Source organism: Asanoa ishikariensis (assembly GCF_900107455.1).
GTDB lineage: Bacteria > Actinomycetota > Actinomycetes > Mycobacteriales > Micromonosporaceae > Asanoa > Asanoa ishikariensis.
In genome coordinates, this window is record NZ_FNQB01000005.1 from 458,111 (window position 1) to 571,202 (window position 113,092).

Sequence of the window (113,092 nt, forward strand, 5' to 3'; positions counted from 1 at the left end):
CACCTGGGGACGGGCACCGTTGAGGCACCGGCCGGCCGTTTCCGCGTGGACCCTGTCGATGACCGCCCTCGTGCTGCTTCCGGTCGTCACCAACCTCGCCACGGACGCCCTGCCGGACGGGCTCGCCGGGTGGGGCAGCGTAGCCGTGGCGGTGGCGCTCGGGATGGTGGTCACTTGGTTCACCCGCCGCCGTGGCGCTTTCACCGCTGCGGGGAGCGGCGGGGCGACAGACGAGGTGTCCGGCCCGGGACCGGTGTGGAACATTCCGGCACCCAGTCGGCAGTTCTCCGGCCGCGCCGAGGAGTTGCAGGCCATGGCTTGCCTCAGCGCGGTGGTGCTGCACGGTATCCCGGGGGTCGGCAAGACGCAGTTGGCTCGGGCGTACTGCCAGCAGCAGCGGGCGGACGCGGAGATCGGCTGGTGGATCGCCGCCGACGACCGGCTGTCGGTGATCGCCGGGCTAGCCCTGCTCGGCCGGCGACTCGGAATCCGCACCGAGGATCCGGAGGGCGCCGCGCGCGAGACCGTGCAGCTGCTCGGCGAGCGCGGCCGGTGGCTACTTGTGCTCGACAACGCCGGCACCGAGGAGGACCTCTTCGGGTTGATCCCCCCGGCGGGTACCGGCCGGCTGGTCATCACCTCACGCAATCCGGCCTTCGACCGGATCGCCGAGCCGGTGCCGGTGACGCCGTTCCCGCGCCGGCAGTCGGCACACTTCCTCATCCAGCGCACCGGATCGGCCGACTACCGAGCCGCCGAGGAGGTCGCCGAGCTGGTGGGTAACCTCCCGCTCGCGCTCGAGCAGGCTGCCGCCTACTGCGCCCTGACCGGGATCAGTCTCGCGGACTATGCCCGCCGGTACCGCAGCGGCCGGGCCCGGCTGCACCGCACGGGCGCGCCACCGGACCGGTTGCCGGTCGAGGGCACGCTGCGACTGGCGTTCCGGCAGGCGGCCCGCCGCAATGCCGCCGCCGTCCAGCTTCTGCGGCTGCTGGCGTTCATGGCACCCACCGCTGCGGTTTCGCGCCGGTGGCTGGTGGCGGCATCCGGAAGCCTGCCGCGACAGTTAGCCCGCGCCGCCCGCGATCCGCTGGCCCTAGACGCCACGGTGGCGGTACTCCGGCAGACAGCGTTGATCACTGTGGACACCGAGCAGGCCGAATGGAGCATGCACGCGTTAACCGGCGACGTGATCAGGGACGGGCTCGGTAGGCGCCGTCTCCTATCGCGCATCCCCGGCAATGTGCTCGCCTTTGGCAGCATCCGGCATCTGGACCCCACACTCGCCTGGGATGACCACCGCTGGGTCCGGGTCGCAATCCGGTTCATCACCGCATCGCTGCCCGGCGACGTCGAGGACCCGGCCGCCTGGACCAGGATGGCCGCAATCGTTCCGCACGCCGTCTCCGTCCTCGCCCATGCCCAGGATCTCGGGGTGGCGGACGCGTCCTCGGCGACCCTGCGAAACAACATGGGCCGTCTGCTGCTCCGCCGTGGTGACTACCTAGCCGCCCTGCCCCTGCTACTGGCCGCCGACAACGAGGCGCAAAGCGTGTTCGGCGTGTTTGACCCGGCAAGGCTCGCCTTCCAGCACGACCTGGCCGAGGCACTCTGCAAGGCGGGGTATCTCGATGAGGCGCAGGACCTGCTGGAAAGCCTGTCGGAGCACGCGGGGACCGTGCTCGGTACCGACCACGTCGAGGTTGCGATGATCGCGAACGACCTCGGTGTTGTACACCGGGCCCTCGGCCGCACCGAGCAGGCGCGCCTCCTTTTCAACGAAGCGGTGGCGGGCCTGAGGGCCGCAGGGCGGACGGACACCGTCGGAGCGCTGCCACCCGAGCTGAACCTCGCCGATCTCGACCTGGACGACGGTGACGCGGAGACCGCCATCGCCCGCTACCGCGCCGCACACGACACCCAGGTACGCCACCTCGGCGCCGACCATCCCCAGACGCTGGTGACCCTCAGCAACCTCGCCGAGGCAAGTCGCCTCACCGGGCAGCTCTCCGCCGCGGCCGGCCTGCACGAGCAATGCCTCACTAGCCGGCGGCGAGTCCTCGGCGCCGACCACCCCGCGACCTCGGTGTCGATGAACAACCTGGCTGTCACTTACCAGGCGCTCGGCCGCGCTGACGAGGCACACCAGCTGCTCACCTCGGCCGTCGCCCTGCACGAGCGGGCGCTCGGAGAGCGGCACGCGTCGTCACGCCGGATGACCGACAACCTGCGCCAGGCCACCACACAGCGGGCCGGCCGAACCTGAACGCGCCACCAGCATTCCCACCCGTAAGGTCGGCTCCGAGACGCTCCACATTGGGTGTGGCCAAACTCACGGCCGGCTGTTGGCCGACTACTCGGGCTGAGGAGACGACTGGGCAGCACGGCGGCGGGCGAGCTCCCTGGGTTGATGGCAACAGATCCGACGTCGTTTGTGCCGCACCGCCAGCCGGCGCCGGCACGGCCGATAACGTCCTGATTCCGTGGCCGGTAGGCCACGGATCCGTCTTCGAAGCCCGAGGCGGCCGGAGACGGCCCGAGGATCGGTGCTGGAAGGACGCTCGTGTGTCAGCTGGTTGTGTCGATGAGCAGCCGGAGCGGGTGGTCCTCGGGTCGCGCCGGTCCGGGGTTCAGCGGGCCGGGTAGGCCGTGGCTGCTGGGCAGGTCGGCCAGGGTGAGCCGGTGGCGGCCGTTGCCGGCCAGCCGCCACACCGGGCCGGCCGGGTCGAGTCCGGATTCCGGCGAGGTGGTGGCGACGACAAGAGTCGGTTCCGGCCGGTCGACAAGCTTGCGGTGCAGGTTCTGCTCCCGCAGCCGGCTGGGCAGGACGAACAGGATCGGATACTGCGGTCCGCCCTCGGCGCGCAGTTTGCGCTGCGAGGCCAGCTTGTCGACCAGCCGGCCGATCGGTTCAGTACCGCGGTCCATTTCGAGGAAGAACCCGGTCTCCGCGTCGCCGGTGGTCCATACGCCGTGGCCGTCGGGTTTGATGCGGTGACCGAACGCCGCTGCGGTGGTGCCCTCGGACCACGACCGGGTCAGATCCGCACCCGGCCGATTCCGGGCGTGCACGAGTAGCGACACGAAAAAGTCGTTGACCGCGAGCAGGTGCGCCAGTGTGGGACTGGCGTAGGCGCGGTCTTGACGCTCTCGCAGGGTCTTGGCGGTAGGTGGGCTCTCGCCGCGGGACAGGGCGCAGTACCGGGCGGCCAGCACGCCGGGCAGCCAGCAGACCGGATTGGGCGCCCCGGGCCGGTTGCGGATGAACCGGTCGAGGAACCCGATGTGGCGTAGCAGCTGCAGGCGGTGCCGGCAGGTGGTGGGGTTGGAGAAAAAGACCGCGTTGATGTGCTCTGTGGTAAGGGTCGTGTGTTCGTCCAGCAGCAGCGCGATGGTGTAGTCGCGAGGGCGCAGGCGATGGGAGACGTCGACGAGCGTCCGGCCGGCGGTCCGACGAGTGTCGTTCGTGCGGACGACGATGACGGGTGCATCCCCTGTGGAGAGTTCCCCTGGGGGGAAGTGTCGGGATTCGGTGTGTGCGGGCATGACGGCTCCTACCTGGGCTGTCGGGTGGGTGGGGGCGGCCTGGCCCCGGCAGTACGGCGCCGGGTGCTGGCCGAGTCAGCGGCCGCAGCGGCGACCGGGTGCTGGCCAGGTCGGCAGACTCGGGCCGGCGTTACCAGCGGGACCGATCTGGTGACCGGCGGGTGACAGGGCGTACGCTTGCGGTGTCCCTCAGCGGCTTCCCCCGTGGTCGCTGAGGGGCGTTTTCGATCACCGCTGTGACGCGCGGGCCGGCCGTCGCGATGCAGATCCAGGAACGGCCACACGCTCGGCGCGTTGCGTGACGGCGCTGTTGGGTCACGCCGCGTGCTGTTGGGTGGCTGTTGGATCGTCCGGCTCGTGGTTTTCGCCGTTCAGCGGTTCGCCCGGGTCGCCGGGGGTCTCGTCGTCGCTGCTCGGCGGGTCGTCGACACCGGCGCGTTGGGCGATGGCCGATCGGTTCCCGGCAGGGCCGATGCCGTTGGCTGCCGCGGCTTGCCTGACTGCGGTGGCCTCGCCGACCAGAGGCCGTGGCGGGCTGGTCCGCAGGGTGAACGCGGCGGTTTCGCGGCTGTTGACGACGAGCCGGCACGCTGCCCGGTACGCGTCCAGGTGGGACAGATCGTGCTCGTCGAGCTCGGGCATGGTGTGCCGGGCCAGCTGGTGGGCGTCTTCGGGAGCGCAGCTGAAGAACACCTTGCTGCGGGCGTTGGCGGAGATCGCCAATTGCGTCTCGCGGGGCATCTGCGCCAGGTTCTGGTGCGCCAGCACGAGTCCGAAGTGGTAGCCCCGTGCCTCGGCGAGCATGTCGCCGACCGAGCCTGGCAGATTCAAGAAGTTGTGCGCCTCGTCGATGTAGGCGAAGCCGTCCCGCCGTTCGGGTTCAGGCAACCGGGTCCGTCCGGTCGCGGCCTGCCAGGCCGAGGCCAGGACAAAGCTGCCCATCAGCCGTGCGGTCTCCTCGCCGATCTGGCCCTTGGGGAGCCGGGCCAGGAGGATGCCGCCGTCGAGGACCCGCCGCATGTCGAAGCTCGAGCGGGGAGCGCCGAGGGTGCGGCGGACGAAATCGCGCAGCAGGAATGCGCGCAGGCGGGACAGCACGGGGCCGATCACCTGTGCCCGCAGCGGCGGCGGGGTCGACTCGAACCATTCCCAGTAGCCGCGCAGGCCCTCCGGATCGTCGAGGTCCTCGGTGAACTGGTACCGGAACTTGCGGTCGTTGAGCAGCGGCGGGATCAGCGTCAGGGTGGCGTTGGCTTTGCGCAGCAGCGTCAGGCACGACACCCGCAAGGTGTCGTCGATCCGTGGGCCCCAGTGCTTGGCGAAGATCCGGGAGAAGATGCTGACGATGTTGTCCACGACCAGGTCGTGGTCGTCGCCCTGCAGCGGGTTGAGCGTGGTTCCCGCGGGCTGGTCCGGGTCGATGATGGTCAGCCGTTTGGCGTGGCTGACCGGGATCCGGTTGAGCAAGTCAAGGACCAGGTCGCCTCGGGGGTCGATGACCACGACGCCGCGGCGGGCGTGGATGTCGTCAAGGATCATGTTGAGCAGCAGCGTGCTTTTGCCGGAGCCGGTGGAGCCGAGCACGTGCAGATGCTGGCGGGCGTCAACAACGTTGAGAGCGACGGAATGGCCGCCGACCTCGGCTTTGCCGAGCACCTTGGTGTCGCGGCCGCCGGCGGCGACGGTGATCGGTGCGGGCATCGCCTTGGCGCGAGCCCGGTCCAGACCCGGCACGGCGATGTCCTGCGGCAGCGCCGCGATGCTCGCCAGCTCGGACGCCGACAACAGAAAGCCACGTCGCAGCATCCGAGCGGCCAACACCGGGCCCGGATGCTTGACCGACCGGCGGCGGAGCCGGTTGCGGCTGGTCCAGGACCCGAACGCGGACGCGATGCCGTTGGCAACGGTGACCAGCCGCGGTGTGAGGTCGTCGGGGTCGCTGCCGCGGGGGTTGGTGTGCGCGACGCCGAAGCGCAGCGCCACCTCCCACTGGGTGCCGGTGAGCTTGTCGACCCCGGCGCGGGCGTCGCGCTCACGCTGCGGATCACTGCCCGGGATCGGCGTGTGCCGCGCGGCGAGACGGACATGGCGGCTGCTGCTGCTGAACAGCTCCAGTGCGAGGTCGAGGCCGCCGCGTAGCCAGGTGGCGGGGTCGAGCAGGCCGGGTGGAGGTTGGCCGGTGCGCAGCCCTTGGACGCCGCGTCGCAGGCGACGGATCTGCCGGCCGGTGGCGGGCCGGGCCAGGACCTGCACGCAGGCGGATTCGGCGTGGTGCAGGCCGGACGCGGCGGCGATCAGTGTGCGCATCGGGTCGTTGTTGTGGTCGGTCTGCAGCGGATACCAGGCCGGTAGGGTCGGGGCGAGCACGCCACCGACGCTGAGAGCGTCTAGGGGCAGTGGCGGGTCGGCGTCGGCGACGGCGTGTGCCGCGCCGGGCCAGGCGCCGCGGATCGCGGCCTGGATCGGACCGCGTGCGATGGTCGCCGGTACCCAGATCGCGATGGTCAGTTCCCGGCCGCTCCACCGGTACTCCATGGCGATGTGGGGGCGGCCGTCGCGGAGCTGGCGGCGCCAGCCGGTGTGCAGGATCTCGGCCAGGGTGGCCCACAAGGTGGCAGCGCCGTCCGAGTCGACTTCTGGCGGCGGGCTGATGGTGATCAGCTGGGCATGGCCGGCCATCCGAACATGCCGACGGCCTGTCACCGCGGCGCGCAGGGCGACGCCGCAGCCGAGGAGGAGTACCGCGACGAGCACGAGCCAGGGCCGGTCCCGGGACCAGCCGACGACGGCGGTGGCGGTGTCGAGGAGCCACTGCGACGGAGCGGGCAGCGCCGGCGTGCCGGGAGACGGTGTGGGTGGTGCGGAAAACGCCGTGAGGGTTGCGTAGAGAGTTCTGGTGTTCATTGGTCTGGACCTTTCGGAGAACGAAAAAGGGGCCGTGAGCCGCCATTTCTGGCGGCCCACGGCCCTGGGATGGTTGTGTTAGCTCACAGCCGGTTCGGCGGAGGCGCGTGCGGATTCACTCGTCGTTGGGCAGTTCCAGGTCTCCGATGCACAGCTGGTGTTCCCGCTTGTGCGCCACGGCTTGGAAGCCGACGCGGTGGGCGCCCGAGATCAGCAGGCCCTCGCCTCGGCGGGAGGTGAGCAGGATCCGTGCCTCACCGCCGGTGAGCCCGAACGCGTCGGCGACGAGATCGATCGCCTGCGGTGCCTGCCGCAACAGGATCTGCGTGGCGGCGTTGGCGATGACGACCTGCCCGAGGTCGGAGCCGAGCAGGTCACCCACGTCCTGGGTGATGACTGCCAGGCCAGCTCGCCGTTTACGGGCGGATTTCGACAGGCGCGATAGGAACTTGGCGCCCTCGCCGTCACGCAGCAAGGTCCAGGCCTCGTCGACCACGACCAGCCGCCGCGGGGTGTCCGCCGAGTGCACGGCTGGGGTGTCGACCTCCCGCCAGATCGCGTCGAGCGCGAGGAGCATCCCGGGAGCGCGTAGCTCGTCGGCGAGCTGCCGCGTCGACCAGCACACCAACTGTCCGCTAGGGACAGTTGTGGTCGGCCCGTCGAAAAGTTCCCGGAACGAGCCTGTCGTCCAGGGCGTCAGGCGCGCCGCGAGCGTGTCGGCGGCGTCGGTGCTCTGGTTGTTGAGCGCGGTGGCGACGTCCCGTAGCAGCGGCGCCTGCCGGTGCCAGGTGTTCGGGTCGTTGGAGATCCCGGCCTGGTCGTAGGCGTCGTTGATCGCCTTGTCCAGCGCGGCTCGCTCCGACGGCGGCGGCTGTTGCCCCAACAACACCGAGATCAACGTGTGCAGGAACAGTGCGCGGTACGTGCGTGCCTGCGGGCGGAGGTCGCCCGGCGGGATGTCCAGTGGGTTGAGGCGGACGCCGCCGGCGCCCAGTGCGATGGTGACACCGCCGACCGCGTCGGCCAGGCGGATGTACTCGTTGTCCGGATCGATCACTGCCACGTGCACGTTGTCGGCCAGCGAGCGCAGCACTTCGAGCTTGACGAAATAGCTTTTGCCGGCGCCGGAGCGGGCGAGGACAACGCTGTTGGCGTTGTCTTGCGCCCACCGGTCCCACCACACGACGCCGTTGCTGTCCGGGTTCAGGCCGTAGAGCATGCCGCCGGTGGCGCCGGGCTCGCCGGGCAGCGGCGCCGGTAGATCGGCTGAGGCTAGCGGGAACGCCGACGCGATCGCGTCGGTGTCCATCACTCGGCGCATCTCGAGCCCGTCCGTGGCTAGGGGCAGGGTGGCGGTCCAGCCCTGCAGCTGCCGCCATGTCGCGGGTTGGGTGTCCAGCAGCACGGAGGCGGCGGTGGCCCGCACATGCGCGACCGCGTCGTCGAGCTCGTCGAGGCCGGCGGCGTGCACGCACAGGTAGAGCCCGACGCGGAAGAGCTTGCTGTGGCCGCGGGCGATCCGGTCAGCGAGCTCGGCGGCGTCGTCGGCGGCGGCCTCGGTGATCGGGTCGACCAAGCGGCCTTTGTCCGAATCGGTACGCCGATTGGACTCCAACCGTGCGCGCTGCTTACGCAGACGGGCCGCGGCCACCGTCGGGGCGAGGGGGTCGATGTAGACGACGACGTCGAGCCGGCCGGGCCAGGCCAGCAGCGGGTCCAACCACGCCGGGCCGACCACGGCCGGGTAGCCGGTGACGATCAGTGTGGCCGCATACCCGTCTCCGACCCGCAGGTAGCGGGGGGTGTTCTGGATTGCTGCCGGGCCCAGAACGGCCGCGAGCCCGGCCGCATCGGCCGGGCTCGCGTCGGTAGATGTCGGGCTTCGTCGTGGCAGCAGGCGCTGCAACATGGACATGTCAGTCTCCTGGTCCGGTGACGGCTTGATCGGGCAAGGCGCGGGCCCAGCTGGCGTCGCTCGGGGTGTACGGGTCGGTGGCGCAGGCGAGTACCGCGGCAGCCCGGCCGCCGTCCAGGACGGCGGTCTGCGCCCCCAACGCGGACAGAGCGGAGGCTGCGTGTTCGGCGCGGCGCAGCACTTCGGTGTCGCGGCCCTTGTCGCCGGCCGCGGTGACCGCGACGGTCACCGTTCGCCACAACGGGTCCCGTCGCACGGCCAGATCGTCCAGGAACGCCGCGTAGTCGTGCGCGGCGCCGGCCAGCGCGGGATTGCCGATGGTCTCGGCGTTGTCGACGATGCGCTGGGCGTGGCCGGACAGGTCGACTCGCTGGGCGGAGATCACGATCTGCACCGGTCCGGACAGCGAGTTCAGCCACCGGCCGTAGCTGCCGATCAGGGCGGCCTGCTCGTCGCCGTTGCGCAGCCCGATGTTCACGGTGGTGGAGGCGACCAGGGCCACCGCGTGCGACCCGGCGTCGATGACGCCGGCGTCGCTGATCGCGTTGGCCGGCAGCCGCAGCACCGGTACGTGCGCGGCTGGTGCCTCGGTGGATGGGGTCCACGCCGGTGCGGTCGCGGGCCGACCTGTTGCGGCTGGGGCCAGCCGCTTCGCACTACGGGTGTGCTGCACCGCGGCCAGTAGCCAGGCGTCCATGGACAGCCCGTCGCGGCGGCCCAGCGCGAGGACGGTGGCAGCCCCGGCGAGCGGGATGAGGATGGCGATGAGCACCGTCTGCGGAAGGAGGCCGCCGACGGAACGGAAGATGCCGTAGCCGAGCACGCCGGTTACGGCGAGGATGGCCAATTGCCGTGCCGTCAATCCGTAGACGATCTTGTCTGGGGTGTCGACGTCGGCGGGAATCCGGGTTTGTGGGGACGCGTCGTCGTTACCCCTCATGGCGGCCGCCCGGGTTCGAGGTGGTGCGGGCTTTCATGGCCTTGGTGTAGACGTCGACGCCTTCCGCGATCTCCTGGCGGGTGTAGGGATAGATGGGCCGGCCGGTCGGCCAGGCGATCGCGACGATGTCGGGGCGCTCTGTGGTGTCCATGACGGGCGTCGCAGTTCTCATCGCTTCTTCGGTCGCGTGCTGCGAGGTCACGAGACTTTCCTTTCGTATCGGATCGGTAGGTAGTCGTCCACGGCGCGTGTGGCAGCTGGCGCCGTGAACGGTGGGGAGGTTGCGGACTAATGAGTCAGTCCTTGTTGGGACGTCGGTTCCACGGGCCGGTGACCGGCTTGCGAACCGGTCGGGTGCGGGGGATTGCGGTCGCCGGAGTGATGTCAGGAGACACCGACACCGGCGGACCGGACCGCGGCGGCCGCGGTTCGACACCTGCAGCGCGTATTGGCGGTCGTGACGAGCGGGTGACAGGCGGCGCTTGCCGCTTCGCCACTGGCGTATACAGATCGACCCCGCCGACGATTTCCTCGCGGGTGTACGGCCGTACCGCTCGACGGATCGGATTGTCAGCCTGCGTTGGCCTAACCGCTGACGCGGTCCTCGCCACGGAAAGGGATCGGCCCATGCCACCGGATCTCACCGGCCACGGCCGGCTGGCCCCTCCCGCGCCACCGCCGGCCCGGCCGGCAGCCCGCGCCGCGCCACGACCGGAGCCGAACGCACGCGAGATCCCACGGGTCAGCTGTTGCACGAGCACGACCCGAAGGATCGTGCCCATTGCGCTCGGGCGGCTTTGGGTGACGTAGCGGCGCATCATCCCGGGGATCTTGACTACTCCCCACAGCAGGCAGATGACGATTAGCAGATTCAGCACGGTGTTGGGTTCACCGTTGGGAATCGGCAGCCCGAGGACACGCAGGTTGCTCTGCGGGCTGAGAAAGACCGCCAGCGTGGTGTGCAAGGCAAACGCCTGAATCACGACGATGCCGAGTGTGCCGTGCACGATCGCGAGCAGGATCGGCGCGAGGATGGCAAGTGCGTAGCCGATGAGGGCGTTCTTGAGGTTGGAGTTGGCCTTCTCGATCTCGGTCGGGTCTCCGCCGGCGGCCATGCGGCGCAACCCGCCGATGGTCAGGAAAAGGGTCGCGACGCCGACGAGCAGCCCGATGATCCAGGCGGTGATGTTGCTGATGATCACCGGTAGTGGGTAGGCGGCCAGGAGCTGCGGCTTGGCCGCGTACGCCGGGGTCGCGCCGGCCACGGCCGCCAGAGACACGACCGTGACAGTGGTGATGCGGTAGAGGTTGCGGCGGATCATGGTGGGCACCTCCCGCCCCGCGTGCGGGGCTCGAATTGGGGTTGAGGTGCGCCACCGGGAACCGGGGCGGGCCGTGGGAGCATCGCTCCTTCCAGCCGTGGGTGATCGGGTGCGAACACGGCCACTCAGGCCGGCCCTGCCCCGATCCCCGGGGCGCCGACACCGGCCGCTTCTCGGTCCGATGTCTTGCCCACGAAGGCCGTCTGTTGGGCGGCCAACACGACCTCCGGCGCTGCGGCGGCACCCAACATCGACCCAACAGTCCGTCGTTGTTGGGTCGCGCTCGCGGCCGCCGCCCGCGGTGGGCTGGCTGTCTTGCGCTGTTGGGTCGCGGCGACACACGGTCGCGTCGTGTCATCGGCGGGAGCGACGCGCTGTGAGGCAGCGGTCTTGCGCAGTGGGGCGTCGGCGACGGGCTGCTGCGTCGCGGCGACCCGTGGTTGGGTCGCGTCGCCGCGTCGACGTCGCCGCGAACGGGGCCGTAGCGATACGAACGCCAAATCGCCGTCGCGGATCGCGTCCCGCAGCCGGCGTTCGGCTTTCAGCCGCCACGACGAGGCCAGGCCGGCGGTGATACCGACGCGTGCCGCTGCCTGGGCGAGCGTGGCGTCCTCCAGGCGCGTCGCGGCGATCAGATGCGCTTCGTCGGCGTCGATGACACCGGCCGCGACCGCACGCGCGAGGACCAGGTCCGGGTGATCCCACGGCTGGATAGGCGCGGTCGGCCCGGTCGCCCCGGTGTGGACGAGGTGGGTGTCGGAGTCGGCGTCGCGGGACCTGCGGGCTGCACGTAGGCCAGCGTCAATGAGACGGCCGACCACCCGGGGTGGCTCTAGGTCGATGGTCTTGAGACGGCTGAGAAACCCGACCAACAGCTCGGCATCCATGTCACGGGTGTCCCCGCGCCACCCAGCTGCGAGCAGTCCGGCGATGTGCCGCAGGCCGGGCAGAGCGATACCGACCGCGGCCACGACCCAGGCCGGGCCATCCCTGCGAGCGCGGATAACCAGCTCACGCCACACCGCGTCGCGGACCTCCACGTTGGTCTGCGGCGCCAACAGCAGCGCGCGGAGCTGTTCCAAGGGCAGGATCTCGTCCGGCAGACCGTCGAACCCGCGTCCATCGAATCCGATGGGGGTGGGTGGCTGGACCAGCAGGGTGAACGCACGGCCCGCCGCCGCCAGCGGCGACGACGGCCAGGATCGAGCAGACATGGCATACCTACCAGGCGCTTGGGCACCGCGCTGTGACGGCGGTGCGAGGCCTCTATCCGCGCACCTCCGCCCGACAGCCCAAGATCACACACAACGGCGCCAGTGCCTGTTGGGCCTGGTCAAGGCCATGTCCACCCAACGGCCAACACGAACACGGTGGTCGACCCATCCAACCGGCCGACCAAACAAGGCAGCTCACGAGCCTGTTGGACGCTGTTGGCTTCAAAGCTCCGGGGATAGACGCACCCTCGACCACGGGGCGTCGGGGCACCGCCACCAGCGTGCTGCGGAGCACACTGATCAGACTGTCCCCGCGCACTTAAACCCTGACCACACCGCGCCCCACCCGCGCGCAGCTCAAGCGCCTGCCAGCAACGCAGTGTTCGTCGCGCACGTCACGGTCGGGCCGCCGCCGATGCCACTGATCCAGGTGATCTGGGGCGCGCCGAATTACCGCCATTGAGGAACTTCCGGCTCGCCCTGGCCGCCCCGCTGTACCCAGGGGCCGCATACCAGCTCGACCGCGCTGAACCAGACCTGGAGGGCGCCCAAGACTCTGGCGAGCTACGCGTCCGCGTCGCGAACGCCCACCGCGTTGACTCCTGACCCCGGCGTCGGCCGGCTGGCCGCATCCGTCGCCGCGAGACCGACCACAGCGGCGTCCGACATCACAGACGCCAGCTGTTGAGCAGCCAACAGCGCACCCCGGTTCGTGTTGGCCAACACCGAAGGCTATCGAGTACGAACCCGAAATGCTGTTGGATGACCACGCTCCTACTGTTGGGTAACAACACCAACAGGCACGGGCTGCTGTTGGCCGCTGTTGGCGGCATGCCACGGCCGGTAATGCTCTCGACCACACTGGCGAGGCCATTCGTAGACGCGAACACGGCCGGTCGGCGCGGGAGCCACCCGCCCATGACTGCTCTACTCGACCCGACGCCTAACGGCGCGGCATGCTCGCCCCAGTCCACTCACGACGCACCACAACGGCACGAGGCGGCCATGATTGGCGGCGAAGTCCCCATCGCCGTATGGCGGCTCGACAACCGCGACGAGACCGGACCCGCCACCGCGCCGGCCAGAAGCCTCGAGTCGCGGCTGGCCCAGCGACTCATCCTCGTCTACACCCGACGCGGTGACGCGGTCATCGACCTCGATGACGACCCACAGCTGAAGGGCGCCAGCATCGACGCCGCTCGCACCTACCTGTCCATCACCGATCCGAGCACCGTCGCCGACCTCGACAGCCAAGCTGAACCTGTCAGCCTCATCGTCCTGCGCTGGCCACCACGACGCGTGAGTACGCAACCCACAATCGGCTACCTGTTCGCCGCGTGCAGGCTCATGATGGGAGCCGGCACGTGCGTGCTCGCCACCGTCAGTTCCGCAGCACCAGGGACTCCTGGCACCACGTATGCCGCGCACATCGACGAGCTCCTGCCGGCCGCCCGTGCCGCGGGCCTGACCCACGTCCTGCAGATCGTCGCTGTCACCGGCCCCAGCGGCAGGGACGAGTATCTCTACAACGCCACACCAGCCGAGGCGGAAGCGGCACGGCACGAGTGGTCTTCCAGCGACCACGGTCCGACTCACCACGTCGACCTCTTGGTCTTCAGCAACCTCGATCGGCGTGCCTAGCCGCAGGTCAACTGGCAACCGGGGTGGCGCGTCGCAGCACGCGACCCCGGCCAAGCCGCCCGCACGCAAGGTAGCCGATACCGCAAACGAACTCGACGTCAATGAGATCCGAGGAGACACCAACGAGTCCCGAGACGATGATGGTTAGGGTTGCGCCCGAGCGGCCACGGCCCGCTCCCGAACCCCTCATAGTCGACGTCGACCTGGTCGGACGCGATGGACGGCGTCCGATTGCGCAGGTTCTGGACCTCTTGCAGACCTGGTTCGAAGCCGACCAGTGGTTGCGGTCTGGCGACAATGGACTTCGCGGATCTGGTCGACAAAGGACTGTTGGGTTGTTGTTGGGTGCGATGACCACCGGACTCGTCGCGCAAGGCCAGCCCGTTGGGCACTTAGTTGCTGCGAACACGGCCAGTAGGGCGGGGGAGCCACACGACGATGACTGACTCTCATCATCTGCCCGCAGCGCAGACGCGCGACCACGACCAAATCGACGTACCCGTTGCAGCGCGGCGCCTTCCGAACCAGCCGGACGACATCGGGAGCGGCCCACAACGAGGCGCGTCACGTCATTGCCCCAGACCTTCCGCAGGCGAGTCGACGGACGATCTTTCCGTCTCACTCGACCCGTCAAGGCGACCCGCCGTTCTGGCCGACTCGGCTTCTTCGCTGGGTCGCCGACCCGCGCTCGTGCCACAGTCCGTCGGTGCCGGCTGGCCTGGGCTACCGGCCTTGCTGACGCGCGATCGAACGCGTGGTGCGGACTCGCTCAGCGTCATCACCTCGGTTGATCGTGACGGCCGACTCGCCGATCGATTGCCGATGCGTGTCATGGCCTGGTTTCCAGGGGCGCCGATCAGCTTCTCGGTCGATCCCGGTCCGGTCGCAATCGTTCAGCCCGGCGGTGACGGGCGGATCAACTCGCGCGGCTATCTCCGGCTTCCGCTGCGTATTCGCCGGCGGTGCAAGGTGGAGGTCGGTAGCCGGGTGCTCGTAGTGCCGAACAAGGAGCGCGCCGAGGTGCTCGTGTTACCGATGTGGGTGCTTGACGACCTCCTCATCACCTTCCGCTCGTCCACGTCGACCAAGCGCGGTCCGACATGACCGGGGCCACCGACCGGCATCAACGGCACCTCGGGATGGTGCTCGGGTTGCTCGAGGAGCTCGGAATCACACCTGAGCAGCTCATCGAGGGCACGGCGACGATGACGTCGGCTGCCACTGCGACTTTCGACGAGTACGTCCCACGGCTGTGGGAGGCAGTCTCGCCGGGCAGCCGCCGGGTCTACGGCCCCTACTGGAAACGGATCTGCCAACGGTGGGGACACCGTCGTATCACCGAGCCCACCCCTTTAGAGATCAAGCAACTCGCTGAGGAAATCCGCGCCGACGCTGTCGTGCGCCGCAACGCTCGCGGAGGCCGCACCGCGGCCGAACACCTGATCTCCGCCCTGCGATGCCTGTACCGGCATGCGGTCCTCGACGGCTTGCTTCACGAGGCTGACAACCCGGCCGCCAAGGTGGCCAAACCACGCCGGCTGGCCAGCACCCGACGAGCCCTCACCGACACCCAGCTCTCTGCCATCCGCGAGGCCGCCGCCGCGACGGGCAACGATCCCGAACTCGACTGCCTACTACTACGCCTGCACGTCGAGACCGCCTGCCGCCGCGGCGGAGCCCTCGCCCTGCGTCCTCAAGACCTCGACCCCGAACTCTGCCTCATCAACCTACGAGAGAAGGGCGGCACGTCACGCTGGCAACCCATCTCCCCAACACTCATGGGAAGCCTGAATAGTCATCACAGCGAACGTGGCCGCCACGATCTGACCGGTCGGCTCCTGCGCTACCGCGACAACCGGCCGTTAACATCCCGCCGTTACGACCACCTGTGGCAGCGCGTCGGCGCCGAACTCCCGTGGGTGCGCACCCAGCAGGTCAGCACCCACTGGCTTCGACACACCACCCTCACCTGGGTCGAGCGACACTGCGGCTACGCCGTCGCGCGCGCTTTCGCAGGGCACGTACAGCCACGCAACGCAGGCACCACGTTGACCTACGTCCAAGCCGAAATTCACGAAGTGGCCGCGGCCCTTAGCCAGCTGACCGGCGAGGCACATCCCCTCACCGGCAGCAACCGATCGCTTGGCGTTGGTGACGCCTCCAACGACGGGACGGTGTGAGGCAGGCGCGGTAGAGACAGGGCACAGCCAGGAAGGAGTCGTTCCGGCCCGACCACGAGATGTGGCGGCAACGACGGGATCCAGCAGCGCGGGGGCGCCGTCCGCCAAGACGAGGCAGGTTCGCGTCGCGGAGTGAGGTGATCGTGCTCAAGCTCGGCTGCGGTGCCCCACTCGGCGCCGATGCGGGGCTCGGGATGACGGCATCCGCACTGCGATCGGCTCAGGCAGTGCGTGCCCGCTGGGCAGGGTGAGGCTCGTGGACGAGCCAGGTATCCAGAGGTGGGACGAGTACGTCCCCGCGCGTATTGATAGTGCGAGGGCGGTCGATCGTGTTTGCCGGGCCGGGCAATCGCAGGTGGCGGCACCTGAAGTAGGCGACGCCGTGGGGTGGGTGCCCACCCTCCATTTTGCGGCGGCAGTCACCACGGTGGACCACGCCGCTGAAGCTGTAGGGACGGCGCGACTGCGGAGGTAGGTCGCCTGATGTCGGCCAGGACTTAAGCGAACTGATCTCGAGCCTCGCGCGAGGTTGGAACCTTTGGGCGGCCGTGTTCGTCGCCACCATAGAGGCCCCGAGCACATGATTGGAAGGCGTCTTTGAGCCATCGAGAGGGTATCCGCGAGTTGTATCTCGCTAGCTACCAGCGGCTGGTGTTGCAGCTCTACCCGGTGACTGGCGAACTTGGCGAGGCCCAGGAGGTCGTTCAGGAGGCGTTCGTCAAGTTGCTCGCCGCGCCAAGCCAGCTGTCCGGGTTGAGCAATCCGGAGGCCTGGTTGCGCACCGTGGCCGTAAACCTCACCCGGACCCGGCGACGGCGCGGAAGGGTTTTGCAACGGCTACTCGGACGGGTCGGCGCCGGGTCAACCGACGTGCCGGGCGCCAGCCCAGACCACGTCGCGCTGATGTCGGCGTTGCGCGCGCTGCCGGCCGGGCAGCGTGAGGCGATCGCCCTGCACTACCTCGCGGACCTTCCGATCACCGAGGTTGCCGAACTGCTCCAGGTCTCGGTCGGCACGGTCAAGTCACGGCTGTCCCGCGGCCGCACAGCGCTAGTCGGCCTGCTCGGCGAGCATCCCACCAACGACGACCTTGAACGCACCCACTCGAACCCACGCAGGAGCGCCCGTCATGTCTGACGTGAACGATTACTACGACCGCACGGCGGTGGCCGCCCGGGTCACCGCACCGCCGTTCGCCGAGCTGGTAGACCGGAGCCAGCACCGCGCTCGCCGCGCCCGGAAAGCTCGGCTGGCCGGTGTGGCCGTGCTCTCGCTGCTGACCGCCGGGCCTTTGCTGGCCCTGCCGGGTGGGAGCGCGCCGAATACGCCAGTGGCAGCTCCATCGCCATCTGTACGAGCGTGGAGCTCCTTCGATATCATGATCGAGTTTTACGACACCCACTTCGGCGTCGCGCAGTACCCGGGCGAGTCCTGTGGCGAGGGGTGGCTCTCGGTCACGCAGGATGGCGGAAAGACCTGGAGCGAGCTGCGCGCGCATCCGAAGATCCCCGACTTGTCCGCCCGGACGGCCACACCCGGGGAGCCCGCCTGCATGAGGCCGGCGGCGATGCTGACTGCCCCGGACACGCTGGTGATGGCGGCCACGATGCGGCAGTCACAGCTGGCCGGTGGGCCGGCCTACATCAGCCACGACAGGGGAAGGAATTGGCGGGAGTATCAACCACAGGTACGGGTCGCCGACTCGGTGCCGGCCGGTGTGATCCCTCGGTGGCGCTGTGACGAGCAACGCTGCAAGGAGGAGGGGCTCGGCTGGTACGACCCGGTGACCGGTGACTGGATGGTCCTGAAGAACCAACCCCCAGGTGCTAACTACATCAGCGTCACGGGGGCGTTCGACGACAGCATCTGGGTGGACGGCTCCGGCCCCGACGGCTCCGGACAATTCCAGCTGGCGGTCAGTCACGACCGAGGTCGAACCTGGCTGGACCGAACCCCGAAGGAAGACATCGACTGGTTGGCACGCGCGGGCTCCCTCACCGCATTCGACGGAAGCACCGCCTACCTCTACCCGATGATGGACACCACGCAGCCTGATCCGTTTTCCCTGTACCGCACCACCGATGGCGGCAAGACCTGGCTACCGGCGCCAGCCGCGCAGGAGTTCAAAGACGTCGTGTTCGTGTGGACGAACCGCCAGGGCGCACTGAACATCGCGGACCTGACTCACCATCAGCACCTGAGCATGGACGGCGGCAATACGTTTGCCGACATCACATCGCCTGTGTGGGGGGCGACGCATATAACGGGAGGCCTCCAAGGTTGGCCGATCGACGTCGCCGCGGCGGATCCCGTCGACATGTACCTCAGCGACGACGGAGTCACCTGGCAGCCAGTCGAGATTCCCTACTATCAGCGGTCCTGACGACTACGGGCGCATCCGCCGCCCCGCCGCCGGTCGTGTTTGCGAAGGAGGCCGACCTTGGCGCCGCAGATATGACCGGCAGCGGTGGCAACCACGATCGGCCGCGCGTCGCCGTGGCCGCGCGACTGCGGTTGACGGCGCCGATGGACACGTGCCAACGGTCGAGTACTGCCACCAACACGACGCCACGTTGCCTTGGCGCACTGCGGCTCAGCGGTCTGCGTAGTCACGATGGCAGAGTCGGCCTGGCCTGGTCTCCGATGTCGCTGGTGTCCATCCACGTGGTGAACGGTGCGTCAGTTGCTGGATGGTCGTCGGGTATCGCAGGACTCGGTTTGCCCACGTGCCTCCCGGTGCTCGTCGGCGCGGAGGGTCTGGTTGGAAGGCTGCCCTCGGACACAAGCAAACGCTGATTCATCGCGGTGGCCCAGGCAACGGTGCCGCCCCAGTCGTGACCGACGAGCAGCGCGGAGTCGGCGCCGCGCTCGTGGACGAGGCCGCGGATGTCCCCCGCCAGCTTGTCAATCTCGTACGCGTCGACGCCGTCAGCCCGAGACGAGAGGTTTGTAGCCGCGCATGTCGGGTGCGACGACTCGGAATCCGGCCGCCGCGAGCGACTGAATCTGCGACCGCCAGCCGTACCAGAACTCCGGAAAGCCGTGCAGCAGAACGATCAGGGGCCCGGCAACCGACCACGCTGAGAGTTCGACAACTGGGTACGGCAGCAGGCGCTAGCAGCCGGCCAGGCACACCACGGTCGCCCATAGGGATCGTCGCAACAGGTTCGGCGACTATCGACTCTTCGCCATCGTGCGAGACGCTGGATAGCGGTTGAGCTCGGCGTAGACCTGGCCGACGCGGCACGTCGCCTCCCTGGTCTGCGCGGCGCCCGGTGATCCCCGGCAGGGGAGAGGGACCTAGGAAAGAGGCGCCACAGGCGCCCACGGTTCTGAACAGAGCCGCTTGCGGTCGTTGGCTCGGCCGGAACGGTCGCGCTATGCGCCTCGCATTGGCGGTGTGGTGGACCCGGTCCTCGCCGCCGCTGAGCGCCGACGAGGACCGGTTTCACTGCGCCCTCCAGCCTGGACCTGGCCTGCTTGCGATTCGCTATCCGCGTGCCGGGCGACCAGAGTGCCGAAGCGAAAGGCTCGGTATGCCCGTGAATGCTCGTGCCGAGCCCCTACATGTCAGTTAGCGCCGTTGGGGCTGTAGTCGATCCAGCCATCCGGCTCGTAGCTGGTCGAGCAGGCAGTGATCGCTAATCACCGAGGTAGATCCCACCGTTTTTCGAACACCACAGTGGCCCGCTTGATATAAGCCTGAAGCAGCTGCGGTAATAGTTGAATTTTCCCGCAGGGACGGCAGGCGTGATGAAGGTACCACCATTGTTTATCGGATAGGTTGAGGCGACGGTAACCCAGGACCCGCCGTCGGGCTTGGATTGCAGCGCGACTTGGTGCACGTTTCTCTGACCCACCCCGCGTACCTGGCCAGTTGGCCAGCTACCGGTGTACTGCACGTCGCAAATGTACGTGAAAAATGTGCCGCAACCGCCGCCATCCCACGGGTACCACTTGACCGCTTGGGCGGGCACGGCCGTGGTGGCCACCACGGCGAGCGCGAACAGCATCCCGGAAACGGCTTGCAAGCACCGCCTCTTGAGTCGACCCATTAAATTCACTCCCCTCATAACGAACGGTCATCAGCAGGTGCGCCCCCGCACCTGCTGACATTGCTACACTTCTCGGTCATGCTGGCCGAATGAACGAACATTGCATGGCCCACTCACCAGTTCTTTACCTTGCAGTTCCTCCTCTGAAGTGAAAATTGTAAGCGAGAAGATTGACCTCACCGCCACTTACAACTTCCTGTCGAATGACGCCCGCCCTCCACCGGCAACTCGACGACCACCTCCCGAATTCGACGCAGCTGTGCCTCCGACTCCGTAACCCGCCACGCCAAGACGTCAATCCGCTTAGTCAGCGACCTCTCCAACCGATCAGGCCGCTCGGAGCGACGGCTTCGACCGGTGTGCCAGCGAGCCGTGCAAGCAGGACGCCGAAATACCTAAGGAACCAGACCGGCCGCTCATCGCTGCCAATCGCACAAGCCCCAAGTGCGCGACTTGTACGCCGACTGTCATGGTGGTTTGCGCCGCCTCCCGTTCGTCATCAGCTCATCATCGGTTGGACACCGACGCCGCCCGTCTCGGAGCTGGATGGGCGGTGCTGACCTGCAACGAAGACTCGAGTTCAGGCAGCGTCCCACCGACGTCCTCCCGGCGCTCATTCATGGACGACCGGTAGGGTGATCCGATGTTCAAGGTGCTGAACGGCGTGGCGTGCCCGGGAGCCACAGCTTCGGCTGACCCTTGGATTCCGCTCACCGTGTCATGGGCGGTCAGCCTGCGCGGCGGTCCGCTCTACCTGTACGTCAGGGGCGACGACGGCGGTTACGTGGAGCTCAAGGTGGACCCCGACTCGGGGGCGCTGTACGCGCTTGTGATCGTCGATCTCCCCCAGCACGTCGATCGGTCGGTCAAAGACGCTCCGACAAAACCGGATCCGCTGTCACCGGTCTTTGACCTGGGCCTGTGGGAATGGAAGAACACCCCTGATTACAAGGAATCTGCTAAGCGCGATACGGACGCAACGAGCACCCTCGCCTATTCCACGCCCGGCAATCTGTTCGCGCTCTGGTTTTCTGGTTCCCCCGTCAGCAGTTACTTGGAATGTGGCGCGGTCCGGGTGGGCGTTTCTGACGTCGATGAGCTGGTAGGCATCGTCGTCAACCGGCCGCCCGTCATAGAGCCAGTTCTGACTCGAGGGTGACTACCTTCGCGTGACGACGCCGAAAGCGCGGCGCTGCTCCTCGATCAGGGCGGCGCTTCGTCGTGGCCGGCCGCTGGACCGGCGGAAGATGTCACCAGCGGTCGGCTGGAGGTCGGCTCCTCGACAAACCTGGCGATGCCCTCGGCCAAGTCGTTGGGTCGGGTGAACGTGAACAACGAGTACGAGGGTGTAGCTGGCGACGGCGCGCAGCGGAAGTTCCGCCTCGCTCACTGTCACACTTGTCCGCCCCACTCGCCGTTGATGCCTTACGACGCCACGGGACGGGCTGGCGGCGTGCCAGCGCTGCCGACCATCGTGGGGTGTCGTTGTGCCCAGCGGATGGCGGGCGGTGCCAACAGTCCGGTCAGAGCGAACATGGCGCCGGCGACGAACCAGCCGGGTGTGCCCCAGGTGATGCAGAGGGCGATCAGGAGAGCGGGTCCGAATGCGTCGGCCAGGCCGGCGCCGAGGCCGAATACGCCCAGGTACTGCCCGGTGGCGTGGATCGGGGCCAGGGCGAAGGAGATCTCGAATCCGGCGGCGGCGTGCCAGAGCTCGCCGATCGTGTGGATGACCGCCGCGACGAGCAGCAGCGTCACGGCCGCCCAGGCGGATGTGGCTCCGGTGAGGGCGATCAGCGAGCAGGAGGCGAGGAACGCGACTCCGGACCGTCGATATGCCCGTCCTCCGGCGGCTGGCGAGTCGATGCCGCGGCTGGCGCGGACCTGGAAGGAGACCACCATGAGGGTGCAGACGAGCATGGTGCCGGAGATGGTCCAGGCCGGTGCGGTCGTCGCCGTGACCACCCACAGCGGGATGAGGACGGTGAGCACCTTGAACTGGATCGCCATGACGCCGTCGATCGCGGTCAGCACGAGGTAGGGCCAGTCGCTGAGGGCCAGCCAGCGTGGGCCGGGAGCGGCCGGCTCCGGAGCGACCGCGGGCAGGGCGACGAGGATGACGGCGGAGATGACGAACGCGATCGCGTTGCCGAGAATCATGAGGTGGTACGCGGTGAGCGTGCCGACCTGGACGGTCCAACCCGCGCCTAGGGCGCCGAGCGAGATGCCGACGTTGGTCACGCTGCGCAGGTAGGCGCGGAACTCCTGCGGTCGGTCGCCGCCGTAGTGCCGGATGAGTGGGCTGCGGGCGGCCAGGCCGGCTGCTTTCGCCCCGGCAGCGGCGCTGACGGCGAGGACGAACGGCCAGAAGTCGTGTACGAGCACGAAGGCGGCGGTGGCGAGGGCCTGGACGGCGAGGGTGACGGCGTAGACGCCGCGGGCGCCGTGCCGGTCGGCGAGGTGGCCGGCGCCGATCCCGACGGCCAGCGCGAGGGAGCCGGCGATCGCGAGTCCGGCACCCACCTGAGTGGCGGGCAGGTGCAGCGCCTGGGTGAAGTACAGGACTCCGGCGGTCAGGTACAGGCCGCTGCCGACCGTGTAGACGAAGTTGGACGCGGCGAGCAGACGCTGGGGTGCGGTGTCAGGCAGGAGTCGCGGCATGGCGGCGTTCCCGGATCCGTGGGAGTTGCACGACGCGGTCGGCCCATCGGGTGAGCAGTGCGTGGTCGTGGCTGACGAGGGTGCCCGCGCCGCTGGCCCGTTGGTACTCGGTGAGGACCCCGGCGACGTGGGCATGGGTGGAGGCGTCGAGCATCGCGGTCGCCTCGTCGCAGAGCAGGTAGCCCGGGCGATGGGCAAGGGCACGAGCCAGCCAGACGCGGCGGATCACAGGGCACTCCGAGGTTCGAGGGGTGTACGTTGCTCCTGCATCATCATGGTTATTGCAAAGTCCTGGCAATAACGGAATAGTGAACGTCGTGGAACGACCCGATCGGCCGGCGTGCCGCTCACACCGATCGCCTCCTCAGGGGACCTGCAAGGTTGGGTCGTTCCACGCCAACTGCCCGGCCGTCGGACTCCGCGGCCGGGCCGGGCGCTCACCGATGGGCCTCAACCTCGCGAGCGCCGCCATGACCAGCCGTCCGGCAGCGATCGAGACCGTGCTGAACGGCGTGAGCCACCCGGGCTTCGCCTCTCGGGCTGCGGCATGACCGCGCTCGCCGTCCGCCTGGCCACCGCGGCCGACGCGCCTCTACTCGCGGCGATGAACAGGCATCTCATCGAGGACCAGCGCCACCACAGCACGGCCACCACCGCCGACCTCGAAGCGCGGATGCGGCGCTGGATTGCCGGCGACCAGTACGCCGTCGCGCTCGTCGAACGCGATGGGCTGTCGGTCGCGTACGCCGTCTGGCGTGATGACGAGGACGGCATCTACGTGCGGCAGTTCTTCCTCAGCCGCGACCATCGCCGCGAAGGCCTAGGTCGGGCCGGCTTCGCGGTGCTGCTCGACTCCTGGGATGACAAGCCGATCAAGCTCGACGCCCTGGTGCACAACGAGCGCGGTCTTGCGTTCTGGCGCGCGTTGGGCTTCCGGGACTACAGCCTGATCCTCAGCCTCGATCGGCCAGGGTCAGACGACGGTCGTCAGTTGGACCGCCGCGACCGTGACCTGTCCGGCACCGAAGATGGTGACGGCGCGACCGGAGACGCGCGGGCAATGGCCTGACCGTCGCTGCGTTCCACTGAGGTGGGGCGGTGTGACGCAGCCAGCGCGTGCTGATCTGTTGGTGACGGACCCACGGCAGACGCCCCGCCGATTCGGTGCCGCGAATGGTTGTAACGCCGGTACGTCAAGGCCCGTCCGTCGATGAACTCGCCATCGATTTCGACGTCAGGCCTGCGTGCCATCCTCCTCATCACCGCCGGCGTGCGCTCCCGCACGCCACGAACGACTCAGGCAAAATTTCGGTGCTTCCGACGCGACATTGGGACCGCTGGTAGTAGGGAATCTCCACCGGCTGCCATGACAGGCCGTCTTCGCTGAGGTACAGGTCGACGGGGTCTGCTGCGGCGACGTCGATCGGCCAACCTTGGAGGCCGCCGGTGATGGGGGATGCCCCCCACACAGGCATTGTGGTAGGTGCGAACGAGTTGCCGCCGTCCGTGGTCAGGTACTGGTTACGTTTCAGGTCCGCAACGCTCAGTCCGCCTTGGCGGTTGGCCCACACGAACACGACGTCTTTGAACTGTTGCGCGGCCATCTGAGGGTGCCAGGTCTTACCGCCATCGGTGGTGCGGTACAGCGAAAACGGGTCTGACTTTGCGGTGTCGCTCATCGGAAAGAGGTAGGCGGTGTTGCCGTCGTACGCGGTGACCAAGCCCGCGTGGGCGAGCCAGTCGATATCTACGGTCGGGGTTCGGTCCACCCAGCTACGGCCTCGGTCGCGGCTGACCGCGAGCTGGAACTCGCCGGAACCGTCACGTCCGGAGCCGAGGACCCACATGCTGCCGTCGAACGCCACCGACACACCTACCAGCTCTACCCACGGGGGTTGGTTCCTCAGAACCATCCAGTCGCCTGCCCCGGGGTCGTACCAGCCGAGCCCCTCCTCCTTGCATGGTCGCTCGTCGCAGCGCCACTGCGGGACGATCCCGTCCGGCACCGAGACCGCGGCCCTGACCCGCGGTTGATACATTTGCCACGACTGGCCGCTGTCGTGACTGATGAAGGCTGACCCTCCATCCGGGCCAGACTGTGGGTAGGTCACTGGGATTACGAGCGTGTCTGGAGCGGCCAACACTACGGCGGTCCTCACGCAGCCAGCGTCGCCATCACTGCCATCCTCAGGTTGATTGGACGGGTCTGGGATTCTGGGAAGCGCGCGTAGCTTGCTCCATGTTTTCCCTCCGTCCTGCGTGACCGAGATCCACCCCCCGCCACAGGACTGGCCCGGGTACTGCGCTACGCCATAACGAATGTCGAAGAACTCGACCGTGATTTCGAAGGCGTTCCACGCCGGCGGAGACGTTGTCGGAAGGGCCACCGGGGAATTCGGTGCGTTCCCACCGGGTAGGGCCAACAGCACCCCGGGGGTCAATACGAGGAACGCCGCCACAATGGCCAGGCGGGTATTGCGGATGTGATGGGCGCGGCGGCGGCTTCGATCCACCAGCTCGGTGAAGGGCGGCTGGGTGATCTGGCCAGAGACCGCCGTACGGTCGTAGCGGTGGTGCACCTCAGACATGGTCGGCGTTCCTCCATGAGCTCACGTGAACACTCTTTCGGGCTTGTCGTCCGGGGCGGACTCTCTGAGCAGCCGCGACAATGCAGTTCGGCCACGCGATAGCCGTGACTTCACCGTTCCGGCCGAGACCTTCAGTAGGTCGGCCACCTCGGTAATCGGCAGATCGGCGAGGTAGTGCAAGGCGATCGCCTCGCGCTGCCCAGTAGGCAACGTGAGTAGTGCTGCCATCAAGGCGACGTGGTCCGGGCTGGCCCCGGGCACATCGGTCGACCTGGTGCCGGCGCGGCCGAGCAGCCGCTGCAAGACCTTCCCGCGCCGTCGCCGGGTGCGGGCGAGGTTCACGGCCGCGGTGCGCAGCCATGCCTCCGGGTTACCCAGCGTGGACACCTGGCTTGGCGCAGCGAGCAGCTTGACGAAGGCCTCCTGCACGACCTCCTGGGCCTCGCCGAGGTCGCCGGTCACCGGGTAGAGCTGTAACACCAGCCGCTGGTAGCTGGCGACGTACAGATCATGGATGAGCTCTCGATGACTCAACAACGCCGTCCAATCCTGTGCTCGGGCCTTCATACTGGCGACGAACACGGCAGCCGAAAGGTTCCCTTATGGGGCGGTCGTCGCATGCAGCCGTCAGCGGTTCACCGGCCGCCACCTTCCGCCGCCACGGGTCGCAGCAGATAGACCAGAGCGATGGTGCGAAAAGCCGGCGGCCCGTTGAACCGAGATCGCTGTGTGGGCATCGCCCGCTGCCCGCCGGTCCGAAGCAGACGCGCCCCCACGGGCGCCGCGACTCGGTCCAAAAGTGCAGGTCAGTGGCCGTTGAGCAATGGCATCGCGCCGGTCGTTGCTGAGGGCGGGTCACGCCAAGCCTAGGAACGGGATTCGATCAACGCTGACCTGGCGATCGTGAAGGTTTCGCGCCGTGTGATCGCGTTCAGTTGGCCTTAGACCTAGAAGATCCGAATTGTCCTTCGAGCGTCTCCAGGCGAAAAGGCCTGGGGCCTCGTCCCCCGTTTCGATGCACGAGGCCCTAGAAACCGCGGCGGTGACCATTCGGCGAGCTCTGCTTATCGCAGCAATTCCTTTCTGTTTCCCTATTGACGGGCTGGAAGCTAGCAGCGGTCATAGCGGTCGACAACGAGGGTCGTCATCAGTTCGTCATGAGCCCCGCGTGGCGGTGAGGAACCGGTGATGGGGTGATGGCAAACCGATGCTGGCTACCAGCCGACGATGTCCGGGTTGGCGGTTGGGCTGCGGCCGGCTTGGCGGTGGCCAGCACCAGCCATCGGCGGCGTCCAGCGCCTCGAAGACGACATCGGGCGTGGTGGGTGCGTCGAGCACGGCCGAGTCGTCTCGGACCGTCGCCGTGTCGATGGTCGTGCCAGCGCGGAGCGCGCGAACGTCGGTCGCACCGGGCGGTGTCACGAGCAATACCGACACGCTTTGCCCAGGCGGATCGCCACAAGTGCGGAGGACTTGTTCGGATCCGACGGCAGCCATTCGCCGGCTCCGCTTCTCATGAGGCCGTTCGCGGCCGGCCTGTCGAACGAGTACTCCGGCTCGGCGCGCCACCCACCGCCGACGGTCGGGTAGGCGATCAGTGTCGCGCGGCCGTCGACGCTGCCGCTGCTGTCAGGTTTCGCGCCCTCGACGCGGCCGCTCGCGTACGCGACGGCAGTTGGCGTAACGCGGCGAGCACGGCTTGTCGTTGGACCACCCGGTCCGCCGTGTCGTCGCCGCCGCGCTCGGGCGGCGCGACCCCGGTCACCTCGCGCGACCGCCATCGGTGCCACCCGGTGATGTGCGAGTTGGCCATGGTGCGGCGCAGGTAGGCGACGGGACTCGTCGATCTTGTGCCAGCGGCGTAGCACTTTGACCGAGGCTGACTGCACCAGGTCCTCCGCGTCGTGTGCCGACCCGGTCAGCAGGTACGCGATACGCAGAAGGTCGCAGTAGCGAAGTTCCACGAACTCGCCGAAATCGGTGTCATCAGGTGCCACTCGCCGCTCCTTCTGTGTCATGGACACCTACCTGACTTCAGTCAGAAGGAGAAAGTTCCATCCGGTGACTGGCGGAGGTACGTGGGCTTACGAGGTGCGGCGGATTCGTTCCAGGACGACGGGTCACACCGGCATGGTTGGCACGCAGTCGAGTTCGGGAGTACGAACCGAAATCAGCTAAATCAACGCAGCCTTGGCCCTTCCCGGTGGAATCTGCGGCGGCGATGCCCTCGTTTGTCATCAGTGGAGTGTCAGCGCCTCCGCGACAGTTGATGTTGGGTTCGTGACATTTCTGTGACGGCGTTATGAGGGGGGCGCCTACGTTCGGCGCAAACTTCGCCACAGATGTTCCGGCCGAGGCGGAGGCCGGACGATGGACACACGTCTTCCAGGTGCGTTAAATCCGTCGACCGCATTTGGTGTGGCATCCATGCAACTATCCGCGGTCCGCCGTCGTCCTTGTTGGGCGTCGAGGGGAGTTCGCTGGTGCGAAATTATGAGGGGCTGACGGAGCTGGTCGCCGTCCGGGGGCCGGCTTTGTTCGCCACCGCTGTGCTGCTGACCGGTAGTCGGGCTGCCGGTGAGGATCTGTTGCAGGCAGCGCTGGAGCGGGTGATGCGGTCCTGGCGTCGGGTTGACGGCGACGTGGAGGGATACCTGCGGCGCACCATGTATCACCTCGCGGTCGATTCGTGGCGACGACGCCGACGTAGACCAGAGGTCCTGGTGCCGGTCGACCCCCCACCGTTGGATGACGGGACGGAGAGGTTCGCGGTTCGAGAGGCATTGATGAATGCGCTCGCGGACCTACCGGCCAGGCAGCGCGCCGCCCTGGTCTTGCGCTATTTCGAGCAGCTCACTGAGACCGAGGCCGCCGAAGTCCTCGGCTGCGCAGTCGGCACCGTCAAGTCGAACACCTCGCGCGGTTTGGCCCGACTCCGTGAGCTCACCGCCTCTTGGGAAGACCTTTCGAATGGAGTGTCCCGATGACCACTCGGTTGGAAGAAGAACTGGCAGACGCGATGCGGTCGCGCGCCGAGCGCCTGCGCCCTACCGGCGGCCTGGTGGAGCGTGCCGTCCGGCAGCACCGCCGCAGGCGGACGCGCTCAATCGCCACTGCCGGCGCCTTTGCCGTATTGGCGATTGCCGCCGCCGCTACCTTGTCCCCGACGTATGGGCGAACAGACCAAACGCCCGACGGGCCGGCGATGTTGCCCGTCGCCGCGATTACCGAACGGGCGACCGCGGCGCTCGCCCTTGACGACATCGAGCATTCCGTGACGACCGACAACCGCTACGGCACTTACGAGGAGTGTTGGCGGGATCGCGTTACTGGCGACTTCCGCTGCAGGTACAACGAGTCGAAGCCTCGAGTACGTGACACGGAAAGTTGGAGTGTCGTACGGGCGGCCTCACCCGGAAAAGTGACCCTGCTTCATACCTTCGTCGACCACACCGCACGCACCTGGGCCACACGTGACATGGAGATCCCGGCCGGGTGGCCTTCCCACGAGCCGGAGTCTCCGCGGTCACTCCTCGAGCGCGGAGAGCTCGAGATGGTCGGTGAGGAATCGATCGATGGAACAGCCACCTACCACCTTCGCCGTCAGCATTCCGACGTCACCGGCTACGCCGGCGTCGATCACCTTTGGGTGGAGACCGCTAGCTTCCGGCTGGTCCGGTCTGTCTTCGAGAACGACTACCGGAGACAGACCGATTACGAATGGATTCCCCGCAGCACCGAATCTCTCGAGTTGCTGAAGCCCGCTGTTCCAAACGGCTACTCCCGCCGATAAAACGCTAGAGATGTCGCGATCTCGGGGTTGTGCTGGTCGTCCCTCGACGTGGACGACCAGCACGAGCCCTTGATCGAACAGTAAGCGACGGCACAGCAGACCTTGGCCCGCCGTAAGCAGAGCAGGAGCAGCAAATCTTGGTTGGCCCCAGCACGGTTGCCGTACCCACAACCGCTTCAGCTGGCGACACGAGGCCGGACGTGCCCAACCTGTCGCCTCGCTTGGCCCTGGCCCGTTGCCGATGGAGTCGGTTGCTGATCGAAGCACCGTGGCCGGCGGCCCTGCTGGTCGTCACGTTCGTCATTCACGATGTTCCGGCGGCCGTACGCCTGCCCTACTGGCTGGACGAGGCATGGGTCGCGGTGTCGGTCCGCTACCCGGTGACCGACCTCCCCGAGGTGACCAGTTCGACGCCGATCGGCTGGACCGCGTTGCTGCGCTTGATCCCGGACCCTGACGCACTGCGGCTGCTGCCGCTGGCTTTCCTCGGTGTCTCGGTGCTGGGCGGCTATGCGGTCGCGACGGTACTGCGCTGGCCGTCGACGGCTCACCGGGTGACCGCCGGGCTGACCACCGGCCTAGCGGTCGTCTTGCTCCCGGCGCAGCACCTACGCCACGACCTCAAGCAATACACAGCGGATGCGGCCGTCGCGCTCCTCCTGCTCGCGATGGTCGGCTTCGCCGAGGCGACATGGTCGTACCACCGGCTGGCGTTGCTGATCGGCGTTAGCACCTTCGGAGTGCTGGTCAGCCACACCGCGATGTTGGTCGGCGGCTGCGCAGTGGGCGGACTGGTGCTCACCGCTCTTGTCCGCAAGCAGTGGCGAGCCGCTGCCGCGACGTCGGTGGCCGGACTGGTGATCGTCATGGCGTTCGGCGCCGCGTACTTCGGGCTCGCCAAACAGGGCAGCCATATCGCGATGGCGAATTATTGGAACAGCTTCTTCCCGCCGCTCGCGGACCTGCCTGGCTATCTGCCCGAGCGCGTGCGGCTATTGGAGCGAATCATGGGTGCGCCATGGCAGATTCTGCTGCCGTTCGCCGCAGCCGGCGTGGTCGGCGCTGCCCGGTTGGGCCGGCTGTCAGTCGCCATCGGCGCGGCGATGTTGGCGCCCGCTGCGGTGGCGGCTGGGGTTGCCCGGCTCTACCCGCTGCTCGACCCGCGCACCTCGCACTTCATGCTCGTAACGGTTATCGCGTTCGCGGCGCTCGGCGTCGCCTATCTGGCCACACTGCTAGGCCGAGCGCTCAACCGAACCGTGCCCGGAGCGGCGTTTGCCGCAATGCTCGCGCTCACCATCGTCGGCGGATACGCACATCAAACGTCGCCCTGGTTCCGCTTCGACGGCGATGACAAGGCCCTCGGCGAACGCATACCGGCGGCTTCGGAAGATGTCCGGACGCAGGTCAGATACGTCTGGACCCATCGCCGTCCGAGCGACATCGTGTTGGTCGGGGGAGCGGCGGCCTACGGCTTCGCCTTCTACTGGCCGGAAAAGCCCGGGCGACGGCCGGATCCGGAGCTAGGAACAGGTTGGCGGCCCGCCTACGCCGACACGTCGATCGTGCTGGCAGCCGGCCGTGACGCGATTTCCATCCGAAGCGCGATCGTTACGGCAACCGAGAACGCGAAGCGCTCTGGTCCGGGCGCAGTGGTCTGGGTCATCCGAACACACGTCAACGCAACGGAGGAACGGAAGTGGAAGCAGGAAACGGCCAATCTGAAGCTGCGCCTGGTTGTCGCCGGAGGGGACGCGGTACCGCGGCTCGAAGGTTGGTAAGAGTATGGCAAGAACCGGGCCATGGGCAGTCCGATCGGATCGTCGCGACAACACCTACTCGGTGGAGGGTCCGGTGAAGCTCTCGATCCTCATGCCGGTCTACAACGAGGAAGAACGCATCGCGGAGGCGCTCAAGCAGGCGCTGGCGGTGGAGTATCCGTGCGAGATCGAGCTTGTCGTGGTCAACGACGGCAGCCGGGACGGCACCGGTGCGATCCTCGACGCGGCCGATGACGCCCGGTTGCGGGTGATCACGCATACGCGCAACGCGGGCAAGGGTGCGGCGATCAAGACCGCGGTCGACTCTGCCGAGGGTGACTACACGGTCGTCCTCGATGCCGACCTGGAGTACGACCCGTTGGACATCCCGAAGCTGCTGGAACCGGTGTTGGACGGGCGGGCGAAGGTGGTCTATGGCAACCGGACGTTCGGGAGTCACAGCGCGTACAGCTTCTGGTACGTGATGGGCAACAAGGCCGTGACCACCGCGGCGAACGTGCTGTTCAACTCGTACATCGGCGATCTCGAAACGTGTTTCAAGCTGTTGCCGGTCTCGCTCTACCGGTCGTTGGACGTGTGGTCGCGAGGCTTCGGCATGGAGGCCGAGGTGACCGGGAAGTTGCTGCGTCGCAAGATCCGGCCGTACGAGGTGCCGATCAGCTATCACGCCCGCGGCCGCGACGAGGGCAAGAAGATCACCTGGAAAGACGGCGTCGAAGCACTGTGGATCCTGGGCCGCGAGCGCGCCCGCAAGCGCTGACTACGGACACGTTTCAAGATTGGGGAGGAGAAGGCAATGACTGCGGAGGAAGCGAAGGTGACAATCCTCGCCGCACGCGAGACGGCAGAGAATCGAATGGCCGGGGCGATCGTGCTCGGCAACGCGCCCAACTAGTCCTACCGGCCACGGTTGACGGGGTTCATGTGTGCGCCTTGGCTGCGTCCCGCCACGCGAGCTCGCGTGGGACCGGCTGGGACCTGCTGCGTTTCGCCGAGGAAAAGACGCGAGCTGTAGGTGCTGCCGTGATGCGCGGTGTCGGTGACGTCGGCGGCGGCCGGTAACCGTCCTGTCCGCGATCCCAATCGGGCAGCGAGTTGGTGACGTAGCCCGTCATGGTCATGGGGTTGACACCGCGGAGCTTGGCGAACTCCTCCCGGTCGATCAGCCGTCCGGATCGTCGACGCCCCGCGCGGCAGGCGGACCCTGGTTGCGGGGCCCGGTAGGCGTCCAGCCCGGCGAGCGGAAACCAGTCCTGGCCGTCTTGACGGTCCTGCAGCGGGCCGACCCATCTCCTCGAGTAGCGGTGAGTCCCGGACCATCCAACGTATTCGAGGTGGCGGCACGGTCCGGGCCGCCATCTAGAAAATCGGCCCGCCGCCGATGCCTAGCTTGACGAAATCCGCGCCGGCGCCTACGAGGAAGCGGAACGCGCGAGCGTCCCCGACGTTGCCGGGTCCCACCACAGCAGGTGCCGGGTCAGCGTGTCGAGTCAGGGCGTGGTGCGACAGTCCCGGATGCCAGGAGGGCCGCCATTTTCGACGCTCAGGTCAGCGCTTCGGGGTCGAGGTGGGTAGTAGAGCGGTTTGATGCCGATGCGGTCCCGGCAAGGGGTCAGTGCTTGGAGGCCGTCGACTCCATATCGCGAATGCGTACATGCCGTTGAGCCGGTCTAGTGCGGCAACGCCCATTGCTGCCAGGCGCGCAGGACGACCACGGTATCGGTGCGCGTGGTGAACAGGAACCGGCGGGACAGCATGCCACGCAGTTTTGGAGCGTTGTGAGTCTCTCCGTTGTAGACGGTGGGGAGGTGGTCGCGCGTCATTGGCTAGTTCCCGGCGTCGCCCAGGTCAATGACCGCGAGCCGCCGGTGGCCTGGTGCCACGCCAGGTTGGTACCGGGATCCGGCGCCGTGCGGCCCACGGTGGGCGAGGGCATCGCTCATCCGGGTCACGGCCGCGATGCGTCCTTCGGCGGTGCCGCCGTCGCCGCCGATGTGCAGGATGCCGGCGACCGCAGCGGGAGAACCGTACGGTCATGGTGCCGCCCTGTCGAGCTGGCTATAGAGCCCGATGAGGTGGGCGAGAGCGGCGCCGTGCACACGCGACCTGTCGAGAATGCCTGATGATCAACCAGTGATGAATATGTGTATCTAGATGCCAGAATCATTGGTGTTCCGATGGCCATTCGGGTGAATTCGTAGCACGGGTCGGTGCTATTAAGCGGCACCTGGGAAATGTGTCCAATGCCCAACAGGGCGATGGTATTGAGTACAACACGGAGGATCGCGTGGAAAAAACCGCACGTGGCCAGGGCGGTAGCGCCTTGGCGGAGCTGGTCAACGAGGACCTCGAAGAAATTCTGGCCGACGCGTCGCCAGCGCTCAGGGCTTCGCTGGAGCGCCAGTACTCCGCGGATGCCGACAACAAGTTTGGGTTCTGTTCATTCCTGGATGCCGACCTCTAGCGGGGCGACTTGCAAAGGGGCTGCTCGGCATCTCGTGCGGGGCAGCCTCTTTCTTGCTAGATTGCGGGTGGATTGCGGAGAGGGATTATGCAAATTGGCCCTGCTATAAACCAGGCCTGGCCGACCCACGGCCTGGATGTCGGCGCATTGCGGCGAGGTGGATGGCAGCCACAGCCGTTTAACGAGTTCATTCTCAAAGTTCACAGCAGGTGCAACCTCTCGTGTGACTACTGCTATATCTACGAGATGGCCGACGATGGTTGGCGGGGCCAGCCGCAAGTCATGCAGAAACCGGTCGTCATCGCCGCCTGCAAGCGCATCGAGGAGCACGTGCGGCAATTCGGCGTCCCGAGCGTCGCCATTGTCCTGCATGGTGGCGAGCCGCTGCTCGCGGGTCACGAGGTCATCGATGGACTGCTGCGGCAGGTCTCCATGACCGTGGCGACTGCGTGCCGTACGAAGATCGGGATGCAGACCAATGGCCTGCTGCTCGATGAGCGCTATCTGCGGATCTTCGACGAGTGGGACGTGCGCGTTGGGATTAGCGTGGACGGCGGGCGCGAGGCGAATGACCGCCACCGGCGGTTCCGCAATGGATCCGGCAGCTTCGATCAGGTGGCCAGCAAGATCGCTCTGCTCACCAGCGGCGACCGCCGCCGACTGTTCTCCGGGCTGCTCTGCACGATTGACCTGGCCAACGACCCGGTCGGCACCTATGAATCTCTCATCGAGTTCGACCCGCCAGGCGTGGACTTTCTGCTGCCACACGGCAACTGGTCCGCGCCGCCGCCGTCGAGAAGCCCGGACTCGGAGTCGACGCCATACGGCGACTGGCTGATCGCGGTCTTCGACCGTTGGTACAACGCACCCCGCCTCGAAACACGCGTGCGCCTCTTTCGGGACATCATCCAATTGATCATTGGGGGCAATCCAACGTCGGAATCCGTGGGGCTATCACCCATTCGTCTCGCTGTCATCCAGACCGACGGCACGCTGGAGCAGGTCGACACCCTGAAATCGGTTTTCGCAGACGCCGCCAGGATCGACGGACTCGCAAAGGACAGCCCGCTGGCACACGCTCTGTGGAATCCGTCGATCATCGCCCGGCAAATCGGTGTCGATGGGCTCTCCAAAACGTGTCAGGAATGCCCGGTCCGAACGGTCTGCGGTGGTGGGAACTACACTCACCGATATCGTCGCGACACGGGATTCATCAATCCGTCGGTCTATTGCCGAGATCTCCTGAAACTCATTACTCACATCAGAACTGCGGTAACCCGAGACATCGGGCGACTCGGAGGCGGGGGATAGGAGTTGCGAACATCGGAAGATAGGCGCCTCGTGGAGGACGTGGGCGCAGGCTACGGCCACCCCGAGACAATGCAGGCACTTCGCGCCAGCCAACTGAAAAGACGACTGATCATTCTGGCCACCTTGATCAATGAGGCATCGGAGCGGTGGCCAGGCGACGTCGAGCGCGGCGGTCTCCGGTCCGCATACGAGCGCCTGTGCGCGATAGACGAGCAACGCCCGCAATTGGTCGAGGAGATGCTGCTGTATCCCAACACCGGTGCCTGGTTGTCGTACGCGATGCGACGGATAAGGCGAGGATCCGCATCGAACAAGCCATTGTGGCCTGATCTCGGCTATCTCGGTTGGCTCGCGGCCAGCGCCGCAGCTCAACTCGGGGAGGCCGGTGCGATGCCGGTGGTCATCCGAGCGGGCGTGGTGCTGCTGCCAGGGAAAGGACTAGCCAAACTATCCTCCGAGGAGGTAGATGGGGTAGGCGAGGTTCGGTGGGACCGTTCGGGCCTCCGCGACGTCCGCTGGTCGGCGGTTGAGGTTCGCGTGTGCGAACCGTCCGACGGCCAGGACGTGAGCTGGAAGCCACTGCGGGGGCTGCGATCGCCGCACGGCAACGGCCTCGAGGTGTATCTGGACGATGTGGATCCGTTCCGGCCCCTCGACCGGGTCCGGCAGACGTACCCGGCCCATCCCACGGTTGGTCGGCTCGCGGACGACATGGCGCGCGAATGGCAGGAGAAGTTCGACGGCGCCTGGGAATTGTTGAACCGGGACTTCGGGGGATATGCCGCACCTATGGCGTCCGACCTCCGGGCGATCGTGCCGTTGACCGCGAGTCCGACGGGAGAGGGTGCCAGCAGCGCCTCCACGGAGGCCTTCGGCTCCATAAACATGTCAGCGCCCTCTGGCCAGCACCAGATGGCTCTGAACCTCATCCATGAGTTCCAGCACGCCAAGCTGGGGGCACTCACCGACATGGTGCGGCTACACGAGGAGTACGACCAACGCACGTTCTACGCTCCCTGGCGGGACGACCCGCGGCCCCTCGGCGGACTTCTGCAAGGCATCTACGCGCACATCGGAGTCACCGAGTTCTGGAGAGTGCATCGAACGCGCCCCGACGTGGACGTGGCCTTGGCCGAGGTCGAGTTTGCTCGGTGGCGGACCCAGGTCAACCAGGCCTTGGCGGAGGTCAGGAAGTCGGGCCTCCTCACGGTCGAGGGAGTTGTGTTCGTCGACGCCATGACGACGGCGGTACTGGGCTGGCGGGACGAGCGGGTCTCGGCGGAGGCGGACACCATCGCCGAGGAGACGTCCACCGCGCACTGGGTCGCGTGGTGTGTGCGGAATCTGGCGCCGCAGGCCGACACCGTACGCCAGCTCCTCGATCGCTGGTCGTCGGGACAGCCGGCCGGCGAGATACCTCCGAGTGAGCTCGTCGATCAGGCCCGCGTGCCCATGGGGCACCGCAGCGCGCTGTCGCCGAGCTACATGAAGCTGCTGGCGTCGCGCACTACTTTCGGCGGTACGCCGTCCGCAATCAAGCCTAGTCCGGGCGAGTCGGCCTTCATGCTGGGCGACGACCACCAGGCGATCTCGCTGTTCGAACGGGAGCTGGCGGAAGACCCGATGCATCCACGGCCCTGGGCGGGCGTCGTGCTCGCAATTCGGCGCCGGTGTCCGGGCGCGAATCTCTCCCTCCTCCTGCGCCGTGCGGACGTGGTGGCCCACCTATTCGACGCGATCAGACGCGCCGGCGGGACGGGCGATCTGCTGTCGTTGTCGACCTGGTTGTCGGGCAGTGCTCGACATGACTAGCCACGGCGTTCTCCATAACAAGCAGTTCCTGTGGTTGTGGATCGGCAGCACGGTCTCGTTGGTCGGCACGTCTGGCGCCCATATCGCTTACCCGCTTCTCGTACTGACACTGTCAGGATCGCCGGTGTTCGCCGGTTGGGTGGCGTTCGCAGTCTTGCTGCCTGCGATACTTCTGCAGGTACCGGCCGGTCTGGTGGCCGATCACTCGAATCGCCGGCACGTCATGCTGGGGTGCCAGGCCGTCGGAGCGCTCGGTGCCGCGCTAGTCACCATCGGCGTTTACTACAACGTTTCGTTCCTCCTTGCGGTGCTGTTGATGGTGGCCTTCGTCGAAGGAAGCCTCTCCGTCGTCTTCACCGTCGCGCAGGTTGCGGCGATCCGGGACGTGGTGTCCGAGGAGCAGCGTGCGTCTGCCTTCGGCTGGTACGAAACGCAGCAGCCGTCGTCGCGTCTGGTGGGGCGGGCGATCGGATCCGCCCTGTTCGGTGTCACGCACTGGCTTCCGTTCGCGGTCAACTTCGCATCCTACGTTGGCACGCTCGGGACCCTCCTGCTCCTCCGACCCTCCCGGTTCGAGCCGAGGCGCCAGTCGGGCCGACCGGACGCAAACTCGACCTGGGTCAATGTCAGTCGGGGATTCCGCTGGGTTTGGTCGATCCCGTTCGTTCGGGATGCCGCTCTGATCGTTGGGGCTCTGAATGCGGTCTTCCAGGTCGTCATCCTGGTCGTCATCGTGGCGGGACATGACGCCAACTGGCCATCGTGGATGGTGGGAATGGTCCTGGCCAGCACGGGTGTCGGCGGGATACTCGGTGGCCTAGTCGCGCCCCGACTTAATCGGCGATTTCCGCCGCGGCTCGTGTTCGCGGCGGGAACGGCGTGTTGGGCACTCTTCCTCCTGATGTTCGCAACGACCACGAACGCGGGTGTGGTGGCGCTGGCGTGGACCGGTGTCGGCGCCGTTGGAGCAGTCACCAACGTCGCGGTCAGTGTCTATTTGGTGGAAGCCGTGCCCGATGCGGTCTTCGGGCAGGCGGTCGGAGGCGTGGCGATGCTGAACACAATGGCCGTGCCGCTCGGGCCCATAGTCGGTGGCTATCTCATCGACGCTTGGGGGACTCGGGCAACCGGCTGGCTGCTGTTCTGCGCGACGCTAGCGGTAGCGATATTCGCCAACCGGAGGCTTCGCGCGAATCGGGGTGGAGGGCACGGCCTTGCCTTGGTCTCGGGTGACCAGCTCGACCCGGACGACATGAACCGGCAGCAATCGGCAGTGAGGTGATGTGGGCATGTCTGCGACCAGTCCTCCCGGTCAGCTTCGGTGGTCGTCATGCCACTAGCTGACCCGAATGCGCGGGCCCGCAGCGGGTTGCTGCTGGCGTCGTACTTCGACCTGCGCACGGCCGAGGGGCCGTTGCACGCTCAGTCCGTGGCCGACGTGGGCCGCAAGTTTCTGGCCGGCCAGCCGATCCCTCCCTATCAGGAGATTGCCCCGAGCATCCTGCGTCACATGATCATGATTGACGATCCCGATGTGCCGCGGATCAGTGATCCTAGGCAGTTGGCAGGGGCCAGGCGGACGGCTGAGTGGGACGCCCTCTGCGTGCAATTGGAGTGGTGGCCCAAGCTGGCGCCGGAAGCGCGCCTCCGGATCGCGCAGGTCCTGCTCAAGCTGGGCTTCTGGCGAACCATCGCTGTGCAATGCGCGGAACCGAACAGTCAGGTAGGGCCGCCGCCGGTCGCCCTCCAACTCCGGCGCATTCGGCACGTCGCCGAGACCAAGCTGGCCGGCCGGGACAACGTGATCTTCGCTCCTGAGTCCCATCCCGATCTCGTGCGGCTCGCAACTGGCGAGGAGAACGAGGTGTCAGCGAGGATCCCCGCGGCACTGAACCTGCTCATGCATCACGCCCGTTCGCCGGAGCGACCCGAGGAGCAGATCCAGCGGTGGAGCACACTCGCGCGGAGTCTCGTCGAGTCTGCTCCCTCGTCGTCGTTGAGCCCTATCCTCCTCAGTGCCTACTGGCGTGGCCTCAGCTTCATCTCCTTTCGGGGCGGCGCGCATGCGGAGACCGCTGCCATGCTCGACGAGGCGGAATGGGCAGCGGACCGGGCCGTCGAGGAGGCGGATCCCGACCGGCGTCTGCTCGCCTGTGAGAACAGGTACCTAGTCGTGCTCACACGTGCCCGCGCCGCCGCGGCGGCGGGAATGTTCGATGCCGCGGAGCGGTTCCACCGATCCCTGGTACGGCAGGACCCGCTCAGTGCGCAGGCGCATGTACTGCTCGGCGAGTTCCTAATGGTCCGGGAGAGGTTCCACGAGGCGGTGCCTGCCTTCGCCACTGCGGCCCGCCTTGGCGCTCCATATAGCGGCTACGCCCGCAACCAGGCCATTCGTTGTGCCGCCTTGCTGAAGACACATCGCAAGCCGGCCGCGTCGTGATCAGCTCCCCCGCAACCCTGCGCCCGCTTCGCTGGATCTCCCCGGAACAACGAGGATGCCTGCGGTGACCGGCGCCGATCGCGCAGTCGAGCAGTACTACACGGCGCTCGCCGCGACCTACTGGCGCCGTCCGCCGTACGCGCCACGTGCTGTGGACCGCATCGTCCAGGCTTCCGGCCGGCGTCCCCCGGTTCTGGTCGCGGACGTCGGCGCGGGTACCGGCCATCTCACCTTCGACCTGCTCACCCGAGGCTGTTTGGTTCACGCCGTCGAACCGAACGACGCGATGCGGGCCGTCGGGATGGCTCGCATCGGGCCGAGCGACAGCGTCACCTGGTCTGCCGGCACCGGGGAGAGGACCGGTCTGACCTCCGGGCACTACGATCTCGTGACGTACGGGTCGTCGCTCGACGACACCGACCGGCCGCGGGCAATTCGAGAAGCCGCCCGCATCCTCAAGCCCGACGGTTGGCTTGCGTGTGCCTGGAACCGGCGGGTGCTAAACGACCCGTTGCAGGCAGAGGTCGAAGCGTTGATCCGGTCCCGGGCCCCGGAGTATGGGCACCGGCGGCGGAGCCGGGACCACGCCCGGATCATCGGGGAAAGTGGTTTCTTCCATCCGCCGAGAAGGCTGCAGGAGCGGCTGTGGCATACGGTCGCCATCTGCGACTGGATCACGGCGTGGCGTTCACATGTTCCGTTGCAACGGCGGGCTGGCGCCGCCTTCGACGCCATTGTGGATGAGATCGAGCGGCTAGTGCGTGACCGCGTGTCGGGCGACGAGCTCGCCGTGCCGTACGCGACCGTGGGATGGCTGGCGCCGGTGCGCGACCTGGCCCGCTAAATGCGGACGCGGCAATCCCCACGTAACACTTACTGCGCGCTGCCGCACAACAGTGGTCCAGCCGCCGCAGCGCTGGCGGTGACGTGGCCCCAAGGCCTGCGGCGGGCGCGGCATGTTTCCGCCATTTCGACGGCCCCGAATCTGACCCATGTGGTAATGAACGGCCAGGCGTTGAAACAGGACCTCACGTGCCAGTCTCCGAAATCAGGTTGCGCATGTGCGAACGCCGAATGATGATCTCTGAGTGGGAATCGACCTGGAGCTGGCCGACGTCGCCGCAGCTCGGAATCAGTTCTTTTCTTGCCGGAAATCCGGGCGGAGCTGTGCTCATGACCCGGAGTGTGAGGAGCATTTCCACCATCTCCTCAGCCGCGGACCCTCGGAGTTCCCGTACCGCCGGTTTTGGGATATCAACGAGAACATGCAGCTGACCGGGATGGGCTACGAGGCCGACCCTGAACATTGGGCGATCCCGGTCGGCGATCCTGACGATGAGCAGGCGCAACAGGACCGGCAGGCGGCCGACCTCAACTGGCGGTCACAGACGGTACCGGGAAAGACTGGCATTCCCGCGTTCAAGCTCCGGTCGAACGATCGATGGCTGGTGACCACGCGCGAGATCGATGAGGCACTGTCGGCGTACGCAAGAGTGCCACCAGAGCAAAGAGCTTCCCTGGAATCCGATCCGAAGTGGGTCAGTTGGCTGCAGTGGCTCGCCCTCGCCCGAGAACACGGTGGTTTCGAGGCTGAGTGACGGGCCTGCGCTCTGCGCCGACGATGTCGCTTATCCACCGCTGAAACCACCCGCCGGACCGGAGAGCACGCGCCCGCTCATCGGCAGATGAGCGCGTCGGGGCTGCGGATCACCCACGGGAACCCGAGTAGTCGCACGCGTGTCCTAATCGCGTGCCGGCTGTGCGAAGACGAGGAAGGTCCCACAGCGTCCTATTGCCCGGCGAGCAAGGCGGTGGTCACACCTGACGCCTTGGCACGGTATGGGCGCGGCCGCGGCGCGCTCGCGTTGGAGTGAACGGCGCCCCAGTTCAACGGTCGTCAGCATCGTGTGGATCAATTCCGAGCATCGAAAGCAACCCGGCGACGGGGACGACGTAGCGATGGGGTTCCGTCCCACGGTGCGCATAGTGAAGACGCGCCGGACCGCGCAACGCAATGGTTTAGTGGTTTGCCTTGACCGGGTCAGGGGTCTGGGCACGTTCCTGGAGGTTGAGCGGATGGTCGGATCTGGGGATGAGACGGCGGTGGTTCAAGGTGAGCTAGCGTCCTTCGTGGAGTCGCTCGGTGTCGAAGCCCGTCGAACGCCCGAGACCTACGATGCGCTGATTCATGCCGCCGCCGGGTGACGTGGCAGCTTCAGGTAGTGGTGGATGATTTTGTCCGCGACTTGGTGGGCCGGCTTTAGGCCTGCTTCGATGAGGGCTACGGGAAATCTGCGCGCACTGAGTGCTTCCGCCACCTCGAGGTAGCGCTCACGTTCGCTTGCTCCAGCCGCCGTCTCGCCGTGGTGGTATCGGCTGTAAGTGCCTCGTGCTTGGGCACGCTGCCGTGATCGTTCGGGATCACCGATGACGATAACGGTGAGGTCGGGCGTGAGCACCCGCTGGTTCATATGCCAGATCATTTCCTCTGGTATGCCGTCGCTGGTTTGCAGGACAAGGCTCGATGGAAGGTAGCGGTCTCACACGACGGTTGTTCCATACGCGAGTCTCGGCTGGATTACCCGCGTCAGGTGGTCGTAGCCGTCGGCGGATCCTGGGCCGCGAGCGCCCCCGCAAGCGCTGTCCTGTGGCGAGCTCATGATTTTCGGTGACATGTGTGAGATTGGCGCCGTTACGTTCGGCGGATGCGAATCAGGGCGGTCTTCACCGTGCTCCTTGTGGCGGCGATTCTTGTCATCGCGTTCACGTTGCCGGGTCGGGTCGAACATTGCGATGAGCGCGGACAGGTCCTCGCTGGCCTGTCGATCTTGCGTCAAGCACCCGAGGGACTGGTGTTCTCTGACGCGTACGTCGGCTGCTACCGCATGGTTGCCTACGCGGGTGGACGGCTGAACGGCGTGGCGGCGAAGGACGCGGTGGTCGCCTATTACCGGCGGGCATTGGAGCATGACGGATGGCGCATCGCGGTGGATGCGCCATCGCCGAGTGTCGCCATCCTCTGGGCCCGCAAGGAGATTCTTGGTGTCACCGCTTACCTGCGCCTCTCCGAGACGACCGCGAGCACCTACGACATGCACATCACGGACGGATTTCATGGCAGGTCATGAGGTGCTTGCCGGCACCGCCGTCCAGTGCGGGATGCGGGTAATCCGGCGCGTCGGGGTTGGCGACGGCGGCGGCGAGCAACCGTCGGCGCCGCGGTGTCGGCAGCGCGGTCCGGCTTCATGATCGCGGGCACACCGGCCTGCGGCGCGGCCACGGCATACTGACCGCCGTGGATGATGAGTGGCGGCTTGGCGAGACCGGGTTCGGGGCGGATTGGTCGCATGAGATGGTCTTCGCCGACGAGGTCGCCTGGAAGCGCGAGGACCTCGTGACCGGGATGGTCGAGTTCCTCCGGACACTGCCGGGCGTGACCGCGGTGGAGCACGTCGACCGGGAGGCCGTTGTGATCTCGGCTGCGGCCGTGCCGACCGGGCGGCTGTCCGCGGCGGTGCGGCGCCGGTGGGAGGAGGCCAAGCAGGAGCGGCCGCCGTGGATGGCCGCGATGGACCGGGCTGCCCGGACGGTGGAGGGGCTCACCGGTTTCCAGCGGGACGGCTGGCAGCTGACCCGTGTCGTCGACAGCCAGTTGAGCCACGTCATTAACCTCGACCACTGGAACGGCCGGGAACCGGGCGAGCATTTGATCGTGGTCGAGGCGTATGTCCGGCTGGAGCTGCCGGACGTCCACCCCCACAGCGTCCTGCGGTACAGCGGTGACCTCGACGACGCCGTGCTGCTCGGTGAGGTGATTACCGGTCGGCTGCGGCCCGCCCTCGAACCGTTGACGTCGGTGGACGCGATGCTGGAGCGGTGGCACGGCCACGAGTCGATCGAGGAGGCCGGGCGGTACCGGCTTCCCGAGATCCGGCTGCACGCTCGGGTCCTGGTATCGCGTGGCCGGCTCGCCGAGGCCCGTGACCTGTACCAGATCGACTTCGAGCGGACCCAGCCGTCGCACCGGCCGTACTTGCTGCAACGCCTCGCCGAGCTCGGCGTGCCGGCGCTGACCACGGGAAGCGACCCGCAGCTTAGCGTCACCGAGGAGGCGACCCTGACCGCGTGGCACACGAGCACCTTGCCGCTCACCGACCGGTTGCGCGACCTCACCGGCATGCGCCTGGACGGGGCACGCAAGTCACTCGACGAGCTCTGGGCGTGGCTGCGAGATTCGCGGGACCGTCTCCAGCGGGAGTTCGCCGAGGTGGCGCCGACGCTCGCGATGTCGTACTACGGCGTGCTCGCCGGCGGCACCGACGCCGGCCACGCGCCGCGCGATCCGTGGTACCGGGTCACAGCGGAGCTTCTCACCGCGTACGTCGGTGAGGTAGTGATCGCCCAGGCGCCGGGGACGGTGTGGGGTATCGGCGTAAACGGCGAACTGGCGTTGATCCGCCGTAGCGGGACCGGACTGCTGTGGCGGGTGCTGGCCATCGTCCATGGCGCTTTCGGCGCGCCGATCGAGGAGTTCGATCCGCACCAGCTACGCCGGCTCTCCGACGACATGCTCCGGTGGGTGAACGCGGACCCGACGAGCCAGGTCTGGATCACCCGTACCAGCGCTTAGAACGGGCAGAGCCCGGCCGATTCGTGCGGAACGGCCACGGCTCCGCGTGGTGCGCAATCAGACGAAGTCGAAGCGATCGAGTCCCATGACCTTCGTGCCCCACGCACGCACATCGGCTTGCGCCAGTCGACACGTCGACGCCAAGCCGCGGCCCGACAACCGGGCCTGCGTCACAGTCCAACTACGCCAAACCGGACCTGTGCGAACCAACCCAAGCGCGGCCTGGTCAGGCACTTTACCGCGTTCGCAAGCCGCGTCTGGGTACGCGTTTCAGGGTGGACCCAATGTGGCACAATCTTAACCGCATTACAGCAGATCAGGGCCAGTCTGCGACCATTGCGCCTCTCCGGTTCCGACGCTTGTAACCGATAAATTGACGCTCGCAACAAATCCTCTATCAGGTCCAGTTGGCATCGGTCAGATCCGACGGGTAAACCGACGCAATCGCGCCACGAGACGTGTTTCACCGATCAAATCGGCCACTGTCCCGAGCCGTGCGCAGTAGGAGCACCCCAATGCCTCCAAGCCAGAAGAGAAAAGTGAACACGGCGATGCGCTCCATGCCGCCCTTACCAATACCGAGCCATGGTCCGGCGAAATGCAAATACGATGCGATGAAGGCGGCGGCTCCGAGAGCGCGAGAGGTCCATCGCGCTTTCCACATAGCCGAATCGCGGCGCACGAATCCACTGGCCAGCAACCCAATATTCGCAATCGGCATGACAAGCAGAGCAGCCAGCAGGTGCATGCCGAGATTTACATCCGCCGGGAAGACTCCCACCAACACGTAACCGACAGCGGCCAGCAGAACACAGCTGCGGGCAAGGGTTGCTCGTCTGCCTCGGCCCCACGCGCTGCGCGCCAGCACCGCACCTGCTCCGACTAGACACCCGAGCACTATCATGCCGATATTGAATATGAGGTGCATGGGAGAGCAAATTTCGCGTCCGTCAAAGAAGCCACAGCCGACATTACCAAGGTCGCTGATATTATTGCTCGCCCAGCTATAATCGACGGGCCACGCAGTCTCAGGAAGGAGGTTTATCATTAGCAATACCGGCGGCACCATGGCAAGGGAAATCGCACCGACATAAACGGGGTTGAGTTTCCCGGAAACAATTGTCTGGGTGTTGATCATCGAGGCTCCGTTGTTGTTTAGAGGTATCAGGACCTTCTCATGGTCATTCGGCTATGCACCAGCACTCTGGCAATACCATCCAGGTAGTCCTAGCCCTACCTGCGGGCGGATAGAGAAACCGTCGACGTACACGTTGCCGTACGTCGTGCTGGGCGCAGATTCCCAGGTTGCGCCGGCCGAGAGGTCGAGCGGTCGCGTTCATGTCCACGCTTGGCGTCGGAAACCAATTTTGGCTTAGCGGCCGATGAACCTGGCGCCGCGCGCCGACGGGCATGGCACGTAGCTGTGGCCGAAATCGTCGACGCCACGGAGTTCCTACTACGCACTGCCATGGCTCACAGCGCGCCGGTCGCAGCCGGCTGGTATGCCGGCTGCGACCGATGCGCGTGACCGTCCTTAGCCGCTTGAGGGGAAGGCGGGACGCGATTCCCTTCGGCTATCCTCCGAATTCCTCAGCTTGTAGGCCGATGAAGACGTAGGGGTTGACACCTTTCGGGCCGATAAGGACTATCCAGTCGCCCGCGCTAAAGCCAAGAAATTGGCGTCCTCCCCCTAGTCCCGCTTCCCATTCGGCGGTGGGTTTCAGCTTGCCGCCACCGGAGAACCATAATTGCTTGGTGCCACCAAACTTGGCGATATGGGCGGCACTGGAAAGGCCCGCAGTGCCAACCGTCAAAGCAAGGTCCAACTGAATATCAGCCTTGTTCGCCTCCCAGCCACCCTCGTCTGCGATTGTTTGCTGGGTGCGCACCCCGAAAGCGGCGGCTTGGAACACCGTGCACAATGCCCAACCAACCCCAGGAATTAGGCATCCCGCGGTAGCAGCTATGGTGGCGATCATGCCGCGATGTTCCGCCGTGAAGGCCCTTACCTGTTTTTCAGTTTCACTAGTCCGGGGCTGACATGGGACACCGAAAGCGGTAGCACAACCTTCCGAATTCTTCTTGTTGCGCTTTTCGTTATCCTTCTTTTCCTTTTCTTTGTTGTTGTAGGCGTCCATCGCTGCTTGACATTTGAGGTCGCAATACCCGTCGTTAACCTCCTTATTGTGGCGTCCGCTGGGGTCGGAGAAGGTGTTCGGGTTGTTGTTGCCGTAGGAGTAGCCGTTGAGACTCTGCGGCTCATCCGCATGGAACTCAGGATCCGCACTGATGAATCGGCCGGTGTTTGGGTCGTAGTTTCGGGCGCCGATGTTGGTGAGGCCGGTGTTGGTGTTGGCGGGTTTGTTGAGGAATTGCCGGTTGTCGATCCACGGTGTGGTGGTGCCTCGTGGTGCTCCGTAGAGAGTGAATTGGCGCCAGGTGGGGTTTTGTGCGGTGTTGTCCAGTGCGAGGTTGGAGGTTCCGTGGGGGTCGGTGAAGGTGAATTTGTAGTTGGTGCCGGTTCCGCTGCGTGCGGCGATGCCGCCCCCTGGTAGGGGGTAGTAGCGGACGGCGGTGGTGGTTTTGGTGGTGGTGTTGAGAGTGACTTGTTGTCCGGGTAGGTAGAGGGTTGTCGCGCCGGGGTCCTTTTGGAGTAGGAGGTTGCCGTCGGCGTCGTAGATGAAGTCGCTGGCGCCGGTGTTGCTGGTGGTGCGGGTGAGTCGTCCGGCGTCGTCCCAGGTGAGGGTCTGGTTGCCCTGGCTTGCGTTGCGGTTGGTCATGTTCCCGGCGGTGTCGTAGCGGTAGGTGCTGGTGCCGCCGGTGGTGTCGGTGGTTGAGGTCAGGGTGTGGGGTTGGCTGGCGCTGTTGCCGTTGTAGGTGTAGGTGGTGGTGTTGTCGGCGCCGGTGCTGGTGGTTTTGTGTTGGATTTGTTTGGTGCGGTTTCCGAGGTCGTCGAGGGTCCAGGTGGTCCAGTAGGCGCTGGCTGGTCCGAGGTTGTCGCCGACCATGCTGTTGTTGGCGGGGGTGGGGCTGGTCGCGCAGTTGTCGGTGGCTGTCCATGCTTCGGTGAGGCGTACGAGGGTGTCGTAGGTGAAGCACTGGGTTTCGGAGGTCGCTGCTGTGCCGTTTCGGGTGGAGACCTGTCGGGTGATGTTGCCGACCTGGTCGCGGGTGTAGTCCTGCTGGTCATAGGTGGTGGTGCCGCGGAAGATGTGGCGGCTTTTGAGTCGGCCAGTGTGGTCGTCGTATCCGTACCTGACGTCGGTGAAGTTCGGGGAGGCGCCGACGCTTTGCTGGTACGTGCGTCCCCATGCGTCGTAGGTGGTGCCCGCCGAGTAGCCGGCGGAACCGCCGAGTGTGTCGGGTAGGTCGAGGACTCCGGTGTATCTGTGGTTGACGGTCTCTTGCGGTAGTCCCCACTTGAGTGGGTATTTGTCCTCTTGGAGGAGGCCGATGTTGGGTGTGTAGGTATGGGCGCGGGTGTAGGTCGTAGCGAGCGCGCTGTCCTCGGCCGATGGGATGGTCACGGTTGTTCCCAGCGGGTTGCCGAAGACGTCGAAGCCTTTCTCCTGCACGGTGTAGGGCGCGCCGTTCCAGTAAGCGGTGGAACTGGTCCGGCGGCCGTACGGGTTGGTCACTCCGGCGACGTTCTCCGAGTTGTCATACACCCATTTGGCGAGCCGGTTCGCGGTCGTCTGAGCGTTGACGGCAGCCGCGTACTGGCCTGTTTTGCGGTTGAGGGCGTCGTAGGTGTAGGAGATCTTCTTGTTGCGGGAATCGGTGGCCTCGACCGGGTTGCCGTTGCCGTCGTAGGTGATGGCGGTGGTCGTGCCGGCGTCGGGGTCGGTCTTGCTGGTGGCCTGGCCGAGTAGGTTGTAGGTGGTCGTCCAGGAGGCCTGGCTCGGGTCGGTGACGGTGCTGCGCTGTCCGTGCCCGTCGTATCCGTAGGTCGTCGGGATCTTGGTTCCGCCAGTGATGGTGAAGATGCCGGTGAAGGTGTTACCGGGCAGGTTCACGGCCGGCAAGGCCGTGTACTGCTCGACCTTCATGGTGCGGCCGAGTGGGTCGGTGGTCGTGGTCTGCGGCGCGCCGCCGAATGGGGGCAGGATGGTGGTGCGGTCTCCGTTATGGATGGTCCGTGTCGTGGATTGGGTCACGCCGTTGTGGACGCGGGCGTCGTAGACGACCCGGCCCAGTCCGTCGTAGGTGTAGGAGGTCTGGTTCGGGACCTGCCGGCCGAGGTTCTCCGCACCGACCAGGGTGGTGTTCGGCAGGGTGGCCGAGTCCCACCAGCCGTTGTATGTCGCTCGGGTCCAGCCTCGGGAGTCGTAGAAGGTGTCGGTGACCATCCGCCCGGACTGGGGGGTCATCGACTGGGTCTGACGCCTGCGCAGCAGGGCGTCATAAATAGCCGTGGTGGTCTGGTAGCCGCGTGCCTCGTTCATCTTCTGGGTCGTCACGGACGTGACCGCGGTGTTGGAGACCGTGTAGGTGAAGGTGTAGTTCGCGGGTGTGCTGGTCGGTCGGGACGCGATCCAGGTTTTCGTGACCCTGCCCAGGGTGTCGTACTGCCGGGTGGTCGTCACACCGTTGGCGTCGGTTTCGGTGAGCACGGCGCCGGTGCGCGGGTCCAGGGTCGTCGAGCTCGGCGGGGTCAGCGGGCGGGTGACGGACACTGCCGTCGTGAGCCCGGCACTGTCCATCGTGTAGCGGGTGGCGGTTTTGTTCCCGTTGCCGTCGTGGGCGTCGGCTACCCGCCCGTAGTTGTCGTAGGTGGACCGGGCGGTGGTCTGGAAGGTGTAGGCCCCGCTGACGTAGTCGAGGGCCTTGCGGGTCATGGTGACATCACCCTTGGTCGGCGCCGCCGTCTGCGGGAAGGTCGTGGAGAAGCCGGCGTCGTCGTAGAAGGTCCGCTCGGCGGAGATCACCTGGGCGGGCCGGTTCGGCGCCGGCGCGGTCAGGGTGTTGAACCCGTTCGGGACGGACGCGGGCGTGCCCTGGGTGAAGCCGCCGCATTTGACGCTGACCTTCTCGACCTCAGCGACCAGCCCGACCAGGTTCTTCGTGACGTTGGCCGGTGCGTAGGTGTTCGTCACACACTGGTCGTACTTCGGGTCGGCGGGGACGGTGTGGGTGTAGGCGCGCTGCATCAGCCCGAACGTCGGGCTGGTGACGGACGCGTCGTAGGTGTGGTCGGTCTCGGTGACCCGCCACGTGGTCGTGCCCGTGCCCGTCAGCGCCTGCCGGGTGAACGTTTCCGCCGGTGCGACCCAGCGAGCGGTCAACGCCACCAGCCCGACGCGGTCGCGGGTCGCGGTCGACGCCGACACCCAGTACGACGTGATCGTGGAATGGTCGACTGGGCCGCCGTCGCCGAGATACGACGTGGACTCCAGCTCCCGCCCGGCCAGCTCGTTGAGGTCCTCGTGCGCCCCGCCTTGCGAGTCCACCACGTTCGCCACCGTGGTGTTGTTGTTCTTGGACATTCCTCGGTAGTAGGTGGTCTCCGACAGCGTCTGCGGGTCGTTGGTGCCATCACCGGTCAACGTCTGGACCTTGCCGTAACCGCGGAACTGGCCGTAGCTGCGGTGTTTGGCCTTGACCACCTCGTTGTCGTCGAAGTGCCATGCCGCTCCACCGACGTACCGGTAGTTGGTCACCACTGCGGGGGCGCCACCGGTCGGGTCGGTCGCGGTGACCTTGGCGACCGTGTACTTGTGGAACCACTGGATGATCGGATCGTCGTAGCCGGTCGGTGTCCACCGCACCGGATAACACGACTTCGTGTTCGTCGACGGGGTCACGCTCACCGGTGCCGTGCACGGGTCTGGCCGGCTATAGGAAACCTCGACCGTCGACCCGGTCTCGGTGGTGATCTTCGCGATCCGGTTCTTGTCGAACGCCGGCAAACCGTCGGACGCGGCGTCGACCCGGTTCGGCAGCTTCACCGGGTCGAACCGCACCGGCGGCAACGCGATCACCCCACCGGAACCGCTCTCACACAACGCCACCGTGGCCACACCGGCACATCCGGTGCGCCGTACCGACGACAGCCACAGCGTCGGCGCCGTCCCGTCACCAGAGGCCGGGATCGAGTGCGTCAATGCGTACAGGTCCACGGGCACGTACGCCGACGCGGCGACCGAATACTGCTTCGTCAAGACCGAGGTCAGACGCACGGTCGAGAAGAACGACGGACTCCACGCCTCACACGCCGCCCCGGAACCGCACACCAGGTCGAAGGGCACATCCGGCCAGTTCGCCTTGTTCGCACCGGTCAACGGCTGACAGGTCCCCACCAGGCACCGGTCACCCACCCTGAACTCGACCCTGTTCGGCACCGTCCCGTACGCGCCGCCATCGGCGAACCCGTAGTCAACCCGCTCGAGGTAACTGTCGCGAACGTACGGCACATCGTCGGCGCCCTTGTTCTGCCCGTAATAGTTGACGTTCTGCTTGTAGTAGTACGCCATGGCGTTGCCACGCACATCCTTGACATAGTCAAGGCTCCACCGGTAAGCCATCGTGCACACCGAGCTCGAAAACCCGGCACTGCTGTAGCACGGATCCCCCGAATGCGCCGAGAACACCGGCACCGAATCAACCGAGTTCGTCGCCGGCTTACCCGTCGACCAACCCGGCAACCGGTTACGACCAAATGAGAACTCCGTCCCGGCCCGGTCCGTCACGGTCCAATAATCGGTGTCCCGTGTTCCCGAACCGTTGTTAGAACCCGTGACACGCTTGATCACCGCGCCCGACTCGTTCTGGGCCTTCCACACCGACTTAGCCGAATCCCACACCAATGACGTCGACGATCCATTCAACGACAACGTCAAGACCGGCCCGCTATAGCAAAGGTCATAGGTGGACACCGGCGACGGTGAACCTCCCGGACTGTCCGAACACGACGAGAACGTCTGTTCGATATACGACCGCGGACTCGACCAACCCTCACCGACCCACGATGCCTGCGCCTGCGTCGAGGCAGTCCGCCCGTCCACACCGCTGGAATCGTAGAAAAGGTCAGCATCCGGAACCAGCGACGACGACGCCGGCGGCACAGCCACAGGATACGAATGAGTGAACGCCCCCGAGCTCCCACCACCGGCCCACGATCCCGACGGACTCAGCTCAGTAGCGGCATACGTACCACCACTACTACCGCCGCTACCCGGATCAGCCTGCGTCGCGAGCACCACCGCCTCGCCACTGGCCAATCCCGAAAGCGTCACCTGCGCCGACACGCTCCCAGCCGCCACATCGTTGACCGACACCAACGGCGTCACATCGCGGCAGGCGGCGACATCAGGAGTGGTCACGGCACAAGCGGGCAACCGCACCAACCGCAGGCGAGAACCGTAGTTGCCGCCATACGCATCGGCGAACCCGCGGTAGTCCACACCGACGCGAGCCGCCCCGACACCACTGGTCCCCGCCGCAACCGTCAGCAGGACACCCTTAACACCCGCCGCGGCAGTGGCCGCCCGGTCAAGCGTCCGCACCTTCACCACAGACGAACCCCCGGAGGCGCCACCCGAAAGCGACTGGGCCTGAACCCACACCCCAGTGGCCTTCCCGAAAGCCTTACCCCCCGGCTTCCCCCCAGCCAACGGGGCAGCCACCGTCAACGACTCCGCAGCCACCGCCGGCCACGACACCGCCTTCGGAACAAAATTGCTCGGCCCGGCACTAGAGCTACGCTGCGGGAAACGACTCGCAAGCGCATGAACACCCTTCACTGCCGGGCCGCTGGGTGCCGTGGATGCCGGCGCTATTCGAGAAGAACCCCACCGATGCATCGCATTCGCAGGCGTACTCGAAGCCACCAACGTAGCGACGACACCCACCGCCACTAAAGCTGAACATTGTCGGCGTCGCACGACACCCCATTGTCTGAACATCAACATCCCCAAACTTCGCGGCGGCGAGTCGACTCCATCGCCGCACTGAACTGGTTGAACTGTGCAGATCTGGAAGACGTTCGCATGATCAACCACGCGATGATCATCGTTGGATAACAAGCCGCTCATAAATGCCACGTCCGGACCGCCCGATCGGGCACGAAACAGACTTCGTATGACTCACGTCATAGCCGAACGCGCCAATCAAAATGGTTAGCTACGCGCCATCTCCTGATGTGCGGGCACCCCCAACTGTGGAAGGTGGCTTGAATGCGTTCGCTGTTACACCAATTGACCTTGTTCACGGCGATATCCACCGGATTGGCGACGGTCGGCTTCTCGACGGCCGCAGTGGCTGACGTCGCAGCACCTCCATCACCATCGATTCGGGCCGCGGTGGCAGGTGGGCTGACCGACGATGAGGCAATCGCGCAGGCCAGGCGCACGGGCAAGGCCGTGGAGGTGACCGGGCGCACGTCGCCTACGGACCGGGTCGTAGCCAACGCCAACGGGTCGCTCACCCAGACGAGGCATGCTGTTCCGGTCCGCAAGCGCGTCAACGGAACATGGAAAGACCTCGACGCCACCCTGCGCATGAATACGGATGGCGCTGTCGCCCCGTTTGCCACCAGTAGCGATTTGATCCTGTCCGGTGGTGGCGCCGGTCCGCTCGCCACGATGCGTACGGCTGGCCGGTCGCTGGCGTTCGCGCTGCCAGTCACGCTGCCGAAGCCTGTGCTGTCGGGGTCGACCGCCACCTACGAAGGGGTCCTACCCGGTGTGGACCTGTGGGTAGCAGCCGATCGGCAGGGCGGCTTCTCGCATGTGCTGATCGTCCACAGTGCGGCCGCCGCGGCTCACCCGGCGGTGAGGACCCTGACGCTGACGACCTCTGGCAACGGCATGAAAGTCTCGGCCGACGCCGCGGCAAACCTTGTCGCCAAAGACAGTTTGGGTCACGCGGTGTTCGCCGCATCCGCACCCGTCACGTGGGATTCCAAGGTTGCGTCGTCCCGTGATCCCGTGGCTGATGAGGCCGGCAACCCACAACCGTCAAGCGCCGCTGGGCCTGGGCGCGCTGCGAAGAAGGCACCTGTCGCAGTGAAGCTCACAAGCAACTCGATTGCCCTTGCACCGCCAACGTCCATGCTCGCCGGTCCCGACACGGTTTATCCGCTCTACATCGACTCGTCGTGGACGCCCGTCATGCCCACTGCTGGCGCCGCGCGCGGCGGCTACGCCAGCGTCGCCGAACAGCTGCCCTCATCGAACAAGTGGATGGGGACCGCAGACCCGAACCCCGACAACATGCAGGTAGGCGACAGTGGGACTTGGCGTGGCCGCACCATGATCAACTTCGGTATCGACACGACGAAGTTGACGGGAGCGGCCATCACCGAGGCGCACATTGACCTCACGGACGTTTATTCCTATTCGTGCACCCCGTCCAAGACCCGGGTGTTCGCTCCATCTACGACACTGAGTAGGACCAACGCGACATGGGACTACTGGAGCGGCGTCGCGCTGGGCGGCGAGATCTCAAACCGAGCGGCTTTCGCCTACGGTTACAGCTCCGCCTGCCCTGCCCGCGCCGTCGCGTTTCCGGTGCTCGCAAGCGTAAAGGCGGCCGTCGCCGCTGGTAAGAAGACCCAAACGTTTGTGTTCACCGGTGATACCAACGAGACCACGGATCGCAACAGCTACAAAGAGTTCTCCATCGCCAGCGCCGCGATGACAATCACCTACAACCACACGCCGACGCCACCAACAAATCTGACCACCAGCCCCGCCACACCCTGCACGGGAACTGTTGGCGCCGTGGGCGATGGCAACGTGATGTTGTACGCCCCCGTCTCCGATCCGGATGGTGGGACCCTCGGGGTCCGTTACAACGTTTGGCGGAGCGACACCCCTGGAAACCTGATCGCCTCGTCCGATCCCGCATCGTTTTCTCTCGGCTCGGGCGGCACGGCGGTCCTGGTCGTTGGCCAGCCAATCCTCAAAGCTCAGGCTCGTGGGGCAGTCACTGAGTTTTCGTGGAAAGTGCAGGTATGGGACGGATTTGCCACTAGTGGATGGTCCGATACCTGCAAGTTCAACTTCGATCCCAATCGGTCTGGCGCGCCAGGCGTAACCCCGCCGGCCGACGGCACGACCCACATCGGCGAGCCCGTCACTATTGCGGTGAGCAAGCCCATGGGCTCGTCAAGCCTTCCGGCTCGATACCTCTACCAACTCAACGCCGGCCCGCATGCCAGCGTACCTGCCGATAGCAGCGGTAATGGTTCCATCACGATCACGCCGACCCGACGCACCAACACGCTGACCGTCAGCAGCGTGTCCGCCGGTGGCAACATCGGTGTCGACGCTGCCACGGTCACCTTCACCACGGCCCCATTCGCCACCTTCGCCGCCGACGCCGACCTGACCGGCGACAACTTCGCCGATCTCGTTACCGTCGGCAACACCAAGGATCTACCGTCCGGCGTGTGGCTTGCGCCTGGCAAGAACACCGCGCAAGTCACGACCAGCGCCGGCAATATCGGGATCAACGGTAACGGCGTCGTCGGTGACAACCGTCCGGCCAACTTCGACGGAGCTCAGGTCGTCACCGGCATTTTCACCGGTGAAGGCCCGCAGGACGTCCTTGTCTATTACCCCACCGACACCGCAACGGCCGGGAAGGGCAGCGGCGTGGTCATTACCGGCAACGGGGACGGATCGGCGTTGCAAGCGCAACTCAGCGGCACTGGCCACACCATCCCGGCCAATGAACTGCTCGAGCGTGACGAGCTGGACGAACGTATCCCCAACACCGAGCCGATTCAGGTCGCCAACGCTGGTGACAGCATCGGCAACGACGACAACTCCGCCGACCTCATCGCGATTGGCGGCCTGAGTGGCAACTACCACCTGAACTATTACTTCTATGCAAGCGTCCAAAACCTGCAAGGCGTCTTCCCGATCACCGCGAAGACACCTGCCGGTGACATGAACTGGAATCAGTGGCGAATCGCCACGGCCCAGACCCCAAGCGGGGTCACGAGCACAACCAGCATGTTCCTATGGCATCGCACCACTGGAGCACTCCACCTGTGGCGTGACCTCGACATGAGCACCGGCGACCTGAGGTTCAAGTCCTATCGGCTCGCTGCGGCCGGCTGGAACACCAACGCTGACGTAACACTGCAAGCTGCCGACGTCAACAGCGACTCCCTACCCGACTTGTGGGCCGTGGGCGCTGGCCAGACTGTCACCGCGCATGTGACCAGCAACCTTGTGCCCGGCAGCGGCGGTAGCAACGGTTCTGGCACGATCAGCGCACAGGCACCACAGAAGCTGACCAGTGCCCAACACAACTGGAATCTCAACGACATCGGAAGCGCTTCCTCCGGCGACACCATCACCACCGCCGCCGATAACGCGCCGACCGGCACCATTGCGCTCCCACTATCTGGCAGCAGCGGTGCGAAGTGGAAGACCGGTGACCTGTTCAGCCCGACCGCAGAGCTCGACGGCGTCAACGGCGTCCTCCACACCGCCGGCCCGGCAGTGCGAACCAATGCCGACTTCTCTGTCTCGGCGTGGGTCAAACCGTCGGTAGCAGCAGGAACCGTCCTGTCCCAGGACGGCGGTAACACCTCTGGGTTCAAGCTGTGGATCGACAGTGCCACCCGCTCGTGGCGCTTCGCGCTGTCTCGCTCGGACAGCGCCAGTGCTACCTGGGACACCGCAGCGGCACCCGACGACAGTGTCCAGGTTGGGGTATGGACCCACCTGACCGCGACATACCGACAGAACGGTGGCACTCTCACCCTCTACGTCAACGGCGCCCATATGAAAGCCGCCACGCACACCGCCACCTGGAACGCCGCCGGCGAGTTCCGAATCGGTGACCAACGCCTCTCGGGCGCCGGTAATGGCGCCTATCTCATGGGCCAGGTTGCCGGTGTGCAGACGTGGAATCAGGTGATTGACCCGGCACAGGCCCAATCACCGGCGAGCTACTACCAGCGCATCGCTCCGACTCGATTCCTCAACACGATGAACGGCGACGGAGGATCTACCGGACCCATTGCCAGCGGAAGCACGGTCCCGCTGAAGATCGCTGGCACAGCCACGATACCCACGGCCAACGTAACAGCGGTCGCGGTGAATATCACCGTCGTCTCACCCACGACCAGCGGTTACCTGACTGCCTACCCCAGCCTGACCATTCGGCCAGGAACGAGCAACGTGAACTACAAGGGCGGGATCACCATCGCCAACTACGCCATCGTCCCAGTCGGCGCCGATGGTTACATCAACTTGTACCTAGCCACCGGCAGCGCACACCTTCTCGTCGACGTCTCCGGCTATTTCACCGCCGATGCCGCCGCCGCGGGTAACGCCACCTATGCCGCGGTCAACCCCGCCCGCGTTGTCGATAGCCGTTCGGGCCTTGGCCTCGGCTCGGCTGGCAAGATCCCGGCCGGCGCCACCCGAGACATCACCGTGACCGGAGGCCCGGCGAACATACCTGCCGGAGCAACCGCGATCGCCGTCAACGTGACCGCCACAGGCACCACCGCAGGTGGTTACTTCGTCACCTGGGAGCAAGGCAAACCACGGCCAGCCACCTCTGGCGTCCAGTACCGTGCTGGTGGACTCACACATAGCACAATGGACATCGTCCCGGTCAACACCAGCAACGGAAAGATCTCCCTCTATACCCTACGTGAGGCCCACGCGATCATCGATGTCATGGGCTACTTCACGAACGGCACCGATGGGCAGAAATATCACACGCTCAATGCTGCCCGCCTCATCGACACACGCTACGGCAGTTCACCGATGACAGCCACTGAGACCAGGCATGTCGCACCAGGCAACACCGTCATTGCCGATGATCCGACGCTCGTCCTTGGGCTGACGGTGACCGAGCCGACGACCGCGGGCTTTATAACTACCCACCCGAGCGGCATCAGTCGCCCGGGGACGCCCAACGTCAACTTCAGCGCCGGAGAAACCCTGGCTGGCACTGCGTTGGTCAACACCGGAGCGGGCGGCGGCATCGCCACTTACAACAACTCAGGCACGACTCACCTTTTGATCGACTGCACCGGCTACTTCTCCAACAACTAATGGGTATCGCCCGCTAAGACCTCGCCGGACGCCAACGGGGGCGTCCGGCGAGCAGCGGTGTCCGTCGAGGGCAAACGCCGTCGCCTCGTAGGGATCGGATGAAGCAGGCTCGTCTCGTCGGCCTCGGCGGAACATTGGCCATCCTGGGTCCCGCGTTCGCTGTGATCGCGTATGTGGCCGCGCTGCCGAGTCTGATCAGCGAGTTACGCCTGGCCGGGCGCCGCATGAACTTGCTCGAGGTTTTGAGCCAGCCTGAACGGCGACGAGCGTTCTACGGCGAGCTCATGTCCGACCCGCGGGCCGTCAAGGAGACCAGGCTGTTCGGCTCCGGGGCTACCTGCTCGGCGGGATGACCCATGAGTACCGTGATTTCGCGGCCTGGGAACGGGCCATGGAATACCGGGACTGGCGGTCCACGGCGCGCTGCTGGCCCCGTCGATCGGCCTCATCGCGCTCGCCGTCCTGATGTGCATCAACGGCGCGCGCGACCGGACTGCTTACGGCCGGCGATGTGTCGGTGGTGCTGGCCGGTCTCATGGCGGTCCAAGCGGTGCGGATTACCGCGACCTCGATCTGGAGTCACTGCAGCGCCGCATCGGAACCGTGTTCCAGGACTTCATGGAGTACGACCTCAGTGCAGCTGACAACACCGCCGTCGCTGACACCGTGTAGGACCTGCCGCGGGTCAGGGCCGCTGCCAACGCGGCGGGCGTCGATTGCTCTTCCTCGACATGCCGTCGGGGTACTCGACGATCATCACCAGGAGGTTCATGCAATGTCCACCGAGGTGCAGTCGGTCGGCGACGCCACCCTACTCTCCGGTGGACAGTGGCAACGGGTGGCCATCGCCAGGGCCAGCCTGTGGACCGACTCCGACCTGCTGATCCTCGACGAACCAAGCGCGGCGCTGGATCCAGAGACGGAGGCAGCGATCCGCGAAAGACTCGCCGACATCAGGCATGAGAGAACATCGATTCTCAAGATCTGGATTAGTGCATCTTGACCCTTTGTAGAGTTTCTATATAGTGCTGTCATGCGGATGACGATTCCGGTGGCACGGGTGCTGGCCGCGTTGCTGAGCGAGCCCGATGTCGATCGGTACGGCCTCGACCTGATGAGAATGACCGATCTGGCCAGCGGCACGCTCTACCCGGTGCTGCACCGGCTTCAAGCGGCCGGCTGGCTCGCGGCCGATTGGGAGTCGGTTGATCCGGCTTCAGTGGGCCGGCCTGCGAGGCGGTACTACCGACTGACTGCGGAGGGAGTCACCGCGGCGCGACGCGCGCTCGCGGAACTGCGAAGCTTGGCTCCCGACAGTGGCCGTGTGCTTGGCGGTGCTGATCCGGCCGGGGCGCCGGCATGGTGACCCGCGGGATTGCGCGGATGCTGATCAGGGTCGCGGAGCACCGCTGGCCGGTGGAGCTGCGTTCTGGCCTCCGCCGGGAGTGGGAAGCGGAGTTGCACGTGCTCGGCGAAGGTGGGCGGCGGGCAGCGATGCTTCGCTTCGCCGCCAGCCTTGCCGCGAGGCGTTCGGGTGTAGCGGGCGACCGGGCACCGTTCGGGAGTCATTTGCTCAGGTCTGCCCTGCCTTTGCTGGTCGCCCCGCTGGTCTGTATCGGAGTCATAGTCGCCGGTCTGAATGCGATGGGTGCGCTGGTCGACTGGGTGCTCGTGCCGTACGGCGGCGCCTGGGCGTTCGATCTGCAATTGCCGATCCTCACCATGCTCGTGGCCGCCTCGGCGGTGGGGCTGGCGGTCATCGCGGATCGGCTCGCCCGAGGCGTCCGAACCAATGGTTGGCGCGCCGTCGTCGGAATCACGGCTCCAATCCCTCTCGCCGTCGCGATCGACGCGTACGCCACCGGACTAGACCGACAGGAACTCGATTCGCTGGCCCTCGATGTCCCCGCGCTGGCGCTATGGATATCCGGACTGATGCTGGTGCTCCGTGGTGCGTCAGTCATGGCCAGTCGCGGCCGAGTCCGCGCAGCGTGGTTGCTAGGCGCGGCCGGCGCTCTCGTCATCGCCGACCTTGCAATCGTGCTCGCCGTGTTCAGCCACGGCCTCGTCGGGGCAGAGACCGTCATCAACGGGATACCGCAGGGCGATGGCCTAGATCCGATCTCTGCGCCACTGTGGCTATTCGTCTCCTACACCGGCTCAGCGTTAGGACTGCCCCGACCTACAGATGGAGAGATCTTCATCATCACCGACGATGTCTTCATGCAGCCGCTGCTTTTCCTGGCTTGCACCCCATACGCGTTGGCCTGGGCCATCCGCGTCGTACAGTCCCCTTCGCCAGCGCGCCCCCTCGCGGCGCCCACGCTCGCAACGACCATTGACTAATCTGAGAATGAGGAGGGCGGTCAGGTCCAGCTGAAAGTACGCCGGGCTTTTTCGTCGAGTAGGCGTGCCACGGGTTACACGGCGGGCCATCCCGGCGATCGCGGCCCAGCGGATAATGGCTTCGGAGACCTCTGGGTGGCGTTCGTAGTCGAGGGCCGGCCGCCGGTGCGCGGTCAGCCAGGCGAGGGTCCGCTCGACGGCCCAGCGGCGTGGATCGACGGCGAACCCACTCTGCGCGGCGGGTTTCGCGCAATCTCGATAGTGGCCACGGTGTCGCAAGTCCAGTCAACGAGCCGGCCAACAATCCGGAGTCGGCGAACAGGTGCCGCATCGACGTCGCCGCGAGGCTCGCGGCGACCGAGAGCGCGCTTTGCGCCATTGCGGTCCTGCCACGACACGGCCAGGACCCAGACCGTGACAAGTGGGCCGAGGGTGTCGGTGGCGATGAATCGCTTACGACCGTTGAGCTTCTCCAGGCGTTGTAGACACGCGTCTCTAAGCCGACGGTGTCGGCCCGCTTCACCGGCTGGGAGTCGATGACGCCCACAGGCGGTTCCGACCCTCGACCATGGGCGGCTCCGGCCCTAATCCGCAACGTCACCAGCAGCCGCTCGGTCACGCCGGACTGTTCCCACCTGGTGTATTTGGGGTCGGGCCCATGGCCTGCTCGGGGACCGCGGTCGGCGGGCGTTCCCCTGAGGCGAACCCTCGCCGTTCGGGTTGGGACGGTCGTTGGGCAGGGTGTCGCTGTGGCCCGCGGCCACCGCACGATCGCCGAATGGTTCACGAACCATCGCGGATCATGCGGTGGCCGCTCTCGTGCCCCACGCCAGGCACTGACTCGAAGGCAGAACAACGATGCGGTGTTCATCACGAGCTAGCGGTGCCGGCGCAGTCCGTTCTCGGTTACTTCGTCTCCAGCGGTTGCACGAGGTCGGTGCGCCACTCAGTCGGTGCGGGCCAGGCGGCCGGATCGGGCGCAACGGTGAGGTCAATCCAGTGGTAGACCTCCCAAGCAGGACCGGCTGCTTCCCGGCCGGCGTCGTTGACACCCGACCGCAGCCGCTCGTACGCCTCGCCGAGTCCTTCGTGCGATCCGAAGTGGACAATAAATGCGACCGAACCCCCGGGTAGTTCGCCTCCGCTGACCTGCCCCGCCCCCTCGGTCGCGGTGCTGACCGGGACGCCTACCTCGACATCGGCCTTGGTGTCGTTGAAGGTGTGGTAACGAACGTAGGGCGGCCCGGCGGGTACGGCCGCCTGGCTGCTAAGGAACGCGTGCAGGGCGCCGAGTGCGTGCCCTTGGGCACTCATGAGGTCGCTCGTTGGCACGGTGGTCCGGACGTAGATCGTGGGCTGCGCCGCCCAGGACTCGATGGTGGGGGACATGGGACCTCCTACTGTCGGTTAACTGAACTGGACTGTACAGATCAGTTGAAGTGAACTCAAGCGTTCAGTTGTGCTAGCCTCTCGGCGTGAACCCAGCTGTCCATGTCCCGACTGGTCAGCGTGCTGACCGCAAGCGACGTGCCATCGTGGCCGCAGCGCGCGCTGCCTTCCTCCGAGAGGGTTACAACGTCGGCATGGAGGCAATCGCCCGCTCCGCCGGTGTGTCGAAGGTGACTATTTACAACCACTTCGGCAACAAGGAGGCGCTGTTCATCGCGGTCGTGGGAGACGCGCTGGATGAGGCGCTCGATAGCACGCTTGCCGCGGTTGAGGCAGGGCTGTCAAGCACGGGCGATGTGCGGGTGGCATTGCTCAACGCCGTGCGTGCCTGCGTGGAGGGCGTCACTCAGCCGGCCGTTCTGGAGCTGCTGTACGTGGTCGCCGCCGAGATGCGCATCTTCCCGGAACTCGTACAGGCTTGGCGGGAGCGTGGCCCCGGTCGGTTTTACCCCACGATGGAGAGCGCGCTTCGGAAGCTCGTTGCGAACCGGGCACTGGAAATCCCTGACGTCGAGGTCGCGGTGCTGCAGCTGTACGCGCTGACGCTCTATCCGCACCTCGTTGCTGGTCTTTATGGCGACAAGCTGCGCCCAGCGCTTGGTGAACGGCTATCAGTCCAAGGCGTCGACCTGTTCCTGGCGTACTACACACCCAGGGGCGAAGACTCAAAAACCAGGCCCGGCCCGCGAAGCAGCAATACAGCGCAGCCGGCCTAGAGGAAGGGGGGCCTCTCTAGGCCGGCGGCTACCCTGTATCCGGTGCACCCGGGCAATCAAAGGCTAGGCCGCGACTCCAACAGGGTGGTCACGGGTTGGCCATCGCCGCAGGCTGGGCGCGAGAACTGAACAGCCCGGCGCCTTTGCTCCGCCCGCCTCGAACACAAGGTTGTCGGCGAGGACCCATAGCGTCGACGGCGGTGGGACGAAAAAGGTGGCCACACCTCGCGTGTGGCTACCTGACCCGCACTCCGCCACCGTCACGTCTGCTCGCCGAGCGGGCCTATGGCGAACCGGTGAGGTTCTGGGGGTACGCGCCGTCATGCTTGCGAAGCAGGTATGCCCAGCACGCGAGGACTCATCGCCTCCGTGAAGGTGATCTCTCGTGTTGCTCATCGCCGTTCGAGGTCGCCGCCGGGCTTCCCGCGCTTCGCGCTCAGGTCAAGTTGGGAGCAGGGTTGGACGTCATTGAAATTCATTGCGAATGTTGCCTGCTCAGGCGTCGTATAAAGGATCGCGATGGCGCAAGCCCCACGAGGTGCGATCGCTGCGAGCAGCATATGGGCAGCCTCCCGGACCGTCGGTTGAAGCGCGCCGAGGACCACGAAGCGATGGTGCGCCAACTACTTGCTGCGTGCCGCATCCGCGAGGCGAAGGCGCGCCTCGATGCGCAGAAGGCGGAGGAGCGAGAGTTTGAGGCGATGGCTGGCCGTGGCAACTTGGCCGCCAGCCTGTACGCCGCAGCCCAATCCCCGGGCCATGACTGCCCGCTCGTTCAAATTGCCCGTCGAGCGTACGTCGCGGAGTGGGCCGGACAGAACGAAAAAATTCGAAGCGGCGATTGGAACGACGATCAAGGCCAATCCACCTCGCGCCAGCACCACTTCTAAGAAGGCCCGATCGCGGGCAAGCCCACGACCAGCCGCAGCGTTGCTCAATGTCATCGTCGCCCAGAACGGTACGCCCGCGGTGGGCGGTCCCGCCTGGTTCGCGCGGATCTTGCGGACGCAAACCGGGCGGCCCTGCCGCGGGCGAACGGCGCAGCGCGTCGCCTTAGGGGCGGCGCCGTGTTGTCCGACTCGGTGCGTGGCGTCGTGCGCGTAGCCCTTGTCGGCGATTAGCACCTCGGGCTGCTTGCGGGGCTGAGCTCGTTGACGCGGATGGCGTCGATCCGGGCCCGGCGCAACGTTCGCGTTCACACGTCCGACCCGGTGTCCGACGAGCGGCTGACGCGGAACGCAGAGGCTGGCCGGCGGGCGCCTTGGGCGTCCAACCGGCAGTATTGGGACTTCGTCATCGTGGCCGACCGCCAGCAGTTGGCCGAGACCGCCACCGTCTGGCACGCCGCGGGCCACAGCGCCGGCGCGGCGGCGGGGGCCATCTGCTCGGGGTCGGCCACCCCGCCGACCGGCCGCTGCGGCCCGTCAGCGACCACCGCCGCCGTAATTCACGGACCAAGGGTGGCTTGGCGGTTACACGTCTCGTGTGTTGGAGACCTCGAAACCCTCAGCGTCGGCTCGCTGGTCGTCGTCCAGCATCGGCACGTCCGCTGGTTCGAGTACCCGGCGAACCTCAACCACGGCTTCGTCAGTACGCGACATACTCGTGTCGACAGGACACCGCCGGGCCCATTCGATGGCTTCCTCCCTTGAGCTCACATCAATCAACCAGAACCCTCCAACGAGCTCCTTGGACTCGGTGAATGGCCCGTCGACCACGCGGCGTGTTCCGTCCGAATGAATCACTCGCGCGCCTGTCGAACTGTCGCGGAGTCCTTCTGCCGCCAGGAGCACTCCTGACTTGGCCAAGTCCGCAGCATAGTTGTTCATGGCCGTGACCTGCTCTGGTGGCGGCATTACTCCGGGCGCAGAGTCTCCCTTTACTAGAAGCATGTAGCGCATGGCTTCCTCCCGTCCCTTCGACCGGTTGTACCACGTGACGGCTGACTGCGTTCGGGTATCGCCCGGTTCGATGAAGTGAAATGTGTTGGTTAACTGCCTGTTGGGTTCGTTGACAGGTCCTGTGGTGCCTGATTCAAGGCCTCGAGCGAACATCAATGTCCATATGAGGTGGCGGTGCTAGCGCCGGCATGCTCGTGGTCCTCGGCGGACCCCTTCTTGGGGCGGCATCATCATGCCGGGTTCGAAGAACGCGAGCTCGCCGCGGCCAAGTCGCTTGGCGTGGTACATGGCGACGTCGGCACGGCGGAGTGCGTCGTTCAGCGGTTGCGTCGGGCTTGCCGACGTGGCGCCGACGCTGGCCGAGGCTTCGACGATGTGGCCATCAGATGTGCGCAGCGCGACTGGTTCGTTCAGCATCATCGTGAGTGTCGCCGCGACGTGGTCGCCGCGCGTATCGGCCGGGACGATGGCGACGAACTCGTCCCCGGAGAGGTGAGCGGCTACGCCGCCGAGCAGGGCTGCGACGTGCTTGATTCGCTCGGCTACGGCGAGGAGGAGTTCGTCTCCGGTTTGGTGACCGAACGTGTCGTTGACAGCCTTGAAGTTGTCGAGGTCGATGAGGGCGACGACGGTGTACCTGTCGGCGAGTTCGTCGGCGTAGGTGGCGGCGAGGCCTTCGCGGTTGAGCAGGCCGGTAACCGAGTCGTGGGAGAGAAGCCATCCGGTGTTGTTGAGGTGACGGCGTAGGCGTCGGATAGTGACGTGCGCGCTCAGTCTTCCTAGCAGGAAGCACGCCAGGAGAATGGCGATGAGCGTGGTTACGTCGAGCACGGTGGGCCTCCCATCGAGTCTCGGCCTGGGCGGCGATCCACGTGGCTGTGTCAGCTGCCCGAGCGCTTCTTTTTGGTTCTGTGTACGCGTCGATCGGGGGCGACCCGGATCGACAGAACCGACGAAGTTTTCTGGGCAGAAACGCGTGTGACCACCGGGGCTCCGTGACCCCTATGGGTTGCCGTCGATTCGGACGTCCCTAAATCACGTGCTCAATTCGGCAACCCGTGCTGGTCTGCCTGACCGAAACAGCAACGACGCAGTCGCCGGGCCGGCGCGAGGCAGGCAAACGGGCCTCTTGATCTCGCAGCTCTCGACCAGCAGCTGGCTCGACGTCTACGTTTCGCCCTGGGCCTCGTGCTGCCTGTGGACACGTCCCGAGTACCGCAGGCCCGGGAATGACACAGCGCGGCATCGTCGCGAGTCGGAGTTCGAACCAGGAGCGGCTCAGCTGCGCTGACGTTCCCCAGCGTGCCGCCCAGAACCCAGCCGTCTGATCGGACTACGCCGGTCGCGTTGCTGATGACTGGTGGGGCGGGCCGCCATGGAGCTATGACAGGCCACTGGCCCGTGGCGATGGCGCGCCGCTTGGAGTTGATCACCCCGGCCGTGGGCGGAGGCGCCTGCAGAGTCCCTTGATGCCGTGGCGGCTGAGGTGTTGAGCGTTCAACCGGTGGCTCGGCTCGGTGGCAGGGACCTGCTGGACCCGACGCTAGCTGATACGGAAGGTGGCCATCATCGCCATGTCCTCGTGTCCAAGTTTGTGGCAGTGCAGCAGGTAGCGGCCGGGGTAGTCCGTAACCGCACGGCGACGTCGACCGACCCGCTGGGCGAGAGGTCCACGGTGCCCTTCCAGCCAGCGTCGTGCGGGCCGAGGCCGCTGCCGTGGCGGGCGAGCACCTGAACGGGTCGAGGTGCAGATGCACGGGGTGGTGCAGATCCGAGGTGAACCGCCAGATCTTGATTTCGCGAGCCACACGCCTGCGTCGATCCGACTGGGGTCGAAGGCGCGGCCGTTGAGCAGCCAGCCCGGGTTGTCGCCAGTGTGTGCACGGCGGAAGCTCCAGGTGCGGGTGCCTACCGCCTGGTCTAGCCGGAGCGACTCGCTCCGGGCTCGGCGACCGCGGCAAGCAGGACCGCGACGAGGTCCGGTGTCATCAGAATCAGCCGTTCGGTGTCTACTTTGGATGGCGTTACGTGCAGGAGCGGGGACGACGGTTCCGGGCGACGGTGGGGCGTAGTGCCACAGCGAAAACTGCGTCTGTTCGAGGACCTCCTCGATGCGACATCCGGTCGGTCGTATTGTCTCGATCAATGCCCAGGACCAAAAGAACGTCGGTGCGGAACAGCTTCCGCACCTTCGCCACGTCGACCGGTGCCCGCAGTCCTTCCAACCGCTGCACGAACCGTTCGGCATCCACCGTGTGGTCACGATGCCCTTACATGGTCGGTAGTCCAGCAGTCGGCGAGTAGATCACGCGGATCACACCTGACGAGAACACCTCTGTGGCCGCCACTCGCAGGTGGTACAGCACGTCGCCGTCATCGAACAGCCTGCGTCCCTTGCGCGCCGCCACCGGATGAATCAAGAGCCGTAACTCGTCGACCAGCCCAGCGGCGAGCAACTGCTGGACAATGGAGATCGACCCGGGGATGAGGATGTCTCTGATATCCGCCGTGGCCTTGAGTGAGGTGACGGCATCGAGAAGGCCGCCCTCGATCAGCTCGGAGTTGCGCCAAGCCAGCTCCAAGGGGCGGCGGGACGCCACCACCTTGCGCATGTCCCCGAGTTGTTTGGCGAACGGTGCGTCGTCCCCTGCCGCGTCCTCGCGGTCGGGCCAGATTCCAGCGAAGCTGTCGTAGGTCTCGCGGCCAATGAGCAACACGTCAGCGGCGTCGTAGTCCTCGGCGACGGCGCGTCCCATGTCCTCGTCGAAGTACGGGAAATGCCATTCGGGGTCGAACTCGGCCACACCATCGGCCGTGATGTAGAGGGTGGAAATCACCTTTGGCATGAGAAATCCCTTCGAGTTATATGTTGCCGCTACGGTAGAAGTACGCATCGTCCCAAAGTCATCGGGCAGCCATAGGTCGATTGTGACAATGGGTTCGGATCAGACGGCAGCGGAGCTCAAGGCGGAGGGGCGGTATGACACCGCTCTGCTACCAGTGAGCTCCGGCTGCCTCCCAGCGCGATCCCCCTTCAGTCGTCCGAGACCACCGTTGGGGACCGGCTCACGTCGTCTGGGCTCAGCCGGCTTCGCTGAGCGCCGGCTCGGCCTCGACGGGCGGCGGTGCGGCCTGCTGGCCGAAGGGCGGCACGGCCCTGAGCTTGACAATCAACAGCAGGCCGCCCACGACGTACAGCACGGCTCCGACGATGGCTGTCACCTGCACACCGTTGACGAAGGCCGCATTGGCGGAGTCCAGCAGCGCATCAGCTGGGGTGGCGGGCAGTTGCGACGCGGTCACGGCCGCTCCGGCGAGGCTGTCACCAGCTACGGCGGCCTGGTCAGCCGAGATGCCAGTAGGGACGTCGACCGCGCCGCGGTACACGGTGACGGCAACGGTCCCCAGCAGCGCGAGGCCGAGCGTGCCGCCGAACTCGTTGCCCAGCTGGACAAGTGAGCCCGCAGAGCCCATCTTCTCCGGCGGCGCGTTGCCGATCACCAGCCCCGTGCCCAACGCGACGGACGCGGTGCCAAAGAAGGAGGCCAACACGAAGCCGACGCACAGGAGCCAAGTGCCGTTCGAAACGGACACTTGCGTCAAAACGATGTATACCAGGGCAGCAAGAATCACACCGCCGCCCATGACGTTGCCGGGTCTGAACCTCGTGGCGAGCCGCGGCGCCAGGTTCATGCCCGCCGCACCGGCGAGCATGCCCGGCACCATCAGCAGGGCCGCGTCCAGTGTGCTGAAGTCCTCGACGAGCTGGAAGTACAGGAGCATCTGGAGCATCAGTCCAGCTCCGACGGCGCTGAACATCAGCGCGTTGGCCAGGATCGCGCTGATGACACCGTTCTTGAACAGCTTCAGGTCCAGCAGCGGCACGGCGAGCCGGTTCTGTCTGCGGACGAACAGTCCGCCGAACGTCAGGCCGACGATCAGCGCCAACAGCGGCACAGGGTCCCATCCGGCGCGGGCCAACTCTTTGATGCCGTAGATGATCGGGAGCAGGGCCAGCAATGACAGGCCGACGCTCGCGTAGTCGACCTTGCCTGCGGCCGGGTTGCTCTGCTCGGGCAGGTACTTCGGCCCCAGTACCAACATCACCACGAGTAGGGGGATGGCGATCAGGAAGACCGATCCCCACCAGAACGACTCGAGCAGCAGACCGCCTAGCACCGGCCCGGCGACCGCGCCGAGGGTGTAGACACCGCCCCAGACCCCGTACGCGGTAGCCCGCTGCTTCGGGTCCTGGAACAGGCCGCCGATGAGCGCGATGGTCGAAGGCATCAGGGTGGCGCCGGCGATGCCCAGGGCCGCCCGGGCCAGAAGTAGCAGCTCGATGGTCGGAGCAAAAGCCGTCAGCAGCGACCCCACGGTGAACAACGCCCCACCGATCATCAGGAGCTTTCGCCGGCCGACACGGTCACCTAGCGTCCCCATGGACACCAAGAAACCGGCCAGCAGGAACCCGTAGATGTCGGACGCCCACAGCTGTTGGACGCTGTTGGCGCCCAGGTCGGCTGCCAGCGCTGGAAGCGCTAGGAGCAGCACGAACAGGTCGACCGCTACGACGAACGTGGGTAGGGCGAGCACAGCCAGCCCGATCCACGCCGCCTTACCGGCTTTCGTTGGAGTTTCCACAGTCACTGCCTGGTCCTTTCGTGCTTTCGGTGTATTGATGGCGCTGACCGGTGGCCCTTTCGGCCTCGGTGCTCGAGCGTTTTCTGGCGTACTGGCGGAGCAGGTCATGGAAGGAGAACTGGTGGGGGCTGCGCTCCTCGATGAGGTGCGCTGCCGCCAGCCGATCGAGCAGCTTCTCGGTCTGGGCTGGTGTGGTGCCCATGAGCGCCGCGGCCGCCTCGGGGGTGAAGTCAGGGCCGTGAACGTGTCCCAACATCCGGAAGAGTCCCTGCGCGTCCGTTGGGACGGCCCTGTATGAATGGTCGAGCGCGATCTGCACCGACGTCTCCTCATCGCCGTCGATGGCCAGCGCCCCGAGCCCGTCTGCCCAAACGAGCTCCTTCACGTGGGTCGCGATGCTCTGATGTGGACGGTTGGTCAGGTTGGCCGCGGCGATGCGCAGCGCCAGCGGCAGGTAAGCGCACACGTGCGCCAGGTCGGCGAGGGCGTCGGGTTCGGCGCGTGCCCGGCCATCGCCGAGTACGTGCCTCAGCAAGTCCCGAGCCTCGCCGGCCGAGAGCACGTCCAGGGTGAGGCGGCGAGCGCCCTCGCGGGCCACGAGCCCGCCGATCCGGTCGCGGCTGGTGATCAGGACCAGGCAGCCAGGACCGCCGGGCAGCAGCGGACGGACCTGCTCGGCGGAACGCGCGTTGTCCAGGAGCACAAGCACGCTCCGTCCAGCCAGCAGCGACCGGTACATGGCAGCGGCTTCCCCGGCGTCAGCCGGCACTCGGTCCGGGCGCACGCCCAGCGCGCGCAGCAGCGCGCCGAGGGCCTCGATGGGAGGTACGGGCGCATCAGCGCCGTAGCCCCGCAGGTTGACGTACAGCTGCCCGTCGGGGAACCGGTGCGCTACGCGGTGCGCCCAGTGCACCGCCAAGGCGGTCTTGCCCACCCCGGCCGTGCCGGATATCGCCGAGATGACCACGGGCACCGCGGCGTTCGCCGCGTCCGGCAGCATGCCGTCAAGCGCGGTGAGCGCTTCGGCGCGTCCGGCGAAGCCGGTGATGTCAGCGGGCAGCTCCCTGGGGACGGGTGCGGTTCCCTCGTTGACCTGCGGTGTCAGCGCAGCCGGCCGAGCCGCGCGAATGAGCGCCTCGTCACCTCGGAGCACCGCTTCGTGTAGGCGCTGGAGGTCCGGGCCAGGCTCGACACCGAGCTGTTCGGAGAGCAGTAGACGGGCGCGGCGAAAGGCCTCCAGCGCCTCGGCCTGGCGCCCCGCCCGGTAGAGCGCCAGCATGAGCCGACCGTGCAAACCTTCGCGGTACGGATGTGCGGACGCCAGCCCGGTCAACTCGGGCACCAGTTCCCCGTGGCGACCCAAGTCGAGCTCAATCTGGATGCGTTTCTCCACAGCGGCGAGACGCCGTTCCTCGATGCGCTCCGCTGCCGCCTGCAAATGAGGTGTCGCAAGCCCGTCGAGTGCTGGCCCTCGCCATAGCGCCAACCCGTCGTTGATCGCAACGGCCGCCTCCGCGACCTGGCCCGAGGCCGCCAGCGCATCGGCTCGGACGAGCTCGTTGTCGAACCGATGCAGGTCGAGTTGCCCTTCTCTGATCTCGATGAGGTAGCCAGATCCCCTCCTGACGATTACGTCGGCACCCAGATTCGCCTCGCGAAAGACTCGCCGCAGAGCCGACAATCGGTTCTGCACTTGCGTTCGCGCGCCTTGCGGTGGTCCCTCGCCCCAGGCCGCAGCGACCAGCCGTCGCATCGAAACCACTCGATTGGCATCCAGGAGCAGAGCCGCCAAGATGCATTGGCTACGCGCGCCACCCAGGGCCACGGTGTCCACGTCCGCGTACACCTCGAGAGGGCCGAGTAGCGAAAATCTTGCAGATTGCAACGCACCTCCCAAGGAAGGTCACCGCGCATGGTCTCCGCGCGGTTCGGGGACAAGGTTCGGGGCGAACTGTGCTCGGCGAGGCGCGCAGCTTGCACGGCTGACGCGCAGGGTCAGCTGATGGGTAGCTCGTTCAACCAGCTCTGCCAGGCCTGCTCGGCCTGGGCCCGATCCTGGTCGGCGGCGAACAGGTGGTGACTTAGAAGCAGGACGTGGCCGCGCTCGGCGCCAGAGAGAACGAACCGCAAGAGCGCGTCGTCGGTGTGGACGCCGACGTAGGTCGGGAGCCGGGAGAGGTCGACGACACCCTCGATCGGCGGCACACCGTCGAGGTTGATCCGGGCCTTCGCCCCGTCGGTGACGGGGCCGGAGATTTCCAAGGCACCTGCGACCGCAGCCCAGACCTGGTCCGCAGTGCCGACGTCGGCTCGGTACGCCTCGACCGGGACGCCGCTCTGGCCCGGGAAGTGCTGGAGATACGCGGCCAGCGTGTCCAGGAACATGTCCCAGCCGACCGTCATCGCGTCGTACTCGGTCTCCCAGTCGTCGCCGAGAACCCCGCTCTGCACCATCCGCAGCACGGTGGAGCCCTGGTCGCGGCCCTCGATGAGGTACTCGATAGCCATGAAGCCGCCGTCCGGGCCGGTTTCGGTGCGCGTCGCGAACCGCCTGCCGGGCTCCCAAGCGGTGACCGTCGCCTCGCTGGTGTTGCCGGCCATGGTGAGGCTGGATCGGCCGCCCTCGCGCGGCTCCACCTCGTTGCGCCCCATGAACCAGGAGTCCACACCAGGACCGGTGGCGATCGCCTCCCACACCTGACCGGGCGTGGCGGCTAGCTCGATTTCCTTGGACAGCTCGTATGGGTGTCCCATGGTCAGGGCCTTTCCGTGTCGGTGCGATGGTTGACAGTGGGGTGCAGCGCGACCACGACGCGATGTTCGCGGCCGCCTGGGGCGGCCTCGTCGTGGTACTTGGCAACGAGGCCGTTGATGGCGGTTATCAGCTCTTCGGCGAACGCGACCCGATCACCCGCCGTGGCGAACCGGACGGTGGCGTCAGCGGCGAATGTGGCGACCCGCTTGTTGGCGCGGTCCGCACCGGTGATCAGCGCGCCGACGTCCCGCACGAGACGGGCGGCCAGCGCGAGCAGCCATCGGGCGGAGAGCCGGTCCGGCGCATCGGCTGAGTCGGACGGCACCGCGGCCAGGGCGGCCGGTGAGATCACGTAAGACGCGGCAGTGGCCCGCATGACCCGCTCGGTGACGTTGCCCTTGCGACGCTCGGCGACCAGCTCTATGAGCCCGTGCTGCTCGAGGGTCCGCAGGTGGTAGTTGACCTTCTGCCGCGGCAGACCGACCCGCGCGGCCAGCATTGTCGCGGACGCCGGCTCGGTCAATGCGGCCAGCAGCCGGGCCCTCATCGGGTCCAGCGACGCCTCGGCCGCCGCCCGGTCCTCGATCACTGCGATGTCGAACATGACACAACCGTTGCACCGACAATTAGATTTGTCAAGACTAACAAAGTTGTCGGTGTGCGCCGAGGTTGATCGGCTCGACGCCGTTGCCCGGGTGCGTGTCGACGACGCCCCGTGTGCCTCGCGCGAATCGACCGATGCCGTGCTGTCCCGGACGATCTGCGCGGTGAGCTCCGCGCCGCTGTGGGAGAGCGCCCCTCTGATCACCGCGAGGTCGGTGCCGTGCACGACCTCGTTGTGAGCTGCCAAATACGCCTATCGAGCTCGGCGCCGACTTCGAGGGACTCGTGCCGCAGCCACGGGCCGAGTTGTTCGATGGCTGCCATGCGATGTGCCACGGCAAGAATGCTGGCACCGTAATGGTCCGGTTCCAGGGCCATTGGGCGCGAGAAACAGAGGACCAATTCTGGCGCCCACCGGGAGCACCAGGCGGCCCACCGAAGCGGCCGACCACATGCGGACGGTTGGCCGCCGAAACCGCTGGCAAACCGGTGCTGGCGTTGGGGAAGCTACGTGCAGTCAGGAGCGCACGAGCCGCGGAGATCGGGCCCGAGCGTGTTGTTGACATGTCACTAACCTAGAGCCACCTTCGTGACATGTCAACGACCTTGTAGTCTGGTCGGCATGGCTAAACCCCGGTGGCTCACTGAACATGAGGAGGCGGCGTGGGTCGGTTATCGCCGCATGCGGGTTCTCCTCGACCTGCGGATCAATCGGGACCTCGTGAGCCAGAGCGGCCTTTCCGAGCAGGACTACGACGTGCTGTCGAACCTGTCCGAGGCAGTGGGTCAGCGGATGCGCCTGGGTGATCTTGCGGCGCACATGTGTTGGTCGAAAAGTCGGCTCTCCCACCACATAACTCGCATGCAAGATCGCGGCTTGGTGCAGCGGGAGGAGTGCGCGGACGACGGTCGCGGCTCCATGCTCACCCTCACGCGCAAAGGTCATGACGCGATCATCGCGGCTGCGCCTGGCCACGTTGCGTCTGTCCGCCAGCACCTCATCGACGTCCTCACGCCGGAGGAGATCGATACGCTAGCCGCACTGACGCACCGCGTCGTCGCTCGTCTGCAGGACTGACCAGGCCGTCGCGTCCAATGAATACGTGGCGCTCAGGTCTAGGCAAAGGGCAAGGAGGTCCGGGAGGCGGTGTGCGCGGTTAACGTCCTCGAACGGCCATCAGTTTGATCCAGCGTCGAGGTGCTGGCCGAGCCAGCAATTCTCGCGCAGCGGCGACCTTTTCGGCCTCGATGTGCTCGGTATCCTCTGGTAGACGATCCAATAAGGACATCGAGCCCACAAAGGCCGCCAAGTCCCCGTTGTCGCGAACCTTCAGATAAGCCGTCCAGAGCTTCTCAGCGCCATGTGCGGGCCTGATTCGTCCGTCCACAATGTCGCCCGCGGTGCGGCGCCACTGTGCGCTGTCGGCATCGGAAAGTTCGACGCCACGTTGTCGAGAGCAGTGCGGAAGAGCTCCGCCGAGTCTCGGACGTCGTTCCGCGACTGCCCGGCGAGAATACGAAGAGCGGGGCTGTCGACCCCCGGACAAGCGCCCCGATGTCGGGCAGATCTTCTGATGCCAGGTTTCCGGCCGCCATCCGGCTACCTCCAGCGGTCTGCCTCGGTCACGGGCCCAGCCTAGGTACGTTTACTTGTTGACGCGATTCGTTTGCGGCTCCGTGCTTCGAACCCCACCTCGGCTTCTCGAAACGCGTCCTTAGGCGCACCGGTGGTGGCCAAGAGCCTGCAATGGGCGCCCTCGGCTCCTATCTTGGCAGGCGCGTCTTCGGCGGTGGGCACGCGCAAGACCTCGGCGGTGCCCGCCCCGACCGCGGTGGCCTGGCCTGAGGCGTCGCGCTGCCGCAGGGCGACGGTCAGGCTCCGCGTCATCACTGACCTTCACCACGACGGCGGTGAGACTGGCCAGCCGGCGGCCGTCATTGCGCTGCGGTTGCCATGGGCCGGGAGGCTGCGATCCCCGACACGAGATCGCTTGGCGCCTCAAGGCAGCGGCGGAGTACCGATGTGGTGGGTGGATGGGCCGAAGGGGGTCCATCAGCGCAGCCGGGTTGAGCAGCCACGGCGGCTGGAAGCTGCCTATCGCCCAGTGCTCCGCAGGTGGTTGGCAACCTTGGACTGGACCGAGTCGACCAGTGCCATTTGCAACCAACGTTAGACAGCTGCTGTATGGCGATGTGCGTCTTGGATTCTCAGCTCCGGCGCCTGCTACATCCCCTGGCGACCTGGAGGCGTCGCATCTTGGCTGAGAGTTACCGGCCGGGCTTGTAGACCGGGGTGGCGCAGGAACCGGTCAACTAGCGCTGTCGGTCCACCTATGCACATCCAGTCGTCATCCCACAGAGTCGACACCGGCCAAGAGCGGTCCGCCGGAAACATCAAGCTCGGCAGGGGACCTTTCCAAAACGACCACTCTCCGCTCAGACGCCAGGTGGCGGCCTGCTCGAGCCCGGCCTCGACCAGGACGTAGGACCACCCCGCGTACAAGGTCACTTTGGGCGCGTCGGGGAAGACGATGTCATCGGCACCAGTGTCGAGAAAGCCCAGCCACCACGGCTGGCCCCCAGACTGCGCGGCCAGCAACGCAAGTACGGCTTCGTCATGGGCTTCCTGACCGTGGCCACCGGCAGGCAGTTCGACCGTGGCGTAGGCATCGAAGACCGGCGGGATGGCGGCAGCGATGGTCAACCCAGCGAAGGTGTTATCGGCGATCCAGGCGACTTCGGCGCTCGTCCCGATGCGCCAGGTTTTGCCGTCCTTGGCCTTCGTGATCATTTTGCCATAGTAGGTCTGAAAGCCAGGGACGGATACTCACAACTTCAGGCCGACCGTACGCGGCAGTATGACCTCACCGGCGACACCATTTACCTATCGACACGGCGCGGTTCAGGATTTCCGCCCGTGCCAATGATCGTGGGGCCGGGCTTTGGTGCTTGTGCGCGGCGCACTCTTCTGCCTCCAATCGTGCGCGACCGACGCCGCAGGAATCGCGTTGTGTGAATGTGACGGCCGCAATCGGGTCGTTGAGCTGACGTGCGACTCACCACGGCGTTCAACCGCATCCTGCAGCTGCCCGCAGCTTCGGCGCACACGGTGGCGTTCACCGATCAAGGCATCGTCGTCGGATTGCGTCGAGGTCGCCGCCGGCTGCACTGCCGGTGCGGGGCAAGTACCGCCGCGCGTTACGACTCTTCCCGGCGCCGGTGGCGGCACCTGGACTTCGGCGCCTGCTGGGTTTGGGTGGAAGCCAGCTGGCCGACAATGACAACACCAATTTTGCGAGGGCACACCATGACCGATGACGACCAATTCGGCCGGCGACTGGGCACCCTGCTACGCAACGAACTGTCCGACGTCCACTCCGCTCCAGGCATGACCGGCCGGCTGCGCGGCCGTGCCAGGCGCAGGCGGGTGATGGTGGGAACCGCCGCCGCAGCCCTGGTCGCGATCACCGGAGCGGTGAGCCTCGTGGTCGCGCCAGGCTCTGACGGCGTGCGCACCGGTCGGGAGCTGGTCGACGTCGCCCACGTCCGCATCCAGGTGACGGATGCGCTCGCCAGGAGCACGGACTACGTCGTACTGGCCCGTTCGGATCTCGCCGGCAACAGCCGCAGCGACGAGTGGACCGATGCCGCTACCGGCCGTATGCGAGAAGACGTCTACGTGAGCGGGAAGAAGCTGTCCTGGTCTACGTCCAGGGCAGATTGAGCGCGACCACCCGACGGGACAACTTTGACGTCTCGCTGCGCGCTCTGGAAGCCATCGCCGGCACAGTCAAGTCCAGCCGGGACGCGCCGCTGGACCGCATCGGCCCTCACTCGTGGGCACTCGTTGAGATGACACAGACCCCAGAGAAGATTGGCATCGAGCAACGAACCCTGCCTCTTCGCCGCACATCCGCTCATGCCGATGAGCGGACATCGTCGCTGCGGCTTCGGCAGTGATCGGTGTCGTCTGTCTCAGGGGCGTGCGTCGAACTGAACCCGGGCTTCGAAGACACGATCCATGTGCGTCTCCGCCCAGTTCTTGATCGCGATCATGACCGGGAACAGTTCATGGCCGAGCGGCGTGAGCTCGTAGTCGACGCGGACCGGCACTGAGGCGGTGACCGTGCGGGTGACCAGGCCGTCGCGCTCCAGCGTGCGCAGGGTCTGGGTGAGCATCTTCTGGCTGACACCTGCGATGCGGTGGCCGAGCTCGCTGTGCCGCTGCGGGCCGTCGGCAAGCGCGGGGATCACCAGGGCGACCCACTTGTCGGTGAGTCTGCTCAGCAGCTCACGGGTGGGGCAAGCCGCGAGGAACGCGTCGTAGTCACGTCTGGCCTGTTCGCGGCGTTGCGCAGCGGTGGTCGTCGCCATCTTCCCTCTTCTGGTGCCCTAGGCACTTCACGGTACCTACTTACTCACAGTACCTACGATTCGTACGGTCGTGGCGATCACGAGGTCCACGAAGGAGACGGAAATGCGCGCAGTCAGGTATGCACAGTTCGGAGACCCGGACGTCCTGCACGTGGCCGACGTGCCCACGCCCGAGCCCGGACCGGGCCAGGTGCGGGTGCGGGTCGCGGCGTCAGTTGTCCATCCGGTCGATCTGATGGTCCGGGCCGGTCGGTTCCCGGCCCCGTTGCCGACCGGTCTGCCGTACACGCCCGGCTGGGATGTTGTCGGCAGCGTCGACGCGGTCGGCCCATCGGTCGAGGAGTTCACGGTCGGCGACGAGGTCATCGGCTTCTCGCCGTGGCTGCAGACCACGGTCGGTGCCCACGCGGAGTACGTGGTGCTCTACGCTGCCTGGCTGACGACCGCGCCCGGCGGCGTCCCCGCGACCGAGGCCGCGACTCTGCCGACCAATGGCCTGGCCGCCGCGCTGGCCCTCGATCTGCTAGCACTCGCGGAGGGTTCGACCGTGCTCGTCACCGGCGCCGCCGGGCAGGTCGGTGGGTTCGTGCTGGCGCTGGCGCTGGCGCGAGCGGCCGGCCTGCACGCCACGGGATTTGCCCGGGCCGACGACCGTGAGTTCGTCGAGTCGCTGGGCGCGGCGTTCCTGTCGCGCTCCGGCGATCCGACCGGTACGTACGACGCGGTCATCGACCTGGCGGTGATCGGTTCCTCGCTGCTTGACCTCATCCGGGACGGCGGGGGCTACGTGGCCGCGTCACCCCCGCTTCGCCCGGAGCCGGTGCGAGGCATCCGGACCTTCGCGCTGGAGGTACTACCGGACGGACGACGTCTGGGCGAACTCGTCAGACTCGTCACCGGCGGCGACATCCCGCTGCGGGTCGCTGACGTGTACCCCTTCGCCGACGCGGCGGCCGCACACAAGCGGCTGGCCCAAGGCGGCGTGCGCGGCGGAGTCGTGATCGTCCCCTGATCCGCAACGGAAGCTCGGCCACGACGCGTCTGCCGTTCGCGCCACGCTCACTACCCGGCGTGGCGCGACGGCGTCCACTCATGCTGCGACCCGTTCGGCCGAGTGTGCGGCGATGACGTCGTCATGGTGTCGGACGACCTTCGGGGGCCAGCGCATTTCGCGCCGCTATCCACTGGTCGTGGAACGCGCGGGCGTTGATCGGCGTCAGATGTGGCTCGGCCTCCGGACCATAGGCCACTTCGGGCACGACGCCGTACACCAGTTCGTAGCCGCTGACCGCCTTGGTGCCGCCGGCGTCCCTCGCGTTGGTCACCGCAGAGGACTCGGCCGCGGCCGTGTAGCGTCCGTCTGGCCCCATCTCGACGTGCCGACTGCACCAGCCGTCCGGTCCGATCTCGTCCCATGCGCTCACGCCTTCGAACTGCCACGACACGTACCGGTACGCCGCACCGATCAACACCTGCCAATCGTCGGCGATGGGCTCGGCGTCCCAGCGGGCGATACTGGTGTAGTCCTCGGCCCAGGCGACGCCGGTACCCCAGCGTTCGATGTCGGCCAACGTGTCGTCCTGTTGTTCGACGTCCTGATCGATCAGCCGCTCGTCGTTGAACAGCTGCAACACGTTCGGCTCATGCCGCTCAATCCGGTACACCACCGTCGGATGCTAAACGGTTCAGTGGCCAGCCTCTTCGAACGCACTCACATGCCGCGATCCGCGTGTCACGGTCCGTGATCGCGGGGATCGTCAGGGCCGTAGCCGAATGCTGAGGCGAGTGCGTTGGAGCCCATGGGCGGTTGACTCCAGCGATTGGCCGCCCAGCACGGCGGTGGCATGAGGTGACCGGCCGCGGAGCATCCGTCAATGCGCACCGTCTGGACAACCGACCTGGGACCCGATCCAGCGTTGCGGCAGACATTCGCCGCCGACCAGCCGTCTGCCGTCGCGCCGGCGGTGGTTGGCGGCGCCGACGTCCTGGTCACGCTCGCAGAGGAGCACGAGGACTTCGACTGTCACCTCGGCGTCCTACATCACGAGCGTTGCCCCGAGCCCGGCATGCGTATCTGGGACCGCGCCACCGGCACCCTGATCCGCGCCGTGCCCGACGTGTGCGACAACGGCACGGGATACCCGGCGGTGCTCGTCACCGTCGTGGTCGACGGTCGGCCGCTCGCCGTGGTCCGTGATTGGGCGCGGCCGCGCCCAGGGGACACGTCCTCATCCCCGTGCCGTTCGATCCCGACACCATCTGGGGTGGCAAACCGCGACACCTCGTCCACGGCACAGTCAACGGCATGGGAGTCCGCGGCGTCGTGGAACGTGTTGGCGACGGGCATGGCTTAACTCTCGGCCCCGCGTGGTTACGTGGCTGCGGCCTCGCCGCCGGCGACAGCGTCACCCTCAGCATCCCGCCGTAGGGGCCTCAACGGGACGACCGCGCCGACGACATCGCTGCCGCGCTTGACGCCGACCCGCAAGCCGCCGATTTCTTCGACGCGCTCGCTCAGTTCTACCGGCGCGCGTACCTGCGTTGGATCGACGGCACTAAACGCCGGCCGGAGCAACGCGCTCAGCGCATCGCCGAGATGATCCGCCTCCTTGAAGCCGGCCAGAAAGAGCGCACCAAGGGCGGCTGAGACGAGGCCTGAGACGAACTCGTAAGACTCGCCAGTTGACTACCAGGACGAATGCCGACGGGGCGTGGCATGCTGATGCGCGTACGGGTGTTCGAACAGGGGCGGGCATGGACGACGCGAGAGCGACCTGCTGCGGCACCGGTGGCTCGTGGGCATCGGCTGGGAAACCGCTGGTCAACGCCTGTCAACTCTGCCCTGACTCGCCGACGTACTGGCGGCGTGGCCGGTCTGAGCCCTATGTCGTGGCTTCCTTGCACAACGGCATCGACCGTGTCGCCCTGGCGCGTCGTCTGGCCGCCATCGCGGCCGACGTGGCGTGGCCCGAGATGCTCCGTGATGAAGCTGCGCGCGGCTTGGACGAGGACCTCGACGCTGATGACCTGAGCGACCCGGCGATCATCACCGCCCTCAACCGTCGCAGCATCGCCCGGGCAGAAGGCCCAACTACTGGTCCCGCCACAAACGTCGACGTCAACAGACCATGAATGAGCCGACCGCCTCGGAGATCGTGGCGTTACTCGGCATCGAGACGTCTGCGCTTCCGCTCGTCTCAGGAGGAAATCTCGACGTCGCGTCCCGCGGCGCCGGCCCACGCCACTGCGTGGCATGTGGCGGCAACGCAGACGTCGTGCTCATTGCTCTGAGCCCGCTGGGCAATCGGTGGGTCGACCTGTGCGCGACGTGCTTCGCCTACGGGCGGTCCCGAGGCCGCAAGTGAGTCGATGAGCTATTCGTCAACGCCAAAGAGGGCCACGTCGTAGATCGACATGTCGCGGCGGGCTCGGACGTGCTGGACCGGGTGGCGGTAGCGCCCTCGCTCAATCGCGGTGTCCACAAGCAGTTCGGCAACCACATCGGGTTCCACCTGCACGTACCGGAGTGGTTCCGGGCGCTGCCAGGACCCGGACCACGCGGCCGGCAGCGGTTGCGGCCACGGATGCTGGACCGGCATTCCACGGCGTTGAGCGACCGGCCGGGACAACAGCGGCGCGAGCTCGCCACGTTGCTCGTCTGTCAGCGGGGTTGACCGGCCCATGTATCGCAGGCGTCCGGTGGAGTCGAGTCGGCCGATCAGGACGGTCTGTGGTGCGTTGGGCCAGCCGGTGACACCGCCGATGATGGCCTCCGCGGTCGTCCTGACGCGCAGTTTGCGCCAGCCGCTGCGCCCGGCCTGGTATCGCTGATCGAGCCGCTTCGCGACCACGCCCTCGATCCCGGTCTCGATCCACGTGTCGATCCACTCTCGTGCGACCGCGGGGTTGCTGCTGTGCGGGCACAGGACGAGTTGGTTCGGGACGTCGGCAAGCAGTTGCTCGAGCAGTTGCCGCCGTTCGGCGAACGGCGCCGGAAGCAGCGACTGGTCACCGGCGGCGAGCAGATCGAAGACGACGTAGTGCGCGGGAAACTGGCGTGCAAGCTGGAGTGCCCGCTTCCCGGCCGCGGCACGGCGCTGTAACAGCGAGAAGCTGGACCGTTGACGTCCTTCGTCCCAGACGATCAGCTCGCCGTCCAGAACGACCCTGGCCGGTAGCGGGCGAAGAGCACGGGTGATGTCAGGAAACTGAAGCCCGATCGGATGGCCGTTACGGGTCTGGAGCTGGACCCGGTTCTCGCGAACCCACGCCAGTTGCCGCCACCCGTCCTTCTCCAGACTCCCCGGTGTCTCATGAGACAGCCCTCGTTGGCCACAGTGTTCGGGGCGCTACCTACGCTCGCGCTGTTGAACGGTGTTGAAGCGGAACGACGAGGGTCGAGGTTTTCAGAGAGCTTGCCTGCGTAGCGTCGTGTTTTCCGCTGCGAGAGCGGTGATGACGGTGGCAGCGGCATCGACCTGATCTTGAAGTTGGCGGCACTGGGCCGCGCGTGCGCAGGTCGAGCGGCTGGTACGTCGACGTGCCGCAGCGGGATGAGTACGACACTGAGCTGCTTCTCAGGGAGGTGCTCGATGTCATCGAGCCTCACTCCGAAGGGCTGGCGCACGCACAGCAGGTGCTGGGACTCCGGGCGGGGATCAACGTCGTGATCGAGATGCGCTCCGTACGAGACGGAGCCGGCGACATCCTGGTGACAACTCCCGCTTTCCACCTCACCGCGGCGACGATGCGGCGACTGGCTGCTCTCAACCTGTGGCTCGACTGCGATCAGTACGTCTACTGACAGGCGACGCCCGTCATGCCCACTGTCATCGAAGCCGACGACAGTCGGCCGTACCTCCGAACCTTCAACGCGGCAAATCAGTGCGTTGACTCGTGCTGAGGCGCGCCACCGGTCGTGGCGGTCGACGAATCGAGCACATCGCGGACCGAGGGCGGATTGGCTGCGGGCTCGTAGAGCTGTGTGAACAGCGACATACTATGATGCGGGGGGCAACGATCCCTGCCCGTACGGCTCACATGGCGGTTTCGCCGGTGCTGTGGCGCCAAGGCCGGTTCGACGACACCAACCGTCGCTACTAGGCAACTGACGAACCATTCTGATGGACATGCTGATCGGTTGCCGCCTGGCCGCGGTCACGCGGCTGGCCTGGCACTGGCCCGGTGACCCGGTCGATCTCACCACAGGGCCGGTCCACCTCGTCGTGGACGACGGCCGTGGCCTGCTGTTCGACGGGCGCAGCGACTGGTCCCTGACGATCGTGCCGACGGATCCGGGTGACGAGGGCTGGCGGTCGGCCTACGACTACGGCTACGACGGTGGCCGCTGGGTCGGGCGGGACGCCTCCGGCGAGGAGCCCTTCGCCTCGGTGATCGCGGGAGTGCTGAGCGGTTGGAACCCGGAGCACGACGAGGTCGGCCAGCTGGTTGGCGGCACCCTGCACGTCGGCGACCGTGCAGTGCGGCTGGGACTGTGGGAGGGCGAGGTGATCTCATACGCGGCCGGGCGTGGGTGACTTCCTAAAGACGATGCTGGCCCGGGTTCCGGACGGATTCGACCTGCCGGATCCTCATTCTCGAGGACCAGCTCGAAGGGGCGCTGCGCCAGGACCGCGACCGCGAGGACGACTGACCGCTCCAGTTCCGGGCAGGTGAACCCTACGCCGAGGTCAGCATGGAGATGAGGCTTAGGTCGAACACCACGGCGGACGTCTTTGAGCGACCGTTTTGGGGGCAGCCTCACCGGAGCCGAGGAAAGCCGCCCGGGCCATGTCTATCCGCCGTTGGCGCCCCGCAGAGACGGCCGTGCTGGTACGACCCCTCCCGGCGTCGGGTCCCCGCGCTGACCATGGCCCGTGCTCGATCAGTAGGCGGTGGGAGGAACTGCGCATCGCAGTGGGCCGAGGGCCGTTCATGGACGCGACTGAGGTGCGACGGTGCCGACCGCTGTAGCTGGGCCTTTGGTGACGGGGCACATGGTGATCTTGCGGCACGACTTCGAGTTCGGCGCCCCCTGCTTGGTCATCGACGGCGTCGAGGCGTTCGTGCGACTGGATGGTGATATCGACGGCGACTGCGTCGACGCCATGGACGATGTCGTGGGGCTGCTTCGCCGCAGCGCACCGCGCCGGATCTTCACCGATCTCGGCGGTGTCGTATTCGCCGGCGCCGCCTTGGCCAATTTCTTGGTCCGGGTCGTCGATGCGCTGCCAACCAGCTCGACCACCAGGTTCGCTGTCTGCTATCTCACGGCGGGAGCGGTCCTGCGTGTCGCGGAGTTGCGGCTCTTGGCAGCGGCCGTGACGGGCCAGCTCAGACGCTGAACCCACGGAAGCGGTCGCGCCGGGCGGGAAACGGGGGGATCCCGCCCGGCGTCCTTTATGGGACCGTGCCGGTCTGGCCGATACAACCTGCACGACGACCACTGTTGAGTATGGACATCCGCGTCATCAGCGCATCCTTAGTGGACCATAGTTAGACCTGCGGCCCGCTTGGTGGTTGGCTCATGACATTTCCGTGATGACGTCGTGGATCGGTGCGGTTGCGTTTCGCCTTCGACGCGCTCGCGTTAGACGCCAGTTGGCGCCAGTCGTCTCAAGGCTGGCGGATGGCCTCGCCTTCGATCTCGATTTTGATCCTCTTGCCAACAAGCACGCCACCGGTCTCGAGGGCAACATTCCAGGTGAGTCCGAAGTCCTCGCGGTCGATCTCTGTGGAGGCGATGAACCCGAAGATGTCCTTGCCGGACGGGCTGCGGCCGACGCCCTCGAACTCAACTTTCAGGTCGACCGGCCGAGTGACGCCCTTAATAGTCAGCTCGCCCGACATCACGAACTCGTTGCCGCTGCGCGACTTGACGCCCGTGCTGCGAAACTCGAGCGTCGGATACTGGTCGACATCGAGAAAGTCGCCACTGCGCAGGTGCTCATCGCGGCCGGCCTGTGCAGTCGCGATGCTTGCCGCCTCGATGGTGGCGGTGACGGACGTCGCCAAGGGGTCTTCGCCTACTGCGATCGTGGCGGCCGCCTCGTCGAATGTGCCGTGGACCCTGCTCACCACCATGTGGCTGACGGCGAAGCTGACGCGCTTGTGCGCCTGGTCAAGGACATAGGTGCCCGCAGTCGGAATGGTTAGACCTTCCCAGCTGCGGGTGTGCGATTCGGTGCTTGTGGTCATGACGATGCGCCCCCAAGGAGGAGTTTGGTTGACGTAACAACTACCCCGGCACCGTACGCTGCTGGCGCGCCAACCGACAAGAGTTTCCGTGCAAGGGTGTTGCAATTCGCATGGACACTGGTTGCGCCATTAACTCGCCATCAGTTGATCACCATTCGACAATCGTTTGATCATAGATTTGCCTGAGCTCCGGGGTGTCTCACGTGTGCGAGCCCTGCCAATGATAAAACGGTGGCATAAGTGTGACAGCTCGGTGATGGTGACGACCGGCGAAATTCGGCCGATCAGGCACGACGCAGTCGGCGGGGAGTAGTCGAACGATTCTGCCAGCGGCGCCTGGGATAGGTTGCGGCGCAGGTAGAGCAGGGGTTAGCCCGACGCTACGAGCGTCTGGCGTGGCGACGGGGTGGGTCCACGGTGCTGCGGTTTTAGAGGCGTGAGAACGAACCGGCCGACTTGATCAAACGCCCAGGCTCGTCGTATTGTCTGTCGCGACGGCATGTCCGCGAAGTCTGTTTGAGTTACTTCAAGTCTGTTGACCTGCCCGCGACCGTTGCGCCCAATTCCAGCACTCCACGGGCTGATCAAGCCTGTCGAAGCAAACCAGTCGACACTTGTCGAATGAATAGCGTTGTAAATCAGGCAAGGCTGCTCCAGTTATCGCTGGTCTGCTGCCCCTAGGGAGGCAGGCGGCATCGTCCACTAAACCGATGCGGAGACAAATGTTCACAAGTCGCGGATCAACCATTCGACTTGATCGCCGTACTTTGCTGAGAGGATCTGCAAGCCTTGCAGTTGGCGTTGTTGGCGCGCAGCTAATTGCGTCCAGCGAGGTGAACGCCGCGCTGCCGAACTACATCAGCGGTTCCGTGATCCAGGCTAGGCTTAATGATGCACGTAACGGTATTGGCGCCCGCGATTCACTCGGCCGATACATTGCAAAGCCAGGCGCCGGGACTTACCTGCTAACCACGCCACTTGTCATCTATGCCAACACTCATCTTGATGTGACTGGTGTTAGGATCGTATCGAGATTTCCCACTTCGGGCGTCAAGCATACGATGCTGATCAACTACGTACCGTCTGGCGCGACCGGCTATACCGGAGCGGGCAACATTGCTATTACTGGCGGCAGCTGGGATCCAGTTTGGGACTTCGCCCAGCGTGGCGTCTTGGGCAGCGCGCCTGCCATGAACGTGCTGACGCTTACGCACTGCAGCGACGTTGTGATCGATGCCGCGACGATCTGGAATGTTAAATGGTGGCACGCGGTCGAGTTCAACGGTGTTCGGCGCGGTACTGTAAAGAACTCCAATTTGAAGGGCTGGATTGCAGATCCGAATAACGGCCTGTGGCATGGTGAAGCCGTACAGCTCGACCTCCCTACTTCCATCAACACGTGGTCCGGGGCCAGTGATTCCACGCCGTGCCGCGATATCCTGATTTCTGGTACGCTCTGTGATACGTCAGGTTCACAACCTGGCTGGGGTCAGCTGACGGGATCGCACACGTTTGACGCTGCGCATCCCCATGTTGGTGTGCGAATCGAAGGTAATACCGTACGCAACGCGCGCTGGGATGCAATTGCGACAGCGAACGCACAATCGGTCCATATCGCGAATAACGTGGTGGAGAATTGTGTTGGCGGTGTGTATGTTAAGTCGGTTCCGAATGCGCCTCTCCAGACGGTCGAGATAATCGGCAATCAGGTTAATGGCATCAATGGACGTGACGCTCTCGCGGTCCGAGCCGATCCGGCAGGCGGTCCAATCAGCGACGTTCTGATCAGTGGCAATGTCGTGGACTGCGCCAAGGTGAATTACTATGGCGCCGTTTCCTTCCGGCAAGGACATGTAGCGGATTGCGCCGTATGACTGATTGTGTATCCCTTCTATTGATGGAATCGTGAACGCGGCAAATTTTGGTCGAGGTTGACCCCAGAAAGGCTCCTAGTCAATGTCTGCGCGTTGACCGACGCATGGAGTCTTTCTGGCTGCTGCCCTCCGCTGGCTGAAGGGCCGGGGCCGTGAAAATCGCCGCACCGGCCCACGTCGAGTCGCGACGAGCCGGCGACGATCGACCACCGAAATTGCGCCCGTCGGTGTGATCGATTCGGGACGTCCGGGTGCTGGCTGGAGGCCGGGGTCGCCGTCAAGTAATAGGGGCGTCCGAGCGATATCCTTTCGCGGTCAACTACAAGATCCGCTAGCTGGATTACCTTCATGACTGGGTGACGGAGCTTCAGAGGTACGACTGATCAGGTTTGTCGCCCTGATTAGCGGGTCATTCACGCCCAGCAGCCCTGAGCTCAGGTTAGTAGTACAGCTCCTCGTGTGATTTGCGGTAGTCGGCGATCGCCTCCAGGCGGCCCGCAGCCGCGTGGGTTGCCCAGCCTGGGTTGGCGAGCAGGATACGGCCCAGCGCGACCAGGTCGAACTCGCCGCCTGTCAGCCGCTCCACCAAACCCGACACCGTCTCGGGTCCACCTACGCGCAGGAAGTCGCGCGTCAGACCGACCGACCCCACCGTGATCGACGGCAGGCCGGTGAGACGCTTGGCCCAACCGGCCAGATTCAGCGGTGATCCGGCGAAGGCCGGCTCCCAGAAGCGACGCTGCGACGCGTGCAGGGCGCTTGCGCCAGCGTCCGCAAACGCGGTCAAGATTTCGGCGAGTTCGGCCGGGGTATCCGCGATGCGAGCGTCGAACGCGCGCTCCTTGAACTGCGAAAACCGCACGATTACCGGGTAGTCCGCAGGAAGCTGTGACCGCACCGCCCGCACGACCGCGGCCGGGAACCCCGCCCGCCGCGCCGGGGAGCCGCCGAAGGCGTCGGCTCGGCGGTTTGTGTATGGCCATAGGAACTCGTCCAGCAGATACCCGTGCGCGGCGTGAATTTCCACGGCGTCGAATCCGGCCCGCGCCGCCACGCGAGCGGCTTCCGCGTACGCCTCCAGCAGCTCATCAATGTCTGCCACCGTCATTGCGTGCCCCGCCGGCCGTCTCGGCTCGTGCACGCCCGACGGCGTCCAGGCTGGCAGGCCGTCGACCGGCTCGCGCAAGCTACCCAGATGCCATAGCTGGGCGGCGATCCGGCCACCCGCATCGTGGACCCCGTCGATCACGCGCCGCCAGCTCACCTCAGCGGGGCCGGCGGTCATCCGCGGCACGGTGTCCTCGTGGCTCGCGCTGAGATGGCCGACCAGGACACCCTCTGTGATGATGAGCCCGATGCCATTTTCGGCGCGCCGCCGGTAGTAGTTAGCTACTGCTGGTGCTGGCACGCCGCCGGGCGCGTGGTTCCGAGTCATCGGCGCCATGACGATCCGGGAAACGAGCGGCATCCCGGCGAACGTAACGGGCTCCAGGAGAGGTGCCATGGGCGGGTCGGTGGCGAGGGTCGCGGTCACCGGCTCACGGTAGGAGGTGACACCGGTGTCAAGGGCAAGCCGCGTTAGGCCGCAGACGGCTGGGCTTTGTCCCCGAGGGTCATGTCCTCGATGATTTGGTCGAGCGCCGACACGGCATGGGCGAGTTGCGCCAACTGGACAACCATCCGTTCCCGCTCATCGCGCAGCCGGTCGGTGAGCCAAGCTGTGCGGATGTCGGGGTTCGTCATGCAGGGCAGCAGTTCGTACATCCGCTTGCTGTTCAATCCAGCGTCGAAGAGTCGCTGGATGAGGCGTATCCGCTCGACGGCCGCCTCTGGGAACACCCGCTGCCCGCTGGACGTGCGCACGGCCGTGAGCAGGCCTTGCTGCTCGTAGTACCGGATCGACCGTGCGCTTGCCCCGGTACGTGCCGACAGCTCCCCGATCCGCATTGCTCCTCCACGTCCACGTGTCCTGCTCGTGCCTTCAAAATCACCTGAACTCTGAGCCGTCGTCGGCTGCGTCCGCATCTGCCGAGTTGATTGCGGCTTATGGACCGTGGGCGCCTCTGGGGGATGATTCGCTAAACCGGTCACGAGGGCGGGAGGTCAGCGTCGACCGGACTTCACTACCGTGCGTCGAACTGGGCGCGGGCGCGAAAGACGCGGTCCATGTGTGTCTCTGCCCAGGTCTTGATCGCGACCATCATTGGGAACAGGTCGTGGCCGAGCGGAGTAAGCGCATAGTCGACGCGGGCCGGCACCGACGCGGTCACGGTGCGAGTGAGCAGGCCATCGCGTTCCAGTGTGCGCAGGGTCTGGCTGAGCATCTTCTGGCTGACACCGGCGATGCGGCGGACGAGCTCGCTGTGCCGTTGCGGGCCGCCAGCGAGCGCCGCGATCACCAGTGCTGCCCATTTGTTTGTCGGTGAGCGTGATCGATGTAGCAAGCAACGAGCTTGTGGGCCTGCAACTATTTGAACATGGTTTGCGATCGCGGAGCGCTCCTGACCTTCGACTGGAGCGTTCCAGCTAGATCCTTCACACCTCGCTATCACTCTTAGCCGCCGTGCACACACCAACGGTGCTAATGTTAAGCCGCTATGTTGATAGTAGTGCGCCACGTCACAGGTGGATCACCAGTCCACAATCGAGTAAAAATCAGCCATGGACTCCGACACAGCTGGATCGTGCACAACAATCTCGCCGACGCAGCCGTTCACCCACCCACAGTTCCGGATCACGGTCCTGGTTCTCGTACAATTTCCTCAACATTCGTCCCGAACTGCTCCAGCGCCTCGCTCGGCCGCATGAGGGCCTGCGCTGGATGCGGTAGCGGCGACCGGTCACGCGTCCGGTGACGGTGGTTGCGCAGATGTGCCGGTACGGCTCGTGGATCGGCACGGGCCGCCCGGTGACGTAGCTCGCGCCGATCCACACGCCGTTGCCGGTCATGGCTAGAACGGCGGCTCGTCATCGAATTCCGCATGTCCGGAGCTCGCGGGCGCGGCGACCGACCACGGGTCGTCGTCGGCCGTGCGGCCCGAACCGGGCGAGGCGGCCACGGCGGTGCGACCCGCGGTGCGGTCCATCTTGCGAAGGGTCGCGGTGGCATATCGCAGGGACGGGCCGATCTCGTCGGCTTCCATCTCGATGACGGTGCGCTTGTCGCCCTCGCGGGTCTCGTACGTGCGCTGCCGTAGCCGCCCGGTCACGATGACCCGCGCCCCGCGGGACAGCGGCTCGCCGTCGCGCCACTCGTTGCTCTGCCGGGCGAGGTGCCGGGGTGGCGACGCGATCCGGAAGCGGGCGACCGCGGCGCCGGATGGGGTGAACCTGAGTTCGGGGAGGCCGGTCAGTAGATCATTCGCCAGATAGGCCGTCCGATCACACAGGCGGGCTCGCCGCGCCCCTCCAGCGTGGGGTTCCGGTGCGCCTCGGGTTCTCGATGGAGGCGGGCAATTCGCAGTCGCCTTCCAGGACACATTGGGCAGACCGCGGGTCGGGATACTTCGCTGGTTGTCAGGCTGCCGCACCGAACGACGCCGAATGGGCGGTGATATCACCGCTGTGCGCAGTGGGCGCGGTCACGACCGGCCTGCTTGGCGTCGTAAAGAGCGTTGTCGGCAACGGCGAGAAGTGTGGGCAGGTCGTCATCGAACCGGCAGGCTGCAACGCCGATGCTGATCGTTGCCGGAATCAAGCCGGACCGCGTGTTGGTCGGCCGGTCGCCGGCTGCGGCCAGCAGCCACTCGGCCACCTGCATGCCGGCGTCGAGCTCGGTGTTTGGCAGGAGCACGGCGAACTCGTCGCCGCCATACCGCGCAAGGATGTCAGTGGCGCGGATGCTGGTGGCTAGGCGGTCGGCAACTGCTCGAATGACGTCGTCGCCGGTGGGGTGCCCGTAGCGATCATTGATGCGTTTGAAATTGTCGATGTCGATCATCATGGCGGTTGCGGGCTGGCCGATGCCGCGCGCGGCGGCGAGCGTTCGCTCGGCCGCGTCGAAGAAGCGCCGGCGGTTAGGTACTCCGGTCAACTCGTCGACGGCGGCCAGTGTCTGCACCTTGGCGAACAGCGTGGCGTCCTCGTACGCTGCGGCGCCCTGACCAACGAGGGCGGTGGCGACTTTGATCTCGGCTTCCGTGTACGCGTGCTCGTCTGGCGTCGCGAGTAACAGCGTACCGAGGCGGGCACTGCGCGTCGCCAGCGGCAGGACGATGGCCGATGCCACCGGCTCGAGGTAGGCCCTGATGGAGGCGGGCAGCTCCGCAGGGGTCAGCGCGACAGGCTGTTCCGCCTCGAGAAGCCGTCGCAGCGCTGGGTCGTCGGGCAAAGTGAGGGTGCGCGGTGGTGCGCCGTCCCGTGCGGCGACAAGCGCGCGTAGTCCCTCGTTGGCCGAAGTTAGCAGGCAGGTGTCCTGCGGCGAAGTCACTTTGGCGAGGTGACCGAGCAGGCGGTGGAGTACCTCGTCCGGCTCGAGCGTGGCGGACATATCCCGCAGGGTCTCGTGCAGCATTTCCGCGAGGTCGCGTTGCCGTCGAGTCATCTGCATCGACGCTTCGAGCTGGGCGGCACGGGCGGTTTCCATGGAGGCACCGATATGGTCGGTGATGGCCGTGAGCGTCTCAAGATCCTCGGCGGTGAAGACACCTTTGGCAATTTGGCTGTCGAGGTAAAACACTCCGCGCATCTGGCCATCAAGCCGCAGTGGAGCAACCAGAATACTGCGCAGGCCGTGGATGACTGCGCTCTGCGAGCCCAGCGCAGCGCCCTCCTCGGTTCCAGTTACCACGATCGGTTCGCCAGTGGCCGCCACCTGGTCGACCAGCGTCGTGCTGTACTGAACAAACGTTTGGACGTCCTGGCCGTTAGCGTCCCGGCCTAGGTAGGGCGAGAGGGCGCCGGGGTCGCCATCGCCACCCGTGCTTGTCTCGAATAGAAATAGCAGAGCGCGGTCGGCCATAAGGATCCGGATCGTCTCGTCCAGTGCGATGCGGACCAGCGAGTCGTGATCCACTGCCTGCGCTGCGGCCCGGCTCACCGCAAGCACCGCCTGCAGTCGCATGTGCTCGATGGTGCCGGAGGACGCTCGACCGACCACTCTGGAACCGTCGAACCCCCCTTGAACGTCGAATTCGGCCCGGATTCGCCGGATACGATGCGGCCATCCCTCCTCGACCGCGATCGCCTCGGCATATTTCGCCTGGCGCGTCGCCTCGACATTGTGCCCTAAGGCGGCCATCGCCCGAGCCCGAGTTTGTGCCGTCTCAAACGCGAGGAGCGGTGCGTCTGGTTCAAGCGGGCGGATCCGGGCGAGCGTATTTAGGCACCGCCGTGGCCGTCCCTCGATGAGGTGGAGCTGGGCCCGAGCCAGCCGGGCGGCGCCCCGTAGCAGCGCCGTGTTAGCCACTAAACGTAGTTGCCGGACGGCTCGATGGGCTGCTGCACGCCGCTCGGCCTTCTGCTTCTTCGATGCCGCCCCGTACTGCGCGACCCGGCCGAGCGCTTGGTGCATCCAGAACACCCGGTACTGCCGGAACGCAAGCAATGGTTTGATTCGGAGACTCTGGAACTCGGCAACAGTCTGGTCGAACGGTTCGCCAATTTCCCCCTGTTCATGCCAGGCGACCATCTCGGCGCAGAGCAGGTTGACCCTGTGACCGACGCTTCCGTGCCGGTCGACCAGTTTCCGGGCCCGGCGCAGCTCTGCGCCGGCTTCGGCCGCGCGGCCTACTGCCGAGAGGGTAAAGGCCGCGACAGCGATCATCGAAGTAGGGCTGACCTGGTCAGCGACGTTGGCGTCGTTCGACCGCTGTTGCAGCGCGTGCGCGTACCAGGAGCGTGCAAACCGTGTTCGCCCCTCCACAACGGCCTCCCAACAGATGCTGGCGACCCCGTCGTCGACCAGGCCAGGATCGAGCCAGCGCTGATTGTCGTCCAGTGACCGAATTAAGGCGGCTCCCCCGTCCCGATCGCCCATGTAGTAGGCCGCCGCCTGGAAGTGTTGACCGAACGCGAGCACACGTGGATCGTTCAGATTGGCTGCCGTGACCTGGAACCGGCGGAACAGCCAGTCCGACAGTGGCCACAGCCGCATCACGGCGGCGGCAAATCCAGCCAATACCAGCGTCCTGGCGTATTCCGCGCTGAGCCCAAGTCGGCTCCCCGCGGACAGTCCCCTCATCGCGTGGACGGCGAACAGTCCGGGTCGCAGGCCAGTAAAACCCGCGTATGCGCACACATAGTGGAGCGATGAGATGAGCGCGTGCCGCTCACGTCGTCGGGCACGGGACGTGCCGAAGCCGATCCCCGTAGCAACCACGAACAGGCCCTTGGCGCTGGCCCCAAGCATCAAGCCGAGCGCCAGCAGCGGATTACGCGGGACCCAGACACCTAGTTCGGCGAGTGCCTGATTCGCTGCCGTAAATGCCTCGCTGTCGTGCCATGTAGCCCGATGCACGTCGGCTAGCTGAGCCAGAATCGCGGCGCGATCCAGCGCACTGGCTTCGACGCTGAGCGCTTGTTCCAGCCGCTCCTGTGCTTGGTCGTACCTACCGTCGCGCTGCAGCGCGGTTGCGAGCAACCGCAAGAAGGCGCCATCCAGGGGATTGCCGGTCTCGGCGGCATGTTCAAGAAAGGGGATCGCTGCGGCCGGCGCGTGCTCGGCGATGGCAAGCCGGCCGGCGTCGACGCAGGCGGCGAAGACCTGCGGGATCACGTCGGCCTGATCGCTGTTCATCTGATCGCTGTTCATATAGTGGTGGGCCACCGCGTAGACATCCGAGGGTTCAGCTGCAGAGGCTCCGGCCACTGTGGGTGCGAGGACGTCAGCGATTCGTCGGTGCAAAGCCCGCCGTGCCGGGGAGGCGAGATCGTCGATTAGTGCCTCGCGGACACGGTCGTGGACGAAGACGTAGCGGCCACCAGGGAACCAAGTGACGAGGTGACGGCTGGCGGCCTCCTCTAGGGCGGCGAGCGAAACGCCGAGGTCGGTTCCGCACACTGTCGCGAGGAGATCCGGCCGGAACTGATCCCCGATCAACGCCGCGCTCATGAGTAGCCGCCGGCTCTCCGCGGTGAGCGTGTCCACCCGCGCCAGCACCAAACTCAGCGCATCCCCTGGCAGCTCCAGCGCGCCAAGCTTCTCCTGATCGAGCATCCACGTGCCCCATGCGGGCCACAGCAGCCCGGCGTCAATGACAGAGCGCAAATATTCCAGGCTCACAAACGGGTTGCCACCTGTCCGGGTGGCAAGTTGTCTGATCAAATCCGCCGCCGGGTCGATGCCCGGGAAATGCCCGACCACCAGGTCTGCAACCCCCCGCTCATCGAGTGGGGGCAGTGTGAGCTCGAGGCTGATGGTGTCGCCGAGAGCCATGCGGAAGTCGTCGGTGGCCGCGCCGCTTGCTGGGTCGTCTCGGCCGGTGCACACGATCAGCAGCGGTACTTCGTTCGCCACCGCGGCGAGCCTGGCAATGATTTCGCGAGTACCACAGTCGAGCCACTGCACGTCATCGAGGTGCAAGATCATGCCGCCGGTGGTTGCGCGGGCCAGTTCAACCACAAACTTAACGACTGCATCAGCGAACTGATCCGTGCGTTGGGCTGCGTCGTCGGGGTTGTCGGGTTCGCTGCCCAACAGGTCACCAAGTGCCGGGGAGAGATCGCTCAACAAAGACCCTGCGCTGCCTGCGGCCGCGCGGAGGCCTGCATTCCAGACAACTCGAGTCTCGTCTGCCACGGTGGCCAACGCCCGCACCGCATCGTCAACGGCGCGACGGAGTGCCGCCAGCGGCCGAGAGTCGTCGATGGCGCTCTTGCCCGAGAGCACAAACGCCCCATCCGCACGTGCTGCCGCGACCAGCTCTGCGACTAGTCGGCTCTTGCCCGACCCACTCTCCCCCCGCACAACGCACACGCCGCCGTTGCCGCCGCGGGCCTCCATCCAGCACGCCGCTAGGCGTGCTAGCTCGCCATCCCGGCCGGCGAGCGGGCCACGAGCGTCCGGGCCGGGACTCCGGCGGCGGCCAGGCTCGAACACCGCCTTGGGGTCGGCGGCGAGCTGGCGTAGGTCTGCGACCAGGTCGTCGTCGTTGGCGTACCGGTCGTCGGGGTCCTTCGCGAGCAGCTTGTTGACAATGGCCGCGATCGTCGGACACGCTCGCAGCAACTCTGGCGGAAGCTCGGGTGGGGTCACAGCCGCATGCATACGTAGCAATGCCACCGGATCCTCCGCAATAAACGGCGGTTCTCCAGTGACGCATTCATACAGCACAACCCCGAGAGCGTAAAGGTCCGAACGGAGGTCGACGGGCCGCGTTAGCATTCCTGACTGCTCCGGCGCCGTATAGGCGAGCGTTCCGACCCTGGCTTGATCGCGGGATGCGAGTTGGATGGCAAGCCCGAAGTCAATCAGCTTGGCCCCGCCGTCACCGACGACCATGATGTTGTGAGGAGTGATGTCGCGGTGCACCAGCCCCGTCCGGTGCATAGCGGCCAGCACCTCGCCGATGTCCATCACCAAGCGGATCGCCTGGACAGGCCGTAACGGACCGTCGACCAACACATCAGACAGTGGACGACCCTCTACGAGATCCAGGATTAGATACGGTCTATCACCGAGTTGTCCGACTTCATAAATGCGAGGTAGCCCGGGATGGCCGACGGCGGCCATCAGCGCCGCCTCCCGGCGCAGAATCGTCAACTCTTGCGTCGGCGGGGTCGTCACCATGCCCGCCTGCGTGTTGATCTCGTCGGCACGTCCGGGGTGCAGCAACTTCAATGCCATGATCGCACCCTTGCGCCGAACTCGGTAAACAACGGCATTCCCTCCGCGACCCAGCTCTCCCAAAACCTCCACATCTGGGGACAACATGCCCAGACCAGGCCGCTTAGCTGGGTGCTCCGGAGTGACGTTCGGTGTCCACATGGTCGAAATCCGTCGCGTTCATATCACCCTTATCGGCACCCAGGCGCAGCGGTGTAACGAAGGCCTGAGCGCCAACCGTCCACCGACCATAGTTCGTACGAACGCTCGGCTGGGCAGAACGGTTAAGAATCAGCGAACCATTACGCACGGCAGCAATGCCTGTCCATTTAAGGTCCGCAGTATCCTGGGCTTGCCAAATGGACGATAAAACCCACGCTTGGGGGAGACGGTGTTACTCGAGTGTTGTCTACCGTGTACGCGCCTCAGTGGTGAGAGCGGCTATTCGGCCTGCTTTGCACCACCTGTCGGCTAGTGGACCGACCGTCCCGTAGTCGTGGCACGGCCTGCTGCTGCCAATGACCCTCGCCCCAGGCTGGCTGAACGCGGCATCCCGCGTCGTCCCGTTTCGATACACGGTCGATGCCGTACGCCAGGCATTCCTCAGGCATTACGCGAACGGCACCGTCGCGATCGGTGCCGCCGTCACCCTCACCCTCACCCTTGCGGCTGTCTGCATACTCGCGGGCACCCACCTCGTCCAGCGCGCAAGGATCTGACGCCGAAGCACATCCCCAGACGGGCGCGACTGGAAGGTGAGGCGTACGACCGCGGCCGACCTCGATTTGGGGCGCAGCTCGGTCACAATAGAGCGGCCGGGCCAGCTTGCGCTGTCCGGATGCTCACCAGGTCGTTACGCCGGCTCGATGGGCAGCCGAAGCTGACAGGTCGCGGTGCTGAAGTCGTCCGTACGCTCGAGCACCGCAACGATCTCCGGACCTGGTCGCAGACGCCACGGGTTGGAGGAGAACCACTCGGTTGCGGTCGCGGCACAGCGCACCCTGTGAGCCGTACGACGTCGACCGCCCCGCACCGCTGGGCCACCGCGTCGTGCCCGCCAAAACAGCCGCCGGCGCCCTAGCCCGATCTCATGGTTTATCCAGCGGATAACTGACGTCCGCCACGATCTCGATGGGCAGGATCTCCGCATGGACCTCGGCGTGAGCGTGTGCGTCGGCGAAGGCGGCTTCCTGGGCGCCCGGTTCATCCGGCCGCTTCTCGCCGGACCAGCCGCATTGGCACGCCGTCCAGAAGAAGGGCGGGTATTTGTCCTTGTCCTTGACGTACATGACGTGAACGCGCTCGAACGTCTCCCGCTTCCGCTTTCGCCACCATGTCACCGCAAACTCCGATCAGAACCGTTGATGGAACATGATCAGAAATGCTCCCGCACCAAAACCCCACGGAAATCAGCCACACGGCCTACGTCAGCCGACGGACAACCAACAGGAGCTCGACAAACTTGAGACGAAGGACTACCGCGCGAGGACTGCGACCGTCGGAACGTGGTGTTTCCGGGGTGACGGGAGCCGTCTTGGTTCGTTCCCTCACCCATTGCCGGACCACCCGTACGGCTTCGGGACCTGGCTGTTGTACGGATACCACGAGGACGAAGAACTCGACGAGGTGCTCGGCTCCGCGACGCCAGCACGGGCCGCGTTCGACCTGATCTGTGTGGCCGGACGCCGGTACTTGGCGGCCCGCACCGCGGCCCACCTTCGGCGGGTGCGGGCGGCGGTTCCAGGGATCGAGGTCGACGTGATCCGCAACCCCCAGGCCGCCGCCGAAGCGTTCCGCGACGTTGGACGGAACCCTCGACGCGCTGCATGCGCTGGGCCGCGTTGGCCCCGTCCGGGCCACCGCCCATGCCGTCGGCGGCGGCTGACGCCGCGTTGGCCGAGGTGCTCGACCGCCTGATGACACCGCGGCCCGGGTGCGGTGGGCGGCGCTGGCCGGCGGCCCGCAGACTGTGCTTGGCGCCAAGCAGGTCGCGCTCCGCGAATGGCATCGCCGCAGACTGGACCAAAGCGGTCTGTGGCGATGGGAATCAACTCGTACATCGGTGATCTGGAGACCTGCTTCAAGCTGTTGCCGGTCTCGTTGTACCGGTCGTTGGAGATCAAGTCGCGGGGCTTCGGTATGGAGGCGGAGGTGACCGGGAAGCTGTTGCGTCGCAAGATCCGGCCGTATGAGGTGCCGATCAGCTACCGGGCTCGTGGTCGTGAAGAGGGCAAGAAGGTCACCTGGAAAGACGGCGTCGAAGCACTGTGGATCCTGGGCCGCGAGCGCGCCCGCAAGCCCTGACCACCGACACATTTCAAGATGAGGGCAGGGGAGGTCAATGACCGCGGAGGATACGAAGCTGACGATCCGCGCCGCACGCCAGACGGATGTCGACGGATCGCCGGTCTGTTCGATGAAGCCGTTGCTCGGTTGTTACGGAGCGGCCGGGTTGGTCAGTTGGGCACGGTGCCGTGGTCGCAACTGCCGCGGCGGTGGCTGCCATCCGTGACTGGTGCGGCGGACCCGGAGGGTAGGCCCCGAGACATCAGAGAATCGAATGGCCGGGGGTATCGTGCTCGGCAACGCGCCGAACCACGTCCCACCGGCCACGGTCGACGAGGTTTACGTATGCGCCTTGGTCGCCTCCCGTCACGCGAGCTCGCGTGGGACCGGCCGGAAACTCCTGCGTTTCGCCGAGGAACAGACGCGAGCAGCCGGGATACGCCGGCTACGGGTCGATTGTTGGGCCTGCGGGAACGGAAAACTGGTGCGCTACTACGAGTCCGTGGGTTTCCGGGCCACGGACCGTTTCGCGGTTGAGGCCTGGCAGGGCCAGGTTCTACAAATGGATCTCCTGTGACGTTTGCTCCGGCCTCGAGGCGGGCGTGGCGTCCTGTGGCGAGCTCATGATGTTTCAGCGACGTGTGCGGGGTTGGCGCCGTTACGTTCGGCGGATGCGAATCAGGGCGGCCGCCACCGTGCTCCTTGTGGCGGCGATTCTCGTCATCGCGGTCACGTTGCCGGGTCGGGTCGAACAGTGCGATGAGCGTGGACGGGTCCTCGCGGGCCTGTCGATCTTGCGGCAAGCGCCCGACGGGCTGGTGCTCTCCGACGCGTATGCCGGCTGCGCCGTTGATCGCATGGTCGCCTACGCAGGTCGACAGCTCAACGGCGCGGCGTCGAAGGACGCGGTGGTCGCCTATTACCGGCGGACGTTGGAGCACGACGGATGGCACATCGCGGTGGATGTGCCGTCGCCGAGTCCCGCCATCCTCTGGGGCCGCAAGGAGATTCTTGGCGTCACGGCCTACTTGCGCCTCTCGGAGGCGAACGAGGACACCTACGACCTTCACATCACGGACGGGTTTCCTGGCGGGTCATGAAAGGGAGTTCAGGTCGACGGTGTTGGCCATCTCCCGCGCGCCGTCGTCGTTGAGGTGCATGCCGTCGCCGCTGTCCAGTGCGGGGTGCAGGAAGTCCGGAGCGTTGGGGTTGGCGACCGCGGCGGCGACATCGAAGACTCCGTCGAAGGTGTCGGTGGTCCGGATCCAGTCGTTGACCATCCGTCGAGTGGCGAGTGCTTCGGGGGTGCTGATCCCGGGATAGATGGCGCCGCCGAACGGGCCGATGGTGGCCACGAGGATCTTCAGCTCGGCGGCGTGGGCCCGCGCGGCGAGTTCGGTGAAGCCCGCGACAAGCGCGTCCGCTGCGGCGGGCGGCTCGCCGAACATGCCGGGCAAACCCAGGTCGTTGATCCCGAAGTGGACCAGGACGTGGGTGGTGCCGGGCACCGAGAGCACGTCCCGGTCGAATCTCCTCAGCGCGTGTTGGCCGACCTCGTCCGTCAACAGGCGGTTGCCAGCGATACCTTGGTTGACGACCCAGCCTTTGTCGAGGCGGCGGTTGAGGAAGTCGACGGAGCGGTTGTTCGCGCCGACCGTCGATCCGACGCCCTCGAACCACGAGTCACCGAATGCCACGGCGATCGAGTTGCCGACCGAGCTGAGCACGTCGATGCCCGAGACGTAGAACCTGGCCTCGACCTGCTCGGAATCGTTCAGCCGCGGCGACGTCACCTGTTCGCCTGGCACGACGTGTGCGAGCTGGGCCGGTTTGTGGGAGTAGGTCGCGAGGCCGGTCTCCTCCGGAAAGTAAAGGCTCAACACAAGGCCGTCGCCAGCCTCGACCGGAAGAGTGATCGGATCGCCGACAACCTCTTGCCCCGGCGGGATGGAGCCCGTCTCGGCGCCATCGAAGGTAAGCACCGCTTGACCGCCTTCGGTGGTGACGCTGCCGGCCCCGATGGTCAGGGCGGTGTGGCCGAAGCGGTTCGTGAGGCGCACGCGGAACTGTTGCCCGCCGCCGGCGAGGTGGAGCACCTGCCGCACGGTCTGGTCGGCGAAGCCGCGCGGTTCACTGAGTTTGACCTGCTCGTATGGGCTGATTACGGCGCTGCGGAAGCCTGCTGTCCAGATCATGTTCGCTCCGTTCATCGTTGTCTGCGGTGTGGGTCAGGCGGGGGTGAGGATGGTTTTGCCGGCCAACCGTCCAGCGGCGGCGTCTTCGCGCACGGCGACCAACGCGGTCAGCGGAAGCCGCTGGGCCACCTCGATCCGCAGCTCGCCGTCGTCGACGAGCGCGACCAGGAACGGATTGTTCGTGTAGTCGACGATGCGGTCGGCGCCATACGCGCGAACACGCTCCTGGCTTCGTTGGCTGGCGGTGGCCGTCACGACGGCACCAGCGCGCGTGGCGAGCTGCACGGCGTAGCCGCCGGCCGCCCCGCCCGCGCCGTTGATCTGCACGTGTTGCCGAGCCGTCAACCCGGCGTGCTCGAACAGCGACTGCCACGCGGTGAGCGCCGCCGACGGCAGGGCCGCGGCGTCGGCGGGATCGCCGCCGCGCGGCGCCGCAGCCAGCGCCTCGGCGGGTGCGGTTACGTACTCGGCGGCCGCTCCGGGACCGGTCATCGACAGGAATCCCACCACCGCGTCGCCGACGTTCCAGGCGGTGACGCCCTCGCCGACCTCGGCGATGACGCCGGAGAGGTCGAAGTTCGGGACATGTGGCAACTCCACTGGGAAGACGTCGCGCAGGAACCCGGCGCGGATCGCGACGTCGACCGGGTTGAACGAGGTGCCGGCGACCTGGACCACCACCTGGCCCGAAGCCGCCTCCGGACGCCGTACCTCCTCGTGGGTCAGAACATCGCTGGCGCCGTACGAGTGGAAGCGCATGGCCTTCATGATCACCTCCTATTTTGCTTCGACTTCGAAGCAAAGTACTCGCATCTTGCTTCGAAGTCGAAGCATCTGTGGCGGTAGTGACCATCGACACAGTGCTTCGACTTCGAAGCGGTACGGTGTTCAGTGATGACCGGCTCCTCACCCGACAGCAGCGCCAGCGACGGGCTCGACCCGCAGCAACTGGACGCCTATTTCGCGCTCATGGAGGCCGTCGGGCTTCTGGAGCATCAGGTCGAGCAGCACCTTCGTGCTGATGGCGGCATCAGCTACGTGCAGTTCCAACTGCTGGCCCGACTTGCCGGGGCCAACGGCCAACTGACGATGACCCAACTCGCCGACGGCGTCGTCTACAGCCGAAGCGGATTGACGTACCAGGCGGGGCTGCTGGAGAAGGCCGGCCTCATCACGCGTGGCACGAGCGCCGACGACGAGCGCAGCACGGTGGTCACCATCACCGACGCCGGCCTGGCGCTCTTCGGTCAGGTCCTCCCGGGACACGTCCAGGTCGTCCGCCGCCTCCTGCTGGCCCCACTGTCCGCCGACGACCTGCGGAACCTCGGCGACATCATGACCCGCGTACGCGACCACATGCGCAACGAGCCACCGCGCTCCGCGGCCCCGCGCAAGCGCCGGGTGAATCCCGCCGGCTAGCCGGCTCCTCGGCGGAGCCGGCGCCTGGGATGTGTCGGTGACGGTTTGAGGGCAGGACCGTGACGATCGCGGTCAGGCTTAGGAGCGTCGTCATGCCGCACGGCCGGCATGGTCCTCTTGGGGACGCCGGGCGGGCGAACGCCCTCCTGCCCCGCCCGGTACGTCGTTGTGGTGCCTTCCGGATGCGTTCGTACGACGGAGACCCCGTGACCAACAGAGACGACCTCGACCTGACCGAGCCACCAGGTCCCGCCACCATAGGCCCGGAGCCGACAAGTCTGTGGCGCAACGGCGACTTCCTCAGGTTCTGGACGGGCGAGAGCCTGTCGCTGCTCGGGACCCAGGTCACGAACCTCGCCTTGCCCTTGACCGCGATCTATGCCTTCGGTGCCAGCGACGAGCAGATCGGCCTCCTGCGATTCCTGCAGCTGGCGCCGTACCTGGGGCTCGCGCTGCTCTTCGGTGTCTGGGTCGATCGCTCGCGCCGCAAGCCGATTATGCTGGCCGCGAACCTCACCCGGATGGTCCTTCTCCTGCTGATCCCGTTGCTCTACTGGCGTGACGCGCTGAGCATGACACCGCTCCTGGTCATCGCCTGCCTCATCGGCTGCGCGTCGGTGCTGTTCGACGTGAGCTGGATGTCGTACGTGCCGACGCTCGTCAAAGAGCCGACGATGTACGTCGAGGCCAACGCGAAGATGGGCATCAGCACCTCGACAGCGGAGGTTGCCGGACCCGGCCTCGCCGTCCTACTAGTCGCGGCACTCACGGCGCCGATAGTGCTGATCTCCCAGGTCCTCACCTACCTGGTCTCGGTGGTGACGCTGCTGCTCATCCGGACCCGGGAATCGCCTCCCCCCCCGCCCGGGCGGGCCAGACACCTCGGCCGCGAACTGCGCGACGGCCTCACGTGGGTCCTCCGGAACCCGATCCTGCGGTGGCTCACCTTCGTCGGATTCTGTTGCAACTTCTCGATGATCACCGTTTGGACCATGTTCCTGCTCTACGGCACACGCGATCTGCAGCTCGCCTCCACGACCCTTGGAGCCATCACCACCGCATCGCTCGGCGGGCTGGCCGGGGCAGTGATCTCGCGGAAAGTCATCGAAAGGTTCCGGATCGGCCACGTCTACCTCGTGTCCCAATCGGCGCTCCTGCTCGGTCCGGCCCTGATCGCCGCCGCGGCCGGTCCACGTCCGCTGATGGTCGGCATGTTCATCCTCTCCTTCTTCACCACCCATCTCGGCCTCGGCGTCGCTGGCGTCGTCGTCGTCAGTCTCCAGCAGACCTCCACTCCACAGTGGATGATGGGCCGGATGACAGCGGTGTTTCGCACGCTGCTGTTCGGTGGAGGCGCCCTGGGCGGGCTCTTCGCCGGGATGCTCTCCGGCGCGATCGGCGCTCACAACGCCCTAACCGTGGCAGCCGTCGGTTCGGCTGCGGTCGTCGTCGCGCTCGTCCTCTCGCCGGTGAGCCGGCTCCGCGCACTTCCAGCACCAGTGAGGACCACGCCATGAATGCCGACCTGCCCAAGGTCGAGTTGCACATCCACTTTGACCAGACCGCTAGCTATGGCCGTCGCCGCACTCGCCCCCGAAATCACTCTGGCCGAGTACCGCCAAGACTTCGTGGGACCCGCGCGATGCGCGGACCTGGCCGACTTCCTCACCAGGCCGCCGAGATTCGTTTCCCTCCTTCAAGGCGAGCGCGGCCTACGAATGTTCGTCGAGGACCTGTTCGACCAACTGATACGCGACAGCGTCATCTACGTCGAGATCCGCTTCGCCCCATTGCTGCACACCGAACGGTCCCTCACACCCGAGACGGCTGTCGCGATCGTCCCGCAAGCCACCGCCGAGGCCATCGCCGCGCCGGTGTCGAGGCGCGCCTCATCCTGTGTTCCCTCCGCCACTTCAGCCCCGAGCAGAGTGCCCATACCGTACGTCTCGTAACGGAGCGGCGCTCGAGGCCGGCGATCGCATGGACGAGGCACGGTCGGGCAGCGACGCTCGCGGGTCTTAGACCCCACCTCGGCCACAGGTTTGGAGATGGCGTAACAACGCGGCCGCGGGACATCCCTTCCGCTGCCGAGGTGACTGGGGGCGGCGCGGCCGGTCTGCCCAGCCAGTTCTTTCTCGTCTGGAGCGGGCTAGCGTTGTCCGCCGCCGACGATCGCCTCTTCCTCGCGGCCGTTGACTGGTTCGCGACGGCGGAGTTCGGGCCCGTAGTGGGCACGGTCGGCGTCGTGATCGGATCGTTCGCCGTTGGCGTGGCCGTGTGCAGGGCGCAAGCTAATCAGGTGTAGTGGAGGAATTTGGTGTCGTCTGCCTCAGGATCGATTCGACGAGCGCGTCCCCCCGATCTGCCGAGGTTGGTGGAACTGGCCGCCGAGCATGCCGTGTAGTAACGCGCCGCCGCGCCAGCCGACGACCTTGCGGATCGACTTCAAGAGGTGCTTTCCGCCGCACCCGTGCCGCGGTTGCACTGCCTGGTCGCGGAAGTCCGTGGGGAGGTGGTCGGATACGCCACCTGCGCCCTCGAGATGTCGACCTGGGCCGGGCGCGAGTACCTGCACATGGATTGCCTATTCCTTCGCGACGGCTACCGCGGCGCCGGGTTGGGCGCCCAACTCGTTGACGCCGTCTTGGCGGTGGCACGGCATTTTGGCGTGGCCGCGGCGGAATGGCAGACGCCTCCATGGAACGCCGGCGCCGTACGCTTCTACGAGCGACTCGGCGGCCGAGCGCGGCCCAAGGTCCGCTTCACCTTGACCACGTCCGACGCGACGCCCCCGGTACGCGACGAATAGCTTCCACGCTGTCCTTACTGCTGGGCTGAGAAGGTCGGCATCCGCTGTTGAATGCGTTGATCTTGCGCCCGACGATCTGGCTCACCTCCAAGAGTGGGTAGCGGACGACGGGGCTGCGTCCTAATTTCGTGATGAAGGCTCTGCGGCATAACGCGTTGGGTCGGAACGAACGACACCGCCGGATGGATCACCCCATCCAGATCGGTGCACTCTTTCCACTGACTTGACCGGGCTGGGTCGACGCTGGCCGGCAACTCCTAGCCGGGCTCGAACTGGCAGTCGGCGATGTCAACCATGCCGGTGGGGTCGGCGGACGGCCGATCGAGCTACTGGTACGGGACACGGCGGCCGATCCGGTCAAGGCCACGGCGGCAGTGGACGAGTTGGCTGAGTCAGGTGTGGTGGCTTTGGCAGGGGAGTACCACAGCGTCGTAGCTCGCGCCGTGGCAGCTCGCGCCGACGGCCTCGGGGTGCCGTTTGCTCGTCAGCGGTTCTCGACGCGCTCAGCGATCAACCGACCACACGTGGGTCGCGAGGCCGACGCCGGCGTTGAGCGAGGACGACCCAGGGGACCGCCCGGATCGATCCACGCTGCGCCCGCCGCCCGCCAAGAGCGATTCGGACGGTCGTCCGGCCACCGAATGGAGCGTTCCGGTAGCACGTTCGCATCCTCGAAGGTCGAAGCAGGCGTTCAGCTAACTCAGTTCGAGCTGGGTCGCCGCCTCTACGGTTACACCGATGCGCCGTGCGGCTTCCCGTAGCCGGTCGGGCGGGTGGGCGGCGTACCCAATGACGAGTCCCGGCGGACCGCTGCGCTGCCGATGCCACGACAGCGGGTGGACGAGCACACCGGCCTGTCGGATCCGTTCGGCGAGGTCCGTGTCGTCGACCTTGCCGCTGCGGTCCGGCAGGGTGATCAGCAGGTGGAGCCCCGCGGCGACGCCTTGCACGCGCGCCTGTGGGAGATGTTGCCGCAGTGCGGTGAGCAGGGCGTCGCGCCGAGTGCGATGCCGGGCGCGCATGAGCCGGACGTGGCGGTCGAGCTCGCCGGCGGCGATGAGGTGGGCGAGCACCAGTTGCGGGATGGCCGGGCTGCCCAGGTCGCTGGCGTGTTTAGCAGCGACCAGGTCCGCGTGTAGCCGGCGGGGAGGAATCAGCCAGCCGAGACGCATGCCCGGAGCGAGGGTCTTGGAGGTGCTTCCGGTGTACGCCACCATGGCCGGCGCCGATGCCTGCAGCGCGGGCACCGGCGCCCGGTCGTAGCGGTACTCAGCGTCGTAGTCGTCCTCGACGATCAGCCCGCCGGCCGTGGCCCAGTCCAGCAGGGCGCGGCGCCGCTGCGGAGTCAGGACCACGCCGGTGGGGAACTGGTGCGCGGGTGTGAGCAACGCCGCTGGCAGGCCGGTGCGGGCCAGCTCGGCGACGCGCAACCCGTGTTCGTCGACCGGGACCGGCACCGGTTCGAGCCCCCAGTGGGCGAGCTCGTCCCGGGCGCCACGGGAGCCTGGGTCCTCGACGGCGATGGTGGTCGCTCCTTGGGCGCGCTGCCGTTGGGCGAGCAGCGCGAGGGACTGGGCGACCCCGGCTACGATGATGATGTCGTCCGCATTGGCGCGGATCCCGCGGATGCGGGCCAGCCAGCCGGCCAGTTCCTGCCGTAGTCGAGCGTTGCCGCGGGGATCGCCGTAGCCGAGGTCGGATGCGGTTGCGTTATTGAGGACAGCCCGCTCGGCGCGCAGCCATGCGGCGCGCGGAAACGCCGACAGGTCAGGCACTCCGGGGGACAGGTCCACCTCAACCGGCACCACCAATTGCGGTAACGGTAGGGGCGGCGCTAACGGCTCCGCGGCCGACCGACCGCCTACAGGCGCCTGCTTCACCGCGTGAGGTGCTGACCGCAGCGGCGTTACGACCGTGCCGACCCCGGTCCGCGCGTTCACTAGGCCTTCATCGCCGAGCCGCCGGTAGGCCTCCACCACGACGCCGCGCGAGACCCCGAGGTCGTCGGCGAGTATACGGGTGGCGGGCAGCGTGGCGCCCACCCGCAGGCGGCCGTCGGCGATCGCTGCGCGCAACGCGTTGACCAACCAGTTGGTCAACCCTTTCCGTGGCGCGGACGCCGGCTGGAGCTGCAGATAATCCGCTCCCGCCCCGCTTCCTCGTGCTACGGCTGCCTCCGGTTATTGGTCTATTTCAAATCTCGCCCAATGGTACTGGAACCGGACCATTGCCCTGCGAGCATGGTAGCCATGGCACATCAAGGGGCAGCCGTCGAGCAATTCGACCGGTGGCTGCGGCACGAATTCCTCGACCTCAACACCGAGCTCGAGGAGGCGTACTTCGCGGCCCATCGCGAGATCCTATACGGCCCGGACCTCGAGGTGATCAAACAGGCGATCGCCCTCAACGGCGCGAAGCTCGTCGCGCAAATCGTCGAGGCCGGCACGACGCCGGTCGACGCGCGGGAGCGGTATCAGCTCCTTGGCGCCGTCGGGCTCTATCTCGGCGCCTGCCGCAGACACGAGGTCGACGTGCCCGAGCATGAACTGGTCGAGTCATTGGCAAACCTGTTAGGTGCCTCGCTCGGCGTCGCGCCCAGGTACGTGTTCGCCCACCAATGTCTGTACGGCTACCGCACCTTCACCGCGCTCGACGACGAGCGGGTCTTCGTAACCCACAACGGGCTCGGCGTTCTGTCCTACCAGCGTGCGGCACACGCGCTTCGTCGTATACCGGCGATGGGAGTGTCGAGCCCACTGGCGGCGTACCTGCTAGAGGACGCCCGCGCGGCGCTCGACGACGTGCTGCTATCCAACCGCACGCTGAGCGAGACCCTCAACGTCGACCGCTTCTTCCTCAACATCAGGCCGTACTTCAAACCGTACCAAGTAGGTGGCGTCGAGTTTCGCGGTGCGAACGCCGGCGACTTCGCCGCGATCAACGAGATCGACCTGCTGCTCGGCCTGTGCGCGGCGCACGATCCGTTCTACCAGCGAGTGCTCACCGAGAAGTACGCCTACGTTCCACCCGAGGATCAGGTCCTGCTGCGGGCGGCGGTCACTGGTGTGTCGCTGCTGGAACTGCTTTTCCGCGAAGCGGCGACCGGTCCCGTTACAGCCCAGCTGAGGGCGAATGCGGAGCGATTCCTCGCCGTCTGCCGCGCACACGGTGCCGCGTACACCTTTCACCACCACCGGCTGGTAAAGCCCTTCCTCGAAACGCCGGCCAAGCATGCACCGGAGGAACGGGTGAATGACATCACCGCGAGCGGGCCACCCCTCGACGTGGTCCTCGGCGGGCTCCAGCGCCTCAGCGACCTCCGTGCGGCCCGAGACCGGCCCGGCGTGGTGGTCACCGCGCAGGCATCGCTCAACAAACTCCGCGAGGTGATCAATGTCGAGGGACGCTGAACGGTTTCGTTCGCATTTCCCGGCCCTCAGCACTATGACCTACCTGGCCTCGTGCAGCCAGGGCGCTCTCTCCGATGCTCTGTCGGACGCGCTCACTGAGTTCCAGCACAGCCTGCTCGAGCTCGGGGACCCCTGGCAGCAATGGCTTGAGCGAGTCGGTGAGGCGCGTCGGCGTTTCGCCGCGCTGATCGGCGCCCACATCGACGAGATAGCGATCGTGTCGTCCGCATCTGAGGGCGCCTACCAGGTGGCCTCGGGACTCGTATGGACGCCGGGGGATTCGGTCGTGACCAGCGACGTGGAGTTTCCCTCGATCGCGCACGTTTGGCTGGCGCAACGCCAGCGGCACGCGAGCGTGCGGTACGCCGACACTGTGGGCGGGTTCGCTACCGTGGAGGGTTACGACCGGGCAATCGACGACTCTGCGCGCCTGGTGTCGGTGCCCCTTGTCAGCTACCGGCATGGGCAGCGGCTCCCGCTGAATGAGATCACCACGCTCGCCCGTCGCCGGGGCGCCCAGGTCTTCATCGACGCGTACCAGGGTGCCGGCATCGAGCCGACCAACGTCGGTCGGCTCGACTGCGACTACCTGGTGAGCGGCGCCTCAAAGTTCCTGCTAGGCATCCCCGGGGTGGCGTTCCTCTACGTACGCCACGGAACGCGCCGCGACCTTGATCCCCAACTGACCGGCTGGTTCGGCCGGGTCGATCCGTTCTCGTTCAATGCCAGGGAGCTGGACTACAGCCGGACTGCCAGGCGCTACGAACTCGGTACTCCGCCGGTATTGGCCGTGTACGGCGCCGTTGCCGGGATGACGCTTCTATCTACAGTGGATCAGCAGGCACTCGCCGTCCACATCACGAGACTCACCGGTCGCCTGCACCGGGAGCTGACCGATCTCGGGGAACAGATCGGCTCGCCGGCTTCCGATGAGTCCCGAGGCCCGCAGGTCGCGGTGCGCGACGACGATCCGATGCGCCTGGCGTCCTACCTGACTGCTCGGCGGATCGTCACAAGTCCCCGCGGGACGTTCGTCCGACTCGCCATCCACTACTACAACAACGACGCAGACATCGATGCTGTCGTTCGGGCGCTCGCCGGCTACAGGTCCCGCCACCGCCGCTAGTACTCCAGCGGCACCTGGTGTGGGCGGAGTCTTCGCTGGGTAGTGAGCGGAGCTCCGCCTGGTGCCTGATTCGCCCGTGCCAGTACGTAAGCAGTTCGCGGGGGCTGTCCAGCAGATAGCCGCCCACGCCGTGGTGCGCGCTCAAGTCGACCAGATCCTGGGTGTTGATCCGGTCCGTCCGCCACAAGTACAGCTCATAGAGTTCCTGCCTACGGCGCGGTGTGGCCTTTTGCGGGCGGCCTGATTACCCATGTTGCTCGCTCAAGGCGTCAACCCGCGCCTCGTGCACCGGGCTGGCCAACAGACGTCGAGCTCGCCCGGCGGCATATCGATAACCCCCTGGCGAGCGCAAAGACATCGCCCATGTAGGCGCCGAGGAACTCGTCATCAGCGCGGAAGAGCCTGCGCACCTTCCCAGGTCGACCAGCGCCCGCAGCCCTTCCAGCCGGTGCATGGTCGGTGAGTCATCGCACGGCGACGACCGCTTGTCGATCACAGCGGTGTTCAGGCGGGTGGCAGCGCGCGGCGATGCCGACCGACGAGCATCAGCCTCGTCGGTTCTGCGGCCGTGTCCGGTCGAGACCATCCTGACGCGACGGGCAAGCTTGGCGGGCACGTCGACCACGTCGATGTGGTCGGTGGTTAGTAGAGCTGTCAGCGTGGCGCCGATGCCAGTGGCGTCTCGCGACGGCGGTCCAGGACGCCTTTGCGGGGTCAACCGCGACGATGACCGGAGTTGGGGCTGGTGACATGGCGGGATCACGGAGGTCTCCGTGGGGGCCGGGGCAGGGAGATCCGGCGAGGCGGACAGACCAACTTCGGGCTAACAGCCTCGCTCGAGCCACTCTCGCTGGCGGCGCTGCGCTGAGCGGGTGCAGCCTGCGGGGATGTTCCAGTTATGGCTGAACAGTGATGCCCGGATGATGGGGCACCGGACGATTACAGCGGAGTTGGTCCTACGGGGTCCAACTCTTACCCTGCCCCCCGGGGTAGCCACCCAAGAGTGCTGGATGGGTGATGGCGGCGTAGCGCTCTTGTGGTGGCACTAAGCGATTGCCGGTGGAGCCGAAACGAAAGCTGCGGCGCGCAAGGACGATCCGCTGGCAGCTCTCATCCTGCTTACCGGCCGGCATAACGCGGGTCCGCACGGACCACCGCCGTTGCTGCCCACAAGCCGCGGCAGACGCTGCAACATGGATGCAGCCGCCGCCTGAACATTGTGCCTGCCTCGTAGCCGTCTGAGTCGTCCTCTCGCAAGATCGACTACACGCCCAAAAGGATCTGCCGTGGCACCGAGTCAGTCAGCGGCTGACCCGGCACCTCCCATTAGACGGCCTTCAGTCGTGGGCGTCCCCAGCGTTGTTGGCGTTCGCTGCGGATGCGAGCGCGTTCGAGGCGTTGGGCGGCCAGGACATCGGGGTGGCGCGCGTTTGTGTTGCGCCAGTGCAGGCACTGCTGCAGGTCGCGGGCCAGAACGGTGTGGTTGAGGCAGTTAGAGCCGGACATCGTGAACCGGCACAGTGGCCCGAACGGGGCCTCGATCGGGTTCGCCCAAGAAACATGACTGTTCGTAACGGTCCATCCCCCGCTTCCGTGACTGGCTCTGCGCCGGCGGATGTCTCTGTCCGTACGTCTGAAGCTGTTGTTGTCGACGGGATGCTGTCACAGCAGCCTGTCGGGGCCGCCATTGTGATGCGGTGCCTACTCACAGGAAGGCCTGAGGCCGACCTTGACCATGCTCGCCTCGTCGGGTCCATGCGTCGGGCCGGGTCAATCGGAGGTCTACCATCCTCTTGCGCACCATGCGACTGGGACGGGCCGAACAACGAGCGATAGTCGTTACAAACTCCGGGTACCGCTTCGGGAGCCGCCGGCGTTTCTGGTCCGTCAAAACGAACATGAAACGGTCCTTGGGTAGCGTTCTCTTCATCCCGTTGCTGATCCTGGCCGCGTGCGCCCACTCAGAGCCGGGCAGAAGGCCCGGCGAACTCGTCGACATTGACGCCTCCGGCCGGCCGCTAGTCGACGGTCGGACGTTCATTGCAACCTTGCTAACCCAGGATGGCGCCGCCAAGCAGGTGGTTGCGGGTACACGGATCCAATTTGAGTTCACTGAGGCGGGCCGGGTTCGCGCGAGCGCCGGCTGCAACATGATTGATGGCGAAGTACATCTGGACGTCGGACAACTAAATGTCGATGAAGTGTCAATAACCAATTTGGGCTGCGAACAACGACGCCATGAACAAGACGAGTGGATCAGCTCATTCCTACAGTCCGGGCCAGCTTGGAAAGTCAATGGTGATGAATTGATCCTCAGTGCGGCCGGAGCTGAGATAAGACTCAAAGACCGAAACGCGCTTGATCCCGACTGGCCCCTTCTTTCGACCAAATGGATGGTTGTCACATTCCTAGCAGATGGCAATGCGAGCTCCGTACCGGGTGGGGTGGAGGCCTACTTGATCTTCGGTACGAATTCCACGGTCACGGGCAAGTCCGGATGCAACGCGATTACTGGCAAAAGTGCAGTAGCAGAAGGCAAGATCGCAGTCGCCGACGTCGTCACGACTGACATGGCCTGCGCGGCCCCGGCCCGCGATATCGAAAGGTTCGTGCTACGGGTCCTTGAGCAGACGATGACGTACAAAATCGAAGCGAACCGCCTGACGCTGGCCACGCCGGACGGCAGCGGTATGCAGTTGGTCGCCTCAGCCTGACTCGAGCGCCTACCGGCCACAGCCGGCTTTAGGGCTAGTGCTCAGACGACGAACTTTCGCGGTGTTGGGGTCAGGCTGCGCGAGTGGCGGGTTGGCCCCAGCGTCGTTGGCGTTGCGCCAGCGTAAGGGACGGCTCGCAACCCGGTGTCTGTCTGTTGAGGATGGTCGGTCAAGATGCCTGGGCGCAGGTGATCACCGCAGCCCACTCTGAGTGGACTTTCCGTTCACTGCGCTGCAGGCTCGGTGTGGACATTGCTGGAGGCGATGGACGGTTCACGGTCCTGCCGCGCCGCTGGGTCGTGGAGAGAACGTTCGGCTGGCTGGTGCGTAACCGGCGCTTGGCCCGCGACCACGAACGACTAACCGCCAGCGGTCTTGACGGCGGCGACGGCAGCGGCGTCGTCCGACTCGGAGAGGTTCAGACGGCCAGAAGGCTCTACCGTGTAGCCCACGGCGCTCATCTGCGGATTGGCCCCCACATACTCGCCGAATGGCTCGATGGATCCGTCCCAACCGTTCCAACCCTGTTGAGCGATCTGGCCGTCAGCGTAGGTGTATGACCAGCGGGCATCGTCTTCGCCCTGGATGTGGACGACTCCCGAGCGAACGAACGGCGCGATCGCCACGTAGAAGGCCGTAGCCTGCCCCGACCACTTGCCGTCTCCCTTGCTGCGAATAAACTCGATCCAGGCTCCGTCGCGAGTGATCGAGGCTGCAGCAAAGTGCGCTATGTCGGCCAGCGTGTCGCATGGAAGAAACGCCTCCATAGACGGGTTGAACCAACCATCTCGCTCGGCCCAAGCGGCTTTGACGGCGGCGACGGCAGCAGCGTCGTCCGACTCGGAGAGGCCCAGACGGCCAGAAGACTCCACCAGGTATCCCACGGCGTTCATCCTATGGACACTCAGGTCCAGCATGCCAAGCAAGCTGCCTTCACGCTCACACACCTGCCGCTACTCCCGAAGGCCGCGCCCGGCCAAAACACCATGCCGACCACGGCGGCGGCGAACAGCGCCGTGCGGCCCTCGGGGTCGAGCAGGTCGACCCGGTTGCCGATGACCGCGTGCACGCTGTCGGGGATCGGCAGGTCGAGCCGCATCTCCAGGAACCAGCCTCGGCCTGACTGGCGCAGCGCGCCCTGTTCGATCAGCATCCGTACGTATTCATGCGCGTAGAGCGGGTTGCCGTCGGCCTTTGCCCTCGGACACAAGAGGATCCGCACGATGCCGGGCCCCAGACCGATGACTCTTCGATGGGGCACTGGGCCACCAGTCGTGAGCCCGAGAACGTCAGCTCATTTGCCTGACTGAACACACGTCAACAGCAACATCGGATGAGCGTGGTCAGCCACCCGCGGCGCCCGTCGACGAAGTGCAAGGCTCGTCGCGGATACTGATTGGGCTGGCCCCGGCGATGGCATCCACAAACCTTCGCCGGGGCCGCACCTTGTGGTTGCGTCAGTCGCGGTTGCTGGGCAGGCCCTCAGTCATCGCGTTGAGTCGTCGCGCGCAGGTTCGAACCCCACCTCGACGGGCCGAAATGCACCCCCAGGCGGACCGAGGCGGACGCTTTGAGCTGGGAAAATGCGATCGACGCGTAGGGCTACCTCGATGGCGGGATGCAGTCCACAGCTGCGCACGGTCCGGTCGGTTGTCCCTGGTCAGTGACGTCTATGTGGGGGACTGGCAGCGGTCGTGGGTGTTGGTTGGTAGGCGATGGGCGCGGACCCTGCGCAAAGGTGATCAGGCCCCGCGCGTTGATCGCATAGGTGCCCTACCGTGGGGTGTCCGTCGGACAGTGGCGCTCCGGGTGATGGCGGCCAGGGTGAGGATGTACACGTGATATCCGGCGTGATCACCCTAGCTGAGGGCAGGCCGTTGAGTTGGCATGAGTTCGGAGACCCGGACGGACCCCCGGTTCCCTACACAGCACGGACGCCGGTATCGGGCCTGGGCGGAGCCTGCTACGACGAGGCCGCGCGGAGAGCCGGCCTGCGGTGGATCTCGCCGGACAATCCCGGCTACGGCGCCTCGGGTCACCAGCGCAGCCGCAGCCTGGCCAGCTGGAGTGATGACCTGCTCGCGTTGGCCGGTCATCTCGGCCTGGGTCGGTTCGCGCTGGTGGGCGAGTCCGGCGGTGCCCCGTTCACATTGGCCGCTGCGCATCAGCTTGCGGGCCGGGTCAGTGTTGTCGCTCTCATCGCCGCGGGCGGACCGATGGGCCCGGCCGAGCGAGTGGGCATGACGGCGAACGCGCGGGTCATGAATTGGTGCGCCAGGAATGCGCCTGCGCTCAACACGTTGCGTGTCGCAGCGATGCGTCGGGAGCTTCAGCCCGAAGAACCGGGAGCGTGCCCTGCACGGCGCGATGGGTGCCGCACCGGTTGCCGCGCACGGTGCTGCCGTACGCATCGAGTTCGAAGCTGTTGCTCACGCGCTGCGGCGGGGGACCCGTGCCACAGTGCAGGAGCTCGCCCTGATCAAGCGCGAGCGGACGTTTCCGTTCATCGAGGTCGCCACGCCGGTGCATCTTTGGCACGGCGCTCGCGACCGTAACGCGCCGATCGCTTTCGCCCGTCGGCTCGCGCGCGAACTACCGGACGCCACCCTGCACGTCAGCGACTCATCGGGGCACGATGTCGGCGTCGATCGCAGCGGCGAGGTGATGTCTGTGCTTGCCTCGTACGTCACATAGAGCACAGCCAGCGAAGGGCAATGACCGACCGCGGGACACGACCTGGTCGAGGACACATGTCCACGAGACAAACCCCAGCTCGTAGGTCAGCGCCCCGTAGGTTCGTGGCGCGCAGATCCGCGCCCGTAGGTGGGCGAGTCTGAGATCTGCCACCACAGGTCGGAGCCGGCAAGCTGCGCACTGTCCTCGGCATAAGCGTGAGGTCGCCATCTACCAGGACAAGAGGTGACGATGTCGACGCGTAGTCCAGGACCTGGTGGCCAACGCTCGACGGAGCGCGGATCTTAGAACGCGCTTAAAGACCCAGCTTTGACTGCGATGTAGCCAGCAAATCTTCATCGGGGTCTGCCCACGTGATCTTGCTGCTCCGCGGAGACGGCGGCCATTCTGGCCAAGGGCGGCGCCGAGGCCGAGAACGTGTAAGGCCGAACCGGATTCCCATCCCACCAACCGGCAATTCACGCTCCCCCATTTCACTAAGCAACCAGCGCACCTGTGAGAGAGCCGCTGCTTTGACGCCTGTGATCCACCGATGGGAGGCCGATGACGGGCGCTGGCAGGATCACGGCGGCCAACCAGGTGGGGAGTCATACCCGCCTACCAGGGCGGGGGAACCACCCCCTGGTCGTCGGCAACCGATTTGGTCTTAGCGCGAAAGGGCTCGTTGTGAAGCTTGCTACCAAATTTACCGCTGTGGCATTGTTCGCCACTGCAGGCGTCGCGGTGGTCGCGACGCCTGCACAAGCGTATCCAGGTAACTGTGTTGCCCGCGACGTCACCAACGAGGCTTTCGCGGTCTGCTCCTCCGGCTCCGGCTATTATCAGGCGGCAACCCAGTGCGACGCCCCTTGGTACAAGCTTGACTACCGTCGCCTGGGTAGCGTCGAAACCATCGGCTACTACTCGTGGGCAACCTGCAACGCCGGTGACGATGCCTACAATCCCGTGGCCATTCTCCACGGGTAGCTCATCGAGGTGAACTCAACAAGGGCCGTTGGCGGGGTGGCAGGTGGGCGAGCAGGCGGAGGACGTCGTGCTGTTGCTCGAAGGCGGTGATGGCGTTGCTGCCTGGCGCGTAGCAGCGGTCCGCCGTCGACGAGCTCGACCGACTCCGGTCCGTCGGCCAGGCGGCGCCGCCACCAGGTGCGGGCTGCGACCCGGCGGACCCAGGCCCGCGGCGCCCAGATGGTCGACCACCGCCGTAGGCATCGATCATCGCCTCCTGGGCGACGTCGGCGGCGTCGGCGAGGCGGGCGCCCTGCCAGGTCGGGAACCTGACGAGGGCGGGCGCCTCGGCCCGATAGACGTCGTCGAACCCGTCCGGTGCGTCGGGCATCGGCCGGGTCAGTGGGCCGGCGGTGGTCTCTGTGCGCCGGGCGGGTCCTCGGGCGGTTCACGCCGGTCGGTCAGTGTCCACAGTGGCGTAATCCGGGTGCGGCGCGGCGATGACCAGCAGATCGGACCGTTTCAGGACCTCGTCGTACGGGGTGAGTCGGTCGTCGACGACGTACGGGTCGGTGCACAGCGTCTCGCGGGTCTTCATCATCAGGATCTTGCGCAGCTTGTACGCCAGGCTCTCGCGCGGGTC

96 protein-coding genes and 9 pseudogenes (1 of these 105 only partly in view) are annotated in these 113,092 nt (G+C 66.2%); 58 read left to right on the forward strand and 47 right to left on the reverse strand.

All coding sequences use genetic code 11. The features are described 5' to 3' along the window. Together BLV39_RS38995 and BLV39_RS39000 are read left to right on the forward strand one after the other, a co-directional pair. On the forward strand, window positions 1-23 hold the 3' portion of the coding sequence (locus BLV39_RS38995) for a DUF4407 domain-containing protein (RefSeq protein ID WP_176985310.1). Its footprint begins 544 nt before the window's first position; only the last 23 of its 567 coding nucleotides appear in the window; the start codon falls outside the window, past its left edge; the stop codon is at window positions 21-23. 35 nt (window positions 24-58) lie between these two features. Next, window positions 59-2,266: a tetratricopeptide repeat protein gene (locus BLV39_RS39000; RefSeq protein WP_090803815.1), complete on the forward strand. Its 2,208-nt coding sequence runs from the start codon at window positions 59-61 to the stop codon at window positions 2,264-2,266. A 302-nt stretch (window positions 2,267-2,568) separates the two neighbouring features. Here BLV39_RS39000 and BLV39_RS39005 read toward each other — a convergent pair whose 3' ends face one another. The 7 genes from BLV39_RS39005 to BLV39_RS39030 form a co-directional block, all read right to left on the reverse strand. After that, window positions 2,569-3,546, reverse strand: coding sequence for a replication-relaxation family protein (locus tag BLV39_RS39005; protein ID WP_090803818.1), 978 nt, complete (start codon window positions 3,544-3,546; stop codon window positions 2,569-2,571). A 315-nt stretch (window positions 3,547-3,861) separates the two neighbouring features. Then, on the reverse strand, window positions 3,862-6,450 hold the full coding sequence (locus BLV39_RS39010) for a type IV secretory system conjugative DNA transfer family protein (protein ID WP_090803821.1): 2,589 nt from the start codon (window positions 6,448-6,450) through the stop codon (window positions 3,862-3,864). Between the two features lie 115 nt (window positions 6,451-6,565). Next, a complete protein-coding gene (locus BLV39_RS39015) occupies window positions 6,566-8,365 on the reverse strand; it encodes a VirB4 family type IV secretion system protein (protein ID WP_090803823.1) in 1,800 nt (599 codons plus the stop codon). Window position 8,366: 1 nt separating this feature from the next. After that, the gene (locus BLV39_RS39020) at window positions 8,367-9,305 is read right to left on the reverse strand and encodes a PrgI family protein (protein ID WP_090803826.1); all 939 of its coding nucleotides are present in this window, start codon (window positions 9,303-9,305) and stop codon (window positions 8,367-8,369) included. Next, window positions 9,295-9,507: a hypothetical protein gene (locus BLV39_RS42695; protein ID WP_143050090.1), complete on the reverse strand. Its 213-nt coding sequence runs from the start codon at window positions 9,505-9,507 to the stop codon at window positions 9,295-9,297. Before BLV39_RS42695 ends, BLV39_RS39020 begins: the two co-directional genes overlap by 11 nt. A 94-nt stretch (window positions 9,508-9,601) precedes the next feature. Then, window positions 9,602-10,627, reverse strand: a complete 1,026-nt coding sequence (locus BLV39_RS43425) for a pilin (protein ID WP_176985311.1) — start codon at window positions 10,625-10,627, stop codon at window positions 9,602-9,604. Between the two features lie 125 nt (window positions 10,628-10,752). Beyond that, complete coding sequence (locus tag BLV39_RS39030; protein WP_090803829.1) at window positions 10,753-11,841, reverse strand: hypothetical protein; 1,089 nt, start codon at window positions 11,839-11,841, stop codon at window positions 10,753-10,755. 1,005 nt (window positions 11,842-12,846) lie between these two features. Between BLV39_RS39030 and BLV39_RS39035 the strand changes: the two genes are divergently transcribed. From BLV39_RS39035 to BLV39_RS39055, 5 genes are all read left to right on the forward strand, one after another. After that, entirely contained in the window at window positions 12,847-13,482 is a 636-nt protein-coding gene (locus tag BLV39_RS39035; protein ID WP_090803832.1) for a hypothetical protein, read from the forward strand. A 732-nt stretch (window positions 13,483-14,214) separates the two neighbouring features. Then, window positions 14,215-14,586, forward strand: coding sequence for a hypothetical protein (locus BLV39_RS39040; protein ID WP_143050091.1), 372 nt, complete (start codon window positions 14,215-14,217; stop codon window positions 14,584-14,586). Next, the gene (locus BLV39_RS39045; protein WP_239084039.1) at window positions 14,583-15,662 is read left to right on the forward strand and encodes a tyrosine-type recombinase/integrase; all 1,080 of its coding nucleotides are present in this window, start codon (window positions 14,583-14,585) and stop codon (window positions 15,660-15,662) included. The genes BLV39_RS39040 and BLV39_RS39045 overlap by 4 nt, the downstream gene beginning before the upstream one ends. A gap of 624 nt (window positions 15,663-16,286) precedes the next feature. Continuing rightward, window positions 16,287-16,799, forward strand: coding sequence for an RNA polymerase sigma factor (locus BLV39_RS39050; RefSeq protein WP_239084040.1), 513 nt, complete (start codon window positions 16,287-16,289; stop codon window positions 16,797-16,799). Continuing rightward, on the forward strand, window positions 16,792-18,045 hold the full coding sequence (locus BLV39_RS39055) for a sialidase family protein (RefSeq protein ID WP_143050092.1): 1,254 nt from the start codon (window positions 16,792-16,794) through the stop codon (window positions 18,043-18,045). The genes BLV39_RS39050 and BLV39_RS39055 overlap by 8 nt, the downstream gene beginning before the upstream one ends. Before the next feature lie 545 nt (window positions 18,046-18,590). Here the strand turns inward: BLV39_RS39055 and BLV39_RS45235 are convergent. Next, window positions 18,591-18,773 carry an alpha/beta fold hydrolase gene (locus BLV39_RS45235; RefSeq protein WP_373315433.1) on the reverse strand — a complete coding sequence of 61 codons (183 nt, stop codon included), beginning with the start codon at window positions 18,771-18,773 and terminating at the stop codon, window positions 18,591-18,593. 1,587 nt (window positions 18,774-20,360) lie between these two features. On the opposite strand from BLV39_RS45235, the gene BLV39_RS39065 reads away from it, so the two are divergent. Beyond that, entirely contained in the window at window positions 20,361-20,876 is a 516-nt protein-coding gene (locus tag BLV39_RS39065; RefSeq protein ID WP_090803841.1) for a hypothetical protein, read from the forward strand. Window positions 20,877-21,142: 266 nt separating this feature from the next. Here the strand turns inward: BLV39_RS39065 and BLV39_RS39070 are convergent, their stop codons facing one another. Further along, window positions 21,143-22,378 (reverse strand): MFS transporter, encoded by a 1,236-nt coding sequence (locus BLV39_RS39070; RefSeq protein WP_090803844.1) that lies wholly within the window; start codon window positions 22,376-22,378, stop codon window positions 21,143-21,145. Continuing rightward, window positions 22,359-22,607 (reverse strand): ATP-binding cassette domain-containing protein, encoded by a 249-nt coding sequence (locus BLV39_RS39075; RefSeq protein WP_239084041.1) that lies wholly within the window; start codon window positions 22,605-22,607, stop codon window positions 22,359-22,361. The genes BLV39_RS39070 and BLV39_RS39075 overlap by 20 nt, the downstream gene beginning before the upstream one ends. A gap of 318 nt (window positions 22,608-22,925) precedes the next feature. On the opposite strand from BLV39_RS39075, the gene BLV39_RS39080 reads away from it, so the two are divergent. Then, entirely contained in the window at window positions 22,926-23,447 is a 522-nt protein-coding gene (locus BLV39_RS39080) for a GNAT family N-acetyltransferase (protein ID WP_090803847.1), read from the forward strand. A gap of 190 nt (window positions 23,448-23,637) precedes the next feature. On the opposite strand, the gene BLV39_RS39085 is transcribed toward BLV39_RS39080, so the two are convergent. The 3 genes from BLV39_RS39085 to BLV39_RS39100 form a co-directional block, all read right to left on the reverse strand. Further along, window positions 23,638-24,966: a sialidase family protein gene (locus BLV39_RS39085; protein ID WP_090803850.1), complete on the reverse strand. Its 1,329-nt coding sequence runs from the start codon at window positions 24,964-24,966 to the stop codon at window positions 23,638-23,640. Window positions 24,967-24,987: 21 nt separating this feature from the next. Continuing rightward, window positions 24,988-25,548 (reverse strand): RNA polymerase sigma factor, encoded by a 561-nt coding sequence (locus BLV39_RS39090; protein ID WP_239084042.1) that lies wholly within the window; start codon window positions 25,546-25,548, stop codon window positions 24,988-24,990. 836 nt (window positions 25,549-26,384) lie between these two features. After that, on the reverse strand, window positions 26,385-26,963 hold the full coding sequence (locus BLV39_RS39100; protein ID WP_176985312.1) for an RNA polymerase sigma factor: 579 nt from the start codon (window positions 26,961-26,963) through the stop codon (window positions 26,385-26,387). 459 nt (window positions 26,964-27,422) lie between these two features. Between BLV39_RS39100 and BLV39_RS39105 the strand changes: the two genes are divergently transcribed. From BLV39_RS39105 to BLV39_RS39120, 4 genes are all read left to right on the forward strand, one after another. Continuing rightward, window positions 27,423-27,953: a SigE family RNA polymerase sigma factor gene (locus BLV39_RS39105; protein WP_239084043.1), complete on the forward strand. Its 531-nt coding sequence runs from the start codon at window positions 27,423-27,425 to the stop codon at window positions 27,951-27,953. Beyond that, window positions 27,950-28,759 (forward strand): hypothetical protein, encoded by an 810-nt coding sequence (locus BLV39_RS39110; protein ID WP_090803858.1) that lies wholly within the window; start codon window positions 27,950-27,952, stop codon window positions 28,757-28,759. The genes BLV39_RS39105 and BLV39_RS39110 overlap by 4 nt, the downstream gene beginning before the upstream one ends. A gap of 251 nt (window positions 28,760-29,010) precedes the next feature. Further along, window positions 29,011-30,540, forward strand: a complete 1,530-nt coding sequence (locus BLV39_RS39115) for a hypothetical protein (RefSeq protein WP_090803860.1) — start codon at window positions 29,011-29,013, stop codon at window positions 30,538-30,540. 73 nt (window positions 30,541-30,613) lie between these two features. After that, window positions 30,614-31,300 (forward strand): glycosyltransferase family 2 protein, encoded by a 687-nt coding sequence (locus BLV39_RS39120; RefSeq protein ID WP_090804155.1) that lies wholly within the window; start codon window positions 30,614-30,616, stop codon window positions 31,298-31,300. 910 nt (window positions 31,301-32,210) lie between these two features. On the opposite strand, the gene BLV39_RS42705 is transcribed toward BLV39_RS39120, so the two are convergent. Beyond that, window positions 32,211-32,363: a hypothetical protein gene (locus BLV39_RS42705; RefSeq protein WP_143050094.1), complete on the reverse strand. Its 153-nt coding sequence runs from the start codon at window positions 32,361-32,363 to the stop codon at window positions 32,211-32,213. A gap of 464 nt (window positions 32,364-32,827) precedes the next feature. Between BLV39_RS42705 and BLV39_RS43430 the strand changes: the two genes are divergently transcribed. From BLV39_RS43430 to BLV39_RS45240, 8 genes are all read left to right on the forward strand, one after another. Then, window positions 32,828-33,004 (forward strand): hypothetical protein, encoded by a 177-nt coding sequence (locus BLV39_RS43430; RefSeq protein WP_176985314.1) that lies wholly within the window; start codon window positions 32,828-32,830, stop codon window positions 33,002-33,004. Window positions 33,005-33,091: 87 nt separating this feature from the next. After that, window positions 33,092-34,315 carry an FxsB family cyclophane-forming radical SAM/SPASM peptide maturase gene (locus BLV39_RS39125; RefSeq protein ID WP_090803863.1) on the forward strand — a complete coding sequence of 408 codons (1,224 nt, stop codon included), beginning with the start codon at window positions 33,092-33,094 and terminating at the stop codon, window positions 34,313-34,315. A gap of 30 nt (window positions 34,316-34,345) precedes the next feature. Beyond that, complete coding sequence (locus BLV39_RS39130) at window positions 34,346-36,127, forward strand: HEXXH motif domain-containing protein (RefSeq protein WP_090803866.1); 1,782 nt, start codon at window positions 34,346-34,348, stop codon at window positions 36,125-36,127. After that, complete coding sequence (locus BLV39_RS39135) at window positions 36,120-37,409, forward strand: MFS transporter (RefSeq protein WP_090803869.1); 1,290 nt, start codon at window positions 36,120-36,122, stop codon at window positions 37,407-37,409. The genes BLV39_RS39130 and BLV39_RS39135 overlap by 8 nt, the downstream gene beginning before the upstream one ends. 48 nt (window positions 37,410-37,457) lie before the next feature. Further along, window positions 37,458-38,570 carry a hypothetical protein gene (locus BLV39_RS39140; RefSeq protein ID WP_090803871.1) on the forward strand — a complete coding sequence of 371 codons (1,113 nt, stop codon included), beginning with the start codon at window positions 37,458-37,460 and terminating at the stop codon, window positions 38,568-38,570. A 64-nt stretch (window positions 38,571-38,634) separates the two neighbouring features. Continuing rightward, window positions 38,635-39,414, forward strand: a complete 780-nt coding sequence (locus BLV39_RS39145) for a class I SAM-dependent methyltransferase (protein ID WP_176985315.1) — start codon at window positions 38,635-38,637, stop codon at window positions 39,412-39,414. Between the two features lie 244 nt (window positions 39,415-39,658). Further along, the gene (locus BLV39_RS39150) at window positions 39,659-40,168 is read left to right on the forward strand and encodes a hypothetical protein (RefSeq protein WP_143050096.1); all 510 of its coding nucleotides are present in this window, start codon (window positions 39,659-39,661) and stop codon (window positions 40,166-40,168) included. A 361-nt stretch (window positions 40,169-40,529) separates the two neighbouring features. Continuing rightward, window positions 40,530-40,775, forward strand: a complete 246-nt coding sequence (locus BLV39_RS45240) for a CYTH domain-containing protein (protein WP_373315434.1) — start codon at window positions 40,530-40,532, stop codon at window positions 40,773-40,775. Here BLV39_RS45240 and BLV39_RS39160 read toward each other — a convergent pair. Next, window positions 40,757-41,098: pseudogene (locus BLV39_RS39160) on the reverse strand (nucleoside/nucleotide kinase family protein); the annotation flags it as partial. The gene BLV39_RS45240 and the pseudogene BLV39_RS39160 overlap by 19 nt on opposite strands. Before the next feature lie 177 nt (window positions 41,099-41,275). Here BLV39_RS39160 and BLV39_RS39165 point away from each other — a divergent pair. Continuing rightward, the gene (locus tag BLV39_RS39165; RefSeq protein WP_090803884.1) at window positions 41,276-41,698 is read left to right on the forward strand and encodes a hypothetical protein; all 423 of its coding nucleotides are present in this window, start codon (window positions 41,276-41,278) and stop codon (window positions 41,696-41,698) included. A 167-nt stretch (window positions 41,699-41,865) separates the two neighbouring features. Then, window positions 41,866-43,200 carry a hypothetical protein gene (locus BLV39_RS39170; RefSeq protein ID WP_143050097.1) on the forward strand — a complete coding sequence of 445 codons (1,335 nt, stop codon included), beginning with the start codon at window positions 41,866-41,868 and terminating at the stop codon, window positions 43,198-43,200. 463 nt (window positions 43,201-43,663) lie between these two features. On the opposite strand, the gene BLV39_RS39175 is transcribed toward BLV39_RS39170, so the two are convergent. Together BLV39_RS39175 and BLV39_RS39180 are read right to left on the reverse strand one after the other, a co-directional pair. Beyond that, window positions 43,664-44,338, reverse strand: coding sequence for a DUF998 domain-containing protein (locus BLV39_RS39175; RefSeq protein ID WP_090803889.1), 675 nt, complete (start codon window positions 44,336-44,338; stop codon window positions 43,664-43,666). 436 nt (window positions 44,339-44,774) lie between these two features. Beyond that, complete coding sequence (locus BLV39_RS39180) at window positions 44,775-50,714, reverse strand: RHS repeat domain-containing protein (protein WP_239084046.1); 5,940 nt, start codon at window positions 50,712-50,714, stop codon at window positions 44,775-44,777. 660 nt (window positions 50,715-51,374) lie between these two features. Between BLV39_RS39180 and BLV39_RS39185 the strand changes: the two genes are divergently transcribed. From BLV39_RS39185 to BLV39_RS44605, 5 genes are all read left to right on the forward strand, one after another. Beyond that, window positions 51,375-56,228, forward strand: a complete 4,854-nt coding sequence (locus tag BLV39_RS39185) for a LamG domain-containing protein (protein ID WP_090803893.1) — start codon at window positions 51,375-51,377, stop codon at window positions 56,226-56,228. Between the two features lie 98 nt (window positions 56,229-56,326). Further along, entirely contained in the window at window positions 56,327-56,581 is a 255-nt protein-coding gene (locus BLV39_RS39190) for a hypothetical protein (protein ID WP_090803895.1), read from the forward strand. Window positions 56,582-56,763: 182 nt separating this feature from the next. Next, the gene (locus tag BLV39_RS45020; RefSeq protein WP_143050110.1) at window positions 56,764-57,231 is read left to right on the forward strand and encodes an ATP-binding cassette domain-containing protein; all 468 of its coding nucleotides are present in this window, start codon (window positions 56,764-56,766) and stop codon (window positions 57,229-57,231) included. 30 nt (window positions 57,232-57,261) lie between these two features. Further along, window positions 57,262-57,594, forward strand: a complete 333-nt coding sequence (locus BLV39_RS39200) for a PadR family transcriptional regulator (protein WP_090803901.1) — start codon at window positions 57,262-57,264, stop codon at window positions 57,592-57,594. A gap of 17 nt (window positions 57,595-57,611) precedes the next feature. Next, window positions 57,612-58,574 (forward strand): hypothetical protein, encoded by a 963-nt coding sequence (locus tag BLV39_RS44605; RefSeq protein ID WP_239084047.1) that lies wholly within the window; start codon window positions 57,612-57,614, stop codon window positions 58,572-58,574. A gap of 906 nt (window positions 58,575-59,480) precedes the next feature. Here BLV39_RS44605 and BLV39_RS39210 read toward each other — a convergent pair. Continuing rightward, entirely contained in the window at window positions 59,481-59,963 is a 483-nt protein-coding gene (locus BLV39_RS39210) for a GyrI-like domain-containing protein (protein ID WP_090803907.1), read from the reverse strand. A gap of 86 nt (window positions 59,964-60,049) precedes the next feature. On the opposite strand from BLV39_RS39210, the gene BLV39_RS39215 reads away from it, so the two are divergent. The 3 genes and pseudogenes from BLV39_RS39215 to BLV39_RS44610 all read left to right on the forward strand — a co-directional run. After that, window positions 60,050-60,739: a TetR/AcrR family transcriptional regulator gene (locus BLV39_RS39215; protein ID WP_090803909.1), complete on the forward strand. Its 690-nt coding sequence runs from the start codon at window positions 60,050-60,052 to the stop codon at window positions 60,737-60,739. A gap of 458 nt (window positions 60,740-61,197) precedes the next feature. Beyond that, window positions 61,198-61,629, forward strand: coding sequence for a hypothetical protein (locus BLV39_RS39220; protein ID WP_143050098.1), 432 nt, complete (start codon window positions 61,198-61,200; stop codon window positions 61,627-61,629). 270 nt (window positions 61,630-61,899) lie between these two features. Continuing rightward, window positions 61,900-62,073, forward strand: a pseudogene (locus BLV39_RS44610) (nitroreductase family protein); the annotation flags it as partial. Window positions 62,074-62,211: 138 nt separating this feature from the next. On the opposite strand, the gene BLV39_RS39230 reads toward BLV39_RS44610, so the two are convergent. From BLV39_RS39230 to BLV39_RS39265, 8 genes are all read right to left on the reverse strand, one after another. After that, a complete protein-coding gene (locus BLV39_RS39230) occupies window positions 62,212-62,640 on the reverse strand; it encodes a YciI family protein (protein WP_090803915.1) in 429 nt (142 codons plus the stop codon). Window positions 62,641-62,817: 177 nt separating this feature from the next. Further along, window positions 62,818-63,471, reverse strand: coding sequence for a GGDEF domain-containing protein (locus BLV39_RS39235; RefSeq protein WP_176985318.1), 654 nt, complete (start codon window positions 63,469-63,471; stop codon window positions 62,818-62,820). A gap of 712 nt (window positions 63,472-64,183) precedes the next feature. Continuing rightward, entirely contained in the window at window positions 64,184-64,888 is a 705-nt protein-coding gene (locus tag BLV39_RS45245; protein ID WP_373315436.1) for a multicopper oxidase domain-containing protein, read from the reverse strand. A 22-nt stretch (window positions 64,889-64,910) separates the two neighbouring features. Beyond that, window positions 64,911-65,486 carry a dihydrofolate reductase family protein gene (locus tag BLV39_RS39245; RefSeq protein WP_090803920.1) on the reverse strand — a complete coding sequence of 192 codons (576 nt, stop codon included), beginning with the start codon at window positions 65,484-65,486 and terminating at the stop codon, window positions 64,911-64,913. A gap of 235 nt (window positions 65,487-65,721) precedes the next feature. Next, on the reverse strand, window positions 65,722-67,290 hold the full coding sequence (locus BLV39_RS44615; protein WP_239084060.1) for an MFS transporter: 1,569 nt from the start codon (window positions 67,288-67,290) through the stop codon (window positions 65,722-65,724). Continuing rightward, window positions 67,259-69,118: an AfsR/SARP family transcriptional regulator gene (locus BLV39_RS39255; RefSeq protein WP_143050099.1), complete on the reverse strand. Its 1,860-nt coding sequence runs from the start codon at window positions 69,116-69,118 to the stop codon at window positions 67,259-67,261. Before BLV39_RS39255 ends, BLV39_RS44615 begins: the two co-directional genes overlap by 32 nt. Before the next feature lie 161 nt (window positions 69,119-69,279). Beyond that, complete coding sequence (locus tag BLV39_RS39260; RefSeq protein ID WP_090803926.1) at window positions 69,280-70,038, reverse strand: SRPBCC family protein; 759 nt, start codon at window positions 70,036-70,038, stop codon at window positions 69,280-69,282. A gap of 2 nt (window positions 70,039-70,040) precedes the next feature. Then, entirely contained in the window at window positions 70,041-70,643 is a 603-nt protein-coding gene (locus BLV39_RS39265; protein ID WP_176985319.1) for an ArsR/SmtB family transcription factor, read from the reverse strand. 621 nt (window positions 70,644-71,264) lie between these two features. Here BLV39_RS39265 and BLV39_RS39275 point away from each other — a divergent pair. Next, the gene (locus BLV39_RS39275; protein WP_090803930.1) at window positions 71,265-71,720 is read left to right on the forward strand and encodes a MarR family winged helix-turn-helix transcriptional regulator; all 456 of its coding nucleotides are present in this window, start codon (window positions 71,265-71,267) and stop codon (window positions 71,718-71,720) included. Window positions 71,721-72,866: 1,146 nt separating this feature from the next. On the opposite strand, the gene BLV39_RS44620 is transcribed toward BLV39_RS39275, so the two are convergent. Further along, window positions 72,867-73,433, reverse strand: a complete 567-nt coding sequence (locus BLV39_RS44620; protein ID WP_239084048.1) for a hypothetical protein — start codon at window positions 73,431-73,433, stop codon at window positions 72,867-72,869. Between the two features lie 258 nt (window positions 73,434-73,691). Between BLV39_RS44620 and BLV39_RS42710 the strand changes: the two genes are divergently transcribed. Next, entirely contained in the window at window positions 73,692-74,366 is a 675-nt protein-coding gene (locus tag BLV39_RS42710) for a hypothetical protein (RefSeq protein WP_143050100.1), read from the forward strand. A 251-nt stretch (window positions 74,367-74,617) separates the two neighbouring features. Here BLV39_RS42710 and BLV39_RS39290 read toward each other — a convergent pair whose 3' ends face one another. Next, a complete protein-coding gene (locus BLV39_RS39290; RefSeq protein ID WP_090803935.1) occupies window positions 74,618-75,016 on the reverse strand; it encodes a winged helix-turn-helix transcriptional regulator in 399 nt (132 codons plus the stop codon). 103 nt (window positions 75,017-75,119) lie between these two features. Between BLV39_RS39290 and BLV39_RS39295 the strand changes: the two genes are divergently transcribed. Further along, window positions 75,120-76,028, forward strand: a complete 909-nt coding sequence (locus tag BLV39_RS39295) for an NADP-dependent oxidoreductase (protein ID WP_090803937.1) — start codon at window positions 75,120-75,122, stop codon at window positions 76,026-76,028. 121 nt (window positions 76,029-76,149) lie between these two features. Here BLV39_RS39295 and BLV39_RS39300 read toward each other — a convergent pair whose 3' ends face one another. Further along, window positions 76,150-76,683: a hypothetical protein gene (locus BLV39_RS39300; RefSeq protein WP_090803940.1), complete on the reverse strand. Its 534-nt coding sequence runs from the start codon at window positions 76,681-76,683 to the stop codon at window positions 76,150-76,152. Between the two features lie 204 nt (window positions 76,684-76,887). After that, entirely contained in the window at window positions 76,888-77,043 is a 156-nt protein-coding gene (locus BLV39_RS45250) for a hypothetical protein (protein ID WP_176985320.1), read from the reverse strand. Between the two features lie 209 nt (window positions 77,044-77,252). Here BLV39_RS45250 and BLV39_RS45255 point away from each other — a divergent pair, with 209 nt between their 5' ends. The 3 genes from BLV39_RS45255 (at window position 77,253) to BLV39_RS39310 (ending at window position 78,148) form a co-directional block, all read left to right on the forward strand. Beyond that, a complete protein-coding gene (locus tag BLV39_RS45255; protein ID WP_204082986.1) occupies window positions 77,253-77,444 on the forward strand; it encodes a DUF1905 domain-containing protein in 192 nt (63 codons plus the stop codon). Window positions 77,445-77,474: 30 nt separating this feature from the next. Next, the gene (locus BLV39_RS45260) at window positions 77,475-77,663 is read left to right on the forward strand and encodes a YdeI/OmpD-associated family protein (RefSeq protein ID WP_204083000.1); all 189 of its coding nucleotides are present in this window, start codon (window positions 77,475-77,477) and stop codon (window positions 77,661-77,663) included. 251 nt (window positions 77,664-77,914) lie between these two features. After that, on the forward strand, window positions 77,915-78,148 hold the full coding sequence (locus BLV39_RS39310) for a hypothetical protein (protein WP_090803943.1): 234 nt from the start codon (window positions 77,915-77,917) through the stop codon (window positions 78,146-78,148). 242 nt (window positions 78,149-78,390) lie between these two features. On the opposite strand, the gene BLV39_RS44630 is transcribed toward BLV39_RS39310, so the two are convergent. Both BLV39_RS44630 and BLV39_RS45265 read right to left on the reverse strand, forming a co-directional pair. Continuing rightward, entirely contained in the window at window positions 78,391-78,867 is a 477-nt protein-coding gene (locus BLV39_RS44630; RefSeq protein WP_239084049.1) for a hypothetical protein, read from the reverse strand. Further along, window positions 78,868-79,338, reverse strand: a pseudogene (locus BLV39_RS45265) (ATP-dependent DNA ligase); the annotation flags it as partial. It lies immediately after the preceding gene. A 188-nt stretch (window positions 79,339-79,526) separates the two neighbouring features. On the opposite strand from BLV39_RS45265, the gene BLV39_RS39320 reads away from it, so the two are divergent. The 3 genes from BLV39_RS39320 (at window position 79,527) to BLV39_RS39330 (ending at window position 81,360) form a co-directional block, all read left to right on the forward strand. Then, window positions 79,527-79,820 (forward strand): DUF4279 domain-containing protein, encoded by a 294-nt coding sequence (locus BLV39_RS39320; protein WP_090803948.1) that lies wholly within the window; start codon window positions 79,527-79,529, stop codon window positions 79,818-79,820. Between the two features lie 319 nt (window positions 79,821-80,139). Continuing rightward, entirely contained in the window at window positions 80,140-80,553 is a 414-nt protein-coding gene (locus tag BLV39_RS39325; RefSeq protein ID WP_090803950.1) for a hypothetical protein, read from the forward strand. 459 nt (window positions 80,554-81,012) lie between these two features. Continuing rightward, on the forward strand, window positions 81,013-81,360 hold the full coding sequence (locus tag BLV39_RS39330; RefSeq protein ID WP_143050102.1) for a hypothetical protein: 348 nt from the start codon (window positions 81,013-81,015) through the stop codon (window positions 81,358-81,360). 271 nt (window positions 81,361-81,631) lie between these two features. On the opposite strand, the gene BLV39_RS39335 is transcribed toward BLV39_RS39330, so the two are convergent. Then, window positions 81,632-82,213, reverse strand: coding sequence for a YceI family protein (locus tag BLV39_RS39335; protein WP_090803956.1), 582 nt, complete (start codon window positions 82,211-82,213; stop codon window positions 81,632-81,634). Window positions 82,214-83,046: 833 nt separating this feature from the next. Here BLV39_RS39335 and BLV39_RS42720 point away from each other — a divergent pair. After that, window positions 83,047-84,087, forward strand: coding sequence for a glycoside hydrolase family protein (locus tag BLV39_RS42720; protein WP_143050103.1), 1,041 nt, complete (start codon window positions 83,047-83,049; stop codon window positions 84,085-84,087). 439 nt (window positions 84,088-84,526) lie between these two features. Here BLV39_RS42720 and BLV39_RS39340 read toward each other — a convergent pair whose 3' ends face one another. The 5 genes from BLV39_RS39340 to BLV39_RS39360 form a co-directional block, all read right to left on the reverse strand. Further along, on the reverse strand, window positions 84,527-85,621 hold the full coding sequence (locus BLV39_RS39340) for an oxidoreductase (RefSeq protein ID WP_090803959.1): 1,095 nt from the start codon (window positions 85,619-85,621) through the stop codon (window positions 84,527-84,529). Window positions 85,622-85,665: 44 nt separating this feature from the next. After that, window positions 85,666-86,034 (reverse strand): MerR family transcriptional regulator, encoded by a 369-nt coding sequence (locus tag BLV39_RS39345; RefSeq protein ID WP_090803961.1) that lies wholly within the window; start codon window positions 86,032-86,034, stop codon window positions 85,666-85,668. 176 nt (window positions 86,035-86,210) lie between these two features. Then, window positions 86,211-86,705 carry a winged helix-turn-helix transcriptional regulator gene (locus tag BLV39_RS45025; RefSeq protein WP_308442733.1) on the reverse strand — a complete coding sequence of 165 codons (495 nt, stop codon included), beginning with the start codon at window positions 86,703-86,705 and terminating at the stop codon, window positions 86,211-86,213. 333 nt (window positions 86,706-87,038) lie between these two features. Beyond that, the gene (locus BLV39_RS39355) at window positions 87,039-87,476 is read right to left on the reverse strand and encodes a single-stranded DNA-binding protein (RefSeq protein WP_090804163.1); all 438 of its coding nucleotides are present in this window, start codon (window positions 87,474-87,476) and stop codon (window positions 87,039-87,041) included. A gap of 167 nt (window positions 87,477-87,643) precedes the next feature. Continuing rightward, window positions 87,644-93,013 carry a diguanylate cyclase gene (locus tag BLV39_RS39360; protein WP_090803964.1) on the reverse strand — a complete coding sequence of 1,790 codons (5,370 nt, stop codon included), beginning with the start codon at window positions 93,011-93,013 and terminating at the stop codon, window positions 87,644-87,646. 356 nt (window positions 93,014-93,369) lie between these two features. On the opposite strand from BLV39_RS39360, the gene BLV39_RS39365 reads away from it, so the two are divergent. Next, on the forward strand, window positions 93,370-93,570 hold the full coding sequence (locus BLV39_RS39365) for a hypothetical protein (RefSeq protein WP_204082987.1): 201 nt from the start codon (window positions 93,370-93,372) through the stop codon (window positions 93,568-93,570). 369 nt (window positions 93,571-93,939) lie between these two features. Here the strand turns inward: BLV39_RS39365 and BLV39_RS39370 are convergent, their stop codons facing one another. Then, window positions 93,940-94,140 carry a hypothetical protein gene (locus BLV39_RS39370; RefSeq protein WP_090803966.1) on the reverse strand — a complete coding sequence of 67 codons (201 nt, stop codon included), beginning with the start codon at window positions 94,138-94,140 and terminating at the stop codon, window positions 93,940-93,942. Between the two features lie 760 nt (window positions 94,141-94,900). Between BLV39_RS39370 and BLV39_RS39375 the strand changes: the two are divergent. The 3 genes and pseudogenes from BLV39_RS39375 to BLV39_RS39385 form a co-directional block, all read left to right on the forward strand. Beyond that, window positions 94,901-95,155, forward strand: a pseudogene (locus tag BLV39_RS39375) (glycosyltransferase family 2 protein); the annotation flags it as partial. A 256-nt stretch (window positions 95,156-95,411) separates the two neighbouring features. After that, a complete protein-coding gene (locus BLV39_RS39380; protein ID WP_090803968.1) occupies window positions 95,412-95,714 on the forward strand; it encodes a GNAT family N-acetyltransferase in 303 nt (100 codons plus the stop codon). Between the two features lie 127 nt (window positions 95,715-95,841). Then, a complete protein-coding gene (locus BLV39_RS39385; RefSeq protein WP_143050104.1) occupies window positions 95,842-96,237 on the forward strand; it encodes a hypothetical protein in 396 nt (131 codons plus the stop codon). Here BLV39_RS39385 and BLV39_RS39390 read toward each other — a convergent pair. Further along, window positions 96,232-97,332, reverse strand: a complete 1,101-nt coding sequence (locus BLV39_RS39390; RefSeq protein ID WP_090803973.1) for a GDSL-type esterase/lipase family protein — start codon at window positions 97,330-97,332, stop codon at window positions 96,232-96,234. The genes BLV39_RS39385 and BLV39_RS39390 overlap by 6 nt on opposite strands. Window positions 97,333-97,365: 33 nt before the next feature. Beyond that, a complete protein-coding gene (locus tag BLV39_RS39395; protein ID WP_090804165.1) occupies window positions 97,366-98,100 on the reverse strand; it encodes an alcohol dehydrogenase catalytic domain-containing protein in 735 nt (244 codons plus the stop codon). Between the two features lie 126 nt (window positions 98,101-98,226). Here BLV39_RS39395 and BLV39_RS39400 point away from each other — a divergent pair, with 126 nt between their 5' ends. From BLV39_RS39400 to BLV39_RS45270, 6 genes and pseudogenes are all read left to right on the forward strand, one after another. Beyond that, a complete protein-coding gene (locus BLV39_RS39400) occupies window positions 98,227-98,751 on the forward strand; it encodes a MarR family winged helix-turn-helix transcriptional regulator (protein WP_090803976.1) in 525 nt (174 codons plus the stop codon). A gap of 206 nt (window positions 98,752-98,957) precedes the next feature. Then, window positions 98,958-100,268, forward strand: coding sequence for an MFS transporter (locus tag BLV39_RS39405; RefSeq protein ID WP_239084052.1), 1,311 nt, complete (start codon window positions 98,958-98,960; stop codon window positions 100,266-100,268). Window positions 100,269-100,322: 54 nt separating this feature from the next. Continuing rightward, window positions 100,323-100,703 carry an amidohydrolase family protein gene (locus BLV39_RS39410; RefSeq protein WP_090803981.1) on the forward strand — a complete coding sequence of 127 codons (381 nt, stop codon included), beginning with the start codon at window positions 100,323-100,325 and terminating at the stop codon, window positions 100,701-100,703. Window positions 100,704-100,843: 140 nt separating this feature from the next. Beyond that, a complete protein-coding gene (locus tag BLV39_RS39415) occupies window positions 100,844-101,056 on the forward strand; it encodes a hypothetical protein (RefSeq protein WP_090803984.1) in 213 nt (70 codons plus the stop codon). A 147-nt stretch (window positions 101,057-101,203) separates the two neighbouring features. Next, window positions 101,204-101,560: a GNAT family N-acetyltransferase gene (locus BLV39_RS39420; RefSeq protein ID WP_204082988.1), complete on the forward strand. Its 357-nt coding sequence runs from the start codon at window positions 101,204-101,206 to the stop codon at window positions 101,558-101,560. 254 nt (window positions 101,561-101,814) lie between these two features. Next, window positions 101,815-102,321, forward strand: a pseudogene (locus BLV39_RS45270) (ABC transporter substrate-binding protein); the annotation flags it as partial. On the opposite strand, the gene pdxR reads toward BLV39_RS45270, so the two are convergent. Continuing rightward, window positions 102,256-103,659 (reverse strand): MocR-like pyridoxine biosynthesis transcription factor PdxR, encoded by a 1,404-nt coding sequence (gene pdxR, locus BLV39_RS39430; protein WP_239084053.1) that lies wholly within the window; start codon window positions 103,657-103,659, stop codon window positions 102,256-102,258. The pseudogene BLV39_RS45270 and the gene pdxR sit on opposite strands and share 66 nt — an antisense overlap. A 141-nt stretch (window positions 103,660-103,800) precedes the next feature. On the opposite strand from pdxR, the gene BLV39_RS39435 reads away from it, so the two are divergent. Further along, a complete protein-coding gene (locus tag BLV39_RS39435) occupies window positions 103,801-104,970 on the forward strand; it encodes a monodechloroaminopyrrolnitrin synthase PrnB family protein (protein ID WP_176985322.1) in 1,170 nt (389 codons plus the stop codon). Window positions 104,971-105,004: 34 nt separating this feature from the next. Further along, window positions 105,005-106,096 (forward strand): aminotransferase class V-fold PLP-dependent enzyme, encoded by a 1,092-nt coding sequence (locus BLV39_RS39440; RefSeq protein ID WP_204082989.1) that lies wholly within the window; start codon window positions 105,005-105,007, stop codon window positions 106,094-106,096. A 1,326-nt stretch (window positions 106,097-107,422) separates the two neighbouring features. Here the strand turns inward: BLV39_RS39440 and BLV39_RS44640 are convergent. Further along, window positions 107,423-107,659, reverse strand: a pseudogene (locus tag BLV39_RS44640) (IS630 family transposase); the annotation flags it as partial. Window positions 107,660-108,006: 347 nt separating this feature from the next. Here BLV39_RS44640 and BLV39_RS39450 point away from each other — a divergent pair. Then, window positions 108,007-108,810 (forward strand): META domain-containing protein, encoded by an 804-nt coding sequence (locus tag BLV39_RS39450; protein WP_176985324.1) that lies wholly within the window; start codon window positions 108,007-108,009, stop codon window positions 108,808-108,810. Between the two features lie 272 nt (window positions 108,811-109,082). Next, window positions 109,083-109,181 (forward strand): annotated as a pseudogene (locus BLV39_RS45275) (transposase); the annotation flags it as partial. Here BLV39_RS45275 and BLV39_RS43445 read toward each other — a convergent pair. Further along, window positions 109,170-109,694, reverse strand: a complete 525-nt coding sequence (locus BLV39_RS43445) for a hypothetical protein (RefSeq protein ID WP_176985271.1) — start codon at window positions 109,692-109,694, stop codon at window positions 109,170-109,172. The pseudogene BLV39_RS45275 and the gene BLV39_RS43445 overlap by 12 nt on opposite strands. 20 nt (window positions 109,695-109,714) lie before the next feature. Then, a complete protein-coding gene (locus tag BLV39_RS39460; protein WP_239084054.1) occupies window positions 109,715-109,963 on the reverse strand; it encodes a hypothetical protein in 249 nt (82 codons plus the stop codon). Window positions 109,964-110,660: 697 nt separating this feature from the next. Between BLV39_RS39460 and BLV39_RS45280 the strand changes: the two are divergent. From BLV39_RS45280 to BLV39_RS42735, 3 genes and pseudogenes are all read left to right on the forward strand, one after another. Continuing rightward, window positions 110,661-111,017, forward strand: a pseudogene (locus tag BLV39_RS45280) (alpha/beta fold hydrolase); the annotation flags it as partial. Between the two features lie 73 nt (window positions 111,018-111,090). Then, window positions 111,091-111,504, forward strand: coding sequence for an alpha/beta fold hydrolase (locus BLV39_RS39465; protein ID WP_143050105.1), 414 nt, complete (start codon window positions 111,091-111,093; stop codon window positions 111,502-111,504). A gap of 693 nt (window positions 111,505-112,197) precedes the next feature. Beyond that, a complete protein-coding gene (locus tag BLV39_RS42735; RefSeq protein WP_143050106.1) occupies window positions 112,198-112,470 on the forward strand; it encodes a hypothetical protein in 273 nt (90 codons plus the stop codon). Between the two features lies 1 nt (window position 112,471). Here BLV39_RS42735 and BLV39_RS39470 read toward each other — a convergent pair whose 3' ends face one another. Continuing rightward, a complete protein-coding gene (locus BLV39_RS39470; protein WP_090804000.1) occupies window positions 112,472-112,840 on the reverse strand; it encodes an RNA polymerase sigma factor in 369 nt (122 codons plus the stop codon). Window positions 112,841-112,897: 57 nt separating this feature from the next. Further along, window positions 112,898-113,092 (reverse strand): annotated as a pseudogene (locus BLV39_RS39475) (nucleotide sugar dehydrogenase); the annotation flags it as partial.

Bases quoted from the DNA above. Each gene is read 5' to 3' on its own strand.
- BLV39_RS39045 (WP_239084039.1), top strand. From the start codon at position 14,583: ATGACCGGGGCCACCGACCGGCATCAACGGCACCTCGGGATGGTGCTC.
- BLV39_RS39140 (WP_090803871.1), top strand. From the start codon at position 37,458: ATGCCACTAGCTGACCCGAATGCGCGGGCCCGCAGCGGGTTGCTGCTG.
- BLV39_RS39175 (WP_090803889.1), bottom strand. From the start codon at position 44,338: ATGATCAACACCCAGACAATTGTTTCCGGGAAACTCAACCCCGTTTAT.
- BLV39_RS39275 (WP_090803930.1), top strand. From the start codon at position 71,265: ATGGCTAAACCCCGGTGGCTCACTGAACATGAGGAGGCGGCGTGGGTC.
- BLV39_RS39020 (WP_090803826.1), bottom strand. From the start codon at position 9,305: ATGAGGGGTAACGACGACGCGTCCCCACAAACCCGGATTCCCGCCGAC.
- BLV39_RS45240 (WP_373315434.1), top strand. From the start codon at position 40,530: ATGGGGTTCCGTCCCACGGTGCGCATAGTGAAGACGCGCCGGACCGCG.
- BLV39_RS39470 (WP_090804000.1), bottom strand. From the start codon at position 112,840: ATGCCCGACGCACCGGACGGGTTCGACGACGTCTATCGGGCCGAGGCG.
- BLV39_RS39390 (WP_090803973.1), bottom strand. From the start codon at position 97,332: ATGATCTGGACAGCAGGCTTCCGCAGCGCCGTAATCAGCCCATACGAG.
- BLV39_RS39065 (WP_090803841.1), top strand. From the start codon at position 20,361: ATGTTCAAGGTGCTGAACGGCGTGGCGTGCCCGGGAGCCACAGCTTCG.
- BLV39_RS39230 (WP_090803915.1), bottom strand. From the start codon at position 62,640: ATGCGCTACATGCTTCTAGTAAAGGGAGACTCTGCGCCCGGAGTAATG.
- BLV39_RS42705 (WP_143050094.1), bottom strand. From the start codon at position 32,363: ATGACGCGCGACCACCTCCCCACCGTCTACAACGGAGAGACTCACAAC.
- BLV39_RS39165 (WP_090803884.1), top strand. From the start codon at position 41,276: ATGCGAATCAGGGCGGTCTTCACCGTGCTCCTTGTGGCGGCGATTCTT.
- BLV39_RS39410 (WP_090803981.1), top strand. From the start codon at position 100,323: ATGGCCGTCGCCGCACTCGCCCCCGAAATCACTCTGGCCGAGTACCGC.
- BLV39_RS39085 (WP_090803850.1), bottom strand. From the start codon at position 24,966: ATGTCTGAGGTGCACCACCGCTACGACCGTACGGCGGTCTCTGGCCAG.
- BLV39_RS39370 (WP_090803966.1), bottom strand. From the start codon at position 94,140: ATGTACGTCAAGGACAAGGACAAATACCCGCCCTTCTTCTGGACGGCG.
- BLV39_RS45020 (WP_143050110.1), top strand. From the start codon at position 56,764: ATGGCGGTCCAAGCGGTGCGGATTACCGCGACCTCGATCTGGAGTCAC.
- BLV39_RS39015 (WP_090803823.1), bottom strand. From the start codon at position 8,365: ATGTCCATGTTGCAGCGCCTGCTGCCACGACGAAGCCCGACATCTACC.
- BLV39_RS39260 (WP_090803926.1), bottom strand. From the start codon at position 70,038: ATGGGACACCCATACGAGCTGTCCAAGGAAATCGAGCTAGCCGCCACG.
- BLV39_RS39005 (WP_090803818.1), bottom strand. From the start codon at position 3,546: ATGCCCGCACACACCGAATCCCGACACTTCCCCCCAGGGGAACTCTCC.
- BLV39_RS39035 (WP_090803832.1), top strand. From the start codon at position 12,847: ATGATTGGCGGCGAAGTCCCCATCGCCGTATGGCGGCTCGACAACCGC.
- BLV39_RS39200 (WP_090803901.1), top strand. From the start codon at position 57,262: ATGCGGATGACGATTCCGGTGGCACGGGTGCTGGCCGCGTTGCTGAGC.
- BLV39_RS39460 (WP_239084054.1), bottom strand. From the start codon at position 109,963: ATGCTGATCGAACAGGGCGCGCTGCGCCAGTCAGGCCGAGGCTGGTTC.
- BLV39_RS39395 (WP_090804165.1), bottom strand. From the start codon at position 98,100: ATGAAGGCCATGCGCTTCCACTCGTACGGCGCCAGCGATGTTCTGACC.
- BLV39_RS39380 (WP_090803968.1), top strand. From the start codon at position 95,412: ATGGCCGGGGGTATCGTGCTCGGCAACGCGCCGAACCACGTCCCACCG.
- BLV39_RS39080 (WP_090803847.1), top strand. From the start codon at position 22,926: ATGACCGCGCTCGCCGTCCGCCTGGCCACCGCGGCCGACGCGCCTCTA.
- BLV39_RS39365 (WP_204082987.1), top strand. From the start codon at position 93,370: ATGACCCTCGCCCCAGGCTGGCTGAACGCGGCATCCCGCGTCGTCCCG.
- BLV39_RS44620 (WP_239084048.1), bottom strand. From the start codon at position 73,433: ATGATCACGAAGGCCAAGGACGGCAAAACCTGGCGCATCGGGACGAGC.
- BLV39_RS39400 (WP_090803976.1), top strand. From the start codon at position 98,227: ATGACCGGCTCCTCACCCGACAGCAGCGCCAGCGACGGGCTCGACCCG.
- BLV39_RS39295 (WP_090803937.1), top strand. From the start codon at position 75,120: ATGCGCGCAGTCAGGTATGCACAGTTCGGAGACCCGGACGTCCTGCAC.
- BLV39_RS45245 (WP_373315436.1), bottom strand. From the start codon at position 64,888: ATGCCGAACGGTTCGTGCAGCGGTTGGAAGGACTGCGGGCACCGGTCG.
- BLV39_RS39435 (WP_176985322.1), top strand. From the start codon at position 103,801: ATGGTAGCCATGGCACATCAAGGGGCAGCCGTCGAGCAATTCGACCGG.
- BLV39_RS39110 (WP_090803858.1), top strand. From the start codon at position 27,950: ATGACCACTCGGTTGGAAGAAGAACTGGCAGACGCGATGCGGTCGCGC.
- BLV39_RS39335 (WP_090803956.1), bottom strand. From the start codon at position 82,213: ATGACCACAAGCACCGAATCGCACACCCGCAGCTGGGAAGGTCTAACC.
- BLV39_RS39185 (WP_090803893.1), top strand. From the start codon at position 51,375: ATGCGTTCGCTGTTACACCAATTGACCTTGTTCACGGCGATATCCACC.
- BLV39_RS39030 (WP_090803829.1), bottom strand. From the start codon at position 11,841: ATGTCTGCTCGATCCTGGCCGTCGTCGCCGCTGGCGGCGGCGGGCCGT.
- BLV39_RS39325 (WP_090803950.1), top strand. From the start codon at position 80,140: ATGGACATGCTGATCGGTTGCCGCCTGGCCGCGGTCACGCGGCTGGCC.
- BLV39_RS39290 (WP_090803935.1), bottom strand. From the start codon at position 75,016: ATGGCGACGACCACCGCTGCGCAACGCCGCGAACAGGCCAGACGTGAC.
- BLV39_RS39440 (WP_204082989.1), top strand. From the start codon at position 105,005: ATGACCTACCTGGCCTCGTGCAGCCAGGGCGCTCTCTCCGATGCTCTG.
- BLV39_RS39245 (WP_090803920.1), bottom strand. From the start codon at position 65,486: ATGCCAAAGGTGATTTCCACCCTCTACATCACGGCCGATGGTGTGGCC.
- BLV39_RS39360 (WP_090803964.1), bottom strand. From the start codon at position 93,013: ATGTGGACACCGAACGTCACTCCGGAGCACCCAGCTAAGCGGCCTGGT.
- BLV39_RS39330 (WP_143050102.1), top strand. From the start codon at position 81,013: ATGGTGATCTTGCGGCACGACTTCGAGTTCGGCGCCCCCTGCTTGGTC.
- BLV39_RS44605 (WP_239084047.1), top strand. From the start codon at position 57,612: ATGCTGATCAGGGTCGCGGAGCACCGCTGGCCGGTGGAGCTGCGTTCT.
- BLV39_RS39135 (WP_090803869.1), top strand. From the start codon at position 36,120: ATGACTAGCCACGGCGTTCTCCATAACAAGCAGTTCCTGTGGTTGTGG.
- BLV39_RS39265 (WP_176985319.1), bottom strand. From the start codon at position 70,643: ATGTTCGACATCGCAGTGATCGAGGACCGGGCGGCGGCCGAGGCGTCG.
- BLV39_RS43425 (WP_176985311.1), bottom strand. From the start codon at position 10,627: ATGATCCGCCGCAACCTCTACCGCATCACCACTGTCACGGTCGTGTCT.
- BLV39_RS39465 (WP_143050105.1), top strand. From the start codon at position 111,091: ATGCGCCTGCGCTCAACACGTTGCGTGTCGCAGCGATGCGTCGGGAGC.
- BLV39_RS39070 (WP_090803844.1), bottom strand. From the start codon at position 22,378: ATGCCGCGACTCCTGCCTGACACCGCACCCCAGCGTCTGCTCGCCGCG.
- BLV39_RS39210 (WP_090803907.1), bottom strand. From the start codon at position 59,963: ATGTCCCCCACCATCGAGTCCTGGGCGGCGCAGCCCACGATCTACGTC.
- BLV39_RS39345 (WP_090803961.1), bottom strand. From the start codon at position 86,034: ATGCGGATCGGGGAGCTGTCGGCACGTACCGGGGCAAGCGCACGGTCG.
- BLV39_RS39010 (WP_090803821.1), bottom strand. From the start codon at position 6,450: ATGAACACCAGAACTCTCTACGCAACCCTCACGGCGTTTTCCGCACCA.
- BLV39_RS39125 (WP_090803863.1), top strand. From the start codon at position 33,092: ATGCAAATTGGCCCTGCTATAAACCAGGCCTGGCCGACCCACGGCCTG.
- BLV39_RS39190 (WP_090803895.1), top strand. From the start codon at position 56,327: ATGAAGCAGGCTCGTCTCGTCGGCCTCGGCGGAACATTGGCCATCCTG.
- BLV39_RS39000 (WP_090803815.1), top strand. From the start codon at position 59: ATGACCGCCCTCGTGCTGCTTCCGGTCGTCACCAACCTCGCCACGGAC.
- BLV39_RS39055 (WP_143050092.1), top strand. From the start codon at position 16,792: ATGTCTGACGTGAACGATTACTACGACCGCACGGCGGTGGCCGCCCGG.